This is a genomic window from Acetobacter conturbans (assembly GCF_011516755.1).
Taxonomy (GTDB): Bacteria; Pseudomonadota; Alphaproteobacteria; order Acetobacterales; family Acetobacteraceae; genus Acetobacter; species Acetobacter conturbans.
The window spans coordinates 172,057-287,399 of the sequence record NZ_WOSY01000002.1 but is presented as its reverse complement, the minus strand read 5'-3'; the positions used below and the strand labels follow the sequence as shown (position 1 = coordinate 287,399).

106 protein-coding genes and 3 tRNA genes (2 of these 109 only partly in view) are annotated in these 115,343 nt (G+C 59.9%); 55 read left to right on the top strand and 54 right to left on the bottom strand.

Annotated features, from left to right (window positions below; genetic code table 11):
• A protein-coding gene (locus tag GOB81_RS03390; protein WP_173568943.1) for a type II toxin-antitoxin system RatA family toxin crosses the window boundary here: on the top strand, positions 1–238 show its final stretch. Its footprint begins 248 nt before the window's first position; only the last 238 of its 486 coding nucleotides appear in the window; its start codon lies off the left edge, out of view; it ends in the stop codon at positions 236–238.
• Between the two features lie 24 nt (positions 239–262).
• Here the strand turns inward: GOB81_RS03390 and GOB81_RS03385 are convergent, their stop codons facing one another.
• From GOB81_RS03385 to GOB81_RS03370, 4 genes are all read right to left on the bottom strand, one after another.
• Complete coding sequence (locus GOB81_RS03385) at positions 263–3,220, bottom strand: [protein-PII] uridylyltransferase (RefSeq protein WP_173568942.1); 2,958 nt, start codon at positions 3,218–3,220, stop codon at positions 263–265.
• 36 nt (positions 3,221–3,256) lie between these two features.
• Positions 3,257–5,896: a DNA mismatch repair protein MutS gene (mutS, locus tag GOB81_RS03380; protein WP_173569002.1), complete on the bottom strand. Its 2,640-nt coding sequence runs from the start codon at positions 5,894–5,896 to the stop codon at positions 3,257–3,259.
• A gap of 101 nt (positions 5,897–5,997) precedes the next feature.
• Positions 5,998–7,965 (bottom strand): lytic transglycosylase domain-containing protein, encoded by a 1,968-nt coding sequence (locus tag GOB81_RS03375; RefSeq protein ID WP_173568941.1) that lies wholly within the window; start codon positions 7,963–7,965, stop codon positions 5,998–6,000.
• A complete protein-coding gene (locus tag GOB81_RS03370; RefSeq protein ID WP_173568940.1) occupies positions 7,965–8,552 on the bottom strand; it encodes a YjbE family putative metal transport protein in 588 nt (195 codons plus the stop codon). Before GOB81_RS03370 ends, GOB81_RS03375 begins: the two co-directional genes overlap by 1 nt.
• 58 nt (positions 8,553–8,610) lie before the next feature.
• On the opposite strand from GOB81_RS03370, the gene GOB81_RS03365 reads away from it, so the two are divergent.
• Positions 8,611–8,850 (top strand): hypothetical protein, encoded by a 240-nt coding sequence (locus GOB81_RS03365; protein WP_173568939.1) that lies wholly within the window; start codon positions 8,611–8,613, stop codon positions 8,848–8,850.
• A 99-nt stretch (positions 8,851–8,949) separates the two neighbouring features.
• Here GOB81_RS03365 and cysG read toward each other — a convergent pair whose 3' ends face one another.
• The 3 genes from cysG to GOB81_RS03350 form a co-directional block, all read right to left on the bottom strand.
• Positions 8,950–10,341 (bottom strand): siroheme synthase CysG, encoded by a 1,392-nt coding sequence (gene cysG, locus GOB81_RS03360; protein WP_173569001.1) that lies wholly within the window; start codon positions 10,339–10,341, stop codon positions 8,950–8,952.
• Between the two features lie 58 nt (positions 10,342–10,399).
• Positions 10,400–10,930, bottom strand: coding sequence for a UPF0262 family protein (locus GOB81_RS03355; protein ID WP_173568938.1), 531 nt, complete (start codon positions 10,928–10,930; stop codon positions 10,400–10,402).
• Positions 10,931–11,101: 171 nt separating this feature from the next.
• Positions 11,102–11,362, bottom strand: coding sequence for a hypothetical protein (locus GOB81_RS03350; RefSeq protein WP_173568937.1), 261 nt, complete (start codon positions 11,360–11,362; stop codon positions 11,102–11,104).
• Here GOB81_RS03350 and guaB point away from each other — a divergent pair.
• The 11 genes from guaB to lpdA all read left to right on the top strand — a co-directional run bounded on the left by guaB (position 11,361) and on the right by lpdA (position 22,996).
• Positions 11,361–12,845: an IMP dehydrogenase gene (gene guaB, locus GOB81_RS03345; RefSeq protein ID WP_173568936.1), complete on the top strand. Its 1,485-nt coding sequence runs from the start codon at positions 11,361–11,363 to the stop codon at positions 12,843–12,845. The two genes, GOB81_RS03350 and guaB, sit on opposite strands and share 2 nt — an antisense overlap.
• A gap of 81 nt (positions 12,846–12,926) precedes the next feature.
• Entirely contained in the window at positions 12,927–14,219 is a 1,293-nt protein-coding gene (locus GOB81_RS03340; RefSeq protein ID WP_173568935.1) for an RsmB/NOP family class I SAM-dependent RNA methyltransferase, read from the top strand.
• Positions 14,220–14,270: 51 nt separating this feature from the next.
• The gene (locus GOB81_RS03335; protein ID WP_173568934.1) at positions 14,271–14,867 is read left to right on the top strand and encodes an anthranilate synthase component II; all 597 of its coding nucleotides are present in this window, start codon (positions 14,271–14,273) and stop codon (positions 14,865–14,867) included.
• Between the two features lie 30 nt (positions 14,868–14,897).
• Complete coding sequence (gene trpD, locus GOB81_RS03330) at positions 14,898–15,992, top strand: anthranilate phosphoribosyltransferase (protein ID WP_173568933.1); 1,095 nt, start codon at positions 14,898–14,900, stop codon at positions 15,990–15,992.
• A gap of 132 nt (positions 15,993–16,124) precedes the next feature.
• A complete protein-coding gene (gene trpC / locus GOB81_RS03325) occupies positions 16,125–16,982 on the top strand; it encodes an indole-3-glycerol phosphate synthase TrpC (protein ID WP_408736892.1) in 858 nt (285 codons plus the stop codon).
• 9 nt (positions 16,983–16,991) lie between these two features.
• On the top strand, positions 16,992–17,507 hold the full coding sequence (moaC, locus tag GOB81_RS03320) for a cyclic pyranopterin monophosphate synthase MoaC (protein ID WP_173568932.1): 516 nt from the start codon (positions 16,992–16,994) through the stop codon (positions 17,505–17,507).
• Positions 17,500–17,883 (top strand): hypothetical protein, encoded by a 384-nt coding sequence (locus GOB81_RS03315; protein ID WP_173568931.1) that lies wholly within the window; start codon positions 17,500–17,502, stop codon positions 17,881–17,883. Before moaC ends, GOB81_RS03315 begins: the two co-directional genes overlap by 8 nt.
• A complete protein-coding gene (pdhA, locus tag GOB81_RS03310) occupies positions 17,880–18,908 on the top strand; it encodes a pyruvate dehydrogenase (acetyl-transferring) E1 component subunit alpha (RefSeq protein ID WP_277876866.1) in 1,029 nt (342 codons plus the stop codon). Before GOB81_RS03315 ends, pdhA begins: the two co-directional genes overlap by 4 nt.
• A gap of 5 nt (positions 18,909–18,913) precedes the next feature.
• On the top strand, positions 18,914–20,263 hold the full coding sequence (locus GOB81_RS03305; RefSeq protein ID WP_173568930.1) for a pyruvate dehydrogenase complex E1 component subunit beta: 1,350 nt from the start codon (positions 18,914–18,916) through the stop codon (positions 20,261–20,263).
• Positions 20,264–20,275: 12 nt separating this feature from the next.
• Positions 20,276–21,517, top strand: coding sequence for a pyruvate dehydrogenase complex dihydrolipoamide acetyltransferase (locus GOB81_RS03300; RefSeq protein ID WP_173568929.1), 1,242 nt, complete (start codon positions 20,276–20,278; stop codon positions 21,515–21,517).
• 69 nt (positions 21,518–21,586) lie between these two features.
• Positions 21,587–22,996: a dihydrolipoyl dehydrogenase gene (gene lpdA, locus GOB81_RS03295; RefSeq protein WP_173568928.1), complete on the top strand. Its 1,410-nt coding sequence runs from the start codon at positions 21,587–21,589 to the stop codon at positions 22,994–22,996.
• 93 nt (positions 22,997–23,089) lie between these two features.
• Here the strand turns inward: lpdA and purN are convergent, their stop codons facing one another.
• Both purN and purM read right to left on the bottom strand, forming a co-directional pair.
• Positions 23,090–23,716, bottom strand: a complete 627-nt coding sequence (gene purN, locus GOB81_RS03290) for a phosphoribosylglycinamide formyltransferase (protein WP_173568927.1) — start codon at positions 23,714–23,716, stop codon at positions 23,090–23,092.
• 12 nt (positions 23,717–23,728) lie between these two features.
• Positions 23,729–24,811, bottom strand: a complete 1,083-nt coding sequence (purM, locus tag GOB81_RS03285) for a phosphoribosylformylglycinamidine cyclo-ligase (protein ID WP_173568926.1) — start codon at positions 24,809–24,811, stop codon at positions 23,729–23,731.
• Between purM and GOB81_RS03280 the strand changes: the two genes are divergently transcribed.
• From GOB81_RS03280 to mltG, 4 genes are all read left to right on the top strand, one after another.
• Positions 24,810–25,646 (top strand): P-loop NTPase family protein, encoded by an 837-nt coding sequence (locus GOB81_RS03280; protein WP_242010015.1) that lies wholly within the window; start codon positions 24,810–24,812, stop codon positions 25,644–25,646. The two genes, purM and GOB81_RS03280, sit on opposite strands and share 2 nt — an antisense overlap.
• 198 nt (positions 25,647–25,844) lie before the next feature.
• Positions 25,845–28,118, top strand: coding sequence for an RNA degradosome polyphosphate kinase (locus GOB81_RS03275; RefSeq protein WP_408736897.1), 2,274 nt, complete (start codon positions 25,845–25,847; stop codon positions 28,116–28,118).
• Between the two features lie 67 nt (positions 28,119–28,185).
• A complete protein-coding gene (locus GOB81_RS03270) occupies positions 28,186–29,064 on the top strand; it encodes an aldose 1-epimerase family protein (protein ID WP_173568924.1) in 879 nt (292 codons plus the stop codon).
• Positions 29,025–30,110: an endolytic transglycosylase MltG gene (gene mltG / locus GOB81_RS03265; RefSeq protein ID WP_173568923.1), complete on the top strand. Its 1,086-nt coding sequence runs from the start codon at positions 29,025–29,027 to the stop codon at positions 30,108–30,110. Before GOB81_RS03270 ends, mltG begins: the two co-directional genes overlap by 40 nt.
• Before the next feature lie 34 nt (positions 30,111–30,144).
• On the opposite strand, the gene GOB81_RS03260 is transcribed toward mltG, so the two are convergent.
• Both GOB81_RS03260 and GOB81_RS03255 read right to left on the bottom strand, forming a co-directional pair.
• Positions 30,145–31,038, bottom strand: coding sequence for a lipid-binding SYLF domain-containing protein (locus tag GOB81_RS03260; protein WP_173568922.1), 894 nt, complete (start codon positions 31,036–31,038; stop codon positions 30,145–30,147).
• A gap of 114 nt (positions 31,039–31,152) precedes the next feature.
• Complete coding sequence (locus tag GOB81_RS03255; RefSeq protein ID WP_242010014.1) at positions 31,153–32,196, bottom strand: hypothetical protein; 1,044 nt, start codon at positions 32,194–32,196, stop codon at positions 31,153–31,155.
• Here GOB81_RS03255 and GOB81_RS03250 point away from each other — a divergent pair.
• Entirely contained in the window at positions 32,189–33,163 is a 975-nt protein-coding gene (locus GOB81_RS03250) for a bile acid:sodium symporter family protein (RefSeq protein ID WP_173568921.1), read from the top strand. The two genes, GOB81_RS03255 and GOB81_RS03250, sit on opposite strands and share 8 nt — an antisense overlap.
• Here the strand turns inward: GOB81_RS03250 and GOB81_RS03245 are convergent.
• The 3 genes from GOB81_RS03245 to GOB81_RS03235 all read right to left on the bottom strand — a co-directional run bounded on the left by GOB81_RS03245 (position 33,140) and on the right by GOB81_RS03235 (position 36,514).
• Positions 33,140–33,862 (bottom strand): DsbA family oxidoreductase, encoded by a 723-nt coding sequence (locus GOB81_RS03245; RefSeq protein WP_173568920.1) that lies wholly within the window; start codon positions 33,860–33,862, stop codon positions 33,140–33,142. The genes GOB81_RS03250 and GOB81_RS03245 overlap by 24 nt on opposite strands.
• A gap of 103 nt (positions 33,863–33,965) precedes the next feature.
• The gene (locus tag GOB81_RS03240) at positions 33,966–35,033 is read right to left on the bottom strand and encodes an alpha-E domain-containing protein (protein WP_173568919.1); all 1,068 of its coding nucleotides are present in this window, start codon (positions 35,031–35,033) and stop codon (positions 33,966–33,968) included.
• Positions 35,015–36,514, bottom strand: coding sequence for a circularly permuted type 2 ATP-grasp protein (locus GOB81_RS03235; RefSeq protein ID WP_173568918.1), 1,500 nt, complete (start codon positions 36,512–36,514; stop codon positions 35,015–35,017). Before GOB81_RS03235 ends, GOB81_RS03240 begins: the two co-directional genes overlap by 19 nt.
• 209 nt (positions 36,515–36,723) lie before the next feature.
• On the opposite strand from GOB81_RS03235, the gene GOB81_RS03230 reads away from it, so the two are divergent.
• Positions 36,724–37,566, top strand: a complete 843-nt coding sequence (locus tag GOB81_RS03230) for a DUF1217 domain-containing protein (protein ID WP_173568917.1) — start codon at positions 36,724–36,726, stop codon at positions 37,564–37,566.
• Positions 37,567–37,622: 56 nt separating this feature from the next.
• Here GOB81_RS03230 and GOB81_RS03225 read toward each other — a convergent pair whose 3' ends face one another.
• Positions 37,623–38,411, bottom strand: coding sequence for an alpha/beta fold hydrolase (locus tag GOB81_RS03225; RefSeq protein ID WP_173568916.1), 789 nt, complete (start codon positions 38,409–38,411; stop codon positions 37,623–37,625).
• Positions 38,412–38,591: 180 nt separating this feature from the next.
• Between GOB81_RS03225 and GOB81_RS03220 the strand changes: the two genes are divergently transcribed.
• Positions 38,592–40,064: a pyridoxal phosphate-dependent decarboxylase family protein gene (locus GOB81_RS03220; protein ID WP_173568915.1), complete on the top strand. Its 1,473-nt coding sequence runs from the start codon at positions 38,592–38,594 to the stop codon at positions 40,062–40,064.
• Here GOB81_RS03220 and GOB81_RS03215 read toward each other — a convergent pair.
• From GOB81_RS03215 to GOB81_RS03205, 3 genes are read right to left on the bottom strand one after another with little or no spacing between them, the layout of a single operon-like run.
• Positions 40,050–41,957, bottom strand: coding sequence for a cobaltochelatase CobT-related protein (locus GOB81_RS03215; protein ID WP_173568914.1), 1,908 nt, complete (start codon positions 41,955–41,957; stop codon positions 40,050–40,052). The genes GOB81_RS03220 and GOB81_RS03215 overlap by 15 nt on opposite strands.
• Before the next feature lie 19 nt (positions 41,958–41,976).
• Positions 41,977–42,969 carry a cobaltochelatase subunit CobS gene (gene cobS / locus GOB81_RS03210; RefSeq protein WP_173568913.1) on the bottom strand — a complete coding sequence of 331 codons (993 nt, stop codon included), beginning with the start codon at positions 42,967–42,969 and terminating at the stop codon, positions 41,977–41,979.
• A gap of 55 nt (positions 42,970–43,024) precedes the next feature.
• Complete coding sequence (locus GOB81_RS03205; RefSeq protein WP_173568912.1) at positions 43,025–43,630, bottom strand: J domain-containing protein; 606 nt, start codon at positions 43,628–43,630, stop codon at positions 43,025–43,027.
• A gap of 83 nt (positions 43,631–43,713) precedes the next feature.
• On the opposite strand from GOB81_RS03205, the gene GOB81_RS03200 reads away from it, so the two are divergent.
• Both GOB81_RS03200 and GOB81_RS03195 read left to right on the top strand, forming a co-directional pair.
• Positions 43,714–44,022: a BolA family protein gene (locus GOB81_RS03200; RefSeq protein WP_173568911.1), complete on the top strand. Its 309-nt coding sequence runs from the start codon at positions 43,714–43,716 to the stop codon at positions 44,020–44,022.
• Positions 44,023–44,030: 8 nt separating this feature from the next.
• Positions 44,031–44,594, top strand: a complete 564-nt coding sequence (locus GOB81_RS03195; RefSeq protein WP_408736891.1) for a LolA family protein — start codon at positions 44,031–44,033, stop codon at positions 44,592–44,594.
• A gap of 12 nt (positions 44,595–44,606) precedes the next feature.
• Here the strand turns inward: GOB81_RS03195 and GOB81_RS03190 are convergent, their stop codons facing one another.
• The 6 genes from GOB81_RS03190 to gpt all read right to left on the bottom strand — a co-directional run bounded on the left by GOB81_RS03190 (position 44,607) and on the right by gpt (position 48,585).
• The gene (locus GOB81_RS03190) at positions 44,607–45,665 is read right to left on the bottom strand and encodes a glycosyltransferase family 4 protein (RefSeq protein ID WP_173568909.1); all 1,059 of its coding nucleotides are present in this window, start codon (positions 45,663–45,665) and stop codon (positions 44,607–44,609) included.
• Between the two features lie 929 nt (positions 45,666–46,594).
• Positions 46,595–46,671 (bottom strand) — tRNA-Arg (locus GOB81_RS03185).
• Positions 46,672–46,737: 66 nt separating this feature from the next.
• Positions 46,738–47,043 carry an ETC complex I subunit gene (locus GOB81_RS03180; RefSeq protein WP_173568908.1) on the bottom strand — a complete coding sequence of 102 codons (306 nt, stop codon included), beginning with the start codon at positions 47,041–47,043 and terminating at the stop codon, positions 46,738–46,740.
• 40 nt (positions 47,044–47,083) lie between these two features.
• Positions 47,084–47,160: transfer RNA gene (locus GOB81_RS03175), tRNA-Pro, on the bottom strand.
• 15 nt (positions 47,161–47,175) lie between these two features.
• On the bottom strand, positions 47,176–48,096 hold the full coding sequence (locus tag GOB81_RS03170) for an N-acetylmuramic acid 6-phosphate etherase (protein ID WP_173568907.1): 921 nt from the start codon (positions 48,094–48,096) through the stop codon (positions 47,176–47,178).
• Positions 48,097–48,102: 6 nt separating this feature from the next.
• Positions 48,103–48,585, bottom strand: a complete 483-nt coding sequence (gpt, locus tag GOB81_RS03165) for a xanthine phosphoribosyltransferase (RefSeq protein ID WP_173568906.1) — start codon at positions 48,583–48,585, stop codon at positions 48,103–48,105.
• Between the two features lie 147 nt (positions 48,586–48,732).
• On the opposite strand from gpt, the gene GOB81_RS03160 reads away from it, so the two are divergent.
• From GOB81_RS03160 to GOB81_RS03145, 4 genes are read left to right on the top strand one after another with little or no spacing between them, the layout of a single operon-like run.
• Entirely contained in the window at positions 48,733–49,986 is a 1,254-nt protein-coding gene (locus tag GOB81_RS03160) for an MFS transporter (protein WP_173568905.1), read from the top strand.
• Positions 49,964–50,407 (top strand): NUDIX hydrolase, encoded by a 444-nt coding sequence (locus GOB81_RS03155; RefSeq protein WP_173568904.1) that lies wholly within the window; start codon positions 49,964–49,966, stop codon positions 50,405–50,407. Before GOB81_RS03160 ends, GOB81_RS03155 begins: the two co-directional genes overlap by 23 nt.
• A 46-nt stretch (positions 50,408–50,453) precedes the next feature.
• Complete coding sequence (locus GOB81_RS03150) at positions 50,454–51,395, top strand: ABC transporter permease (RefSeq protein ID WP_173568903.1); 942 nt, start codon at positions 50,454–50,456, stop codon at positions 51,393–51,395.
• 5 nt (positions 51,396–51,400) lie between these two features.
• Entirely contained in the window at positions 51,401–52,162 is a 762-nt protein-coding gene (locus GOB81_RS03145; protein ID WP_173568902.1) for an ABC transporter ATP-binding protein, read from the top strand.
• Positions 52,163–52,218: 56 nt separating this feature from the next.
• Here GOB81_RS03145 and GOB81_RS03140 read toward each other — a convergent pair whose 3' ends face one another.
• The 3 genes from GOB81_RS03140 to GOB81_RS03130 all read right to left on the bottom strand — a co-directional run bounded on the left by GOB81_RS03140 (position 52,219) and on the right by GOB81_RS03130 (position 54,161).
• Positions 52,219–53,385, bottom strand: a complete 1,167-nt coding sequence (locus tag GOB81_RS03140; protein ID WP_173568901.1) for a 5-(carboxyamino)imidazole ribonucleotide synthase — start codon at positions 53,383–53,385, stop codon at positions 52,219–52,221.
• A complete protein-coding gene (gene purE / locus GOB81_RS03135) occupies positions 53,369–53,848 on the bottom strand; it encodes a 5-(carboxyamino)imidazole ribonucleotide mutase (protein ID WP_242010030.1) in 480 nt (159 codons plus the stop codon). Before purE ends, GOB81_RS03140 begins: the two co-directional genes overlap by 17 nt.
• 112 nt (positions 53,849–53,960) lie before the next feature.
• A complete protein-coding gene (locus GOB81_RS03130; RefSeq protein ID WP_173568899.1) occupies positions 53,961–54,161 on the bottom strand; it encodes a YdcH family protein in 201 nt (66 codons plus the stop codon).
• Positions 54,162–54,424: 263 nt separating this feature from the next.
• On the opposite strand from GOB81_RS03130, the gene GOB81_RS03125 reads away from it, so the two are divergent.
• Positions 54,425–54,595, top strand: coding sequence for a YdcH family protein (locus tag GOB81_RS03125; RefSeq protein WP_173568898.1), 171 nt, complete (start codon positions 54,425–54,427; stop codon positions 54,593–54,595).
• 60 nt (positions 54,596–54,655) lie between these two features.
• Here GOB81_RS03125 and GOB81_RS03120 read toward each other — a convergent pair whose 3' ends face one another.
• The gene (locus GOB81_RS03120; protein ID WP_173568897.1) at positions 54,656–55,231 is read right to left on the bottom strand and encodes a DUF1013 domain-containing protein; all 576 of its coding nucleotides are present in this window, start codon (positions 55,229–55,231) and stop codon (positions 54,656–54,658) included.
• 270 nt (positions 55,232–55,501) lie between these two features.
• On the bottom strand, positions 55,502–55,729 hold the full coding sequence (rpmE, locus tag GOB81_RS03115) for a 50S ribosomal protein L31 (RefSeq protein ID WP_173568896.1): 228 nt from the start codon (positions 55,727–55,729) through the stop codon (positions 55,502–55,504).
• Positions 55,730–56,013: 284 nt separating this feature from the next.
• On the opposite strand from rpmE, the gene mscL reads away from it, so the two are divergent.
• On the top strand, positions 56,014–56,481 hold the full coding sequence (mscL, locus tag GOB81_RS03110; RefSeq protein ID WP_173568895.1) for a large-conductance mechanosensitive channel protein MscL: 468 nt from the start codon (positions 56,014–56,016) through the stop codon (positions 56,479–56,481).
• 336 nt (positions 56,482–56,817) lie between these two features.
• On the opposite strand, the gene GOB81_RS03105 is transcribed toward mscL, so the two are convergent.
• The 4 genes from GOB81_RS03105 to aceA form a co-directional block, all read right to left on the bottom strand.
• Entirely contained in the window at positions 56,818–57,561 is a 744-nt protein-coding gene (locus GOB81_RS03105) for an LrgB family protein (RefSeq protein WP_173568894.1), read from the bottom strand.
• 2 nt (positions 57,562–57,563) lie between these two features.
• Positions 57,564–57,980, bottom strand: a complete 417-nt coding sequence (locus GOB81_RS03100; protein WP_173568893.1) for a CidA/LrgA family protein — start codon at positions 57,978–57,980, stop codon at positions 57,564–57,566.
• Between the two features lie 215 nt (positions 57,981–58,195).
• Complete coding sequence (locus GOB81_RS03095; protein WP_173568892.1) at positions 58,196–60,415, bottom strand: malate synthase G; 2,220 nt, start codon at positions 60,413–60,415, stop codon at positions 58,196–58,198.
• A 170-nt stretch (positions 60,416–60,585) separates the two neighbouring features.
• Positions 60,586–61,866 carry an isocitrate lyase gene (aceA, locus tag GOB81_RS03090; RefSeq protein ID WP_173568891.1) on the bottom strand — a complete coding sequence of 427 codons (1,281 nt, stop codon included), beginning with the start codon at positions 61,864–61,866 and terminating at the stop codon, positions 60,586–60,588.
• A gap of 133 nt (positions 61,867–61,999) precedes the next feature.
• Here aceA and GOB81_RS03085 point away from each other — a divergent pair, with 133 nt between their 5' ends.
• A complete protein-coding gene (locus tag GOB81_RS03085) occupies positions 62,000–63,430 on the top strand; it encodes a helix-turn-helix domain-containing protein (protein WP_173568890.1) in 1,431 nt (476 codons plus the stop codon).
• Between the two features lie 68 nt (positions 63,431–63,498).
• Here the strand turns inward: GOB81_RS03085 and GOB81_RS03080 are convergent, their stop codons facing one another.
• The 5 genes from GOB81_RS03080 to GOB81_RS03060 all read right to left on the bottom strand — a co-directional run bounded on the left by GOB81_RS03080 (position 63,499) and on the right by GOB81_RS03060 (position 68,538).
• A complete protein-coding gene (locus GOB81_RS03080) occupies positions 63,499–64,035 on the bottom strand; it encodes a DUF3035 domain-containing protein (protein ID WP_173568889.1) in 537 nt (178 codons plus the stop codon).
• 11 nt (positions 64,036–64,046) lie between these two features.
• Positions 64,047–64,580, bottom strand: a complete 534-nt coding sequence (lspA, locus tag GOB81_RS03075) for a signal peptidase II (RefSeq protein ID WP_173568996.1) — start codon at positions 64,578–64,580, stop codon at positions 64,047–64,049.
• 6 nt (positions 64,581–64,586) lie between these two features.
• On the bottom strand, positions 64,587–67,496 hold the full coding sequence (gene ileS, locus GOB81_RS03070; RefSeq protein WP_173568888.1) for an isoleucine--tRNA ligase: 2,910 nt from the start codon (positions 67,494–67,496) through the stop codon (positions 64,587–64,589).
• A gap of 280 nt (positions 67,497–67,776) precedes the next feature.
• A complete protein-coding gene (locus GOB81_RS03065) occupies positions 67,777–67,986 on the bottom strand; it encodes a TOBE domain-containing protein (protein WP_173568887.1) in 210 nt (69 codons plus the stop codon).
• 27 nt (positions 67,987–68,013) lie between these two features.
• Positions 68,014–68,538 (bottom strand): TlpA disulfide reductase family protein, encoded by a 525-nt coding sequence (locus GOB81_RS03060; protein ID WP_242010013.1) that lies wholly within the window; start codon positions 68,536–68,538, stop codon positions 68,014–68,016.
• A 69-nt stretch (positions 68,539–68,607) separates the two neighbouring features.
• Here GOB81_RS03060 and argH point away from each other — a divergent pair, with 69 nt between their 5' ends.
• On the top strand, positions 68,608–70,050 hold the full coding sequence (gene argH / locus GOB81_RS03055; protein ID WP_173568995.1) for an argininosuccinate lyase: 1,443 nt from the start codon (positions 68,608–68,610) through the stop codon (positions 70,048–70,050).
• Between the two features lie 315 nt (positions 70,051–70,365).
• Positions 70,366–71,688 carry a polysaccharide polymerase gene (locus tag GOB81_RS03050; protein WP_173568885.1) on the top strand — a complete coding sequence of 441 codons (1,323 nt, stop codon included), beginning with the start codon at positions 70,366–70,368 and terminating at the stop codon, positions 71,686–71,688.
• A 256-nt stretch (positions 71,689–71,944) separates the two neighbouring features.
• Here GOB81_RS03050 and GOB81_RS03045 read toward each other — a convergent pair.
• The 3 genes from GOB81_RS03045 to GOB81_RS03035 form a co-directional block, all read right to left on the bottom strand.
• Positions 71,945–72,019, bottom strand: a tRNA-Met gene (locus GOB81_RS03045).
• Positions 72,020–72,077: 58 nt separating this feature from the next.
• Entirely contained in the window at positions 72,078–73,595 is a 1,518-nt protein-coding gene (locus tag GOB81_RS03040; RefSeq protein ID WP_173568994.1) for an amino acid permease, read from the bottom strand.
• A gap of 157 nt (positions 73,596–73,752) precedes the next feature.
• On the bottom strand, positions 73,753–74,616 hold the full coding sequence (locus tag GOB81_RS03035) for an undecaprenyl-diphosphate phosphatase (RefSeq protein ID WP_173568993.1): 864 nt from the start codon (positions 74,614–74,616) through the stop codon (positions 73,753–73,755).
• Positions 74,617–75,002: 386 nt separating this feature from the next.
• Between GOB81_RS03035 and GOB81_RS03030 the strand changes: the two genes are divergently transcribed.
• Positions 75,003–75,464 carry an MlaD family protein gene (locus GOB81_RS03030; RefSeq protein WP_173568884.1) on the top strand — a complete coding sequence of 154 codons (462 nt, stop codon included), beginning with the start codon at positions 75,003–75,005 and terminating at the stop codon, positions 75,462–75,464.
• Positions 75,465–75,795: 331 nt separating this feature from the next.
• Here GOB81_RS03030 and GOB81_RS03025 read toward each other — a convergent pair whose 3' ends face one another.
• Complete coding sequence (locus GOB81_RS03025) at positions 75,796–76,860, bottom strand: D-alanine--D-alanine ligase (protein WP_408736896.1); 1,065 nt, start codon at positions 76,858–76,860, stop codon at positions 75,796–75,798.
• Positions 76,861–77,049: 189 nt separating this feature from the next.
• Positions 77,050–77,655 (bottom strand): DedA family protein, encoded by a 606-nt coding sequence (locus tag GOB81_RS03020; RefSeq protein WP_242010011.1) that lies wholly within the window; start codon positions 77,653–77,655, stop codon positions 77,050–77,052.
• Between the two features lie 160 nt (positions 77,656–77,815).
• Between GOB81_RS03020 and GOB81_RS17615 the strand changes: the two genes are divergently transcribed.
• From GOB81_RS17615 to GOB81_RS02960, 12 genes are all read left to right on the top strand, one after another.
• On the top strand, positions 77,816–78,304 hold the full coding sequence (locus GOB81_RS17615) for a hypothetical protein (protein WP_242010010.1): 489 nt from the start codon (positions 77,816–77,818) through the stop codon (positions 78,302–78,304).
• A 158-nt stretch (positions 78,305–78,462) separates the two neighbouring features.
• On the top strand, positions 78,463–79,464 hold the full coding sequence (locus GOB81_RS03010) for a lytic murein transglycosylase (RefSeq protein WP_173568989.1): 1,002 nt from the start codon (positions 78,463–78,465) through the stop codon (positions 79,462–79,464).
• Positions 79,461–80,354, top strand: coding sequence for a septal ring lytic transglycosylase RlpA family protein (locus GOB81_RS03005; RefSeq protein ID WP_242010009.1), 894 nt, complete (start codon positions 79,461–79,463; stop codon positions 80,352–80,354). Before GOB81_RS03010 ends, GOB81_RS03005 begins: the two co-directional genes overlap by 4 nt.
• A 9-nt stretch (positions 80,355–80,363) precedes the next feature.
• Positions 80,364–81,695, top strand: a complete 1,332-nt coding sequence (locus GOB81_RS03000) for a serine hydrolase (RefSeq protein ID WP_173568883.1) — start codon at positions 80,364–80,366, stop codon at positions 81,693–81,695.
• A gap of 4 nt (positions 81,696–81,699) precedes the next feature.
• Positions 81,700–82,374 carry a dTMP kinase gene (tmk, locus tag GOB81_RS02995; RefSeq protein ID WP_173568882.1) on the top strand — a complete coding sequence of 225 codons (675 nt, stop codon included), beginning with the start codon at positions 81,700–81,702 and terminating at the stop codon, positions 82,372–82,374.
• A gap of 63 nt (positions 82,375–82,437) precedes the next feature.
• Positions 82,438–83,388, top strand: coding sequence for a DNA polymerase III subunit delta' (locus GOB81_RS02990; protein ID WP_173568987.1), 951 nt, complete (start codon positions 82,438–82,440; stop codon positions 83,386–83,388).
• Positions 83,389–83,560: 172 nt separating this feature from the next.
• Complete coding sequence (metG, locus tag GOB81_RS02985) at positions 83,561–85,108, top strand: methionine--tRNA ligase (protein ID WP_173568881.1); 1,548 nt, start codon at positions 83,561–83,563, stop codon at positions 85,106–85,108.
• Complete coding sequence (locus tag GOB81_RS02980; protein WP_173568880.1) at positions 85,105–85,896, top strand: TatD family hydrolase; 792 nt, start codon at positions 85,105–85,107, stop codon at positions 85,894–85,896. Before metG ends, GOB81_RS02980 begins: the two co-directional genes overlap by 4 nt.
• 45 nt (positions 85,897–85,941) lie before the next feature.
• Positions 85,942–86,760: an MBL fold metallo-hydrolase gene (locus GOB81_RS02975; protein ID WP_338421300.1), complete on the top strand. Its 819-nt coding sequence runs from the start codon at positions 85,942–85,944 to the stop codon at positions 86,758–86,760.
• A gap of 508 nt (positions 86,761–87,268) precedes the next feature.
• Positions 87,269–89,215 (top strand): PrkA family serine protein kinase, encoded by a 1,947-nt coding sequence (locus GOB81_RS02970; RefSeq protein WP_173568879.1) that lies wholly within the window; start codon positions 87,269–87,271, stop codon positions 89,213–89,215.
• Between the two features lie 27 nt (positions 89,216–89,242).
• Positions 89,243–90,556 (top strand): YeaH/YhbH family protein, encoded by a 1,314-nt coding sequence (locus GOB81_RS02965; RefSeq protein ID WP_173568878.1) that lies wholly within the window; start codon positions 89,243–89,245, stop codon positions 90,554–90,556.
• Positions 90,553–92,082: a SpoVR family protein gene (locus GOB81_RS02960; RefSeq protein ID WP_173568877.1), complete on the top strand. Its 1,530-nt coding sequence runs from the start codon at positions 90,553–90,555 to the stop codon at positions 92,080–92,082. Before GOB81_RS02965 ends, GOB81_RS02960 begins: the two co-directional genes overlap by 4 nt.
• 17 nt (positions 92,083–92,099) lie before the next feature.
• Here GOB81_RS02960 and GOB81_RS02955 read toward each other — a convergent pair whose 3' ends face one another.
• The 3 genes from GOB81_RS02955 to GOB81_RS02945 are packed head-to-tail and all read right to left on the bottom strand — an operon-like array spanning position 92,100 to position 94,751.
• Entirely contained in the window at positions 92,100–92,885 is a 786-nt protein-coding gene (locus GOB81_RS02955) for a hypothetical protein (RefSeq protein WP_173568876.1), read from the bottom strand.
• 34 nt (positions 92,886–92,919) lie between these two features.
• Positions 92,920–93,717 (bottom strand): alpha/beta fold hydrolase, encoded by a 798-nt coding sequence (locus GOB81_RS02950; protein WP_173568875.1) that lies wholly within the window; start codon positions 93,715–93,717, stop codon positions 92,920–92,922.
• 20 nt (positions 93,718–93,737) lie between these two features.
• Positions 93,738–94,751 carry an NAD(P)H-quinone oxidoreductase gene (locus GOB81_RS02945; protein ID WP_242010008.1) on the bottom strand — a complete coding sequence of 338 codons (1,014 nt, stop codon included), beginning with the start codon at positions 94,749–94,751 and terminating at the stop codon, positions 93,738–93,740.
• Positions 94,752–95,096: 345 nt separating this feature from the next.
• On the opposite strand from GOB81_RS02945, the gene sucC reads away from it, so the two are divergent.
• Both sucC and sucD read left to right on the top strand, forming a co-directional pair.
• A complete protein-coding gene (gene sucC / locus GOB81_RS02940; RefSeq protein ID WP_173568874.1) occupies positions 95,097–96,296 on the top strand; it encodes an ADP-forming succinate--CoA ligase subunit beta in 1,200 nt (399 codons plus the stop codon).
• A complete protein-coding gene (gene sucD / locus GOB81_RS02935) occupies positions 96,296–97,171 on the top strand; it encodes a succinate--CoA ligase subunit alpha (protein ID WP_173568873.1) in 876 nt (291 codons plus the stop codon). Before sucC ends, sucD begins: the two co-directional genes overlap by 1 nt.
• 59 nt (positions 97,172–97,230) lie before the next feature.
• Here the strand turns inward: sucD and GOB81_RS02930 are convergent, their stop codons facing one another.
• A complete protein-coding gene (locus GOB81_RS02930) occupies positions 97,231–97,818 on the bottom strand; it encodes a polysaccharide biosynthesis/export family protein (protein WP_173568872.1) in 588 nt (195 codons plus the stop codon).
• A 124-nt stretch (positions 97,819–97,942) separates the two neighbouring features.
• Positions 97,943–99,220, bottom strand: a complete 1,278-nt coding sequence (locus GOB81_RS02925) for an outer membrane beta-barrel protein (RefSeq protein WP_173568871.1) — start codon at positions 99,218–99,220, stop codon at positions 97,943–97,945.
• Positions 99,221–99,644: 424 nt separating this feature from the next.
• Here GOB81_RS02925 and GOB81_RS02920 point away from each other — a divergent pair, with 424 nt between their 5' ends.
• The 7 genes from GOB81_RS02920 to GOB81_RS02890 all read left to right on the top strand — a co-directional run bounded on the left by GOB81_RS02920 (position 99,645) and on the right by GOB81_RS02890 (position 107,847).
• Entirely contained in the window at positions 99,645–100,427 is a 783-nt protein-coding gene (locus GOB81_RS02920) for a sugar transferase (protein ID WP_173568870.1), read from the top strand.
• Between the two features lie 106 nt (positions 100,428–100,533).
• On the top strand, positions 100,534–102,735 hold the full coding sequence (locus tag GOB81_RS02915) for a GumC family protein (protein ID WP_173568869.1): 2,202 nt from the start codon (positions 100,534–100,536) through the stop codon (positions 102,733–102,735).
• Positions 102,732–103,820, top strand: coding sequence for a glycosyltransferase family 4 protein (locus GOB81_RS02910; protein WP_173568868.1), 1,089 nt, complete (start codon positions 102,732–102,734; stop codon positions 103,818–103,820). Before GOB81_RS02915 ends, GOB81_RS02910 begins: the two co-directional genes overlap by 4 nt.
• A complete protein-coding gene (locus GOB81_RS02905; RefSeq protein WP_173568867.1) occupies positions 103,817–104,230 on the top strand; it encodes a hypothetical protein in 414 nt (137 codons plus the stop codon). Before GOB81_RS02910 ends, GOB81_RS02905 begins: the two co-directional genes overlap by 4 nt.
• Positions 104,231–104,645: 415 nt before the next feature.
• A complete protein-coding gene (locus tag GOB81_RS02900; RefSeq protein WP_173568866.1) occupies positions 104,646–105,803 on the top strand; it encodes a glycosyltransferase in 1,158 nt (385 codons plus the stop codon).
• Positions 105,804–105,847: 44 nt separating this feature from the next.
• Positions 105,848–107,257, top strand: a complete 1,410-nt coding sequence (locus tag GOB81_RS02895; RefSeq protein WP_173568865.1) for a hypothetical protein — start codon at positions 105,848–105,850, stop codon at positions 107,255–107,257.
• On the top strand, positions 107,254–107,847 hold the full coding sequence (locus tag GOB81_RS02890; protein ID WP_194299768.1) for a phosphatase PAP2 family protein: 594 nt from the start codon (positions 107,254–107,256) through the stop codon (positions 107,845–107,847). The genes GOB81_RS02895 and GOB81_RS02890 overlap by 4 nt, the downstream gene beginning before the upstream one ends.
• Positions 107,848–107,871: 24 nt before the next feature.
• Here the strand turns inward: GOB81_RS02890 and GOB81_RS02885 are convergent, their stop codons facing one another.
• The 6 genes from GOB81_RS02885 to GOB81_RS02860 all read right to left on the bottom strand — a co-directional run bounded on the left by GOB81_RS02885 (position 107,872) and on the right by GOB81_RS02860 (position 114,641).
• Positions 107,872–108,366, bottom strand: coding sequence for an RNA pyrophosphohydrolase (locus GOB81_RS02885; protein ID WP_173568864.1), 495 nt, complete (start codon positions 108,364–108,366; stop codon positions 107,872–107,874).
• A gap of 15 nt (positions 108,367–108,381) precedes the next feature.
• On the bottom strand, positions 108,382–109,659 hold the full coding sequence (locus GOB81_RS17610) for a divergent polysaccharide deacetylase family protein (RefSeq protein ID WP_173568863.1): 1,278 nt from the start codon (positions 109,657–109,659) through the stop codon (positions 108,382–108,384).
• A 43-nt stretch (positions 109,660–109,702) separates the two neighbouring features.
• The gene (locus tag GOB81_RS02875) at positions 109,703–111,172 is read right to left on the bottom strand and encodes a S41 family peptidase (protein ID WP_173568862.1); all 1,470 of its coding nucleotides are present in this window, start codon (positions 111,170–111,172) and stop codon (positions 109,703–109,705) included.
• A gap of 175 nt (positions 111,173–111,347) precedes the next feature.
• A complete protein-coding gene (locus tag GOB81_RS02870) occupies positions 111,348–112,739 on the bottom strand; it encodes a murein hydrolase activator EnvC family protein (RefSeq protein ID WP_173568861.1) in 1,392 nt (463 codons plus the stop codon).
• Between the two features lie 56 nt (positions 112,740–112,795).
• The gene (gene gpmI, locus GOB81_RS02865; RefSeq protein ID WP_173568860.1) at positions 112,796–114,340 is read right to left on the bottom strand and encodes a 2,3-bisphosphoglycerate-independent phosphoglycerate mutase; all 1,545 of its coding nucleotides are present in this window, start codon (positions 114,338–114,340) and stop codon (positions 112,796–112,798) included.
• Between the two features lie 109 nt (positions 114,341–114,449).
• Complete coding sequence (locus tag GOB81_RS02860) at positions 114,450–114,641, bottom strand: hypothetical protein (protein ID WP_173568859.1); 192 nt, start codon at positions 114,639–114,641, stop codon at positions 114,450–114,452.
• Between the two features lie 169 nt (positions 114,642–114,810).
• On the opposite strand from GOB81_RS02860, the gene msrB reads away from it, so the two are divergent.
• Positions 114,811–115,206 (top strand): peptide-methionine (R)-S-oxide reductase MsrB, encoded by a 396-nt coding sequence (msrB, locus tag GOB81_RS02855; protein ID WP_173568858.1) that lies wholly within the window; start codon positions 114,811–114,813, stop codon positions 115,204–115,206.
• A 13-nt stretch (positions 115,207–115,219) separates the two neighbouring features.
• A protein-coding gene (gene upp / locus GOB81_RS02850; protein WP_173568857.1) for a uracil phosphoribosyltransferase crosses the window boundary here: on the top strand, positions 115,220–115,343 show its beginning. Its footprint extends 521 nt past the window's final position; only the first 124 of its 645 coding nucleotides appear in the window; its start codon is at positions 115,220–115,222; its stop codon lies beyond the right edge, outside the window.

Sequence of the window (115,343 nt, the reverse complement as noted above, 5' to 3'; positions counted from 1 at the left end):
CAAATATCTCAATAATGTCTGGACGCTCGCCCCGGACCCGAGAGGGTGTCTGGTCGATTTCTTCGTGGATTTCGAGTTTCGCTCACGCCTGCTTCAGGCTGCCATCGGGGTCGTCTTCAATGAGGCGGTGCGCCTGATGGTCTCGGCCTTTATCCGGCGTGCCCGTGAAATCTATGGACCTGCCGCCAGCGAAGGATCGCGACCGGCTGTCGGCTCACAGCAGCCCCTGCCGCGTTAAAAAGGGAAGATTTCTCTTCCCCTTTTATTCAGGTTGCGTGGCGGTCAGTTCGTCCTGGTCGTAGCCGGAATTAATCGTGGCCTCGGCCCGCTTCAGGCCCGACATCAGGCGATCACGAATCTTGCCGAGCCGCTGCTCGTCCGTCACTTTCATGCCTGAAAGATCCTTGACGTAGAACACGTCCACCGCCCGCACGCCGTATGTGGTGATGTGTGCGGACGAGATCTGAAGCCGCAGCTCATTGAGCGCATCCGCGACGTCATGCAGAAGCCCCGGTCTGTCGCGCCCGTTGATTTCCACCACGGTGTGGGAGTTGGAAGCGCGGTTATCGACCACGACCCGGGGGGGAACGTGAATGGCGCGAGTGCGCGAAAGCATCTGCCCCGAGGCCGACGTTCTGGCGATTTCCTTCGCGATGTTGATCTGCCCGGTCAGCGCCTTTTCAATGATGGCGAACAGCTTGGTCAGGCGGTGCGGCTCGTCAAACGCTTCCCCGGTTGCATCCTGAATCCAGAGCGTGTCGAGCGCCATGCCGTTGCTGAGCGTGTGAATACGGGCATCGACGATGGAAGCGCCAGCCAATGCCATTGCCCCTGCGATCTGGGCGAACAGGCCGGGATGATCCTGCGTATGGATCGTGACTTCGGTGACGCCACGTGTCGGGAGAGGCTGGGTTTCAATAACGAAAGGCGCTGAACGCTGCTCGGCCTGCCGGATCAGATGGGCGTGACGGACAAGGGTTTCCTGATCGAAGCACAGCCAGTAACCGGCATAGCCGAGGGCAAGGAAGTGGTCGATGTCAGGCTGGCTGAAATCCTCCTCAGCCAGCGTCTCGGCGATGATCGCCTTGCTGTGGGCAACGCGCATGTCGCGTTCCGGTGTGGCAAGGCCACCCTCCAGTACTTCCGCCACGCGCATGTAGAGTTCACGCAGCAGCGTGGCTTTCCATGCGTTCCAGACGCGGGGACTGACAGCCCGCATATCCACGATCGTCAGCAGGAGCAGGAGGCGCAGCCGTTCAGGCGATTGCACGACATCGGCGACATCGAGAATGGTCTTCGGGTCGTCGATATCCCGCTGGAAAGCGGTGTGGCTGAGGATGAGATGTTGCAGGACGAGCCATGAAACAGTCTCGGTTTCCTCGCTGGAAAGCCCGAGGCGGGGACAGAGTTCGAGCGCCAGTTCGGAGCCGAGTTCCGAGTGATCGCCGCCACGTCCCTTGGCGATGTCATGCATCATCACAGCCATGTAGAGCGCACGCCGCGACTGGATGTCACGCGCCAGTTCATACGCGACGGGAATTTCGTCGGCCATAGTGCCGGTTTCGACGCAGCGCAGGATGCGCAGGGCTTCGATGGTGTGCTCGTCGACCGTGAAGATATGGTACGTGTCGAACTGCATCTGCCCGACAATGCGCGACCAGTCGGGAATGAGCGCGCCCCACAGGCCCGTTTCGTTGAGGAGGCGGAGCCAGTGGACGTAGTCGAGACGCGTGCTGTTTTCCGTATCAACCGGAATCGTTTCCAGTTTTGCGTCACCGCGTCCGGGACGACGGGCCGGGCGCGGAGCGGGGCGGTCGTCGCAGAGAAGCTGGAGGAATATTTCCGAGGCATGGGGAGACGTGCGAAGCGAAGCGGCGCGGCGCTCCCAGCGGATCAGTTGCTGGCGTGCGAGAGGATGGAGCGGCACATGTTTGTTGCGCGACCATTCGAGCAACTCGAACATCTTGATCGGTTCGGCGTCGAAGGAGACTCCCCGATCCGGCAGGATCTGGCCGTCAAGCAGGTTGAAACCGGCTTCCCGCATGGCTTCATCTGCCTTCAGGACATGCGCTGCGGGGCCAAGGGCCACACGCATGATGGTCGGCTCAAGGACGTGGGTGAGGCGCATGACCTCACGCACGGTCAGGAAGTAATGCCGCATGAATCGCTCGACGCCATTCTGGCGACCGTGGCGGGTGTAGCCCATGCGACCGCCGAGAACGGGCTGCATGTCGAAGGTCAAGCGATCCTCCCCGCGACCGGCGACATAGTGGAGGTGGAAGCGGACAGTCCAGAGGAAGTCCCATGACCGGCGGGCACGGGCAGCTTCCTGCTCCGTGATGAAGCCAAGGCGGGTAAATTCCGGAGCCATCAGATCCGATACATGGCGCGTACCGAAGACATAGCGGCACATCCAGTAGAGCGTCTGCATGTCACGCAGTCCGCCACGTCCTTCCTTGATGTTCGGCTCGACGAGATAGGGGCTTTCCCCGAAACGACGATGCCGCTCTGCCCGTTCCGCCCGCTTGTCGGTGATGAACCGGGCCGATCCGGCTTCCACGCAGGCCACGATGAATCGGGCCTCGAACATGGCGAACAGACTGAAGCTGCCGGTGAGGAGGCGAGCGTCAAGCAGGGCGGTCCGGATCGTGGTGTCACCTTCGGCCTGCGCGATGCAATCACTGATAGACCGGGTGGCGTGGCCGACCTTGAGGCCGAGATCCCACAGGAAATACAGCACGTATTCCACGAGCGCGAGGACCGACCCCGAGGGCTCTTCGGGTGTCAGGAACAGCAGGTCGATATCGCTGAACGGGGCCAGGAGCCGTTTGCCATAGCCGCCCGTGGCGGCGATGCTCATTTCGTCCAGCACGCCTTCGCCACATTGCAACGCTTCGGTTGCGAACATCACGATATTACAGACGAGTTCGTCGGTGAAGATCGCCAGAACTTTGGCCGCCTGCACACCCCGCAGTTCCCGTGCTTCGAAGCGACGCTTCACATCCATCTGATACCGGCCGAGATGCCGCCGCATGATCGCGAGTGCGGCATCGCGCTCCAGCGGCTTGCCCGGGCGTCTGGGCGCGTTCGCCAGCGCCGCTTTCAGGGACGCTCCCAGACTGTCTGGGGTCAGCATGCCTTCCGGGGAAAGCTCCGCCGTAACGGACTCTGATATGTCAGAAGCAACAGATGCGGTACCGTCGGCGTGGAGACTGGACATGATGATGGAAGGTGCTCGGACAAAACTGAAGGGCTCTCATTGTCTTACAGAAAGCCGTTTTGCTTCAAGCGCCAATTTTCTGAGATCGTAGAGCGCGTTGAGCGCATCGCGCGGGGAGAGGGAATCGGGCTCTGTCGTGAGGATGGCATCCACCAGTTCTTCATAATCGGAAAGGGAAGCACTGGAGTTGGTTTCGACCTCTTCCGGCGGAGCGGGGGCGATGTCCTCGAAGAGCGGCAGAGGAGCTGGCGCGACCGCATGTTCCCGTTCCAGTTCCTTCAGAAGCCGTGAAGCGCGCTCGACAACTGGCACGGGCACTCCCGCCAGCTTCGCCACATGCACGCCCCAGCTTCGCTTGGCCGAGCCGGGAATGACCTCGTGCAGGAAGACGACCTGCCCCTTCCAGTCCCGAACGGCCATGGTATGCGGGGAAAGACGGGGCAGACTCTCGGAAAGTTCGGCCAGTTCATGGAAATGGGTTGCGAAAATGGCGCGGCACCGCAGTGTCGAATGCATGGCCTCCAGAACGGCCCACGCAATGGAAAGGCCATCCAGCGTGGAAGTGCCTCGTCCGATTTCGTCGACCACCACGAGGGAGCGTGGTCCGGCCTGATTGAGAATGGCGGCGGTCTCCGTCATCTCCACCATGAAGGTGGACCGACCCCGCGCCAGATCATCCGCCGCGCCGACACGCGAGAACAGGCGATCCACGATGCCGATATGAGCGGATTTGGCCGGAACCGGCAGCCCGGCCTGAGCAAGAATGACGGCCAGTGCGTTCTGGCGAAGGAATGTCGATTTACCCGCCATGTTGGGGCCGGTGAGCAGCATCACCCTGTGAGCGGGAGCCAGTGAACAGCCATTGGCGGTGAAGCGCGTGCCGGACCCCAGCGCGGCCTCCACGACCGGGTGGCGGCAGGCCTCGAGGCTGAAGGACTCGCTGTCATCCACCTGCGCCCGGCACCATGTTCCCCCGACTGCGAGAGAAGCGCAGGACTGGGCGACATCCACCAGCGAAAGAGCGCGGGCCAGCGGAGGCAGCGCGTCGTCATCCAGAGCTCTGGCGACCAGCACACCGAACACCTGCCGTTCCCGCACGCTGGCGCGTTCGGCGGCCTCGGCAATACGGGAATCGAGTTCAATGAGTTCTTCCGTGGAAAAACGCGCCGCCGTAGTCGTGCCCTGACGGAAACTGAGGTCCTCGTGGGTCCGCAGTTTGGTGCCCGCCGCGGTGGGAACCTCGATCACATAGCCCAGTTGGGCATGGTGGCGTATCTTCAGGCTCGCCACACCGAAACGCTGGGCATAATCGTTCTGCAGCGTGGCGATGACACGGCGGGAATCGTCGCGCAGGGTGCGGTAGGCGTCGAGTTCACCGTCATAACCCGTTGCGATGACGCCGCCATCATCAAGGCGTGCCGGGAGTTCATCGGCGAGAGCACGATCAAGCTCCTCGCATAACGGGCCGCAGTCATTCAGCTGTTCGAGTGCCTTGCCAATCAGGTCTGGACGCGTGTCGGGAGCGATATGCGTCAGTTCTGCCGCCACGCGGTGGCCGCAGGCGATGCCGTCGCGGATGGCGGCAAGATCACGGGGCTGACCACGGCCAACTGACAGACGCCCAAGAGCCCGATCAATATCCGGCGCGCCACGCAGAATCTGACGCAGTGTGTTGACCCGCGGTGTGTCGTCTTTCAGCCAGTCCCAGCATGCCTGACGGGAGGAGATTTTCTCCACGACGGTCAGTGGTGCAGCGATCCATGTCGCGAGAAGCCGTGCGCCGGGGGCCGTGACTGTCCGGTTCACAGCGGAGAACAGGGTGTGCTCGTCGCTGCCGTCGCGAGCGCGGAGCAGGTCAAGACTGGCGCGTGTCGCGGGGTCCAGTCCAAGCGCCGCGCTGTCTTCCTGCGGGATCGGGTGGGCGAGGCGCGGCAGGGACCCGGCCTGAGACTTGCGGATATAATCCACGGCCATGAGACCAGCGGCAGCTTCGGCATCGCTGAACGTGCCGAAGGCATCGAGACTGGCGACCCCGAACGACTCCGCAAGGCGCGCGCGGGCCGTATGGGCCGGTGGCGGCTGTTCGCCAGACGTGCGGCGCAGATCGAAATCACCGAGATCTCGGTCGGGCGGAGCGAGGATTTCCGCCGGGTCCAGACGGGCGAGGAGATGACCGAGATCCGTCTCGGTGCATCGCGCCGTTTCGAACTGTCCGGTGGAGATGTCGATCCACGCAGCCCCCCATTCCGTCACGCTCCGACGGCTCGGGTTCGCCACCAGCGCCAGCAGCAGGTTGGAACGACCCGGTTCCAGCAGTTCATCCTCGGTGAGAGTGCCGGGCGTGATGAGGCGCACGACGGCGCGGGGGAGTGGCCCTTTCTGCGCGGTCTTCGCCTTTTTTCCCGGCATCTTGGAGGGCGGCGTGGCGGTTTGTTCGGCAACGGCCACACGGAAACCGCGTCGGATCAGGCGGGACAGATAGGCTTGAGCCGCCCCGACCGGCACTCCGCACATGGAAATCGGTTCGCCACCATGATTGCCGCGAGCGGTGAGGGCGATGTCCAGTGCTGCGGCGGCGGTCGTCGCGTCATCAAAGAACAGCTCGTAAAAATCGCCCATCCGGAAGAAGAGCAGGAAGTCCGGATTTTCGGCCTTCAGCGCGAACCACTGCGCCATGGCGGGCGATGCGCCTTCCGGAGAGGGGCGTGACGGTGCGCCGGTCTTCTGATCGGTCGTGTCCAAGACGGTCTCCGAAGTCTCTTGATGAGTGGTCGTGTTCAGCCCTGTCGTCGCGTGGCGTAAACGGCGATGCTTTCCCACACGCGCTTGACGTAGCTGCGGGGTTCCTCAAGCGGAATCTGCTCGATCCAGTCGATCATGGCATCCTGATCGGCTCCGGTGCGGGCCGGATCTCCACGTGTCTCGAGCCACTGGCTGACGCGATGCGGACCGGCATTGTAGCCTGCCGCCGCATATTCCACGACATTGCCGAGCCGGTTGTAAACCTTGCTCAGATAGGCGGTGCCAAGCTGCATGTTCAGCTCAGGCTGATGCAGCGCCGTGATGGTGACCGAGCCAGCACCGGTCTGCCGTGCCGTTTCCTGCGCCGTAGCTGGAAGAAGCTGCATCAGGCCGATGGCGTTCGAGGAGCTGACGGCATCCGGGTTGAAATTGCTTTCCTGCCGCATAAGGGCCTGCACCACGCCATAAGGCAGATCGGACGATGGCGGCTGGAACGGGTCCGGCCAGCCGTAATCCGGCATGGTCACGCCGTCTTTCGCCGCCTTGCGGGCCGCAGCCACGCCAACATCCGCAAGTCCGAGACGGGTGGCGAGTGCCGCGATCGCTTCCCGGTCCTGCGGCACGTTGTCCTGCGCGAGCAGCATCGTGAGAAACTCGCGTGCATGGGAAGGATCGTTCCACGACGCGAGAATCTGTGCTGCCCGCGCGAGATCACTGCCGTCGAGACGCGTGATGACGGCGGTCGGTTCATGCTCGTTGCGGGAGCCTGCGACCCGCCACTGGCGGAGGGCAGTGGCGAGCGCGTCAGGCACCGCCGAAGGCGCGAGGAGTGTGTTTCCCGCATTGGACAGTTTGGCGATCGCCATCTGGCCGTAGAAGGTTTCGGGAGCCTCGGCGGCGCGTTGCCAGTTTGCCGATGCGGACGCTGCATCCCCCGCATCGGCGCGGGCGCGACCCAGCCAGTAGAACCCGGCGGCGCGGTTCAGGACCGAATGGATCTCAGTCAGTTCGCGGAAGTGCGGTTCGGCGGAAGCAGGGTCATGCAGCGCCCGAAGAGCGATCCAGCCCGACAGGAAGGTCGCGTCCGCACGGTTTCTGTCCGTGGTCTGGCCGTGGTCATCGGCCATCATCAGCGCATCGGCGGCGCGTCCCTGATCGAGCAGATCACGGGCCAGCCTGTCACGTTCGGTCCAGAAACGGCCGCGCATGTCCTGCGGAACACCACGTTCGATGGTGAAGCCAGACTGTTTCCACAGATTCAGGGCGTCATCGAAGCGGGTATTTTTTTCCAGCCAGTGAGCATGGTCGAGAAGGAGAACCGGATCACTGGCGAGTGACTGCGGCACGGAGGCCAGAGCGGCTTCGGCGCTTGCATCATTACGACGAAACGCCATCCGGGCATTGGCAAGGGCCGCATGATCGGCGTCAAGCGTCGTGATCGTCCGGGCGGCCGCCGGAAGCCGTCCCTTGCGTTCTTCCCGCTCGAAACGCGCCCAGTCGTCGCTTTGCGTCAGGGCAGCCCCGAAGAGGGACTGCAACGTGGCGGCATCCGGGTCGCCATCGTTGCCATCTCGCCATGCGGCGCGTCCGGCGTTCGTCAGCGTGGATGAATCGCCCGACACAGTGACGCACCGACTCAGGGCGGGGGCAGATTTCGGAGGTTGCGAACGGCAGAGATCGGCAACGACGCTGCTGTCTGTTTCGCTGGTCAGCGCGTGTTCGTAGCGGGCCTGAATGACGGCCCAGTGCGGCCAGACCGGACGGGTGGCAAGAAAATCCGCGTAGGTTCGAGCTGGAATACCGGAACTGTTTGGTCCGACCAACTGGAGCCATGTTGTAAGGCGACCGGCCACGCCATCGACGGGTCCGGTGCTTTCGGCCTGTTGTGGTGTCGGCCATGCCGCTGCTGGTGCAGTCGTCTGTGAAAGGGCACCCGGCGAAGCCGAGCACGCCGAGAGAAACGCCGTCGATCCGATCAGGAGAAAGAAGGTCGGTTTTCTCATCAGAACTGCCCGAGCACCTCGCCGCCGCCCTTGAACACCAGTTCGATCGCCACGCCGAACACCACGATCAGGCCAACCCAGGCGATCCAGCGGAAACGTTCAAGCAATTTGGCAATCAGAGTCGCGGCGAAGGCCATGAGCAGAATGGAGATGGCAAGACCGCTGACCAGCACACCCATATGTTCACCGGCAGCGCCCGCCACGGCCAGCACGTTGTCCAGACTCATCGACAGATCGGCGATGATGATCCGTATGATGGCGGCACGCAGCCCTCCCGGTGCGGGGGTGTCGTCTCCTGAGTGCTGATCCGTCGCGCGGAGTTCGCGATACATCTTCCAGCACACCCACAGGAGCAGCAGGCCGCCGGCAAGGCGCAGGCCGATGATGTGGAGAAGCTGTGTGGCCACGAGGGCCAGCAGCAGCCGGATGAGCGCTGCGGCGGCGACACCGATCAGAACGGCGATTCGCCGCTGCTTTGCCTCCAGTTTCCTGACGGCAAGCCCGACGACAATGGCATTGTCGCCTGCAAGAGTGATGTCGATGAGGACGACCTGCAGCAGGGCCGTGAGGGAGGATAGTGAAAACATGGGGAGGCTATAGCGTGAGGAACAGCAGGCAGACCAGCCTTCTCACCGCATGGGAAGGATGATTCCCTGTGCCTCTGCCGACGATCCGACACATGTGCCCTGCACTCCGACGGCAACGGCCATTCCCACGGCTCGCAAGACAGGGCGGATGGCCCGGCGTCCGGGTGACAGGATCGCCCCGATACCAGCGCGACGCCACCCTGTTGACGCCGTGACAGGGCACGGAACGCAGCAGGTATGTCGCCAGTCGCCCGGAGCCGTCAGTGTCCTCTTGGCCTATCCCGTCTTCAGCACCTGAATCAAAGACGGGAAAGACTCGCTTCACTGAACGAAGCCTGTCAGGCAGATCAGAGTCGCAGTCGATTCATCTGCCAAAATCGCGTTCAGGAATGGGCGTCTACACCGAGACGACGCGGTGTCGCACCACTTCACCGACGATAATCAGCGCCGGACTGCGGAAGCCCTGCTCGACCGCCAGCCGGGGAAGTGACTCAAGATCGGCCGTGATGACGCGCTGGTCAGGCTGCGTCCCTTTCTCGATCAGCGCGGCAGGCCATGACGGTGGCAGTCCATGCTCGATGAGGCGCTCGCAGAGGCAGGAGATGCCGCCAAGCCCCATATAGATCACTACGGTCTGGCCGCGCTGCGCGATGGTGTGCCAGGGCAGATCAAGTGTACCGTCGGCCCGGGCGTGGCCCGTGAGGAACAGGCAGGACTGGGCGCAGTCACGGTGTGTCAGCGGAATGCCGGCGGAAGCGGCGCACCCATTCGCGGCGGAAATGCCCGGCACCACGCGAAAAGGCACCCCAGCCTCCATCAACGCTTCGATCTCTTCACCGCCACGGCCAAAGATAAACGGATCGCCGCCCTTCAGGCGCAGCACACGTTCGCCCGCTTTCGCCCGGCGGATGAGTTCATCGTTGATCCCGGGTTGCGGCAATGCATGGTCACTCTTCTGCTTGCCGACGAAAATCCGCTCCGCGTCCCGCCGCACACGGTCGAGAATGTCGGCTGGCAGGAGGTGGTCATACAGCACGCTGTCCGCGTTCTGCATCAGGCGCAGGGCTTTCAGCGTCAGGAGATCGGGATCGCCGGGGCCTGCGCCGACCAGCCAGACTTCTCCGCTTCCGTTCTCGCCAGTTGCCAGCCCTTCGAGCGTCGTGGTGGCCGCGATCTCATCACCGGCAAGAGCCTGCTCGGCCCCTTTGCCATCGAGAAAATTCTCCCATACGCGGCGGCGCGTATCCGGTGAGGGGTGGTGCTGGGCCATCTTTTCGCGGGCGGCCTGCATGAAACGGGCGAGGCGACCGACTCCTGCGGGGAGCAGCGTTTCGATGCGTTCGCGGATACGACGGGCAAGCACCGGAGCTGCGCCGGACGTGGAAATGGCCACCATAACGGGGCCTCGCCGCACGATGGCGGGCGTGATGAAGGAGGAGGGAGCGGGATCGTCCACCGCACAGACCGGGATGTTCATCTCGCGGGCGATTTCGGCCACCTGACGGTTGGCGTTCCTGTCGTCCGTCGCAGCATAGACGAGACGGCAACCGGGTAGATGGGCTGCCAGAATGTCACGTGAGGCGACTGCGGCAATATGGGTCACGCGGCCGCCCATCAGGGCTCTTTGCAACTCCGGGCACAGGGCTGGCGAAATGACAGTCACCTGCGCTTTTGTCGCGAGCAGGAGGCCCGTCTTGTTGGTGGCGATGGTGCCGCCGCCGACAACGACCACCCTTGCGCTGTCATCAAGACGCAGAACGACAGGAAACCAGATGTCCTGCGAATCCATCTCTTGCAAAGGGGAGGGAGGGGTATTCGCGGTCATGGGTTTCCGGTCCGAAGTGGGGTCAGCCTCGCTGGGTCAGAAGGCACATCAGGGTGAAAAGTCGCCGGGCGGTCGGACGGTCCATGGCGATCTTGCCATTGAGACGTTCGATCAGCAGGTCTGCGGCCTCATCATGAACGGCGCGCCGTCCCATGTCGATGGCCTGTACCTTCGTGCGGTTGCCTTCTTCCATGGCGGCCTCGAAGCTGTCGATCATCAGGGCGTAATCCTTGATCAGACGGCCGAAAGGCGAAAGGGCGATCACATGGGCATACAGAGGCATGTCCTCTTCGTTGCGCACGTCGAACACCAAGCCTGAATGACCCTGCACCGAGATATGCAGGATGAACGGTCCGGTCAGCCCTTCAGGCCGGAAATGCGCGGTCTGGCAGAGATCGACAATGGCCTGCTCGCGATCCTTGCGGCGCTCGGGATGGGCGTCCGTCGCTGGATTCAGGGCCGTGGCGAGCACCACCCCCATCAGGGCATCCGGACGGTCGTACGGAAGAGTGGGCTCATCCTGTCGGCTTCGGGCGTGTAAAAGCTTGCTCACAGATGCATCTCCGCTCCGGTCCCGACCGGTGCTTTTTTCTTGTTTTTCTTTGCTGGTGCCAGACACTGTCTTGGGAGGACGCAGGTCATTCTGGCACAGATGATGCTCGCAAATCTTGCAAATCCCAGGGGAAAATCCCGTGTAATTCTGCGAATTGTCCGATTGAAAAAATCACACTCTCGTGATGATCGAGTGCGTGTTCTGCTTGTCAGCTTCCGCCAGAGTGCTTATGAGGAGCCGCCAACGGTCGGGAACCCGAGGCGGAATGTCACGACGGCCCGTTTCCCGTGGCGACGGCGCATCAAACGCCGCAGTGTCGAGTCGACACACAAGCCGGGAAACACGGTCAAAGTCGAGGAATCCGGGTGCGCACTGCGCGCCCTGAGCATGAAACCGGGACGCCCGCAACACACGAGAGGGGCTCCGCGTCATGGCTATTTCAGGTTCTCTTTACGATCGCATTACGGACGCCCTGGCTTTCGATGACGTGCTGATGGTGCCGGGCGCCTCCGATGTTCTGCCTGCTCATGCCGATACCCGCACGCGCCTGACACGGACCATCGACCTCAACATTCCGCTCGTCTCGGCGGCGATGGACACCGTCACGGAATACGCGATGGCCATTGCCATGGCGCAGCACGGCGGGCTTGGCGTCATTCACAAGAATTTTGAGCCGGAAGAGCAGGCCGAACAGGTCCGCCGCGTGAAGCGCTTCGAATCCGGCATGGTTGTCGATCCCGTCACGGTCGGCCCCGACCAGACGCTGGCCGAGGTGCTCGCCATCATGCAGCATCATGGCATCAGCGGTCTTCCCGTGGTCGAGCCGACGACGACGAAGCTCATCGGCGTGCTGACAAATCGCGACGTGCGTTTCGCGACGGACCCGAACCAGAAAGTCAGCGAACTCATGACGCGCGACAATCTGGTGACCGTTCGTCACGGCGCGGCTCCGGACGTAGCCCGCCAGTTGCTGCACAAGCATCGCATAGAGAAATTGCTGGTGGTCGATGACGCCAACCGCTGCATCGGCATCATCACGGTCAAGGACATGGATAAGGCAGTTGCTCATCCGCTGGCGATCAAGGATGGGATGGGTCGTCTGCGCTGCGCCGCCGCCACGGGCGTGGGTGATGACGGCTTCAGGCGCGCCCAGCTCCTGATCGAGGCAGGGGTCGACGTTCTGGTCGTGGATACGGCGCACGGCCATTCCTCCGGCGTTCTGCGCGCCGTCGAGCGTATCAAGACGACCAATAGCGAAGTGCAGATCATTGCCGGGAACGTCGCCACGCCGGAAGCGGCGCGGGCGCTCATCGAGGTCGGTGCGGATGGCGTGAAGATCGGCATCGGTCCTGGCTCGATCTGCACCACGCGGGTTGTGGCGGGTGTCGGTGTGCCTCAGTTCTCTGCCGTGCTCGAAACGGCGGCGGCCTGCCATGAAGCCAATGTGCCAGCCATCGCTGATGGTGGTGTGCGGACTTCCGGTGATCTGGTGAAGGCTATCGCTGCCGGTGGCGACGCGGTCATGGTCGGTTCGCTGCTGGCGGGCGCGGAGGAAGCGCCGGGCGAGGTGTTCCTCTATGAAGGACGTTCCTACAAATCCTATCGCGGCATGGGCAGCCTTGGCGCGATGGCGCGGGGGTCCGCCGATCGTTACTTCCAGCAGGAAGTCAAGGATACGCAGAAGATGGTGCCGGAAGGCATTGAAGGTCGCGTGCCCTATAAGGGAGCGATGGGGGCTGTCGTGCACCAGCTCGTGGGTGGCCTGAAGGCGGGAATGGGTTACACCGGGTCAGCGACGATCCGTGACCTCCAGACAAAGACCCGTTTCCGTCGTATCACCAATGCCGGTCTGCGTGAGAGCCACGTCCATGACGTGTCCATCACGCGTGAGGCGCCGAACTATCGCCGCGACTGAGACGATGGTTCGTGGGAGAGATTTCGGTCTCTCCCGATTTTTCAGTAACTCCCGACTTCGGATCAGGACGCAGGATCACCGATGACGCCCTCTGCCCGGCTTGCGGCCGCGATCGACCTTCTGGCGGAGATGGACGCCGCTCCCCGTCGTCCTGCTGACGCCACAGCCAATAGTTTTTTCCGCGACAGGCGTTTCATTGGCGGCGGTGACCGTCGCGCCATTTCCGCCATCGTATGGGATGTGATGCGTCACTGGCGGCGTTCAGGATGGCTGATCGAGCGGGCGGGCGGCACCGCGACGCCGCGTCTGCGTGTCGCGGCGAGAGAGATCCTGTCCGGCGTGAGCTTTGGCGATGTTTCGCAGGCTTTCGTGGAAGGAAAGTTCGCGCCCGGAGCCCTGACGCGCGATGAACGGCATGTTCTTGAATCGCTGACATCCGGCAAACATGACGGGACGGACATGCCGCGCGCGGTGCGTCTGGAGGTGCCTGACTGGCTCCTGCCTCACCTTGAAGCCACGTTCGGTGACACGCTGGACAACGAACTCGCGGCCATGAGTGGCGAGGCGACGCTTGACCTGCGGGTGAACACGCTCCGTTGCACGCGCGAGGAGGCGAGGGATGCTCTTGCCCGCGACGGTCTGCGCGCCGAATTCACGACGCTTTCGCCGTGGGGGCTGCGTCTTCCGGGACGTCAGCCGGTGACGGCCTGCGGGGCATTCAAGGACGGTCTGGTCGAAATTCAGGACGAAGGCAGCCAGCTTGTGGTGGCCATGCTCGGTGCGCGTCCCGAAATGCGCATTCTGGATTACTGTGCAGGGGCGGGCGGCAAGACGCTGGCCATCGCCATGATGATGCAGAACCGCGGGCATATCGTTGCGTGCGATGTCTCGGTTCCGCGCCTTGAGGGAGCGGTCAAACGGCTCCGTCGCGCGGGAATCCACAATGCCGAACGGCATCTGCTGGTGCCGGGCGACAAATGGGCCAAACGCCGGGCCGCATCTTTCGACCGGGTGCTGGTCGATGCGCCCTGCACCGGGACGGGCACATGGCGGCGTAACCCGGATGCGCGGGTGCGGCTGGAAGAAACCGATCTGCAGGAACTGACCGTCAAACAGGCCGAGATTCTGGAGCGTGCCGCAGCACTGGTCCGGCCTGGTGGTCGGCTGGTTTATGCGACCTGTTCGATTCTGGACGCCGAGAATCGGGATCAGATCACGGCTTTCCTCGACCGGCACCCCGACTTTGCATCCGTGCTGCCAGATGCGCCCGAAGTGCCGGAGACGCTGGCAGGTTCGCCAATGCTGTCCCTGACGCCGGGGCGTAACGGCACTGACGGTTTCTTCGCCGCCGTGCTGGAACGCAAGGAGGGCTGACGCGCCATCGTTCCGTTTGACCGGAATGGCGGAGAACGTCATCATGACGCCATGATCCTGCTGATCGACAATTATGACAGCTTCACCTTCAACCTCGTCCATTATCTCGGGGAGTTGGGGGAGCAATGCGAGGTTCACCGCAACGATGCGCTGAGTGTCGCGGAGGTTGTGGCCCGCAAGCCGGAAGCCATTGTGCTGTCACCCGGTCCCTGCACGCCGAACGAGGCGGGCATCTGCTGCGACCTGATCGGGGCGCTGGCGCCGACGACCCCGATCCTCGGTGTGTGTCTGGGCCATCAGGCCATCGGTCAGGTTTTCGGCGGCAAGGTGATCCGTGCCCCCGAACCGGTTCACGGCAAGGTCTGGCCGGTTTATCACGACAACGCGGACGTGTTCGCCGGACTGCCGAACCCGGTGCAGGTTACGCGCTATCACAGCCTCGTTGTGGAGGCGTCCTCGCTTCCGGATGTGCTGGAACGCACGGCCTGGACGGACGATGGCCTCATCATGGGCCTGCGTCACCGCCAGTATCCGGTTCATGGCGTGCAGTTCCACCCGGAAAGCATCGCGTCCGAAGGCGGCCATGACATGCTGCGGAATTTCCTGTCGATTGCGCGGGGCTGGAACGATGCCCGGCATGCGGCTTAGAGGTTTTCCCGTGTCGGCAGGATTTTGGTCATGACGATCCCATCCAGCTCATCCGTTGAGAACCACGAGCGTTTTGGGGCGGTGCTTCGACACGTTGCCAGTGGAGCGCCGCTGAGCGAAAAAGAGTCGGAAGAGGCTTTCAGCCTGATTATGGACGGGACCGTGAGCGATGTTCAGATCGCCGGTTTCCTGATGGCCCTGCGTTCGCGGGGGGAGACGCCCGATGAACTGCTGGGTGCCGTGCGCGCCATCCGGTCACGCATGAAGGCGCTCCATGAGCCGCCCGCTAATGCCATCGATGTCTGCGGCACGGGTGGCGATGGCCACGGAACGCTCAATGTATCCACGGCTGTCTCCTTCGTGCTGGCAGGTCTCGGCGTGCCGGTGGCCAAGCACGGTAACCGGGCGCTGTCGTCGCGGGCTGGTGCGTCGGATGTGCTGACAGCGCTGGGTGTGCCGCTGAAAGATGATATCGCGACGCTCGGCGCTGATCTGCGGGAACGTAATCTCGCCTTCATGGCCGCACCGCATCACCACCCGGCAATGCGTCATGCTGCGGGGGTGCGACGTGCGCTGGGTGTGCGCACACTGTTCAATTTCGTCGGTCCGCTGGTCAATCCGGCCCGTGTGACACGTCAGTTGGTCGGTGTGTCGGATGCCGAGTGGCTGCCTGCAATGGTCGATGTGCTGCAGAAACTCGGATCGGTCCGCGTCTGGGCTGTGTGCGGGGAAGTCCCCGACGTGGCGCGGAAATGGATCGATGAAGTGACCCTCGCCGGTCCGACACATGTGGAAGCACTGGAAAACGGTCACCGTTTCAGGCTTGTGCTGGAGCCTGAAATGGCCGGTCTGCCTTCGGCTCCGGTGTCAGCCATTGCAGGCGGAGGTCCGCAGGAAAACGCAGCGGCGCTGGAAGCCTTGTTAGGTGGTGCGCACGGTCCCTATCGTGATACCGTCCTCTTCAATGCAGCCTGTGCGCTGCATGTGGCAGGCAAAGGGTCCGTGCTGCGGACAGACGGGACAGTGCATCCGGCAATGCTCCGCGAACTGGTCGGAGTGGTTGCCGGCGCGATTGATGGTGGCGCCGCAATGGCTGCTCTCCGGTCGGCGCGTGAGTCTGCCTGACTGACCGGTTTCAGGGTCGGGAATTTTCGCCGGGATGACGTGGTAGCGCTCGGCGTCGTGATGCCTTAATGTATCAAGAGAATGCGAGTGGCCTTGTTCGGGTCAGTCCACGCTCATTTGTGAGACGGAGATATGATGAACGAGACATCGGATCAGGCGACCTCTGAGGTGACGACGGCCCACGAAGGTGAACCGTCAGACGTTCTTGGTCGTATAGTTGCCCGCACGCGGATCGAGGTGGGGCACCGTTCGACCCTGCTCAGTCTCAAGGACATCACCGCCAAAGCACTGGAAACGCATTTTTCGCCGCGCGGTTTCGGTCGGGCGCTAAAAGAAAAGACAGCCGACCTCCAGCCGGGCCTGATCGCCGAGATCAAGAAGGCATCGCCTTCAGCCGGACTGCTGCGTGATCATTATGATCCGGCGGCTATCGCGAAATCCTATGAAGCGGCAGGCGCTGCCTGTCTTTCTGTCCTGACGGAAAGCTCCTGCTTCCACGGTGCGAACGAGGACCTTGTGACGGCGCGCGCCGCCTGTCAGCTTCCGGTGCTCCGTAAGGATTTCATCATTGATCCGTGGCAGGTCTATGAAAGCCGCATCATCGGCGCGGACTGCATTCTCCTGATCCTGGCGATCCTGACGGATGATGAAGCCGCAGGTCTGGTCGATCACGCCAAGGGGCTCGACATGGATGTGCTGGTCGAGGTGCATTCGGAAGAAGAGCTGAACCGGGCGCTGGCGCTCGACACCTCTCTGGTCGGCATCAACAACCGCAATCTGAAAACTCTGACAACCGATCTCGAAATGACGATGAAGCTCGCGCCTCTGGTGCCGCCCGACAAGATCATCGTTTCGGAAAGCGGCATCAAGACGAACATGGACATCAAACGTCTTTCGTCCGTCGGCGCGAGCGGTTTTCTGGTGGGAGAATCCCTTCTGAGAAATCCCGATCCGGGAGAAGGGCTGAAAGCGCTGCTGGCTCCGGTCTGATCCACCATCATGAGTGAATACAGCCCGCAGGGTAGAGAAGGCAGCGTCGTCGGCGTCGATGGTTTTACCCATCTGGACGCGGAAGGGCGTGCAGTCATGGTGGATGTCTCCGCCAAGGCTTCGACAGAACGTCTTGCCGTCGCCCGGGGGCGCATCGACATTCGTTCCGATGTGCTTGATCTGATCGTCCGGGGGGCGACCCCGAAGGGCGACGTCCTTGCCGCAGGGCGGATCGCCGGAATCATGGCTGGCAAAAAGACCTCCGATCTCATCCCGCTATGTCATCCGATTGGCCTGACATCGCTGAAAGTTTTCATCACACCGGATGAAAAAGGACTGGAGATCGAGGCGATTGCCAAAACGACCGGCCCGACCGGCGTGGAGATGGAAGCGCTCACGGCTGTCAGTGTCGCCGCGCTGACCCTGTATGACATGTGCAAGGCGCTCGATCGGGAAATGCGGATTGGCGATATCCGGCTGATGCAAAAAACGGGCGGTCGTTCCGGAGATTTCCAGCGTGCGTGACAGCGCGGCGGTGGAGTGGCAACTGATGCAGTCCCTCCAGTCTGCCCAGGAAAATTTTTCGGCCGCGTTATGGAAAATTTTCCTCGTTGATATCCGGAAAGTCGTCGCGAAAGCGGGGGGATGTGTGCCCGCACCGATACAGCGGACTTGCAGAAAGATTCGTCTGCGTTATCAATCGGACGCGATGAAACTAAGGATGCGACAGGCATTTCCCGTCGAAAGACAATTCCATGTACTTCGTGAGAGACCTGTCTATTTCAGCCAGATGATATCCATCCCGATAATAAAACTATTGGTCGCGAAATTGTTTTCGAAACTTTGGAATTGCAGAGCGTATCAGATCCTGAAAACCGATGAGGTAAAGGCAACTCCATGACCGAAACGAACATCTCGGGACAATCTCGTCCTGACGGCGCCGCGGATGGCCGGAATCACCCGGGACTGACGACGGATCAGTTGAAGCAGGCCTATTACGACATGCTCCTGATCCGCCGTTTCGAGGAAAAGGCCGGTCAGCTTTACGGCATGGGCCTGATCGGCGGGTTCTGCCATCTCTACATCGGACAGGAAGCCGTGGTCGTGGGTGTGCAGATGGCACAGAAGCCCGGTGACAAGGTGATCACTTCCTACCGCGATCATGGGCAGATGCTGGCGGCTGGCATGGACCCTCGCGGCGTCATGGCGGAACTGACGGGCCGCGCCACGGGTCTTTCCCACGGCAAGGGCGGCTCGATGCACATGTTCTCGCGCGAAAAGAACTTCTATGGCGGTCATGGCATCGTCGGTGCGCAGGTTTCGCTCGGTATCGGGCTGGCCTTCGCCAACAAATATCGCGGCACGGATGAGGTCTCGCTCACCTATTATGGCGAGGGCGCTTCCAATCAGGGGCAGGTTTACGAGAGCTTTAATCTCGCGGCCCTGCACAAGCTGCCCTGTGTGTTCATTCTCGAAAACAACCGCTACGGTATGGGAACGAGCGTCGAGCGCGCGTCGGCATCCAAGGAACTGTGGCGCAACGGTGAGCCCTGGGGCATCCCGGGCAAGCAGGTCGACGGCATGGATGTGGAAGCGGTGAACGCTGCCGCGCAGGAGGCTGTTGCCCACTGCCGCGCGGGCAAAGGGCCGTATCTTCTGGAGATGTCGACCTATCGTTATCGCGGACACTCGATGTCCGATCCGGCGAAATATCGTCAGCGCACGGAAGTCGATGAGATCCGGCAGCATCGTGATCCTATCGACCATGTCCGTAATCTGCTCAGGACCGCAGGCGTGGAAGATGCCGAATTCAAGAAAGTCGAAGACAAGGTGAAGGAAATCGTCGCCGAGGCGACAGAATTCGCCAAGACCAGTCCGGAGCCTGATCCTTCGGAACTGTTTACCGACGTGCTGGTAGGGGAATAAGACGGATGGCTATTGATATCCTGATGCCAGCGCTGTCGCCGACGATGACCGAAGGCAAACTGGCCAAGTGGAACAAGAAGGAAGGCGACACCGTCTCTTCCGGAGATGTGATCGCTGAAATCGAGACCGACAAGGCGACGATGGAAGTCGAAGCCGTGGACGAGGGCGTGCTCGGCAAGATCCTTGTGCCGGAAGGCTCGGAAGGTGTGGCAGTGAACACACCGATCGCCATTCTGGTTGAGCAAGGCGAGGCCGTTCCCGATGCGCCGTCCGCAGGGAGCGCTCCCGTAACGTCTTCCCGCGAAGAGCCCAAAGCTGCAGCTTCGGTTGCCGTGCCCGCTCCGACACCGGTTTCCGAGCCGGAAAAAGACTGGGGTGAGACGAGCGAGATCACAGTGCGTGAGGCGCTTCGCGATGCGATGGCGGCAGAACTGCGCCGCGATCCGGATGTGTTCCTGCTTGGCGAGGAAGTCGCCCAGTATCAGGGTGCCTACAAGGTTTCGCAGGGTCTGCTGGAAGAGTTCGGCGAGAAGCGCGTGATCGACATGCCGATCACCGAGCATGGCTTTGCGGGTATGGCCACGGGTGCTGCGATGACCGGCCTGAAGCCGATCGTCGAGTTCATGACCATGAACTTCTCCTTGCAGGCCATCGACCACATCATCAACTCGGCGGCCAAGACGCACTACATGTCCGGTGGCCAGATCTCCTGTCCGATCGTGTTCCGTGGCCCGAATGGTGCAGCGGCGCGCGTCGGCGCGCAGCATTCGCAGTGCTTCGGCAGCTGGTACGCCCATGTGCCGGGCCTGAAGGTCGTGGCTCCGTGGTCGGCAGCCGATGCGAAGGGCCTGCTCCGTGCGGCCATCCGCGATCCGAACCCGGTGGTCTTTCTCGAGAACGAGATTCTCTACGGTCAGAAGTTCGCCTGCCCGGTGGATGAGGACTTCATCCTGCCGATCGGCAAGGCGAAGGTTGAGCGTCAGGGCAAGGACGTGACCATCGTGGCGTTCTCCATCAGCGTCGGGACGGCTCTGGCTGCTGCCGAACTGCTGGCGGAAAAGGGTATTGATGCCGAGGTGATCAATCTCCGCACGCTGCGTCCGCTCGACACCGCGACGATCGTCGAGAGCGTGAAGAAGACCAGTCGTCTCGTCACGGTTGAGGAAGGCTGGCCGTATGCCGGTATCGGCGCGGAAGTGGCCATGCAGGTGATCGAGCACGCCTTCGACTGGCTCGATGCGCCGCCGGTGCGCGTGGCTGGCCTCGACGTGCCGATGCCGTTTGCCGCCAACCTTGAGAAGCTGGCCCTGCCGCAGCCCGACTGGGTTGTGGACGCCGTCACCAAAATCGTCTGAGGGGAAGACATCATGGCTATCGATATCCTGATGCCCGCTCTTTCGCCGACGATGACCGAAGGCAAGCTGGCCAAGTGGAACAAGAAAGAAGGCGACACCGTTTCGTCCGGTGACGTGATTGCCGAGATCGAGACGGATAAGGCCACGATGGAAGTCGAGGCCGTGGACGAGGGTGTGCTCGGCAAGATCCTTGTGCCGGAAGGCACGGAGGGCGTGGCGGTCAACACGCCGATCGCCATTCTGGTTGAGGAAGGTGAGGAGGTTCCGGCAGGACCGTCCTCTGCTCCCGCAGCCGCACCAAAGGCCGAGGCAGCTTCTGCTTCACCGAAAGCGGCGGCTCCGGCCCCGCAGGTCAAGGCTTCGGTGGAAAAAGGCAACCGCGTTTTCGCCTCTCCGCTGGCGAAGCGGATCGCCAAAGATGCAGGCATCGACCTGTCCACCCTGAAAGGCAGCGGCCCCAACGGACGTATCGTCAAGAAGGATGTGGAAGCCGCGAAAGCTGGTGGTGGAGTAGCCGCAGCGAAGTCCGCTCCGGTCGCAGCCTACACACCGGGCGGCACGACAAGCACGCCGCATTCCACCATGCGCAAGGTCATCGCCCGTCGCCTGACGGAATCGAAGACGACCATTCCGCATTTCTATGTGTCGGTGGACATCAAACTCGACGCGCTGCTCGCTCTGCGCAGCCAGCTTAACGCGGCATCGCCTGCCGAAGGGCCGGACGCGTTCAAGCTGTCGGTCAACGATATGCTGATCAAGGCCGCCGCTGTCACGCTGCGTCGTATCAAAGGCGTCAATGTCTCGTTCACGGACGAAGCACTGATCGAGTATAACGACGTGGACATTTCGGTGGCTGTTTCCATCCCGGATGGCCTCATCACGCCGATCATCCGGCAGGCCGACCGCAAGTCCCTGCGTGAGATCAGCACCGAGATGAAAGACCTCGCGGCCCGTGCCCGCGCGGGCAAGCTGAAGCCGGAAGAGTTCCAGGGTGGATCGTTCTCGATCTCCAACATGGGCATGTTCGGCGTCAGTTCCTTCTCTGCGATCATCAACCCGCCACAGGCCGGTATCCTTGCCATCGCGGCAGGCGAGAAGCGGCCCGTGGTGAAAGATGACGGTTCGCTGGGTATGGCAACGGTGATGACGACCACGCTGTCGGTCGATCACCGCGCCATCGACGGTGCGCTGGCGGCGAAGTGGTCCGCCACCTTCCGCGATGTGGTCGAAAGTCCGTTTACGCTCGTCGTCTGACAGGCCGTTCCGTTCGTCGGCGCGGGCATGAACCGCTCGCCCGACGGACGTTCAATCAGGAAATATCACATGAGCACCACTGATTTTGATCTGGTTGTCGTAGGCGGCGGTCCCGGCGGCTATGTGGCGGCCCTTCGCGCAGCCCAGCTCAAGCTGTCGGTTGCAGTCGTGGAGGCCAGCCATCTGGGCGGTATCTGCCTGAACTGGGGCTGCATCCCGACCAAGGCGCTGCTCCGCGCTTCTGAAATCAATCATCTCCTGCATGATCTCGGGCAGTTCGGCTTTGCCGTGGACAATCCCCGCTTCGATTTCCAGAAGGTGGTGGGCCGTTCGCGCGCTGTGTCGAAGCAGCTTTCGGGTGGTGTGGGACATCTGCTGAAGAAGGCGAAGGTGCCGGTTTTCGACGGGTTTGCGAAACTGGCCGGAACAGATGGCAAGAAGCGCAAGGTGGAAGTGGCGCTGAAGGATGGAAAATCCATCACGCTGACCGCGAAGAACGTCATTCTGGCAACCGGTGCCCGCGCCCGGACGCTGCCCGGACTGGAGCCGGACGGCAAGTTCGTCTGGTCCTACCGCGAGGCGCTGGTGCCTGACGAACTGCCGAAGCGCCTGCTGGTGATCGGCTCCGGCGCGATTGGCACCGAGTTCGCCTCCTTCTATCGTAACATGGGTTCCGAAGTGACGCTGGTAGAGGTCGCGGATCGCGTTCTGCCGGTTGAAGACGAGGAAATCAGCGATCTGGCTCGTAAGGCTTTCGAGAAGCAGGGAATGAAGGTTCTCACGGGCGCGAAGCTCGGCACGCTGAAGAAGTCCGACAAGGATGTGTCGGTCGAGATCGAAGCGGCTGGCAAGAAAGAAACCTTCACGTTTGATCGGGTGATTTCAGCGGTTGGTATTGTCGGCAACGTCGAGAATATCGGGCTTGAGGGCACGAAGATTGTCGTGGATCGCACCCATATCGTGACCGACGATCTCTGCCGCACTGGTGAGCCGGGCGTGTTCGCCATCGGTGACGTGGCCGGTGCTCCCTGGCTGGCGCACAAGGCGAGCCACGAGGCCGTCATGTGCGTGGAAGCTATTGCCGGAAAGCATGTGCATCCGATTGATGTCACGAAGATTCCGGGCTGCACCTACTGCCGTCCGCAGGTTGCCTCCGTTGGTTATACGGAAGCCAGAGCGAAAGAGGCTGGTCACGAAGTGCGCGTCGGCCGCTTCCCGTTCATCGGTAACGGCAAGGCCATCGCCATGGGTGAGCCGGAAGGGCTGGTGAAGGTGGTGTTTGACGCCAAAACCGGCGAGTTGCTCGGGGCGCACATGATCGGCGCGGAAGTGACTGAGATGATTCAGGGCTACGTCATCGCCCGTAGTGGCGAACTGACAGAAGCGGAACTGAAAGAAACCATCTTCCCGCATCCGACGATCTCTGAGTCGATGCATGAAGCAGTTCTTGCCGCCTATGACGGGGCGCTGCATTTCTAGTTGATAAGTGTATTGGCTTCCGGACCTGTAATCTGGCAATCCGGAAGCCAATACATGGTAACATCTTACAGGAAACGAGTGGTATTCCTGTAATTACACAACGACCAGTGATGTGTTCTTTTCCACGGTGTCGCTTTTAACGCCCAGCACCAGCCGAAGCGCTGCCGGATAAAGCACATGCTCCTGCGCGAGCACCCGTGCAGCGAGGGCGTCCGCTGTATCCTCGCGTGGAAACACGGGCACAGCCGCCTGAGCGATAATCGGTCCTTCATCCATGCCCGCCGTCACATGATGCACTGTGCAACCATGCACCCGCACGCCCGCTTCAAGCGCCCGTTCATGCGTATGCGTGCCGGGGAAGAGGGGTAGGAGGCTGGGATGAATGTTGATCATCTTCCCCGCCCATGCGTCCGTCAGAAAGGGCGTCAGCAGGCGCATATAGCCAGCGAGACAGATGAACTCCGCGCCAGCCTCTTTCAGGCGCGCATCAATCGCGCGCTCATGCGCCTTGCGGTCCTTGCCGAACGGCTTGTGCGGGACGGCTTCCGCCCGTAATCCCGCCTGCCGAGCGAAATCCAGCCCCGGCGCGTCTTCCTTATTGCTCAGTACCAGCACCACGCGGGCCGGGAAATCCGGCTCGGCGCAGGCCGCGATCAGGGAGCGCATATTGCTCCCGCGACCGCTGATGAGGATGGCGAGGGGGGTCTTGCGAACGGTCACAGTCAACAATCCTCAGGCGTGCCTGAAATCCGGTGAAATCGTCATTTCAAGCGGTGCCGCAGTATCGCTTTCCGCAGCTTCGATCTGGCCGAGCACGACGGGCGTTTCACCCATTTCGCTCAGGCGCGCCATGACGAGGTCGGGTTTCGGGGTGATGAGCACCATGCCGATCCCGCAATTGAACACACGCAGCATTTCTTCCGTCGAGACACCGCCTGCCGTCGCCAGCCAGCCGAACACCGGAGCCGGGGTCCACGGTCCATCGATCACGGCTTTGGTGCCGTTGGGGAGAACGCGCGGCAGGTTGCCCGGCAGGCCGCCGCCGGTGATGTGAGCCGCTCCGCTCAGCAGCCCTTCACGGTGCAGGGCGAGCACCTGAGAGACATAGAGACGGGTGGGCGTCATCAGCGCTTCGCCAACGGTCTGGCCGGGGGCAAAGGGAGCGGCATCGTTCAGGGTGAGGCCTGACTTTTCCAGAATACGGCGAACCAGCGAGAACCCGTTGGAATGAACGCCGCTGGATGTGAGACCGATCAGCGCATCGCCGGGGCGGATGGTGCCGGGGAGGAGTTTGCCGCGTTCCGCCGCACCGACCGAAAAACCGGCGAGGTCATAGTGGCCGGGAGCATACATGCCCGGCATTTCGGCCGTTTCACCACCGACAAGGGCGCAGCCGGACAGGCGGCAGCCTTCGGCAATGCCGCGCACGACCTTGCTGGCGTCTTCGACCGCGAGCTTGCCGGTCGCAAAATAGTCGAGGAAGAACAGCGGCTCCGCCCCCTGCACGACAAGGTCGTTGACGCACATGGCCACGAGGTCGATGCCGACCGTATCATGCAGTCCGCTGTCGATGGCGAGGTTCAGCTTGGTACCGACACCATCGGTGCAGGAGACGAGGACCGGATCGGAAAAACCGGCGGCTTTCAGGTCGAAGAGTGCCCCGAAACCACCGAGGCCCCCCATCACGCCCGTGCGGGTGGTTGCCTTGGCGGCGGGCTTGATGGCCTCGACAAGGGCGTCGCCCGCTTCGATGTCCACACCAGCCTCACGATAGGTGAGGCCCTGAGATGAGGTGTCCGGGGTGGATGCGTTCATGGCTTCGGCTCGTCTTTTGCGGTATCGGAGAGATCAGCACTCTATTACGGCAGGCGAGGCGGCGCGCATAGCGGTGACGGAACAGGTTTGTGATCCAGAACGCTCCGGCCCCTTCGGTTCCGGGGACGGAAAGCCGGAAGAGGCACGGCAGATGCCCCTGCCTTTTCGGCACGAGCGACGCTTTGACGAGGCCGGATTTGTCGGCGCGCGTTCCAATGCGGCCGCGCGGACGTGGCTGTTCGCCAGCGATGCGCAGAAAAGCTGGTCGGATGGTCGTCTTGTTCTGTGGGGCGGCCCGAGGCGCGGCAAGACGCATCTGCTGCGGCTTTGGGGCCAGCGGCAGGATGCGCTGATCGTGGATGCGGAGCATGGACTGCCCGATGTCGCGACGCTGGTGGAACAGTCGCCCTGCGCCCTGGCGCTGGATGCGTTACCTGATCACGGCGTGGATGAACTGGCGCTTCTGCGGATCATCAACACGTCGAAGGAACGGCAGATCCCCTTGCTGATGACTGCGCGCACGCCGCCGGGACGGTGGCAGGTCTCGCTCCCCGATTTATGCAGCCGCCTCCGGGCGACGATGGTGGTGGAAGTGGGGGCGGCGGAGGATGTGCTGCTGTACCGGCTGATGCTGCGTCTTCTGGCGGAGCGGCAGCTTGTCGTTTCCCGGCATGTGACCGACTGGCTCCTCCACCGTCTTCCGCGTGAGGCCGTGGCCATTGAGGAGGCAGTGCGGCGGATCGATGTCGTCACGCTGGCGACAGCGCAGCCCCTTGATCGTGCGGCCGCGTCCCGCGTGCTCGCAGCGATGCACGAGGACGGTTTTTCAGGCTGATCATCCCTCGCAGATGTGCCGGAATGGCGTCCGGATGCTGTTCTTTCCAAAAATGTCATATGACAAGCGTAGGAAGCGCTCATACGATGGAACGTACGCATAGCGTTTTTTTATAAACAGATGGCTGGATTACAGCCGCATCGGGAGAGCCAATTGTCTGAGCAGGAAGGGAGTAAAACGGGAGGTGTTGGCCGTCGCGTGAAGGGAACGCGTGCACCGGCGGCGACAAGAACGCCCCGTTCACGTCGGAAAACCACAGCTGCGAAAGCCCTGACGACATCTTCGGGAACGACCTCTCGTAGCCGGAAGACCGCTGCGCCGCCGGTCGAAATCACGGCCACTTCGCCGGATCGTTTCATCAACCGTGAACTCTCCTGGCTTGCCTTCAACCAGCGCGTGGTCGAGGAAGCGGACAATCCCCGCAACCCACTGCTTGAACGCCTGCGCTTTCTTTCCATCAGCGCTAGCAATCTCGATGAATTCTATTCCGTGCGCGTCGCCGGACTTGTCGGGCAGGTGCGCGAAGGACTTATTTCCCTCTCGCCGGACGGCCTCACGCCCGCGCTCCAGCTTGCCGCGGTCCGTGAACGCTGCGTGCGCCTGTTCAGCGAGCAGCAGCGTATCTGGATTCACCTGCGGGGGCTTCTCGAGGAAGCCGGTGTAACGCTGTGTGGTCTGGAGCAACTCGACGACGCGGATCACGCGTGGCTTTCTGACTATTTCATGGACCGCGTGTTTCCGGTCCTGACGCCACTGGCCGTCGATCCCGCGCACCCGCTGCCGTTCATTCCGAACATGGGGCTGGCGCTTGGCCTGCGGCTGGTTTCGGAGGAAACCGGCCTGTTCGTCATGAACGGGCTGATCCTGCTGCCAGCGCAGGTTGACCGGTTCGTCCGCCTGCCGTCACCTCCGGGCAAGCCGCCAGCCGTCCGATTCGTGCTGCTGGAGCATCTCATCATTCTCTGCATCGACCGGCTCTATCCGGGGCTGGCCGTGGAGGAAGGCGGCATGGTGCGCGTCATTCGTGACACCGATGTCGAGTTCGAGGACGAAGCGGAGGATCTGGTCCGGTCTTACGAGACGGCCCTGAAACAGCGTCGGCGCGGCGTGGTCATCCATGTGGACATGGAGGAACGGGTTCCCCGTGAACTGGCTGACGCCATCGTCGATGAACTGGACCTGCCACCTGAGGAAGTATCCGTTCATTCCGGTATGATCGGTGTGGTCGATCTGAAACAGATGATCGTCGATGACCGTCCCGATCTGCTGTTCCCTCCTTACACACCACGCTTTCCGGAGCGGATCGTGGATTATGGCGGGGACTGTTTCGCGGCGATCCGGGCGAAAGACCTGATCGTCCATCACCCGTTCGAAAGTTTCGACGTGGTGGTGCAGTTCCTGCGGCAGGCTGCGCTCGACCCGAACGTGATCGCCATCAAGCAGACGCTCTATCGCACGTCGCGCGACAGCCCGATCGTGAAAGCGCTGATCGAGGCCGCCGAGGCTGGCAAGTCGGTCACGGCCATGGTCGAGCTTCGTGCCCGCTTCGATGAAGAAGCGAACATCCGTCTGTCCCGTGCGCTCGAAGCGGCGGGCGTCCAGGTCGTGTTCGGTTTCTCCGACCTCAAGACACATGCCAAGCTGAGTCTTGTCGTGCGCAGGGAAGGCGGGACGGTCCGGTCCTACGCGCATTTCGGAACAGGTAACTACCATCCGATCACGGCCAAGATTTACACGGATCTCTCCTTCTTCACCTGCAATCCGCAACTGGTCCGCGATTCGGCGCGGCTGTTCAACTATGTCACCGGCTATGCGATGCCAGCGAAGATGGAGGCCATCGCCTTCTCGCCGCTGACATGTCGCAAGACGCTCAAGGATCTCATCGACGCGGAGATCGAGCATGTTCGTCAGGGGCGGCCGGGTCAGATCTGGCTGAAGATGAATGCGCTTGTGGATCCGAAGCTGATCGACAAGCTGTACGAGGCATCCTGCGCAGGCGTGAAGATCATGGGCGTCGTGCGCGGCATGTGCTGCCTGCGTCCGGGTGTGCCGGGCCTGTCCGAGAATATCCGCATCAAGTCGATTGTAGGACGTTTCCTCGAACATGCGCGCATCTATGCGTTCGGCAACGGCCATCGCCTGCCATCGCGTTCTGCCAAGGTGTTCATCTCCTCAGCCGACTGGATGACCCGCAACATGGACTGGCGTGTCGAGAGCCTGGTCCCGATCACCAATCCGACGGTGCACGCGCAGGTTCTCGACCAGATCATGGTCACGGACCTCAAGGACAATCTCCAGTCATGGATTCTGGAGAAGAACGGCGTATGGCGACGGCTCGATCCGGGCACCAAGCCTTTCTCGGCGCATGAGTGGTTCATGACGCACCCGTCCCTGTCGGGGAGAGGGTCTGCGGCTCTCGATATTACCGGTCGCGCCGCACAGCCGCCCCGTGACCGGCTTCTTGACGACTGAGCTGTCTTCCATTTTGCGGATTTTCCGGAATCTTCCTATAAAACAGGGAAGATTCCGGAGACCCGTAATGACCGCAGAGATTCATACGTTTGGTGACGATGCCCTGACCGCAGCCGTTTCAGCGCAGGGCGCGGAGCTTGTAGCACTGCGATTGTCTGATGGCGCCGACGTTCTGTGGGATGCTGGTTCAGCCTGGCAGCGTCATTCGCCCGTGCTGTTCCCCATTGTCGGTCGGCTGCCAAGGGATGAGGCGACGATCGACGGCAAGAATTACCGTATGACCCAGCATGGGTTCGCGCGAGACCGGGCGTTTCGCTGGGTGGAACGCAAGCCGGCTGGCTGTGTGCTGGAGCTGGAAGCGGACGAACAGTCCCTGAAGATATTTCCGTTCCGGTTCCGGCTCTGGCTGGCCTATCAGATCGCCGATGGTGAACTGACCGTCACCTATACACTGCGAAACATGGAGGAGGGCAGGGCGCTACCTGCCTCGCTTGGTGCGCATCCGGCCTTCCGCTGGCCTCTCCATGACGGGGACCGGCGTGAAGACTACAGCCTGCTCTTTGAGGAAGCGGAGCCGGAACCGATCCGTCGCCTTGAAAAGGGACTGCTCGATCCTGCCGCACGCGCCACACCGGTTGAAGGGCGAAAGCTCGCGCTGCGCGACGATCTGTTCCACGAAGACGCTATCATTTTCGATCGTATCAGGAGCCGGTCCGTTGTGTTCGGACGACCGGGCCACACTGGCCTGCGCCTGTCATGGCACGGCTTTCCGGAGCTTGGCGTGTGGACAAAACCCGGCGCCCATTTCCTGTGCATCGAGCCGTGGCAGGGATATGCCACGCCGCACGGTTTTTCAGGCGAGTTCCGGGACAAGCCGGGGCTGGTGCATGTTGAGCCGCATCAGGAATGGACCGCCCACTGGTCGGTGAAAGCGGTTCCGGCTTGAAGAAGGCGAAGCCTGCAAAAAAGAGCGGAAAGCAGACCAAACGCTTCCGTTGGGGGCGATTGGCGGGCGGTCTGTTTCTTGCGGCGGCAGTGACCAGCGCAGGCGCGGTCGGCGCAGGATGGTGGCGATACACGATGCCGGGACCTCTGCCCGAAGCCACGGCGCTGGTCATTCCGCACGGGGGGTACGCCAGTACCATTGCCGCGCTCCAGCAGGGGCAGGCGCTTTCTACGGATGCGGTCGATACGTTCGTCTTTCGCGCCGCAATTCCCCTGACGCACAGGGAAGGCCAACTCCATGCGGCGGAGCTGCTCTTTCCCGCTCATGCGTCGATGCGGGATATCTTGTCGGTCCTGCGCCACGGTCGGCCCGTCCTGCATCCGCTCACCATTCCGGAAGGGCTGACAGCAAGCCAGATTCTGACAATCATCAGTGCGGCTCCCTTTCTGAAAGGCACGGCTGAAGAGTTGGGCGAAGGGGAAGTGTTGCCTGAAACCTATCGCTATCTCCGCGATACGGATCGGGTGGCCCTGACAGAGCGGATGAAGCACGCCATGCGTCGCGAAGTCGATGCGATATGGCAGGGACGGGACCAGACCATCCCGCTTACGGATCCGGCCCAGCTTGTGACGCTGGCTTCGATTGTCGAGAAAGAAACGGGTCTCCCGGACGAGCGGCCGCATATTGCGCGGGTCTTTCTCAACCGGCTGAAACTTGGAATGAAGCTTCAGTCAGATCCGACCACCATCTTTGCCTTGAACAATGGAGCCGGAGCCTTGGGTCGACCGCTTACGCACAGCGATCTGATGACCCCAAGCCCTTACAACACCTACATGGTGACGGGCCTGCCGCCGGGACCGATCTGTTCGCCGGGTGGGGCGGCTTTACAGGCCGTGGCGCATCCTGCGCCGGGCGACGATCTCTATTTCGTGGCGACAGGCAATGGTGGTCATAATTTCGCGGGCTCGCTGGATGAGCACAACCGCAATGTCGCCGCCTTGCGCAAGATGCAGGATGGTGTCTCCGGGGGCGCCCCGTCACCCTGACGGGAACCGGGCACCTCAGGAGTCAGGCTGGCGATCAGTAGCCGTGAGATTTTGCGGCGGAGAGCGACTGGGATTTGATCGGCGCCAGAGACTGGCTCTGGACTCCGCTCGCACTGCTGACGACGGGCGCGCTGTTGTAGGGCGTCAGCTGTGCTTCGCCACTGGCGGTCGTGCCTGCACCGGTGCTCGCGCTTCCGACCGTCGACGTGGCTGTTGCCGCCGCACCTGCAGCCGTATTGTAGCGCGTCAGGATCTCCCGCAATGGGTCCGCGCCAGCGTTGTTTACCCGCATTGAGATGACGATTTCTGTAGGCCCGACGATCTGGTTGTAATAAGCCCGGTTGGCGTCACTATCGACCGTCAGCTTAGAGCCACCCAGTGAAACCCCGGCAAACAGACCTTCCGATTTCTGGATCGCCATGATGTCGGTGTTCGACCGGCCCGCCGTGCCGCTTTCAATGCCGCTGCCCATTGTCGCGAATGAGGCCGCCGCGTTCGCCCCGAACTGAAACTGGCTGTCCAGAAGCGCCTGCAACCCACGATCCGTCATCACGAAAAACATCATTTCCGATGACTGGACGCCAAACTGCAAGCCGACGGAACCACCGCTCAGCCGGTAGAAAGCCGGGTCTGACCAGGAGCCGCGTGCATCACGGGAGAGCAGCAGACAGCCACCATTCGAACCACCGATGCCGATCGACATATGGAAGATCGACGGGCAGACCATCACGGCGCGGGATTTGGCAAGGTAACGATAGACGCGGTCGCTTGTCTTTGCGCCGGTGAAAATGTCCTGAACTGCCAGCGTGGCCTTGTCGACAAGTGTCTGCTCCGTGCCGCTATCGGCATGGCTGGCCGAAGCAAAGCCGGAAATTCCCAGAAAAACGGTGGAAGAAAGAAATAACCGGGTCAGGCGGCGCACCCGCATGCGAGTCTCCTGTCATGAAGGTGATGGTGAGGCAGAATTGCCGGAATGTGTGGCCCAAGCATGGCGAAGCTCATGCGTGAGCGCAAATTTAGCATGGCACGAAAAAGAAAGATCTTATTTAAGCGGAAGCGGGACACCATTCACCGTCAGTATGCCGCCTTCCCAGTTTACGTCCCATGTGTTGCTGCCACTGCTCTTGTGACTGACAAGACGGGCGATAATCAGTGCCGCCGCGATCTTCGTCTGGGAATCCTGCCGGGCCTTGTCGATCAGGCTGCTCAGATCCTTTATTTCCATATGACCGCTCGCCGAGGCACTGCTGTTTTGCCCTGTCAGCGTCGCCCGGCCATTTCCCGACAGTTCCACCGTGTCGCGTTTCGCAGTCAGGGAATGGATTGTGACATGCACGGCAGGCAGTTGCGCGAGTTTGCCGGCAGTGGACGCCATGAGACCGGCAAGTTCGTCGGCCGGAAGCGAGAAAACCGCCTGCGCGGATTGCGGGATCATAGAAGGCGCCTCGACACCGCTCGTGGTCACTCCCGTCATCGAGAGGGAAGCCCCGGCATCGGAGCCTTGCCTGCTGATCGCAAGGGACGTCGTTGCCAGTGCGATCCGAAGGGTCGCATGCCGCGCGGAAACGTTGCTCCATGAAACATTCAGCCCATGACCTGCCTGGAGAGCGGCTTCGGCGGCGTTGCCTTCATTCTCCAGCCATTGCGAGCAGGCCGCATTGTGATGCCCAACCAGTGCTGCAAGCAGGAGTACCGAAGACGCATCGGCAAGTCCGGTCGCTGATTCGCCCGCGCCACTGAGCGTTTCATGCGTCGCTGTCAGTGTGCCCCCATTGCCCGGAAACGTCACAACGACGTGATCGAACGCAGCGCCGTTGTCCGCACCATCATGGTGAATGCTCGCGCAGCCGGCCGGGACCGTGGCTGCGTGGAGCGAGGAAGCCCCGGAAAGCGTCATGGCACAGCCCAGAATGGCTGTTGCCACGCGGTGGGGGCGGCTGAAGCGCCGGGGGGAGTGAATGGCTAAGTGTTTCATACGGGCATAAAAGTGGCCCAACTGGTCTTTCTGCGCAATGCGTTGCAGGGCAAGACAGTCAACAGTCGGAATGCCGATTCCTTTTCGCACTGGAAACGCCTTGATGCTCAAGCCGGACCCGTTTCTTCTCAGCTTGCTGGCGACGCTTGGTATCGCGACGCTCGCACCCTGTCATGGTGCGGCGGTGCCGGTCTTCCAGACTCTGGCCATCGCCCTGATCGCCCTGATGTTTTTCCTGCAAGGGGCGCGGCTGTCACGGGCGGCAGTCATCAGCGGCCTCACCGCATGGAAGCTGCACCTGACCATTCTTGGGTGCACGTTCGTGCTGTTTCCTCTGCTTGGTCTCGGCCTGCACGCCCTGGTACCCGGTCTGCTGCTGCCGGATGTCTGGACGGGGATTCTGTTTCTGTGCTGCCTGCCATCGACGGTGCAGTCCTCCATCGCCTTTACATCCATAGCACGCGGCAATGTCCCTGCCGCCGTCTGTTCGGCAACAGCCTCCAACATTCTCGGCATTTTCATCACACCGGTTCTTGTCGGGATCGTGCTGGCGAAACAGGGAGCCCAGTCCGGCGGTGCGCTCAACATCGTCCTGCAACTTCTGCTGCCGTTTGTGCTGGGACAAATCCTCCAGCCGTGGATCGGTGGCTGGGCGCAGCGACACAAGAAACTTCTGTCCTTTTCCGACCGCGGGTCGATTCTGGTGGTCGTTTACACCGCGTTCAGTGAGGCGATCGTGCAGGGGCTGTGGCATCGTCTGCCGCTGACGGAGGTCGCCCTCATTGCGCTTGTAGATAGCGTTCTGCTCGCATGTGTCCTTGTCATCACGGCTTTTGGTAGCCGTGGTCTGGGTTATTCACGCGAAGACGAAATCGCGATCGTTTTCTGTGGGTCCAAAAAGACGCTGGCGTCCGGTGTGCCGATGGCGAACGTGCTGTTTCCAGCCTCGACCGTCGGGCTCGTGGTTCTGCCCTTGATGATCTATCACCAGATTCAGCTCTTCGTATGCGCCGTCATGGCGCAACGGTTTGCGCGCACTGCCGTAAAAGAGGCTTCAGGAAACCTGAAAGAGGGATGACAGTCCGGCACCCTGCTGCCGGATTGCCAGATTGTTTTCCGGTCCTGAAATCCACAGGGCGGCGTCCATCAGCTTGTGAAGAACGGGTTCGTCATGAACGCCGGTCAGGGTCAGCCCTTCGATCATAAGGGATGGGACGCCGTTAATTCCCGCTTTCTGCGCCTTGATCTGGCCTGACGTGACGGTTCCCGCCAGCGTCTGGCCCGAAAGGAAATGCAGGGCCAGATCACGGTCGAACCCATGACGTTCGGCAATGTCGGCCAGCACCACGGGTTCGGCGATATTGGAACCATCCCTGAAAAACGCCTCGAAGATTCCCAGAATGAGAGGCGTACAGTTGCCGCGTGATGATGCCCATTCCACGAGACGGTGAGCATTCAGCGTTGCAGGGACTCGCGTGATGCGGTCGAAACGGATGAGGCTGTCGAATTGTCGGGCATGCGTTTCGATGAGAACAAGCAGGCGCTCAATCCGTTCGTCGGTGCCATGCAGCGCTCGCAGGTAGGTGCGAAAATCCATGCCATCCGTCGTAAGGGACGGATTGAGCAGGAATGGTCGCCACCGATAGACAACGTCCACGTCCTGACGGCTGTCGAACACACTCACCGTCCGGTTGACGCCCATGCAGCACCACGGGCAGACGAAATCGAAGACGACTTCGACGCACATCCCTGATCTGGCGGGCGCGAGCATGTTCATACCCGTTATCTTAGAGAAACAGGATGGAAATAGCCCACTTTGATTCGTCGTTTCGGGAAAATTTTTGGCCGGAACAGCCTGTGTGCGATCCGGCCTTTTATTTTCAGGTCTGGCTTTGTGTCATTCCCCCTTCAGGGAAGGTTCCGTCAGAAGGGGCAAATAAACTCGTCAGGGGTTCTTTTGGCCAGAAAGTCTCCCCGATCTCCCGTTGGACTGACTGAAGCTCATACTGCATCCAGTCGTTGAACTCATGCAGGCCACGCAGAATGATCTGGGAAGCGGTCTGGTTTTCCAGAACGGCACAAAGATGCTCGACACGTTCGAGAATACGGGAAGAGGGAAGCAACCGGTAATCGCGCCGAAGCTGGGTGAGGCAATTATGCAGCAGGCGCAGGTTGGTGGTCAGTGAACGGGGAAACGCGGCGCTTTGCAGCAGGAAACCGACGATGCTGGACGGACGGATATCACCCGCCATGACGCGCCGGTAGGCATGATATCCGGCAGCGGACCGCAAAAGAGCCGACCATTGGCTTATGTCCACTTCCGACCCTACTCCGGCGTCGGAGGGCAGAAGGGTATGATATTTTATGTCGATCAGCCGGGTGATCTGGTCGGCGCGCTCGATATGACGCCCGATATTGTAAAAAACAGAGGCTTGATCGCGGTAGAGCGTTCCTTCCGTGATCCCCGTGTGGGTCTGGCACGCTTCCTTGATACGGGAACAGAGGGTCGAAATCTCACTCGGGCGGATGTCGGCAGCACGCAGGTCGCGGATGAAATTGGTGAATACGTTGAGCTGCGCCCACATTTCCACTGAAATGATCGGGCGCAGGGAGCGTGCATTCTCACGGGCCGCATGGGCAAGCGACACGATGGAGGTAGGGTTCTCCCGGTCGATCACATAAAATGCGATGACCCGTTCAGCCGTCGCTTTTGCATGGGCCTTGAAGAACCGATCTTCATCCGCGTTGATCTGGATAATGGCTTGCCAGCCGTCTGCCGCTCCGGAGCGCACGAACGTCTCAGTGATGTCGATGATGCGCGCTAGATTCTCGATGCGTTCCATGTAACGCGCCAGCCAGGTGGCGCATTCGGCATAGCGGGACAGAAGGGGCTGGGGAGGGAGTGTTGCGATGGGATCAACGGTAATGGTCATGATGCCAGCACCCATGTGTCCTTGGAGCCGCCGCCCTGCGACGAATTGACGACAAGCGAACCGCGTTTGAGGGCTACCCGCGAAAGGCCACCCGGCAGCACCCACGTGCTTTTTCCTGTGACCGCAAAGGGCCGCAGATCGACATGGCGTGATTCCAGACCCGTTTCGCATAGGGTGGGGGAGACCGAGAGCTGCACGACGGGCTGGCTGATGTAATTTGCCGGATCGGCTTCTAGCTTGCGCCGGAAATCTGCCAGTTCCTCGCGGGTGGCATGAGGACCGATGATAAGGCCGTAGCCACCTGATTCACCGACGGGCTTCACCACCAGCTTGTCCAGATTGTTCAGCGTGTAGGCCAGCCCCTCCCGTTCACCGCAGATATGGGTTTCCACATTGGAAAGGATCGGTTCTTCCGACAGGTAATAACGGATGAGCCTCGGCATGTAGGCATAGACGGCCTTGTCATCCGCGACGCCTGTACCGATGGCATTGGCGATGGTGACATTGCCTTTTCGATAGGCTCTCAGCAGTCCCGGCACACCGAGCATGCTTGAGGGATCGAAGGCTTCCGGATCGAGGAAATCATCGTTCAGGCGGCGATAGATCGAGTGAACCGGCCGCAGACCACCGGTGGTGCGCATATAAACACGGTCATTCTCCGTGACGAGGTCACGGCCCTCGACCAGCGGCACGCCCATTTCACGCGCGAGAAAGACATGCTCGAAATAGGCGGAATTGTAGATGCCGGGGGAAAGCAGCACCACCTGCGGGTTGTCCACCCCTGTCGGAGCCACCTGCGCCAGCGCGTCGTGAAGCCTCATCCCATATTCATCGACGGGCATGAGGTCGATCCCGGCGACGACATCGGGCATCACGCGCAGGGTGGTGTGGCGGTTTTCGATGACATAAGAGACGCCCGAGGGCGTGCGACCGTTATCTTCAAGCACGAGGAAGCGTCCGGTGTCGTCCCTGACGAGATCGGTGCCGTTGATGTGGACATACGTTCCCCCCGGCACATCCAGCCCGATCATTGCCTCGCAGAAATTGGAGTTTCCCACGACCAGTTCACGCGGGATGATCCCGTCTTTCAGGGCCTTCTGGTCGTGGTAGATATCCCACAGGAACATGTTGAGCGCTGCGACCCGCTGCTTCACGCCCGCTTCGACATGCTGCCATTCAGCCTGCGTCAGAATGCGGGGAATGAGATCGAACGGCAGGATGCGGTCGATGGCATCCCGCTCCGAATAAACCGTGAACGTGATCCCGAGGTTGTAAAGTTCCTGCTCCGCCTGTGCGGCGCGTTTGCGGAGGTCGTCGAGGGGGAGGGCGTTCAGTCTTTCAAGAATGAGTTCAATTCTTGGGTCGGGCGGTGCACCGCTGTTCGTGAGTTCGCAGAAAAAGGGCCCGTTCCTGTAAGCGGAAAACAGCCCTTCCGGGGACTGGGCAGCGCTTGCTGGCGGGGGAAATCCGGTCTGTCCGTGCGGGTGATGGACCATTAGTGCTCCTGACCGATTTTCTCCCTCAAAACGCTGTCAGCAGGGAGAAGTTCGTTACACAAGAGCAAGAAAATCCTGTGTCGCCAAGCCCAAAAAGAGGCCGGTTCATGCGCTTTGCGCATATGACTTTAATTGATTGTTAATTTTAGCGCTTCACAGTCTGCCGACGGACGCAAATGTCGGAAAAAGCCGACTGATGGAGGTCTCGCATGTCTGGATTGAGCGGTGTTTCACCGGTCGTAACTTATCTGACGTCTCTCAAGGACGAGAGCAAGACAGCGGCACAATATGCCGAGACCGATGCAACAGTCACCAACGACGTGTCTAATTTCGAAAAAGACGCCGTCAAGATCACGTCCGCCAGCGATCTCATGAAAAATTACAAGGCGCTCGCCGTCGTGCTGGGTGCCTATGGTCTTGGCTCATTGCAGAATTCGACTGCGCTCGTGAAGGATCTTCTCACACAGGATCCCACTTCATCCACCTCTGTGGCTGCCAAGTCGGGAAATTCGGCATGGGTCGCTTTTGCGAAGGCTTTTTCGGTCTGGAGCGAAAGCGGCTCCTCATCCTCCACGACATCCCCTTTTGCAGATCAGTCGACAGTTGATTCGATCGTTTCGAAATACGAGGAAAAATCTTACGAAACGTCGCTGGAAAATTCGACCAGCACGTCCGGCGTCGGTAATGCCCTGTATTTTACCAGAACGATGACAAGCGCCACGACGCTGAATGATATCATGGCTGATCCGACGCTTCTGAAAGTTGTTGAAACGGTAAGTGGGTATAATCCGACGCAGTTCGGCGTTCTTGATTACGACGAGCAGAAACGGCTGCTTGAGAAAACGGTAAAGCTTTCGGATTTTTCTTCTGCCGAGAAAATCCAGAATTATGCGGAACGTTATCTGACCACGTTGCAGTTCGATCCGCAGACCGTCACTAAATCGGCCACGCTTCTTTCATTGTATGGCTCCGATGGGTCGAGCGATCCGATTCTCACCCTCTTTGGTGCCACCGCCACCGGAACATCCCTCATCAGTTCCCTGTTTGGCTAAGAGAACGGTTCTGGCGGAGTAATGTGTTTCTGACTCGAAGAGGTTTTGGTCGTCCATCAGGAAAGGGAGGCCAGAAATTCTTCAAGTGCGGTTTCAACCTCATCCGGAGCTTCCTCTGGCAGGAAATGCTCTGCGTCGATGGCTTTGCCAGTAACCGGCGCGGTTGAAACGGTGCTCCAAAGGGAAGGCGGTTCATACCATCCGCCCAGTCGTCCCTTTGCACCCCACAAAACCATAATTGGGCAGGTGATGCCCGTGTGAGCAGAGGGCTGGGGGTTGGCGATTTCCCCATGCCATATGCACGACGCAAGATAATCGTCGATCGCTTCCGGTGCGAAAATGCTGTCATTCCGAGCCGTGTCGACGGTGGAAATATCGGTCGGGACGGGGAACAGGTTTGCTTCCGGTTTGTGATGAAGTTGCCCGAACCAGCAGGTTTTATACTGAGCAAGAGAATGGGCCATATCGTCCCGACCGGAGTGATCCAGAAAGGGCAGCGCTTCCAGAAGAGCAAGACCTCGCACCCGGTGAGGTGCCTCCTTCGCCATCTGACAGGCGATATAAGCGCCATAATCGTGACCCGCTATGACAAGGCTTTCATGCCCCCATCGGGCCGCCAGTTCGAGCAGATCGAGCGCTTGCTGGGCAACAGGGCGTTCCGGGTGAAGATCCGGACAGATGACACTGAAATTCCGAGCCAGTCGCGGCGCTATCTTGTGCCACATGACATGGGTTTCGGGACGACCATGCAGCAACATGAGGGCTGGCCCGTTTCCGGCTTCACGGACGCGATAAGGCAGACCGTTCAGAGTCTCGTTCAGCAGCGTGAAATCTTCGAACAGCATAAGCTCCCATTTCCTGGACTGACAGATGAGCGTGTTAGCTCCCCGCTTTGTCTTCAGAAAACATTTTCTTCGAGTTGACTCTGCGGGAAAAGAGATTTGTCTGCTCATCGCTTCGGGAGACCGATGACGAAAGAGAATGGCAGTCGCGAGAGTGTGACGCGGCGTCGGTGAGGAAGTTGCATGACGGATGACAAACAATTTTCATCTCTCGATCCTCAGGGTGAGGAATGGGAGACGCTGCGTGCCGAAGGTCACCGGATGCTCGACATGATGGTGGATAACCTCATGATCCTTCGGCAGCAGCCTGTCTGGCAACCCACGCCCGAGACAGTCCGGCAGCGTTTCCGTTCCGCCCCGGTGCCGAAAAATGGTGGTTCTCTAGAGGATTTTACCGCCGCATTTCAGCAGGATGTGCTGCCTTATGGAGTCGGCAACCGGCACCCGGGTTTCATGGGGTGGGTGCACGGTGGCGGGACTGCGCCGGGGATGCTCGCAGAGATGCTGGCAGCTGGCCTCAATGCCAATCTGGGCGGCCGGGACCATGCTCCCGTCGAGGTCGAGCGGATGGTTATCCGCTGGGCTGCCACTCTCATGGGGTTTCCAGAAACGGCCTCCGGTCTCTTTGTCACCGGCTCTTCGCTGGCAAATTTCATTGCCGTTATCGTCGCCAGCCGTGCCGTCAAAGATGGGCTGGCGTTGCGCCGGAGTGGCGTCGGGGGGCGTCCTCTGGTCGGATATGCCGCCAGAAGCGCGCATGGCTGCATAAGTCGCGCATTCGATCTGGCAGGGCTTGGTTCAGACGCTCTGAGACTGGTCCCTCTGGATGGCGCGTTCCGGATGGATATTGCGGCTCTGCAGAATATGATCACCGCTGATCGGAGTGCCGGTTTCCAGCCGTTCATGGTCGTCGGAACGGCGGGAACGGTGGACGTTGGAGCCATTGATCCTCTGGCCGACATTGCCACCATCGCGGAAGCCGAAGGGCTCTGGTTCCATGTCGATGGCGCTTTTGGCGCAATGGCCGCACTTTCCCCGTACTATCGTCCCGCTCTGGCTGCGCTGGAAAAAGCTGACAGCCTGGCGTTCGATTTCCACAAATGGGCTCAGGTTCCCTACGATGCCGGCTGCGTCATTGTCCGTGATCCCATCAGACATGCAGCCGCCTTCGCTCAGACCCTGTCCTATCTGTCGCGGGAAGATCGTGGGCTTGCGGCTGGCGCACCGTGGTTCTGCGATCTGGGGCCGGATCTTTCGCGGGGTTTTCGGGCGCTGAAAGTCTGGGCGACCCTTTCGGTCTATGGCACGCGCGAACTTGGCCGGATGGTCGATCATTGCTGCGCCGTCGCTCGCCATCTCGCTCAGCGTGTTGAGCGGGAGCCTGACCTTGAACTGATGGCCCCCGTGACGCTCGATATCGTGTGTTTCCGTCTCCGCTCGCCAGATCTCACAAATGAGGAACTGGATACGCTGAACGCGGAGGTTGTGAAGGACGTGCAGGAATCCGGCATCGCGGCACCTTCGACCACCCGCATCAATGAACGGCTGGTGGTTCGGGCGGCCATCGTGAATCATCGGACCGTCAATGACGATGTGGACCGGATGGTTGACGCGGTTCTGATGTTTGCCCGACAGCGCGGCCTACGCAGCGCGTGAGCGCGATCCTCGCCTGCCGTCTTCATCAAACAGTTCGGACAGCTTCTTCATCATCGTGCCGCCCAGTTCTTCCGCGTCGGTGATGGTCACGGCGCGATGATAATAGCGTGTCACGTCATGACCGATGCCGATGGCGATGAGTTCGATATCGCTCCGGCTCTCCAGGGAGGCGATAACCTCCCTCAGATGGTCTTCCAGATAAGAACTGGGGTTGGCTGACAGGGTGCTGTCATCGACTGGCGCGCCATCCGAGATCACCATCAGGATGCGCCGTTGTTCCGGCCGGGCACGCAGGCGTCTGGCAGCCCAGATCAGGGCTTCGCCGTCGATGTTTTCCTTGAGCAGCCCTTCGCGCAGCATCAGGCCAAGATTACGGCGTGCCCGGCGAAGCGGCGTGTCGGCGGATTTGTAGATGATATGCCGCAGATCGTTCAGGCGACCGGGATTCTTCGGCTTGCCGTCCGTGGTCCACTTTTCGCGGCTTTGGCCGCCTTTCCACGCACGGGTGGTGAAGCCAAGGATCTCGACCTTCACGCCGCAGCGTTCCAGCGTGCGGGCGAGGATATCGCCGCACATGGCGGCTACCGAAATAGGCCTCCCACGCATCGAGCCTGAATTGTCGATCAGCAGCGTGACCGCCGTGTCCCGGAATTCCGTCTCGCTTTCCTGCTTGTAGGACAGCGAGAGCGTGGGGTTAACGACAATGCGGGAAAGACGCCCGGCGTCGAGAATTCCTTCCTCAAGGTCGAAGTTCCATGCCCGGGTCTGCTGCGCCAGAAGCTTCCGCTGCAAACGGTTGGCAAGCCGGGAAATGACCCCGGTGAGGGTCGCAAGCTGCTGGTCCAGTTGCTGGCGCAGGCGGGTCAGTTCATCCTCATCGCACAGATCTTCCGCCGCCGTCTCTTCATCGAACGCGGTCGTATAAGCGTGATAGCCCGCAGCCGTATTGCCGGGTGTGCCAGCGCCCCCTTCGTTCGGGCCGGAGGGATCGCCCGTGCCGTCCGCATCGCCTGCTTCCGTTTCCGACGAGTCATCGGGTTCGCCAGGATCACCCGTGCTGTCCATGAGCTGCGGTTCTTCGGCGCCCTGATCTTCATCCATCTCGCCCGAAGGCGGCTGCTCTTCCGGAGAGGTAGGGGGTTCCTCCGCCCCATCTTCCGGGCTGGAGGCATCCTCTTCACCGTTCTCGTCCTCCTCCGGAGACTCGTCCTCAAGTTCGACCAGAGAACAGGCCGCCATCAGTTTGCGGGAAGCACGGGAATAGGCGGTCTGATCGTTCTGCGCGGCCGACAGGGCATCAAGAGCCTTTTGCGCTTCCGGAGACAGGGAGCGCGCCCAGTCTTCCAGCAGCGGGCGAACCATTCCGGGCACTGGGCGGTCACTGAGTTTCTGCCGCGCGAGCAGACCAAGGGCGAGCGCCGTCGGCAACTGCTCCTTGCTCGTCATGTAAGGAACGCCAGCGTCCTGACAATCCTGCTCCAGCTTGCGGTCGAGATTTGCCGCCACCCCGAGCATGTGACGGGAGCCAACAGCTTCTATGCGTGCCTGTTCAAGGGCGTCGTATACGGATCGCGCCGCGCCATCGTCCGGCTGATGCGTGCGATGGAAGTCTGCATCATGATGACGGAGCTTCAGTGCCTCGGCATCGGCGGCGCCTCGGATACGTCCCGTTTCGTCTTCCGTGGCATGGCGCGAAAGCTGCGGAAGCCGGATGGGAATATCCTGATCGAGAGGACCGGCGGGCATGTTGCCCGCATGGAACGTGACCGTAGTGTCGGTGCGCCCACCCATGGCGCGAATGGCTCCGATCGTCGCTCGACGGAACGCTTCGGCCCGGTCGGCCGCTTCATTCACGGGAGGTGTCGTCTGCGAAGAGCGGGGACGCTCGGCCATGTCCGGTCTCTCTTTTCGATCAGTTCTTGCGCTTGCCCATCGGGTCTGCGTTGAAGCAGCGCTGGTAATACTCCGCCACCATGCTGCGCTCGGCTTCATCGCACTTGTTCAGGAACGTAACGCGGAAGGCGAAAGCAAGGTCACCGAAAATGCGCAGGTTCTCCGCCCAGGCGATGACGGTGCGGGGCGACATGACGGTTGAGATGTCACCGGCCATGAAACCGGAGCGGGTCAGGCCGGCGAGGGCCACCATGTTGTCGATGGTCTGACGCATCTTCTTGTCGTCAGGGGCGATCCCGAGTTTGGAGACGACGATCGCCACTTCCTGTTCGTGTGGCAGGTAGTTCAGGGAGGTGACGATGTTCCAGCGATCCATCTGCCCCTGATTGATCTGCTGCGTGCCGTGATACAGGCCCGTCGTGTCACCGAGGCCGACCGTGTTGGCGGTCGCAAACAGGCGGAAAAACGGGTTGGGGTGGATGACGCGATTCTGGTCGAGGAGCGTCAGGTTGCCGTCCACTTCCAGCACTCGCTGGATGACGAACATCACGTCCGGGCGGCCGGCATCATATTCATCGAACACAAGGGCACAGGGGTGCTGGAGGCACCACGGGAGCAGCCCTTCGCGGAATTCGGTCACCTGCTGACCGTCCTTCAGGACGATGGCGTCCTTGCCGATCAGGTCGATGCGCGAAACGTGGCTGTCGAGGTTGATGCGCACGCAGGGCCAGTTCAGCCGCGCGGCGATCTGCTCGATGTGGGATGATTTCCCGGTGCCGTGGAAGCCCTGCACCATGACGCGGCGGTTGAAGGTGAAACCGGCGAGGATGGCCAGAGTCGTATCGTGATCGAATCGATAGCTCGTATCGATCTCCGGCACATGCTCGGTGCGGATCGAGAAGGCCGGGACTTCCAGATCACTGTCGATTCCGAAAACCTTGCGGGCGGAGACCTTCAGATCGGGCGCCGATAGTGCAGATGTAGGGACCAGTTCTTCGGTCTCAGCGGTCATGATGTGTCCGTTCGTTAATGTGCATCGATATCGTGGCGTCGTGACCCTGCCACGCTCAGGCGGATTTTTCGAGATTGCTATCCACGTTCGATGCAAAATGGGCGCGAATGGCCGAGTAGGCTACGTTAATGACTTTCAGACGTTCCTCGGCGTGGCGGTCGCCATTGTTCCTGTCTGGATGATTTCGTTTCGCCAGCATTTTATAGCGCGTTTTCACCTCATCAAGAGAGACGGGCCAGCGCAAACCCATCGTGACGAGCGGCTCCCGGAGGGGCTCGGGGGTTTGCGGTTCGCGGGCCTTGCGATGTCGACGTGCGCGGTCGGCACGAGATGCATTGAGGATGTCCAGCGGATCGAGAACGTCTTCCTCGCTGAATCCCTTCGCGCCCACATGGCCCATTTTCCAGGAAGGGCGGTCCCACGATATATCGGCACGCAGGTGAGCCTCAATCTGCGCGGAACTCATTCCCTTATAGTAATCCCATCGCGCGTTGTACTCACGAATATGTTCGAGGCAGAACCAGAAATACTCGTTCAGCGTGGTCCGCGAGCGGGGAGCGCGATACCCCGCGTCTTTTCCGCAGCCGGGGGCATCACAGCACTGCCTCGGCGCATCCGGGTCCGGGTCAAAAGCCCGGTGGCGTGTGTTTCGTCTGCTCATGCAGCCTGTTATGTGTGCCGTGACGGGCCGGACGCAAGAGGGTTGTGACCGGAGGCCGCATGCACAGGGAAGGGAGAGAGCCGATGGTCGGTATCGCAACGGGGCCGCGGGCCCAGCGGGTGAAGGCGCTCCTGGAGGAGAAACTGTCGCCCATCCATATCGAGATCATTGATGAGAGTGATCGTCATGCCCACCATGTCGCCCGACCACGCGGGCCGAAGGAAGGGGCGTCTGAAACCCATTTTCGTCTGACAGTGGTGAGCGATGCGTTCGACGGCCTGTCCCGCGTTGCCCGTTCAAGGCTGGTGCACAAATACCTCGACGCCGAATTTGGTGACGGTCTGCACGCGCTGGCCCTGACGCTCAACACTCCAGCTGAAGTGGCGGCGTGATGCAGAGCGTGACGCGACGAGCCGTTCTCCTCTCGGGGCTGGCTCTGGCAGCTTGTGCGGAGGCAGGGCGGTCCGTCAGTCTGTCGCCTCAGGATCGGGCGGATGTGGCGCGTGCCGAGGCTTATCTCAACGGCCTGAGCACTCTTCGCTTGTGGTTTGTCCAGACGTGGCCCGATGGCGGACGCGGCTACGGAACGCTGACATACATCCCGGGCAATCTGCGGCTCGATTATGATAATCCGCGAGGCATGACGCTGACCGCCGGTGACGGCCATCTCGTGCTGAACAACCCGCAGACGGGCGCAGTGACCCGCATGGGGCTGTCCCACAGCCCGCTTGGCCTGCTGATGACTCATCCGATCCAGTTGAGTGGCGCAGTCACCGTCACGGCCATCCGGCGGGGACCTGCCACCTTGCAAATGTCGCTGGCCAAGACAGACCGTCTATCCGATGGCCTCCTGACCTTGCGCTTTCGCGATGATTCAGGGGCGCTGACGCTGAGCGGTCTGGTTCTTGTTGATGACCGTCAGCATGTCACGACGCTGGATTTTTCTGAATCTCCGGATAAGTAAAATCGTTCGTTTTCAGCGTGCTGCCAGAAGTTTTTGATAGGCCGTGATATATTCGCGCGTCATGGTGTCAACGCTGTAGCGAACACAGCTTTCGCGCGAAGCTTCAGCAAGACTGCTGGCCAATTCAGGTGAAGACAGAACCTTGCTGATCGCAGCGGCGAGCTTTTCTGAAGAGCCGACGGAGACGAGTAGCCCCTCTTTTCCCTCTCTGACCGCATCGGCATTGCCGTCCACGTCCGAGCAGATGATGGGGAGCCCGGCTTCCTTGGCTTCCAGAATGCTGAGAGGGAAGGTTTCCCGGCGAGACGCCAGAACGAACAGATCAGCGCCTTTCAGGTAGCGCAGAGGCTCGCCTTCGAAGCCCACAAGATGGAAATTGTCGCGCATTGAACTGGCATTGAGCCGCGTCTCGAACTCAGGCCAGTCCTTGTTTCCGATCCAGTAGACATGAATGTCAGTTCTTCCGAGCTGCTCCATGGCGTCCAGAAAGATGTCAGCGCCTTTTCTTTCGCAGACGCCGCCAATGGTGATGATCGCCGGGCGGTCCAGCTTCAGAGGCTCGACTGTGGCCGGATCTGCTCTGCGCGGACTGCCGATGACGCCATTTTCGATGACGATCATGCGGTTCGCGTTGCGATGACCGGCTGAAATCTGTTGCCGCACCCTGTCGCTCAGGCAGACGATAAGGTCTGACAGACACATGATACGAAAGCTTTTCTGGTAGACGTTATGGACGGTCGAAACCGTGCGGAACGGGAACCTGAGTTTTCGGAACAACGCTGCGAGACCGGCACCGGTCATCATGTGCGAATGAACGATATCGGGCTTTTCGGCTTTCAGGATTTTCGCGAAATTCCACATCATGGGAAGGACATTTCCCACCTTCCGCGTCTGGTCGAGCGTGACGTGGCGACCACCACACTGTTCCAGAAGCGCCACATGACCGCCGCCCCGCGAGACCACAACAACGTCGTAACCCATTTTTGCCTGCATGCAGGCGAGATCGCAGCACACATTCACGATGCCATTACCGACATCTACAAATTCATTCAGAATATGCATGATTTTCATAACTTGCTCCATATGCCGGGAGTCACGAGAAAACAATGCGCGCAGTGCCTGTTTATATTGTCGTGAGTGTGGCGGCTGCCTCTTGTATCATCTGACAACAAGAGCATTTTTTCTATCCGTGAAATGAGGGATTGGACAGAGAGGAAAAAGGATATCGTCCCTGCATGTCTGCGCGGAAGGGATACACTGAAATCACAGGATCAAAAGCATTTCAGGACGTAGCAGGAACGCCCACAAGAATGTGGTATTCTGCATGTAATCACTGAATTCATCTCTTTCCGTCTAATAATACTTCGTCCGGGTAAGGTTTTGCGAGGCATCCTGAGTCAGTAGAAGCGTAGCAGAGGACCAATGTTGCGGCCAAGCCCTGTCACAGGCGAGGAATGATCTTTTCGAAGGCGCTTATTCATTTTTGATTTTTATTTAACGCAAGCGAGGGTGCCTAGTTCGAGATTCCTCAGCATATCCTGCTTGTCACGCCAAGTGAGCAGGAACGTATATATTCACACGCTTCCTGATACCGGTGTTGAATTGCTGGTTTTGGAACATTTCTCGTGCACCTTACGGAACAGTTCTTCGTGCAGGTGGCGGTAAACAGCGAAAATCACGGATTGCGGGTGGCTGCTGCGAGCCTGTAGCCATGCTTCATCATTAAGAGACTATTTCACAAGCTCTTTACTGAGCGAGAACGCCTCTGATGGGTGGCGACCGCCGTGCGGTTTTGGGTACAAAGGCGGAATGGTCAGGTTGGCCGTAAGCTTTGGAACGCGGAAAAGGATGGCGGCCTTACCAGCAAAGAGCTTTTGACGCGGCCTCTTGGTGCTTGCTGCCATGAGTGTGAGGAATTGTCTTTATCAGCGCCAAAAAGTGCGTGCGGGGGCCTTCGACCCACGGGCGAAGCAGACAAGCATCGATTTATAAAATGAAGTTGGCGCGCCCTATTGGATTCGAACCAATGACCCACAGCTTAGAAGGCTGTTGCTCTATCCAACTGAGCTAAGGGCGCGCAGCATGCGTGGGCACGTTATCCGGTGTTCGCACCCGAAAAACAAGGGTAACAGCGAAGAAACCCTCAGTGCGTCCAGTTCTCAAGCCGATTGACCGCGAAATTATCGGCATAGATCTTGGGTTTGCGGATACGCTCTACGGGAGCTTCAACCTCGTAAGGGATGGCGTGCCGTCTGGCATAGGCTTCGGCGCTCTCACAACTTTCGAAGCGCAGGCGAATCTGTGCACTTGTGTCGCGGCTGCCGGTCCAGCCCATCAAAGGGTCAGGGCGGCGCTGCGCGGACTGGCCATACTCGAAAATCCAGTCGTGAATGCCATGAAGGCCTGACTGACCAGCGCTTTTCGGTTGTCTGTAAATTCGTGCAGTCATTACGTGCCGCTCCGTTGTTATCAACGAGACAGTCTTAAAGTGGTCGGGGCGCCCGGACTCGAACCGGGGGCCTCCTGTACCCAAAACAGGCGCGCTACCAGGCTGCGCCACGCCCCGAACCTGCGGCGGAAGTTAGGTGCACGGAGAGACGCTGGCAAGCCCCAATTCTCTCAATACCGTCCGTAAATTACCGTCAGCACGTGAAAGTGCGGCTAAAGCGTCCGGTGCGCTCACGCCATACGCAACGATCACGGCCAGCTTTACGTGACCGTCCGCCTGCTCAAGAGCGATTCGGGCCGTTTCCTCATCGCAACCGGCGAGGCTGACCACCATACGAACAGCGCGCTGGCGGAGTTTTTCGTTGCGGCTCCGCATGTCCACCATCCGCGCCCTGTAGACACGGCCCAGTCCTGTCATGAGCGCGGTGGAAAGCAGGTTCAGAACGATTTTCTGCGTCGTGCCAGCTTTCATCCGGGTCGAGCCCGAGATCGGCTCCGCTCCGGTCTCGATCAGAATGGGATGTTCGGCGCAAAGAAGAAGCGGAGTGTCCGGGGCATTGGAGATGCCAAGGGTCAGCGCTCCGGCTTCCCTTGCTGCTCGAACGCACGCGACGGTGTAAGGCGTGCGCCCGCTGGCAGCGATTCCCGCCAGAACGTCGTTGGGCGTAATCGCCAGCGCGTCGATCGCTTCCCGCGCTGCGACCTCGTCGTCTTCCGCGTTCTCGACCGCATTCAGCAGCGCAGTCGGGCCACCTGCGATCAGGACCTGCATCCGTTCGGGCGGCCAGTTGTAGGTCGGTTCAAGTTCCGCGCCATCTTGAGCCGCCAGTCGTCCTGAACTTCCGGCACCGGCATAAATCAATCGGCCACCGGCTTTCAGTCGGGGCAGGGCGGCTTCGACCGCTCGTGAAAGGGCAGGGAGCGCGGAGGACACAATGGCTGCCGCCGCAAGTTGCGACTGCCAGAGTGCAGTCAACTGGCTCGCCACCGGCCATGTGTCATAATCCTCGAAAGCCGGATCAATGCCTTCTGTCGCCGGGAGAACAGGGGACATCGAACGTCAGCTTCCGGTCGTCAGTTTTTTCGCCAGTGGCGGAATGAACAACGGAGCCGTATCCCACGGGAACAGCACCCATGTTTCCTGCGGCACTTCGACCACGAAAAGATCGGTCAGTGGCTTGCCCTGCGCCTTTGCATAGAGGCAGGCGAACAGGGCCTTGGGCAGGCGCTCCCGGACGACCCGCGCCGTGACCCCGGAATCGACGAGGTCGTCGATCACAAGATAACCCTCGCCGTCGCCGGTGACCTGCGGGTCCTTGATGATCTCGGGCTTGCCGCGGGACTCGTCGTCATAAGTGATCACCGAGATCGTCTCGACAAGGCGGCAGTCCAGTTCACGGGCGACAATGGCGGCCGGGATCAGTCCTCCGCGCGTCACGGCGACGATTCCTTTGAAGGGACCCTTCGCCATGAGGGTCTCGGCCAGTATCCGGGCGTCCCGATGAAGCTGATCCCATGTCACCGTTGCGTAAGTCGTCGCCATCGCGCAGCGTCTCCGTCTATTTCTGATCGTGCGGTCACCCGCATCGTGGCGGTCTCTTCAAAGCCGTATTGCCCGCGCGGGTCGTTCTTTGCAACGTGACAGCCATTTTGCGTGCCAAGTCGCGGCTCTCCTGTTAGAGAAACCGGCATGTCAGCCAGCGACTCATCCCCTGAGTTATCCTCTGAGATCGCTCTGTTGCGCCAGCCCGGCCTCATCGGCTGCCTGGCCGGGCGTAATCTCTCCGCATTTTCCTCTCAGGTGCAGGCGGTCGCGGTCGGGTGGCAGATCTACGCCCTGACCCACAGCGCAGCGGCACTTGGCTTTGCTGGTCTGGCGCAGTTCCTGCCCATGCTGCTGCTCACGCTTCCGGCGGGGCATGTGGCCGACCAGTTCAATCGTCGCCGCATCGTCATCACCTGTCAGGTCATCGAGGCGAGTGCTGCGTGCCTCATGGCAATAGCCTCCTGGCAGCACTGGATCGGAGCATGGGCACTCTACGTGCTGGTGGCGCTGTTCGGCGCCTGCCGCGCTTTCGAGATGCCCGCGCAACAGACATTCCTCCCCGCTATTGTGCCAGTGTCTCTCTTTCCTCGTGCCGCAGCGCTGTCTTCTTCTCTTTTTCAGGTGGCCTGCATCGCCGGACCATCGCTGGGTGGCGTGCTGTATGGCTTCGGTGCGGACACCTGCTACGCCCTGTGTGCCATCGGATTCGCCATCTCCGCGCTGGCAACCTCCAGCATCCGTCTTCGTTTTCCCGCGCGCCAGCGTCAGCCCATCACGCTGGAATCCGTCATGGGCGGCATTGCCTTCCTGCGTCGGCAGCGCCCCATGTTCGGGGCAATCTCGCTTGACCTGTTCGCCGTGCTGCTGGGGGGCGCGACGGCCCTTCTGCCCCTCTATGCCGAGGACATCCTCCATGCAGGGCCGGTTGCACTGGGGTTCCTACGGGCCGGTCCGGCGATGGGTGCCGTGCTGATGGCGGGGATCATGACCCGGTGGCCCATCCGTCATAACGCCGGACGGACGATGTTCTTTTCCGTCGCCGTGTTTGGAGTGGCGACCATTGTTTTCGGACTTTCCCATTCCATCCTCGTGTCCATTCTGGCGCTGATGGTGCTGGGAGCGGCGGACGTCGTCAGCGTGATGGTGCGCGGCGCGCTGGTGCAACTCGGCACGCCGGACGAGATGCGGGGGCGCGTGTCAGCTGTGAACATGCTGTTCATCGGCTCCTCGAACCAGCTTGGCGAGTTCGAGAGCGGGATGATGGCCGCATGGATGGGAGCGGTGCCCGCCGTGGTGATCGGTGGCGTCGGGACGCTGATCGTCACTGTTCTCTGGATGCGTCTTTTCCCCGGCCTGCGTGATCTGGATCGTCTTGATGACATCAAACCAGCCGATTGAGCCGCGAGGCGCTGTTCTCGCTGTATGCCGCCATCCCGTGGACGGCACGTGGCTCCTTGTCCGCCGGGCCAATCCACCCGATGCGGGATTGTGGGGCTTCCCCGGTGGCCGGATCGACCCCGGTGAGGATCTGTTCATCGCGGCGTCCCGGGAGTTGATGGAGGAGACAGGCGTCACGGCACGGGGGGAAGGGGTGATCACCGCGTTTGATTCGATCCACCGTGATGAAAACGGCGCGCTTCTGTTCCATTATGTTATTGTCGCGGTGAAATGTGTCGTGGTCGGACCGGTCACAATGCCCGTCGCGGGTGACGATGCCCTTGAAGCCGAGTGGCTCGACCTGCCAGCAATTGAAGCTCTGGGTGTCCGTGCCAGCGCCGGTGTGGCAGCCCTCGCGCGGCTGGCGGCACCGGGCGCATGATTCTGGAAAACTTGCGCTTCCGTTGCGGCTTGTCTATCGCGCAGACATGAACAGCATCGAACGGTCGGATCAGGACGACGGGCGTCCGCCACAGTCGGAGCCGATGGCGCATCCGACGCCGATTACGGACGAACCGCATGTCGAGGCCGAGCTTGCGGCCCGCAGGGATGAGCCCGTCATGGATCTCATGCCGGAGCGAGGCTTCGGCCATATCTCCCATGCTGTTCGCGATATCCGGGAAAGCCTGCGTCTTTTCCGCCTCGGCTGGACGCTCGGCTGGCTGGATATCAAGCTCCGTTATCGCGGGTCACTGCTCGGACCGTTCTGGGTCACCATTTCCACGGTCATTCTCGTCGCGGCCATGGGTATGCTCTACGCCACGCTGCTGCACACAGACCTGAAGAGTTACCTGCCGTTCCTGTGCTTTTCACTGGTTCTCTGGGCCTATCTCGGAGGAACGGTGACGGACGGATGTGCCGCCTTCACCAATGTCAGCGGCCTCATCCATGCCGTGCGCATGCCGTTCTCCGTGCATGTCATGCGCGTCATGGTGCGGAATTTTCTGACCTTCCTCCACAGCGTCGGGGTGATCATCGTCCTCTTCGCCGTGTTCCGGATCGCGCCGACGCTCAACTGGTCGTTGCCAACAGGTGTATGCCTGTGGATGGTCGATCTTTATGCGCTGACCCTGACGCTTGGCGTTCTGGGTGCACGTTTCAGGGACATGCCGCCCATAGCGGGCAATATCCTTCAGATTCTGTTTTTCGTGACGCCGATCCTCTGGAAGCCGGACCTGATCTATATGGGGCGGCAGTACATGCTGCTTGATCCCTGCTACCCACTGATCGAAATCGTACGTGGCCCCTTCATGGGCACCCCCGTGCGCCCGTCGATATGGCTCATGGCGAGCATATACAGTGTGGTGCTCTGGGTTGTTTCATTCCTGCTGTTCGCGCGCATGCGCGGTCGGCTGGCCTATTGGGTGTAACAGTCATGGCCGGCATCGACGTCACGAACCTCTCCATCTCCTTTCCGCTCTATCATGGCGATGCGCGGAGCCTGAAAAAAAGCATGAAGAAGGCGCTGGGTGGCCGTTCCTCGCCGGGCCGTCTTGCCCGCGATGAACGAAACCGTGTCATGGTGCAGGCGCTCTCCGATGTCAGTTTCTCACTGAATCCGGGTGAAAGGCTTGGGCTGGTCGGGCGGAACGGGGCAGGGAAGACGACGCTCCTGCGCGCTCTGGGAGGGATCTACGAGCCGGTCGAAGGCCGTGTGACGGTGCGGGGACGTGTCGGCACCCTGCTGGATACGTCGCTGGGCATGGACCACGAACTGACCGGACGAGAGAATATCCGGCTGCGCGGGCTGTTCTTCGGTCTTTCCGAAACCGCGATAGGCGAGGTGGAAGCGGATGTGGAAGCTTTCGCCGATCTTGGCACGTTCATGGATCTGCCGCTCAAAACCTACAGTTCAGGCATGAGCTTGCGACTGGCCTTCGGGCTGGCCACGGCGATCATGCCCGAGGTGCTGATCATGGACGAGTGGTTCATGGCGGGTGATGCCGCCTTCATGCAGCGTGCGGCCAGCCGGATCGCCGGACTGGTGGAGGGGGCCGAAATTCTGGTGATCTCGACCCACCTGCCATCCATCATAGAAAAATGGTGCACGCGCGTGATCTGGATGGATCAGGGACGTGTCAGGATGGACGGCGTCCCGGCGGACGTGCTTCCGGCTTATCTGGAAGCGGAGCACTGACCGCCGGAGGCGTGTGACAGACTTGGCAGCCCGAACGCCCGAACCAAAGGGAGCGCCTATTCAGCGCTTCCCAGAGGCCCGAGAGCGGTCTGAACACCAAACTCACCGGGCAGGCTTCCCTTGGGGAACAGCGCATTCACATGGCCCATCTTGCGGCCGATGCGCGCTTCCCGCTTGCCGTAGAGGTGCGGAATCAAGCCCTGAGTGGCCACTATCTCGGGCCACAGGGCCATATCGTCCGGTCCGACGAGGTTTTTCATCACGGCATCTGAATGACGGTTCACCTCCGGCAGAGGCAGGCCGGTGACTGCCCGGATGTGCATCTCGAACTGGTCGCAGGGGCAGGCATCCATCGTCCAGTGTCCCGAATTGTGGGGACGGGGGGCGACTTCATTCACCAGCACGTCGCCAGTGCGCCCGACGAACATCTCGACGCCCATAATACCGACCAGATCCAGTCCTTCGGCAATACGACGCGCCATGTCGTGCGCCTGTGCCGCCAGTTCTTCCGTGATGCGGGCGGGCGCGAGGCTTACGTCCAGAATGCCTGAGGCATGGCGGTTTTCCGTTACATCGAAGCAGCGAATGGTGCCATCCAGCCCGCGTGCGACCATCACACTGACTTCCATCGCGAAATCGACCATGCCCTCCGCCACAAGCGGCTTCGGAGAGAGTGTCGCGAAAGCCTCGTCAAGCTGGCTTGCATCCCGAACGCGGAACTGGCCTTTGCCGTCGTAGCCAAGCCTTGTCGTCTTCAGAATGAAGGGATAGCCCACGGCCTCGGCGGCTGTTTTCAGATCGGCGCGACTGGTGACGACGCGCCAGGGCGCGACAGGCACCCCGATTGATCCGAGAAAAGTCTTTTCCTGTTCCCGGTCCTGACTGATCCGCAGGATGGAACCCGATGGCCTGACCGGTTTCATTTCCGACAGCACATCCAGCCCGTTCGCCGAAATGTTCTCGAACTCGAATGTCACCACATCGACTGCATCAGCAAAGCGTCGCAGGGCTGCCGGGTCGTCGAACGCGCCGATGGTCGCGCTATGGGAAACCTGCACGCCCGGATCATCCATGTTCTTTGCGATCACGTGCGTCCGGAACCCAAGACGACTCGCGGCCATTGCCGACATGCGGCCAAGCTGTCCACCGCCGACGATGCCAATCACAGAGTTCAGGGGAAGAGGCTTCACAACGAGGGAGGGGAGTTCATTTTTCGGGTTCATCGCGTACCGAAGCGGTCTGAAGGGCGCGCCATGTCTCGAGCCGTGCGGCGAGATCGGCGTCGTTTATGGCGAGGATGGAGGCGGAGAGAAGTGCTGCGTTGATAGCGCCCGCCTTGCCGATGGCAAGTGTGCCGACGGGCACGCCTCCCGGCATCTGAACGATGGACAGCAGGCTGTCCATACCTTTCAGGGCTTTTGATTCAATGGGGACGCCGAGCACGGGAAGACGCGTCCATGCGGCGCACATGCCGGGCAGATGCGCCGCGCCACCAGCACCCGCGATGATGACCGAGAGACCGCGTTCGACGGCCGTGCGTGCGTAGTCCGCCAGTCGGTCCGGGGTGCGGTGCGCCGAGACGATCTTGATCTCGTGAGCAATTCCGAGAGCCTCAAGCGTGGAAGTGGTGTGCTGCATGGTCTCCCAGTCGGACTGGCTTCCCATGATCACACCGACACGCGGCATGCCGTCTTCCTCCGCGACGACGGTATCCACGTCGTCAATCGCTGTCCTGGGCTTGTCTTCGATGTTATCCATGGCTTCTCAAATTTCGCCGGTTGCGCCGTCCGTATTCCGGTCAGGCGATATCGTCAGGAATGAGACGGCTTTCTATCCAGGTGACTTCATCTTTCAGATGCAGCTTGCGCTTTTTCAGCCGCTGAAGATGAAGCTGATCCATCGGTTCTCGGGCCAGACGGTCAATGACCGTGTCAAGGTCACGGTGTTCACTTCGCAGCTCATGGAGCCTGCGCAGCATGCTTTCCCGGTCACGCAGCATCGAACCTCCGGCTTTCCAGTTCTGTCCGGTGCGCCTCGTCGCCTGTTCCCGTTCCTGGGTCGGGGAGCGAAAGACGCCTCGTTTTCGCCACGTTAAGCCACCAGACGATCCGACACCAGAGCCTGACCCGACTTCATCGAGGCTTACGACCCATCAGTCTCCGAATTCCATTGATGACAACATGAGCAAATTTTCATGAAAAAATGAAGACAGACGGCGTTACCGTTATTTTGTCGCAACCATCAAGACGGAGAAGTGAACCAATGAGCATGCAGCCACGTCTCGACAGCCTCAGCCGTCGCCATTCCGCCCTGGACGCAAAAATCCATGATGAAGGGGTCCGTCCGATGCCAGACCAGCGTGTTCTCATGCGTCTGAAGTTGCAGAAACTCCGTGTGAAAGAGGAAATGGACCGTTTGCGGACCATTTCCTGATATCCCACACAATAGGAACCTCCCCTGCATTTCAGCAGGGTGAGGCTCTCTGTTGCCTGCTTACTCGTCGCCGCCGATCATCACCGGGGCAGGCACTTCCTGCCCGTCGCGTGTCAGGCGTTCATTCGCTGCCGAAAGGGCGGCATTCAGGTCCATCTGGCTGCACAGACCAAGCGTCACCGGATCACGCGGCTTGATGTTCTGGCTATTCCAATGCTGGCGGTCGCGCACCTTGGCAATCGTCTCTTTTGTCGTGCCAAGCAGCTTGGAGATCTGCTGATCCTGAATCTGCGGAAAATTGCGCAGCAGGAATGCAATGCCGTCAGGACGATCATTGCGTCGGGCAACCGGCGTATAGCGAGCGCCTTTGGCGCGGCGCTTCACGGGGTTGTTCGAGGACAGCAGCTTCAGCTTGGCGTTGGTGTCGCCCTCGCAGCGGGTAATTTCAGCAGCCGAGACCTGATGGTTGGCCACCGGGTCATATCCAACGATTCCCTGTGCCACTTCGCCATCGGCGATGGCCTGCACTTCAAGGGGATGCATGCCACAGAACTCCGCCACCTGACTGAAGGTCAGGGCAGTCTTCTCGATCAGCCAGACGGCCGTCGCTTTGGGCATAAGGGGAAGCGTGCTCATCGATCGATCCTGTGTGCTGCGAGGTTTCTTGGCGCTCACGCAGGCACCGGGATCGGCTTGTTACGGGCTGGGCTGTTGAGGCCAGACCCTGCGTGCCTGCCGGCGCGCTCTTCAGAAACGGTAATGACGGTGCAACCGGGCGGGGTCAAGCCAAAAACAACGAAAAATTCCGGAAGTGCTTTGCCGTCAAAGAAAAACCCTGCGGCCATAGGCGCGCAGGGTTTACACTTCGCTGGCGGAGCAATCTGCTCCGCGTGGCGGAAAGCCGTTTTAGGAGTTGCGCTTGCCGATGCCAGCGAAACGCTTGTTGAACTTCGCCACCTGGCCTCCGCTGTCGATCATGCGCTGCACGCCGGTCCACGCGGGATGGGACTTCGGATCAATGTCGAGACGCAGCGTGTCACCGGCCGACCCCATGCAGGAATGGGTCGTGTACTCGGTGCCATCGGTCATGATGACGGTGATTTCGTGGTAGTCGGGATGGATATTCTGTTTCATGTCAAGGCTTTCCGCAGAAATATGGTCCCGATGCCGACCGGGACGGGTGGCGCGTATATAAGGGGATCGTTCCTGACTGGCAATGCCATTGGCGGGGAACCGGCGTTTTTTCTTGTCTTCTCCGTATCGCCCCGCGCTAAATAGGGTTCACGAACAGTCTCACATAAAGAAAACGGTAAAATTACCGCACTCCCTGCCAATTTGTTGCCATTGAGTTAAACTATTGTTGAAAAGAGGCAAGGAAAACCGATAAAGACGCCTTACATCAATCTTTTGAGGATACTATGGCAGACAAAAAGCTGGCTGTGCACACCCCGGGCTGGGTGGGCGATTTCAAGGCCTTCATCATGCGTGGCAATGTCGTTGACATGGCCGTCGGTGTGATCATCGGCGCGGCCTTCACGGCAATCGTGAACAGCCTCGTCAAGGACGTTTTCAACCCGGTTCTGGGTCTTGCCACAGGCGGCATCGACTTCAGCAACCTCTTCGTCACGCTGAAGGGCCCGATCGAGCCGACGCTTGATGCAGCTCAGAAAGCTGGTGCTGTCACCATCAACTATGGCGTGTTCCTGAACGCGGTCATCCAGTTCCTGATCGTCGCCATTGTCATCTTCTGGATGGTGCGTCTGATCTCCAAGCTGCACAGCACGCAGGCAGAGGCGCCGGCCGCGCCGGCAGCTCCGACAAAGAGCGAACTGCTGCTGCAGGATATCCGCGACGTTCTCGTCAAGGAACAGCAGACACACGGCTGAGTTTGTCGGTGATCTGACACGAAAAAGGGGAGCATATGCTCCCCTTTTTTATTGCCCGGGATCAGTCGTTATCGATGGTTTTCAGATCAATATTTAAGAAGCTGTTTCAAAAGCTCTCTTCTGGCGATCCGGCGCGCTTTTTCTGCACTCCGGTGATCACTGCCCGCATGACTATTTCGCTTCAATGCTCAAAAACCTATACCGGTCGCACTCACTCTCAGGGACGGTCGCATTCAGCAGAGAGCTTTTGAAACAGCCTCTAACTGCAAAATATCAGGGCTCATTGTTTTCCATTGGCGACCTTCGTATTTCTGTAACACGAGCCGGAATAAAACCTTACCCCGCAATAAAATATAGGATCAGCGGCACGATGAGCGCCGTGACCAGCCCGTTGAGCCCAATCCCCAGCGCCGCGAACGCCGCTCCCACCGGGTCGCGCTGCGCCACCTGAGCCGCCGCGATCCCGCTGCCCGCAATGCCGGCAGCCAGTCCGTGCGCACGCCAGTCCGTGATGCCCATCCGCCGCAACGTTGCCTCACCGATCATCGCCGCAATGATTCCGCCCAGAATGGCGAAAGCCGCCGTCAGAGCCGGAATGCCGCCGATCTGTGTGGTGATGGCGATGGCGATCGGGGTCGTCACCGCCTTGGGTGCCATGGAAAGCGCCACCTCGTGCGAACCGCCCAGCAGCATGACGATCAGGATGCCGCTAACGACGGAAGTCACCGATCCTGCCAGCAGTGCGAGGGTCATGGCCGGAAGGCTGCGTGTGACGAGCCTGATTGAATCCGCCAGAGGAATGGCCAGTGCGACCGTTGCCGGACCGAGCAGAAAGTTGATGATTTTCACTGACTCAAAATATTTAGCATAGGGGGTTTCCGTTGCGACAAGAGCCAGCGCGACAAAGCCTATGGCGAACAGCACGGGGTTGGCCCACGGCGCGCGTCCCAGTCGGATCTGCAACCGGACGCCCACGGCGAAGACAGCCAGCGTGAGGCTCAGCCAGAACAGGGATTCCATATTCGGCTCGGGCAGGAACCGCGCATAGATCTGATGAAAGACATGAGAAATGGTGTGCATCGTCAGAGCACCTGTCCGCCGGTATCGGGAATACGCTCGGGAGCGGGCCCGTCATGCGTCGCCTTGTGCATGACGAAAGCCGTCACCATCAGCCCCAGAACAGTCGAGCCAAACAGAGCCGCCGCGATGGGGAGCGCATTGGCCGCCAGAACGGGAAGCTGTGTAACCAGCCCAACACCGGCAGGCACGAACAGCAGGCCGAGACAGGCGATCAGGGCACGCGAAAGCGAGGACAGGGCAGGGGAATCGAATGAGGAGACTGCCCTGTCCGCTGGCTGTGTTCGCTTCCGTTTCCACAAGAGAGCGGCGGCGAGGAGGAACATGCCGATGACCGGTCCCGGAACCGGCAGATGCAGGACCATCTGGAGCGCTGACCCCAGAAGCTGAAACAGGATCAGGGTGAGGAAGGCTTCCGGCATGGCTTTTCTTCTTGTTGGAGGCGTATGGGCCACCCGCACTGGAAAAGCCGTGTTGCGGGTGCCCTGCCGCCCCGGTCTGCAAACGAGTTGCGGGCCTTCATGTTGCCCGCAACGTTATGACTGGCAAACCACATTTGCGCGGGCGTTCCGGCCGACCCGGGAACCGGCCGGAACTCCGTGCGGCGGTCTGCCACACATGGGGAGGGAAGCTGCCGTCAGTCGGCGGCGAACTCCATATCCTCATGCGTGACCCCTTCGATGCAGTAGCGGCGCTTGGCCTCCCTGCGTCGTCTGTGGAGGATGGTTTCCGTGTAGCCGTTCGGCTGGCGCGCACCGTCGAACACCAGTTCGCGGGCCGCCATGAACGCGGGACCATCCTGATGGGTGGAGAGCGGAATGTAGCCCGCCTCATCCTGATTCTGCTCGTCAACCAGCCGGGCCATGCGGATGAGCGCCGCTTCGACCTGCGCCTCCGACACCACGCCGTGCATCAGCCAGTTCGCCACATGCTGAGAGGAAATGCGTAGCGTGGCGCGGTCTTCCATCAGCCCGACATTGTTCAGGTCAGGCACCCTGGAGCAGCCAATGCCCATATCCACCCAGCGCACCACGTAACCGAGGATGCTCTGGAGATTGGTGTCGAGTTCCGCGGCAATTTCCTCTTCCGACCAGTGCGCACCTTGAGCGAGCGGCAGGGAGAGCAGGTCCTCCATCGGTAGGGGTGCGTGATATTTGAGCTCCTTCTGGACCTCCACCACGTCCACCTGATGATAATGCAGGGCGTGCAGGGTCGCCGCGACCGGAGACGGCACCCACGCTGTGCTGGCACCCGCCCGCATCTGCGCGCCTTTCTGTTCCAGCATGTCGGCCATCCGGTCGGGGATCGCCCACATGCCCTTGCCGATCTGTCCGTGACCACGTGGCCCGATGCCAAGCCCGCACTCCAGCCCGATGGCGACGTTGCGCTGCTCGTAGGCTCGGATCCAGGGCTCCTTCTTCATGTCACCCTTCCGCACAACGGCTCCGGCTTTCATGCAGGTGTGGATCTCGTCACCCGTCCGGTCGAGGAAGCCGGTGTTGATGAAAAAGACACGCTCACGGGCCGCATTGATGCAGGCGGCGAGGTTGCAGCTCGTCCGGCGCTCCTCGTCCATGATGCCCATCTTCAGCGTGTTGCGGGGCAGGGAAAGAATGTCCTCCACGCGGCTGAAAATGGCATCCGAAAGGCCGACTTCCAGCGAGCCGTGCATCTTCGGACGAACAAGATAGACCGATCCCATGCGGCTGTTGCGGATGGAGCTGTTGCCACGGAGATCGTGCAGGGCGACGGCGGACAGGATGGCTGCGTCAACGATGCCTTCTGGTGCCTCCTTGCCGTCGGCGTCCAGCACCATGTCGGTGAACATGTGATGCCCGACCGTGCGAACCAGCAGCAGGCTGCGCCCATGCAGCGTCAGAGGTGAGCCGTCCGGCGCGGTGTAGCTGCGATCCTGCGCAAGGGTGCGCGTCGTCACCTTGCCGTCACGGGGGACGGCTGCGGTCAGCGTGCCGCGCATCAGGCCGAGCCAGTTGCGATAGATCAGCACCTTGTCCTGCGCATCCACGGCGGCGACGCTGTCCTCGCAGTCCATGATCGTGCTCATGGCGGACTCGATGATTACGTCGCTAACCCCGGCCTTGTCGACAGATCCGACTGCGGAAGAGCGGTCGAACTTCAGTTCGATGTGCAAACCGCGATTGCTGAACAGCACCGTCTTTGGCTCGGAAGGCGAACCGGAGAAACCGGCGAACTGCGTCGGGTGCTTCAGTCCCGTCGTGCGGCCGCATTCGAGCTTCGCGTGCAGTTCGCCATGATGCACATAGTAGGACAGCGTGTCGGCGTGGCTGCCGATGAGCAGCGGTACGGTTTCATCGAGAAACAGCTTGGCGCGACGCACGACGATGCGCCCCCGCAGCGGGCTGTATGTCGTTCCGCACTGGAACGGTGGCGTCTGTGGCAGCGCATCCGTGCTGTAGAGCGCGTCATACAGGCTGCCCCACCGCGCATTGGCGGCGTTCAGCGCGTAACGGGCATTATTGACCGGCACCACGAGCTGCGGGCCGGCAATGCGCCCGATCTCGGCATCCACGTTCTGGGTCGAGACGGTGAATTTCGGTGGCAGTTCCTCGACATAACCGATCTCGCGCATGAAGCGGGTGCGGAGGTGCATATCCGTGCCGCTGCTGCCGATCAGGAAATTGTCGATGGCCGTCTGGAGCCGGTCACGCTGCGCAAGCGCGTGGTGAATCCGGGGGGCGAATTCGTTGACCAGACCAGACAGTCCCGCCCAGAACGTCTCAGGCGAAACGCCGGTTTCCGGCAGAACTTCGGTGTTGACGAAGGCATGAAGACCGGGATCGACGCTGATGCCTTCAATCTGGATATGAGTGGTCATGATCGTGTCTCCGAAGCCGTGGCGGACCCTGCTGGATGCCCCTCTGTTGGATGCATAGGGGGAGGGGCCGCCACGGCCGCTTCGTGAAATGAGGACGCCCACGCTGCCCGTCTCCGCAGGGAGCGGCGTGGCCTGCACCGGATCGGCTCCCGGCGCAGGAGTTTCAGGCGTTAGTGGTGGTTGAACTGGTCATGCTCGGTGGAGCCGTGCATGGCTGTCGTGGAGGACTTTCCGCCGCTTGCCGTGGTGGCGACCGCATCGAACCAGCTTGTACCAACTTCGCGCTGATGGCGGGTTGCTGTGTAGCCGTCCGCTTCCGCCGCGAACTCGGCCTGCTGCAACTCGGAGTAGGCCGCCATACCGCGCTCGGCGTAGCCTTTGGCAAGCTGGAACATGGAGAAGTTCAGTGCGTGGAAACCAGCGAGGGTGACGAACTGGTATTTGTAGCCCAGCTTGCCGAGCGCTTTCTGGTATTCGGCGATCTCCTTTTCCGAAAGTTTCTTTTTCCAGTTGAAAGAAGGTGAGCAATTGTAGGCCAGAAGCTTGCCGGGGAACTTCTTGTGGATCGCCTCGGCGAACTGCTCGGCTTCCTTCAGGTTCGGCTCGGACGTCTCCCACCACAGCAGGTCGGCATAGGGCGCGTAGGCTTCACAACGCGCGATGGCGTATTCGACACCGAGACCTTCCTTGATCCGGAAGAAGCCTTCCGCCGTGCGCTCGCCGGTGAGGAACGGACGGTCGCGCTCGTCCACGTCCGAGGTGAGCAACTGCGCGGAATGCGCGTCCGTGCGACAGACCAGCAGGGTGGGCGTGCGCTCGACATCGGCAGCGAGACGGGCGGAGTTCAGCGAACGCAGATGCTGCGAAATGGGGATCAGCACCTTACCGCCGAGGTGACCGCACTTCTTCTCGGATGCGAGCTGATCCTCGAAGTGAACGCCGGCCGCACCGGCTGCGATCATCGAGCGCATCAGTTCGAACACGTTCAGCGCGCCGCCGAAACCTGCCTCTGCGTCGGCCACGATTGGCGCCATCCAGTAGGTCTTGTCGCCCTTGCCTTCCAGAGTCGCGATTTCATCACAGCGGCGTAAGGCATTGTTGATGCGGCTTACGACGTTCGGCACGGAGTTGGCCGGATACAGCGACTGATCGGGGTACATCTGGCCTGCCAGATTGGCATCCGCCGCAACCTGCCAGCCGGAGAGGTAGATGGCCTTGAGACCCGCCTTGACCTGCTGCATGGCCTGATTGCCGGTCAGCGCACCGAGGCAGTTGATGTAGGGCTCCTCATGAAGCAGCTTCCAGAGGCGCTCCGCACCCAGCCGTGCAATCGTGTGCTCGACGGTGAACGAACCGGAAAGCTTCGCCACATCCTGCGCGCTGTAGTCGCGCTCGATTCCGGCGAAACGGGTTTTGTCACTGATGAACTTTTCGATGTCAGCAACGGACATGATGTTGTTCCTTCTGGTTTGCGATGTTTTCAGTTAAGACATTTTCGATTATTACTTCCATAGGAAAGGAACAGAGTGATATGAATGTTGTAAATCGTTTTACAAAAACTACTCTTTATTTGTAAAGATTGTCATGAAGGGATCATCTTCTACACAGATAGGACGTATCGTCCGTCGCCTTCGGCAGGAGCGGGATCTTTCCCAGCAGGCGCTGGCCGCCCGTCTGGGGATTTCCGCCAGTTATCTGAACCTGATCGAGCACGATCAGCGAAGTGTGACGGCCTCGCTGCTCATCAAATTCACCCGTGCGCTGGATGTCAGCATCGAAGAGCTGTCAGGGACGGAGGAGCAGAAGCTGGAGGCCCAGCTTCGTGAAGCATTGTCGGACCCCGAACTGGGTAATGACATGGAGGGGGCTGCTCACGAGATTTCAGCCGTCGCCACACAGGCACACGTTGCGCGGGCGATTCTGTCGCTGCATCAGGCCTATCGGGCTGCCCGGCATGATGCCGAAGCTCTGGCTCTTCCCGGCGGGCAGCGCCTGATCCTGCCGCATGAGGAAGTCCGCCGGATTTATGATGAACACCGCAATTACTTTCCCGAACTGGAAGAAGTTGCCGACTCCGTCCGGGCGAACATGGCCAAGGATATAGGTTTTTCCCGTGGGGAGGCTCTCCCTCAGGCGGAAGTCAATCACGCCGTCGCCACCCGGCTGCGTCAGAAACACGAAGTCCTCGTGCAGGTGCTGCCGGTGGAAGATGTTCTGCGTCGTTACGATCCTCTCTCGCGACAACTCGTACTGTCCGATCTGCTGCCGCGCGAAAGCCGGGGATTTCAGCTCGCCTTCCAGCTCATGCTGTTCGAGGCGAGGGAGGCGATCGAATCGATTCTCACCACTGTCGCCCCAAGCACTGACGAAGCCCGTATCTTTCTCCAGATCGGACTGACGAACTACACGGCCGCCGCTTTGCTGATGCCTTATGCGGGGTTCCTGAATACGGCCGTATCCTGTCGATACGATCTCGAAGTGCTCAGCCTGCGGTTCGGCGTGTCCTATCAGCAGGCAGCGCAAAGACTGGCCAGCCTCCAGCGTCCGGGCGCACGCGGAATCCCGTTCTTCTTCGTACGAACCGATCCTGCGGGCAACATCAGTAAAAGTTTTTCAGCCTGCGGTTTCCCGATTCCCCGTCAGGGTAATCCCTGCCCGCAGTGGAACGCGTGCACGGCGTTTACGACACCCGGTCACATCCGGACGCAGACGGTTTCTTTCACCACCGGCCAGACTTTTCTGTCTGTCGCGCGAAGCCAGACAGGTATGGCCCAACGGTGGGGGGAACCTCGTCCCATGCGGACCGTCACCATTGGCTGCGACATCTCCCGGGCACGGGAAATGGTCTATTCAGATCGCCTCAATCTGGATGCGAAACCAACGCCGATCGGCATTTCGTGCCACCTGTGCGACTGGGAAGACTGCCGCTCGCGTGCGTTTCCCCCGCTGGCTCATCGTCTGACGCCTGATGTGAATGAGCGCGTCCTGCGCCCGATTCCCTTCGAAGGACCGTGACGCGGCCACAAAAAAAGCGGCAGGGGAAATCCCTGCCGCCAGTCACTGCCGATAATGCAGAGAAGAAGTTACAGAACGCCGAGAACCTTGGATTTCTTGGCGCTCTTCGTCGGGGTCGCACCTTTTGTCGGTGCATTGCCCAGCGCGGCATTGGCCTTCAGACGACGGTTTTCTGCATCGCCATCCACAACGGAACCAGCGCCGCCACCTTTCCAGAAGAGCAGCGCATCAACATAGCCGCTGCCGGCCTTGCCGAGTTCACCCTGATCAGGCTCTTCCGACGCTTCGCCCGCCTCATTGATGAGCATGGTCTGGCCCGAACTGTCGGGGCCTGACGTGCCATGCAGCGCGACATCCGGCGAAAGCGTTTCTAGCGCCTGCAGACGCTGGCTCTCGTCACGCGAATGGTCCACGCCCGTCCCCGGCTTCACCAGTTCCGTCGAGGGCGGCATGGAGAGCGGAGCGCGGGTCGTCACCGTATATTCGTCCGGTACGCTGCGCTTCAGGCCGAAGGCACGATTGATATCGCTACCGGAGCAGCCCGTCAGAAGCGTGCCCAATCCCAGCCCGAGAGCCACATGTCGAAGTCCGACGATCACTCGCATTCTATCCTGCCTCACCTGTCCCCGGGGCCCTGTTCAACCGTCCGGGTCCTGTCCCCTGCGGGACACTGCCGTTCGCGATACAGACTGTCCAGTATCAGACCTATAACACTACACACAATCGCCGCATCCGCGACGTTGAACACATACCAGGACCAGCCGAAGGCATGGGCGTGGATGAAATCAACCACCGCTCCGTAACGCAGCCGGTCCAGCACGTTGCCGACCGCCCCTCCCGTGATCGCTCCAGCCAGCAGGGCGATCAGCGGACGGGGGGTGCGCGCCATCCATGCCAGCAGTCCGGCGACGATGACGAGCGACACCGTGGAAAAAATTATTCTTCCTGCGGAACCCGCACCCCCGAACATGCCGAAGGTGATTGCGTGATTCCAGACCATCGTGAAGTTAAGGCCGGGGCAGATCGCCACCGAGCCTTTTTCGGGCAGTCGGAAATCGAACAGAATCCAGTGCTTTGACAACTGGTCGAGCAGGAAGGTCACGCTTGCACTGGAAAGACCCAGTGCAAGGGAACGATAATGCAGGCGCATCATGTCCTATCCGGCAGTCGAGGAGCAGGCCAGACCACTTGCCACCACATCCGCGCAGCGCACGCACAGCGTTGGATATGAGGCGTTCTGTCCGACTTCCGGCAGCACTTTCCAGCAGCGCTCGCATTTCTCCCCGTCCGCAACCGTGACGACAGGAGCGCCGCAGGGCACGCCGGTGCCCGTTCCGTTCTCCGCTTTGGGAGCTTCGGCGGGGATGACGGAAAGTTCGGCCTGCGAGACGATGGCGAGTTCGGCCCAGTCCACATTTTCGAACAACTGCATCTGGTCTTCGAAGACCGGCAGTTCGACAGCCGCCTGAAGAGAGGAGCCGATCTTCCCGGAGCGTCGTGCTGCCTCGATCTCCGTCGTGACGATGCGGCGAACGGCACGCAGCGTGCTCCAGCGATCCGCCAGTTCCGGGTCTTTCCATACCTCCGGCAGCACCGGCAGGCTCTCGAGATGTACGGAGGTGTCCTCTCCGAACCGCGATGTCCAGGCATCGTCGGCGGTGAACACCAGAACCGGGGCCAGCCACGTGGCGAGGCAACGGTGCAGCACATCCAGAACCGTGCGCGCCGCCCGACGACGCGGACTGTCTTTCGCATCGCAGTAAATCGCATCCTTGCGGACATCGAAATAGAACGCTGACAGGTCGGTCGTGCAGAAGCCGTGCAGGGCAGGGTAGACCCCGACCCATTCATGCGTTTCCACGGCCTGACGGATCATGTCGTCGAACTCGGTCAGGCGGTGCAGTACCCATTTTTCGAGTTCCGGCAACTCCTCGTAAGGAACCACCTCTTCTTCGGTGAAGCCCTCCAGCGCGCCGAGCAGCCAGCGCAGCGTGTTGCGCAGGCGGCGATACAGTTCGCCCTGCTGCTTGAGGATTTCCTTGCCGATGCGCAGGTCTTCGTTCGTGTCCGAGTTCATGACCCAGAGGCGCAAAATATCCGTGCCCAGAGAGTCGTTCACATCCTGCGGGGCAACGACATTACCCAGTGACTTGGACATCTTGCGGCCCTGCTCATCCAGCACGAAGCCGTTGGTGACGAGCGTGCGATAGGGAGCGACACCACGTGTGCCGACACTTTCCAGCAGTGAGGACTGGAACCAGCCACGATGTTGGTCCGATCCTTCCAGATAAAGATCCGCCGGGAAGCGGAGGCCGGGCAGATTCAGTACGAAAGAATGGGTCGAACCGCTCTCGAACCACACATCGACAACATCAAAGACCTGTTCAAAATCCTCGGCATTGTATTCGTTGCCAAGGAAACGGGACGGATCGCTGCTGTACCATGCATCCGCGCCATCTTCGCGGAACGCCGAGACAATCCGCTCCATCACGGCCTCATCACGCAGGACGTCGCCGGTCTGTTTGTTCACGAACACCGCGATGGGCACACCCCATGCACGCTGCCGCGAAATGCACCAGTCGGGGCGATCCTCGACCATCGAGGTCAGGCGATTACGCGCCTGCGCCGGGACGAACGTGACGTCATCCAGCGCCTTCAATGCCTTTTCACGGATCTGCGTCTCGCCATCCATGCGGATGAACCATTGCGGCGTAGCCCGGAAGATGATCGGTTTCCGCGAGCGCCAAGAGTGCGGATAGGAGTGAACGATCTCGCCGCGCGCCAGCAGTCCGCAGGCCGGAGCGCCGGTTGCCACCGCCTGTTTCATCACACCTGTCAGAGCATCGCAGACCGGATCCGCGGCCTTGAAGACGTGTGTGCCAGCAAAAAGCGGCACCCATTCGACATAGCGGCCATCATCGGCGACGAGTTCCGGAATCTCGATCCCGTTGGCGCGTGCGACGGCGAAGTCATCCTCGCCATGTGCGGGAGCGTTGTGGACAAGACCCGTGCCTGCATCGTCGGTGACATAGTCGGCGGGGAGCAGCGGCACGTCAAAATCGTAGCCCTGACCGCGCAGCGGATGCGCCGCGATGGCTCCGTTCAGTGCCGAGCCGGGCATGGTGTAGAGGATATGGTGGGCAAGGATGCCGCAATCCTTGCAAACCTGTTCCACAAGCCGTTCTGCGACCAGCAGTTTTTCGCCGGGAGCCGCAAGTGCGCTGGCGTCGGTCTCGTCCACACGCATCACCACATAGGTGATTTCGGGATTATAGACGATCGCGCGGTTGGCCGGGATGGTCCACGCGGTTGTCGTCCAGATGACCGCCGAGACGCCGTGGAGCGCTTCCGCCGAAGTCGGGTCGGAGACGATCGGGAAAGCGACGTAGATCGTCGTGGATTTATGGTCGTGATACTCGATCTCGGCTTCTGCAAGAGCGGTCTTTTCGACCGGGCTCCACATAACCGGACGCAAGCCGCGATAGAGCGCGCCATTCAGCAGGAAACGACCGATTTCCCCGGCGATGGCCGCTTCGGAGCTGTAATCCATCGTCGAATAGCGGCGACCCCACTCGCCCTGCACGCCGAGGCGCTGGAACTCGCTCATCTGCACGTCGAGCCATTTCGCAGCCCATGCGCGGCATTCGGCGCGGAACTGGAGGACCGGAATCGAATCCTTGTCGCGCTTGGCCTTGCGGTATTCTTCCTCGACCTTCCACTCGATGGGCAGGCCGTGACAGTCCCAGCCGGGGACGTAATGCACGGCGAACCCGGCCATCCGGTGGCTGCGGTTGATCACATCCTTCAGAATCTTGTTCAGCGCGTGACCGATATGCAGGTTGCCGTTGGCATACGGAGGGCCATCATGCAGCACGAAAAGCGGCTTACCCTCGCTTGCGGCCAGAATTTTGCCGTCGAGGTCCATCTCTTTCCAGCGGGCGAGCAGGTCGGGCTCACGCTTCGGCAGGTTGCCGCGCATGGGAAAAGAGGTGGTGGGCAGGAAAACGGTTTCGCGATAACCGTCGGCTGCGCCGTTGCTCGTGTTCGTGTTGTCCGATCCGGTCATCGTACCTGCTTGGTCATCAGCTGAAATTCATGAAGGACTGCCGTCCCGCCCTTTTTCTGAAAGGACAGGACGTTATGGAGAGGACCAATGGACGCGGTCAAGGTCAGAGCGCGTGCTCTGGCGGCTGCGCCGAAAGCTCCCGGCTGACAATCCGGCGCGTGTTTTCTGCCATTCGCTGCTCACGGCCCGGATGGCCGTTCCGCTTCAGGGCTCAAAAACACGCGCCGGTCGCGCCCCATCAGAGCATTTCCGCGCAGTGGAGAGCCTTCGAAAAGACCTCTCAGTCTTCCACGCCGACCATCACGTCCGAGGCCTTGATCACGGCGTAGGCGGTCTTGCCCACGGTCAGTGCAAGATCCGCGACGGCTTCGTTGGTGATGGCGGCCATGACGGTCTTTCCACCAATGTCGATGCTGACGTGGGAGGTCGTCGCGCCTTTTTCGATGGCGACAATGGTTCCGGGGATCTGGTTGCGTGCACTGAGTTTCATGGCGTGGCCTTTCAGGTCATCAGGTCATCAGGTCATCAGGTGAAGGAGGGAAGGCAACGCATCCGGCGCGCTCCACAGAAGCGGACCGGGATGCCTGCAGATCAGCATGCCTTGCCTGTCAAGGAACAGCGTGAACGGTAGCGTCTCTTCCTCCAGACTGGCCGGGATGGCCCGCCTCTGATCATAGAAGGTGTCGAACGTATCGAGTTTCAACTTTTCAAGAAACGGTTTCACCACTTCGACACCACGATGATCCACAGCCACAGGCAGAAGAGCGATGCCGCTGGCTTCAAGCGGCGGCTTCAGGGCGGCGAGGGCAGGGAGTTCCTTCACGCACGGCCCGCACCAGGTTGCCCAGAGATGCACAATGACCGGACGCCCGCGAAAATCCGCCAGCCGATGCTCGATTCCATCAGCGTCGGTGAAGAGTTCGTCGGGCATCATCTGCGCCGGTGAGCGCTCCAGCCCCGAGGGCGGAAACGGTTCGGCGGTGGCCCCCTGCGCGTGAAGGCGTTTGCGCGGCATCATGCCTGCCATTAGGGTGCCAGCCATCAGAAGAATAGAACGCCGCCGCAGTTTCGCGGACGGGACGCGGCGGCGAAGGTGATGTTGAGGCATTTGATGAGTGTGGACGAGCAGGGCGTAACGGGCAAGCCGGTCGAGGGTGGCGCAAATGTGCAGTGGGGCGGCCGGTTCGCAGGCGGGCCGTCAGCCATCATGCGCGAGATCAACGCCTCCATAGGCTTCGACAAGGTGATGTGGCGGCAGGATATCGCCGGGTCGCTGGCTCATGCGGCCATGCTGAAGAAGGTCGGCATCATCAGTGCCGACGATGAAGCCGCCATCAAGCGCGGCCTGACCGAAATCGGCGCGGAGATCGAGGCAGGGAGCTTTCCTTTCGACGAGGCGCTCGAAGACATCCACATGAACATCGAAGCGCGTCTGAGCGACCGGATCGGCGAGGCAGGCAAGCGTCTGCACACCGGTCGTTCCCGCAACGATCAGGTGGCGACGGATTTCCGCCTCTGGGTGCGTGACGCCATCGACGGAATTGGCGGGCAGGTCGAGGCGCTGATGCGCTCACTGGCCACGCGAGCTCTGGAATACGCCGATACGGCGATGCCCGGCTTCACCCATCTCCAGACAGCGCAACCGGTCACGTTCGGCCATCACCTGCTGGCCTATGTGGAGATGCTGTCGCGTGATCGCAGCCGTCTGGCCGATGCCCGCAAGCGTCTGAACGAGTGCCCGCTCGGCTCGGCAGCCCTCGCCGGAACGTCTTTTCCCATCGACCGCAAGATGACAGCGGCGGCCCTTGGTTTCGACCGCCCCACAGCCAATTCGCTGGATTCCGTGTCGGACCGTGATTTCGCACTGGAATATCTCTCGGCGCTTTCCATCATGGCGATGCATCTTTCCCGTTTCGCGGAAGAGATCGTCATCTGGTGCTCGTCACCATTCAGCTTCATCCGTTTGTCGGACGCCTTCACAACGGGCTCGTCCATCATGCCGCAGAAGCGCAATCCCGACGCCGCCGAACTGGCACGTGCTAAGGTCGGGCGGGTGCTGGGTTCGATGGTGAGCCTGCTGACCGTGATGAAAGGTCTGCCGCTGGCCTATGCCAAGGACATGCAGGAGGACAAGGTTCCTGTGTTCGAGGCGACGGAAGCGATGGCGCTCACACTTGCGGCCTGTGATGGCATGGTGCGCGACCTGACGGCCAACACGCAGCAGATGCTCAAATTTGCCGGGTCCGGCTTCTCCACGGCCACGGATCTCGCTGACTGGCTTGTCCGCGTTCTCAAGGTGCCTTTCCGCACGGCGCATCATGTCACCGGTCGACTGGTGGCGTTGGCGGAAGAGAAGGGCGTGGACCTGTCCGATTTGAGTCTTGCCGAGATGCAGTCGGTCGAGCCCGGCATCACGCAGGACATCTATTCGGTTCTGACCGTGGAAGCTTCCATCGCCTCACGCACCAGCGAAGGCGGTACGGCAGGCAGCAACGTGCGGCGTGAGGCCGAAGGATGGCTCAGTCGCCTCGGTAAAGGGGAATCCGCAGCATGATCCGGCGTGGAACGGTCTTACTGATTCTGGTGTGCATGGCGCTCCCTCTGGCGGCCTGTGGCAAGAAGGGGACGCCCCATCACCCGGGCCCAGCCAGCGAAGTAACGTATCCGCGGACATATCCTGCGCCGGATTGAGAGCGTAATGGCCTTTTCAGGGGGAGCCGGTCCCGTCATTTCACAGAAAAAGCCAGTTTCCTGATTTTGACGGATTGCTGGCCTTCGTGATGTGGTCGTTCTATTGCTCGGGAATGTGCCTGCCAGACCGCGAGGCTTATGGTGCCTCCCGGTTCCGCCTGATTGCCTGTGAGATGCCATGACCGCCGCCGTTTCTCAGCCAGCCGATAGCGCCCGCCTAGAGTTTTCCCATGCGGATGACGCCACGTCCGTGGGTAGCATGGCGGGTAAATGGCTTGTCATAGCCTCGGTCATGTTCAATCCGCTTTTGTGCTTCCTCGACACGAAAGGCATCCTGCACGCGTCGAGTTCAAGCGTTGCCCTTGCTGAACTCCTGATCATTCTTGCGGCAACCTGGTACATTCGCCGCAGCATGAGTTCGATGGCGGTCATCCTGTCGCTCATCATCTCTGGTTATGTGGTGGGAGCCCATCTCATCAATCCGGCGGCCAGCCTCAAGATCCTCCACGACCTGTGGATTCCGTATATTTTTTATCTGCTGGGCACGGCGGCTTCCATGGTAACCGCCAGAAAAACCATGAATATTGTCATGGTTCTGGTGCTGCTCTTCGGTTTCTTCGAGCTGTTCGCTTTTTCTACTTACGGCCAGTTTTTCAATGTCTGGAAGTATTATGTAGACAAGGGAGCACTCGGCGCCGACGTCATCAATTACTCGAATACCACATCGTTTGTGAGCGGTAATCGTGGCGCTGATGCGAGAACATACTTTCCCTCCATCCTTGGCTCCGTGCGTGTTGCTTCGGTGTTCCTCGAACCTGTTTCGATGGGCAACTTCGCCACGATCGTTTTTGCGTGGGGGTTAAGCATATGGAAAAACAAGAAGGGTGAGCGACCGATCATCCTGCTGATGCTTGGCTTTCTCTGCATCATCCTGACGGATTCACGTTTTGCCACAGGCTGCTGTTTCCTGATGGTGCTGATCCGCATGACGCCTTTCGTACGGTCTTCGCTGCTTGTCTTCTGCATGCCCATCCTGATCATGACGGTGCTGACAATGGTCGGGTCCATGTTTGAAATTCCGGGCGTCCACCCCAGTATTCTGGTTGATGATCTGAAAGGTCGCCTGCTGTTTTCAGGACGCTTGCTGGACGACTGGGGTCTGGCGCCGTGGTTCGCCTTCGCCGCGTCACCCGTTTATACGGCGGACACGGGATACGCCTATCTGTGCAATAATCTGGGTGCGCCGCTGTCGGTGCTGCTGTTTTTCATTTTTGCCTTCCACAAGAATGGAAGCCGTGAAGCGGTCATCATGAAAACGATGCTCGCGGTCTATTTCGCCACCTCCCTCTGCATCGGCGCCAATGCCGCGACGATCAAGACCGGTTCTCTTGTCTGGTTTCTGTATGGCGTTCTCGATACAGGCGGGAGGCGCAAGGGAGCCGAGAGAGCAACCCTGAGCGGGTGGACGAACAGCCTGAAACGGCAGCCAGCCTTTCGCTAAGAGGTCTGTTTCAACAGCGTTCTGCGGGCGATCCGATGCGGGTTGCCTGCGCTTCGAGGCTTTGACGGCGCATATGGCCGGTCCGTTTTAGTCTTCAGGAGCGCACGTCGGTGTCGCGCCCCATCAGGACGTTCCCGTTCAGGATAGAGCTGTTTGAAACAGACGCTGCACTACCGCGCATTATTCATGGCACGGTGCTTTCCTGCTTTTGTTGGAAAACGTTTATTTTATCAGAAAGAGAGGGGAAACCGGGCAATGGTAGCGGCGGACGGATTTGAACCGCCGACCAAGGGATTATGATTCCCCTGCTCTACCGCTGAGCTACGCCGCCATTGCGCCGGTGAGGGCTGAACTATCCAGATGTGACGAGCAAGTCAACCCTTCAGACATCAGCGTGATGACAGAGGGGCAAGACCACCGGAAAACCTTGAATGGGAGCGGCCGTAAAAGTGGTAAAGGCCCGCGCCACAAGCGAAATATGTTCCCAGAAGAAACACGGGAACCGGATTCCCCGACAGAAGGCCATTCAGGAGTTCGGACACGAGAGGCAGCATCATGACCAGAGCAAACAGAATGCCCAGAAGAGGCGTCAGCCCCAGCCATACTTTACCTATCCACAGTGCTCCCAGCGGAACGCCGTAAGGGCGTAAGGCATGTGGCCTTATCGTGCGGTCGCGGATCACGGTCAGATTTACCACACCGAAGGCGGCAGCCGTGCCGATGCTCACCAGATCGCTGATGATGTCGATGGGCAGGGTGGCAGTGGCTATGGCCACGAGAACGCCGAGCAGAAGCGATCCCGTGGCGGGTGTATGGAAGCGGGGGTGGAGTCGGTTGAAGAGGGGCGGAAGAAGACCGTCCTGCGCCATGGCGAAAAAGATCCGGCTCTGGCCGTAAAGCAGCCCGAACAGCACCGAACACAGCCCGATGACACCGGCCATCTTCACCAGCAGCGCCAGAGAAGGGGAGCCGATGGCATCTGCGGCAAGAGCAAGAGGGTCCGGTACGTCGAGTTTCTGCCAGGGCACAACGCCTGTCAGCACTGCTGAAACAGCCAGATAGACCAGCGTGCAGATCAGCAGCGAGCCGATGATCCCGATGGGGATATCCCGGCGAGGAGAGCGTGCTTCCGTGGAAGCGGTCGAGACGGCCTCGAACCCGACATAAGCGAAGAACACCACGGAGGCGGCACGAAAGACACCGGGAATCCCGTAACGGAACGTTCCTTCCTGCGGAGGTAGAAAAGGGTGCCAGTAGGCGGGATGAATCGCTTTGATGCCCACTGCCACAAAGATGACGAGCACGATGGATTTCAACAGGACAATCGCCGTGTTGACGGCCACCGATTCCCGGGTGCCGCGCATAAGCAGAAACGTCACCGCCAGCACCGAAGCCGCTGCCGGCAGGTCGAACCTCAGGCCGGTGGAGAGTTTCGTGCCCGTTGGTGTCAGGGAGGCAGAGACAAAAGGAAGGTGCAGGGCGGCGGGCACGTTGACCCCCAGATCATGCAGCAGGCTGACGGCGTATCCGGAGAAACCGGACGCCACACCGGCGCAGGACACGCCATATTCCAGCAGAAGCAGCCAGCCTACCCACCAGGCCGTTCGTTCGCCCATGGAGACGTAAGCGTAAGTGTAGGCAGAGCCTGCGACGGGCATGGAGGATGCCAGCTCGGCATAGGAAAATGCAGTGAACAGGCAGGCCAGCCCGGCAATGACAAAGGAGAGGATAACGGCAGGACCGGCATAGTTGGCGGCGGCTGTTCCAGCCATCACATAAATGCCGGCGCCAATCGTGGACCCGACCCCGAGCATGGTGAGCTGAACCGGCCCCATCGTCCGCCGCAAGCCGGATTCTTCACTGGCCCGGACGACCTGCTCTACTGTTTTCCGGCGCTGCTCCGTCATGATTGCGAAAACCTGCTCTGTAGGGAATGACAAGCATAAAGGTCACCTGCCGCAAACAGGGAACATCGTTTTCCGTGTCTGGACCGCAGGTGGTCTTCCTTCCCGGCAGAAAAAATTGTGGGGAAGGGAGGCCAGATTTGTCAGAAAGGCAGGCGGCTTAGAGAAAGCCACCCAGATAGACGAGCGAGCCCAGACCCAGCGCGATGCAGTAATAGGCGAACGGCGCCAGTGCCCAGTTGTCGTGATTGCGGAAGTAACGCATCAGGACAGCCGTGCTGATCAGCGCGGTAACCCCGGCGACACCTGCGCCGATCATGCCGAGATGAATCTGCTCATGCGTGATCTGCATATGCCGCATTTTCATGAACTGATGCGCTGTGGCCGCGAGGATGATCGGTTCAGCCATCAGGAAGGAGAAGCGGGCCGCGACATCGTGGTGCAGTCCACGCAGCAGGCCACCTGCGATCGTGGCGCCGGAGCGCGACATGCCGGGGAGCAGGGCGAGACACTGGAACAGGCCGATGAAAACAGCATCACTCGCACTCAGGCTCGCGATCGGGCGTTCGGCACTGGAGTTGGAAACGCTGGTCACGCCGCTTGCCTTCAGCCTCTCGACGATGAGCAGCATCAGGCCGTTTGCCACCAGCAGGCCAGCCACCGGAAACGGTGAGCCGAAAAGATGACGCAGCAGATGCTCAAGCAGGCCGCCAACCAGCACGGCAGGAACTGTGGCGATGCCAAGCAGCATCAGGATACGGAAGCTTTCCATACGGTAGCGGCGTCCGTACAGACCCAGCGCGCCACCGATGATCGCCGCCCAGTCCCGCCAGAAGAACACGAAAAGAGCGACGGACGTGCCGAGATGTAGCATCACCAGGAAAGGCAGAAAGATCGGATCATTTTCGTCGAACGGCCAGTGTAGCAGCGCCGGCAGCAGCACCGCGTGACCCAGGCTGCTAACCGGGAACAGTTCGGTTGCGCCTTGTAGAATGGCAATGAGGAGGGTCTGCAACAGCGTCATGTAATCAACCCGTTCGAGAGAAACGATCAAATGCTCCGATGTGAATCGGAAAATATTCGCTGAGAAGTTAACGTGCCTTGTCCCGGAACGATACTGCCTTTGTTACCCTTTTGACGTTACACGGAATATTAGAGGCTGTTTCAAAAGCTCTCTGGTGAGCGCGACCGCCCTTGAGGATGTGCGCGACCGGCGTGGGTTGTTGAGCACTGAAGCGAAGCGGCCATGCGGGTCGTGTGTATCGGAGCACAGAATAAGGTGCGCCGAATTGTCCGCAGAGAGCTTTTGAAACAGCCTCTTAAGGCATCGCCGCTTGACCATGAGACGCTGCGCAGCCTTATTGGGCGGGAATGGGTCGTCCCTGACGCCCGAAGAGGAGTTGCAGGACAATGGCTCGTCGCCGCCATACAGGAACTGCCGTTTTCAGCTTCGCCGTTCTGGCGGCGGCGGCGGGATTCGCGCTTTATGCTCACGGCATGCAGACCAGCTTCGGCGTGAGTCGTTATCCCCTGTCAGCCACCTTTGTTTCGGCGAATGGTCTTGCTCCGGGCGCGCGGGTCGTTCTGGGGGGTGTTCCGGTCGGACGAGTCTCTTCGGTCCATCTTGATCCGCAAACGCAGATGGCTGTGGTCGATTTTGAAGTGAACGACACGCTGCATTTTCCGATGGACAGTGTTCTGAGCGTCGGCTCGATGACGCTTTCCGGTGATAATACCCTTATGATCGAGCCGGGAACATCGACGGCTATGACCAAAGCGGCCGACGTCATCGCGAACACCCGCGAACCGGTCAGTCTGGAACAACAGGTGAGCAACTATATCTTCGGAAATGGCGGCCTGCCCGTCGAGTGATCGCTCTGCTGGTCTCGCAGGTCAGAGTTTAGAGGCCGATCAAAACGTTTTCTGCTGACGGTCCGGCGCGCCGATGCTAACGGTTCCCACGGTTTTCCCGCTTCAATGCGTAAAAATCCATGCCGGTCGCGCCCCATCAGGACGCTCTCGCTCAACGGAGAGGTTGTTTCAGAACCTCCCTGCGGCCAATTCGGCGGTTTTGTTCTGTGCTCCGATGCTCACGCCCCGCATGGCCGCTTCGCTTCGGTGCTCAAAAACCCACGCCAGTCGTGCACACCCTCAGGAGTGATCGCGCTCAGCAGAGAGCTTTTGAAACAGCCTCTTAAGGAATCTAGTCGTTCAGAGGATAGGAGCGGAGCAGGCGGCGCTGCTCCAGCCAGAGACGGATACCTGCTGGGAGGGTGGTGGATTTCCATCCTTTCCGCCGATTTTCAGCGCCGATCCTGAATGCTTCCCCGTAATGGTGAAACTGCGTGGCATAGGCTTCCCGCAGGGTGGTGCGGGCGTCCCAGATATGGGTCGCTTCCGAACCCACGCCATTGATTTCGATGATCTCGAAATCCTTGCCCTGCCTCAGGGCCTCGACTGAGCGGAACTTCACGTCCACACGCCCGAAATGGAATTCGGGGAAATCCCGCATGATTCGGTCGAGAACGTCCGTAAGTTCGGGCGTTATATCATTGATTCCGTTGCGGAATACTGACCCCTTGCAGTGATTGCCCGTGAAGACGAGCGGCAGGCGTCCGCCTTTCGGGAGAATGTCCTGCAGACGATCGACGAGGCGCGGGCGGTAGATGTGGGGCAGAAGCCGTGTACGCGGGTCGCGCTCAAGCAGTTCGGAAACGGTGGAGGTGCCATCGCCCAGCAGGACCGGGACGTCCTTGTATGTGACGGAAGTGATCCGGCCGCGTGGTTCATCCGCATGGCGGATGTAGAACAGACCGGCTTCGTGTTCCCAGGTGATCAGACGTTGCAGGGCCAGTCGGACACCACGGGGAAATTCCGCCAGCACGTCCCCCAGAACGGCACGGGTGCGCGCGAGCTTGACGCCCGTGCCGTTGCAGCCAATGTCGGGTTTGACCACGACCGGGCCGGTAATGCCGGCAGCATCAAGAGCCGCTTCCGCGCGGGCCAGATCGTCGCGATCGGTATCCAGAATGACATAAGGCGCGATGAAGCGTCTGGCGTAAGGGCCAGCCATGTCGAGGATGGAACTTTTGCTTTCACCGCAGAGGCCGCCGGTCGAGATCAGCGGATTGGCTGCAGTGGGCATGCCGAAGTCGCGGTAACGCACACCGAGCGCGATCCAGTATGCGACAATCGGTGTGTAGAACAGCCAGCCGGGCCAGAACTCGAAAAAGCTGACCGGTTCCGCAGCGTCCGGCTGCTGTTTCAGGCGATTGAGCAGCTTCGCGGCGAAAGACCGCTTTTCAGGCTGGAGAGAGGGGACGGGGCCATCCGGGTATGCGCGTGCCGAAAGGGGTGCCCCGGAAGAAGCCGAGGGACTGGATGACTGTGGTGTTTCTGGAGAAACGTCCGTGCAGACGTCAGAAAGGTCCATTCCGTGCAGATGATCCATTCTGGCTTAACCTCGCGAAGATGACGGCTGCATACGGGCGACCTGACGCCCGACCAGAACGATTGCCGCAATGAAGCCGGCAATGCCAGCCCAGCGCCACGCGCCCAGTTCATCAAGCAGGATCTGGCCCATTTTCAGCGACAGCGCAAACAGGGAGGTTGTCCAGAACAGCGTGGCGATTGCTGTGGCCAGAATGAATATACCGAAACCTGCGTTGAAAAATCCGCTCGCCGTATAGATCGGCAGTCTAGTGCCGGGGATAAAGCGGGAGAGGAAAATGACCCGGAAAAGGGCTCTTCCTTTCCACCATTTTGTCGGCGCAGGCGCACCGTTTTTCGCGGATGAGGGTGCCCATCGCCGTGCCGCTGGCCATAACGCCGCAAGCCGACCGAGCCCGTACAGGCCAGCATCCCCCGTGATGATCCCTATATAGAGCGACACCAGCGCGAGCGCTCCACCCACCGTACCGTCTCCGACGGCGATGGCGGTGAGAATCGTCGCGCCGTCTTCAAGGATGAATGTGCCGAGGATGATGGCGGCGGCCTGCCCAAACGGATTATGGGCGGCGGCGGAGAGCCATGCGATCAGGGGGCTGGACGGATCGAATGCCATTCAGGGGCTTCTTGCACGGTTCGCATGCGAACTCCAATTCCACGAGCGCCTCTCCGGCAGGCATTTTCCGCTTGGCAGACATTCCTGTATGTTAAAAAATAGTTAGCGCAGGGCTTAAGGCCGTAAATAATAACGGTTCCAATGTGGGAGGTGATTTTTATTGTCAGCTAAACTTTGCTCCATCAGTGAACTGGCTCATGAAATTCCCGGCCTCGCGGCGTCCGGAGAGGGACGGCTTACGGCTCTGCGCAAGGCAGTGGGAGATCGGGGTGCCCCTGCGGCGCTCGGCGTCCGGCGCCGTCCCGTTTCTCGCCGGGAAAAGCCTTCTGTAATCACGACCATCCCGGAACCACGCCATCCTGAGCCGGTGCGCCTTAGCCCGCAGGAAGCCAAAGCGTTGCCGCTGGGCTGCCGATATTTCGATCGTGCCTGGTATATGAAAACCTACGTGGACGTCCGGCAATCCAACATGGATCCCAGCCTGCATTTCCGTAAGATCGGCTGGAAAGAGGGTCGTAATCCCAACCCCTATTTTGACATTCGCGACTATCTGGCCGCCAATCCGGACGTCGAGGCTGCGGGAATCAATCCGTTCGAGCATTTCGTTTTTTACGGAAGCGCGGACAGGCGGCGGCTGAAGCCCGAGTGACCGGCTGATCACACAACCCAGATAAAACCCTGCGCATGATTTCCTCCTCTGGAGCAGGGCCTGTGTTCGCAGTAGAAGGTGGTGCGCTGGCGCCTCCGGGCAGGCGGTTGTTTCAGGGTGAAGCACAGAAGATTGGAGAATTTTCCGGCATGACTCGTATGATCGGGCGGCGGGCCGCACTTGGCGGACTGGCTCTTGTCGGGACCGGCTCTGCCGGATTGGTCCGCATTCGGGGCGCTCAAGCCGCTACCCGCCATGCCACTGGGGCCTATAGTGAGTTTCTCACGGGCGTGCGCAGTCAGGCCCTTGGCATGGGGCTGTCGGAGACCATCGTGGGCGAAGCACTCGCCCAGACCCACCAGCCCAACGCCAAAGTGCTCCAGCTTGACCGGCATCAGCCGGAATTCACGATGACATGGGCGCAGTATCGCGCCAAGGTGCTGACGCAGGCCAAGATCGACGCAGGCCGTACGGCTTATACCGGTCAGCATGGCACGCTCACCAGCGTCGAAGCGTCGACGGGCGTTGACCGCTCCCCGGTCATGGGAATCTGGGGGCTGGAATCCTATTACGGTCGCATTACGGGCGGCTTCAATATTGTCGATGCGCTGGCGACTCTGGCCTATGACGGTCGTCGGGCATCGTTTTTCCGTTCCGAACTGTTGAAGGCTCTCCAGATCCTGAACGAGGGACGCATTGCCCCCGCAGCCATGTCCGGCAGCTATGCCGGGGCGATGGGTCAGCCGCAGTTCATGCCGAGTGCCTATCTGAAATATGCGCGCGCTTTTGACGGGTCATCGCGGGCGGATATCTGGAAGAGTGTCCCCGATGTGCTGATGTCGATCGGCAATTATCTGGGAAAGAGTGGCTGGCGCACCGGCGAACCGTGGGGGCAGGCGATCACCGTGCCGGAGACGCTGCCGCAATCGGAAGTCGGTCGGGACCGCACGCGAACCCTTAGCGCGTGGATGGAAGCCGGAGTGCGCAGGCAGGATGGCACAGCGTTCACCCGTCCTGCGATTGAAGGCGCGATCGTGCGTCCGGATGGGGCGGGCGGGGAGGCCTTCATGGTCTACCACAATTTCAACGTCATCCGCCGCTATAACCCTTCCGATTATTACGCGCTGGGTGTCGGACTGATGGGTGATCTTACCACATGAACCATGAGGCGGGCGGTGTCCCGCATCATGTAGTGAGGCGCTGGCTGGTGCCGGTGTCCATGCTTCTGCTCGCATCCTGTCACAAGCCGGTATCCGCGCCTGTCACGCAGCATGTGCATTATGAAGTCGGGCCAGCCTATCACGCGGATGGCGTGTGGCTCTATCCGCGACAGGAATTCGCCTATCGCGAGACCGGTCTTGCCGTGGTCGATTCCAACATCGCGCCGCGCGTCACGGGGGATGGTGAACTCTACGATCCCAAAGCCATGACGGGGGCGCATCCAACCCTCCAGCTTCCAGTGCAGGTCACCGTTCGTAATCTGGATAATGGCCGCCAGATCACGATCCGCCTCAATGATCGCGGCCCCGTCCCGCACGGTCGTCTTCTCTCGATCACCCCGCAGGCTGCCGTGGCTCTGGGCATGGGCAGCGAACCGACACGGGTGGAGGTTATCGAGGACGACCTGCCGAGCCGCACCTTTGCTGAAACGCTTCCGGGCGGACCGCTGCTCGACATGACAGCAGCACCGGTGGGCAACGTCGAAGTGGAAACTCTTGGCGTGGGGGCGAAGGCATCGCCTGCCGCCGCTCCCGTCACGACGCAGCTTGGCCCCCGCCAGCCGGTGCGCCTGCCTGATCTGCCTGTGGCCTATATGCAGAGCTTCCCGACGACCGGGAGTCTGTGGATCGAAGTGGGGCGTTTCACCCGCAGGCCCTATGCTGAGATGGAAGCAAGGACGTCAAACGGGACGGTCCAGCTTACCACCGATAACAGCGGACCCGCGTGGGCTGTGCGCGTGGGGCCGTTTCAGACAGTTAATGAAGCCGATACAGCACTGGACCGCGCCTTGGCCCTCGGGTTAACGGGTGCTCATATCGTCGTCGAATAGGATTGAAACGTGCAGACCCGACGGATTCTTCTTGCGAGCGGCGCCGCCGTACTGACCGGCAGCACCGGGCTCCTGACGCCCGGCCTTTCAGGCTCCGCACTGGCGGCGAAACCGAAGCATGCCGCCCGGCATGCCCGGTCCGCCCCGGCGGCTGAGGCAGTTGCCGTCGATTCGACGCCAGCCATGACGCCCATCGGGCCGGTGGACACCCCCGCCCGATGGGCCTGCATCACCGATTTCGACAGCGGACAGGTGCTGCTGGAGAAAGCGGCGGACGAGCATATGCCGCCGTCTTCCCTGACCAAGATGATGACGGCCTATGTCGTCTTCGGCATGCTGGGGGCGGGGCGTATCAAGCTCGACCAGATGCTGCCGGTCAGCGAGCGCGCCTGGCGGATGCAGGGCTCCAAGATGTTCGTGCCGCTGGGTGAGAGCATCGCGGTGCAGGATCTCATTCAGGGCATGCTGATCCAGTCCGGCAACGACGCCTGTATCGTGCTGGCGGAAGGCATTTCCGGCTCCGAGGAGCAGTTCGTCGCGCTGATGAACGATACGGCCGCCAAGCTGGGCATGAGCAACTCGCATTTCATGAACACGACCGGCTGGCCCGCTGAAGGCCACTACATGTCGGCGCGGGATGTCTGCACCATCGCGACACACCTCATCCGCGATTTCCCGCAATATTATCACTTCTTCTCCGAGACCTCCTTCGCCTTCAACAAGATCAATCAGGGCAACCGGAACGTCCTGGTGGACAAAGGACTCGCTGACGGTCTCAAGACGGGCCATACCGATGCGGGTGGCTTCGGTCTCTGCGCTTCCTCCAAGCGGGAGAGCCGCCGTGTGGTGATGGCGATCAATGGCCTGTCCTCTTCCAATGCCCGCGCCCATGAAGGGGAACGCCTGCTGGCATGGTCGTTCGCCAACTTCGAGCAGGCCGTGATCGCACGCAAAGGGCAGGTCATAGAGCAGGCCCCTGTCTGGATGGGTGAGGCGGGAACAGTTCCGCTTGTCGCTTCCCGCGACGTCACATTCCTGCTTCCTCATGGATGGCAGTCCCGCGTGCATGTCGCCGTGGATTACCCGTCGCCGGTGGTGGCTCCTGTGACGGCCGGGCAGCCCGTGGGCCAGCTTACGATCACATTGCCAGCCAATCCGACGGCCGGATCTGTCGTGCCACCGCAGCCGGTTGCCGTGGTTGGCGGCGCGCCTGCTGCTCCCGTAGTGGCTCCAGTCCCGCAGGCAACCGTCATCACCGTGCCGCTGGAAGCGGGAGCGGCTGTGGCCAGACTCGGGTTCGGCGGTCGGATCGCAGCCCGTCTGGGCATGAAGCATCACTGATCCCGTGACCGACACAGCCAAGAGAACCGGTGCCTTCATTACCTTCGAGGGTGGTGAAGGGGCTGGCAAATCCACTCAGTTGCGGGCCGTGGCCCCCCGGCTGGAGCAGCTTGGTTACGACGTGGTCGCCACCCGCGAGCCGGGCGGTTCTCCCGGTGCCGAGGCGCTGCGGGAACTGCTGCTGTTCGGTGGCCACGACCTTTCGGCCCGCGCCGAGATCATGACCCACTTCGCGGCCCGCTGCGATCATGTGGATCAGGTCATCATTCCCGCCGTCACGGCAGGGAAGATCGTGCTGTGTGATCGCTTCTACGATTCGACCATGGCCTATCAGGGATACGGCCGTGGTGACGGCGATCCGGCCCTGATTGCGATGATCCAGTCCCTGAGCGGGCTGGTCGGAATCAAACCGGACCTGACCATCCTGTTCGAAGTCGGCCTCGAGACCGGTTACAATCGCATCAAGGCACGGGCTGCGAGCGCCACTGGGAAACCGGTGCCGCTGGATCGCTATGAAAGCGCGGACCGGGCGTTTCATGAGCGCGTTTCGGCAGGGTTTTGCAGGATCGCTGAGTCTGAGCCCGCACGCTTTGCCCGTGTCTCCTCGGAAAACGAGGATGTAGCCACCATCACCGACAGGGTGGTGGGGCTGGTCCAGACCTTTCTGGAAAAACGCTGAGCGGTGGCGGCCCGACGCGCCACTTCCGCTGCGGAAATCGATCCTGACGCAATCGTCTCGCCCATAGAGAATGCCCGCCGCGCTTCGCTGCATGTGATCGGGCACGATGCCGCGTTCCACACCTTCTCTGATGCCATCGCTTCCGGACGGCTCCATCATGCGTGGTTGCTGACGGGACCGGAAGGCATCGGAAAGATGCCGCTCGCCTTTCGCATGGGCCGCAAACTTCTGAACGCCGAAGATGGTGCATCCCCCGCAGGGCGTCTCGTTACAGCCGGATCGCATCCCGACCTGCTGGCCGTAGGACGTGCTTTTGACGAGAAGCGGCAGAAGTTCCGGGGCGAGATCGTCGCCGATGACATCCGCCCCATCAACGGCTTCATGCACCGTACGGCGGCGGAAGGCGGATGGCGCGTGGTCCTCATCGACACAGCCGAGGCGATGAACCGCAACGCCGCGAATGCGCTGCTTAAAATCCTCGAAGAACCACCGGCCCGCGCCATTTTGATCCTTACCAGCGCCACGCCGGGTGCGCTGCTGCCCACGATCCGCAGTCGCGTGCGGAAAATGTCCATTGCCCCGTTGAGTGGTGCCGATGTCCGGGCCGTGCTGCGGGACAATGCGCCCGATGCAGAATCCTCTGAAATCGAGCGTGTCGTGCCGCTTTCAGACGGCTCACCGGGACGGGCCCTGTCGCTGCTGGCAGACAAGGGGGGCGCGATTGACAGGCTCGTGCGGGAGGCTGTGAGCGGCATGTCCATCGCCCGCATTCTGGATGCAGCAGAGACGCTCTCACGGGGGGGGGAGACAGTCTTTGCGCTGTTTTTCACGTTGCTGGGCAGCGCCATCGCGGACGAGGCGCGCTCCATCGCTCCAACGCAGATTCAGCGAGGCGTCAGACTTGCCGACGCATGGCGGCAGGTCGCGGAAATCCGGGCGCGGACCGAGAATTTCAACCTCGACAAGCAGGAAGCGATCATCGAGGCGCTGACCGCTGCGGGGCAGGGTACCTAGATCCCCTGGACAGGGCCGATTTGCCTTCGGCAGGGGTCGCATCCGAGGCGGCGTTCCGATATGGATGCACACATTGATCCGGATCGCGCATCCCCACGCGGCGTTCGGCGTGCTATCCTGAACGTCTCGTCATATGCCCGATCCAACAGGCAGACATAACGAAGAGCAGGACATGACCGGCCGTTTCTACGTCACGACCCCGATCTACTATGTGAACGGCGCGCCTCATATCGGCCATGCCTACACCTCCATCGCAGCCGACATCGTCGCCCGCTTCCACCGTCTGGGTGGTGACGAGGTGTTCTTCCTGACAGGCACCGACGAGCACGGCCAGAAGGTCGAGCAGGCCGCGCAGACTGCAGGCGAGGCGCCACAGGCATTTACCGATCGCATCTCGGCCGATTTCCGCAATATGGCCGATGCGATGAACATCTCCTACGATGACTTCATCCGCACGACCGAGCCACGCCACATCGCGGGCGCTCAGGCTGTCTGGGAGAAGGTCGCGGCCAACGGTGACATCTATCTCGGTGCCTATGAAGGCTGGTACGCGCTGCGTGACGAGGCGTTTTACAGCGAGGACGAGATCACCACCCGCCCGGACGGCACGAAAGTCGCCCCGACCGGTGCGCCGGTCGAGTGGATGCGCGAGCCGTCCTACTTCTTCAAGCTGTCGGCGTATGAAGATCGTCTTCTCGAACTGTACGAGAAGCACCCGCATTTCATCGGCCCTGCCGGTCGCCGCAACGAGATCGTCAGCTTCGTGAAGCAGGGGCTGCGCGACCTGTCCATCAGCCGCACAAGCTTCAAGTGGGGCGTCCCGGTTCCGGGCGATGCCGAGCACGTCATGTATGTGTGGTTTGACGCGCTGACCAACTACCTGACCGCGCTCGGATACCCGGATACGACTGCGCCGCGCATGAAGTTCTGGCCTGCCAACCTGCATCTGGTCGGCAAGGATATCGCCCGCTTCCATACGGTTTACTGGCCTGCTTTCCTGATGGCGGCCGGTATTGAACTGCCGGACATGGTCTTCTCCAACGGCTGGTGGACGGTCGAAGGCGAGAAGATGAGCAAGTCGGTGGGGAACGTCATCGACCCGCGTGATCTGGCGAAGGAATTCGGCGTTGATCCGATCCGTTTCTTCCTGATGCGGGAAGTGCCGTTCGGTGGTGACAGCGACCTGTCGCGCCGTTCGCTCATCAACCGCCTGAATGTGGAACTTGCTAACGATCTCGGTAATCTCGGGCAGCGGACACTGTCGCTGATCGCCCGAAATTGTGGGGGTGTATTGCCAGCACAGGGTCAACGCACTGAGGCCGACACGCATCTCATCGGACAGGCGGCCGTGCTGCCCGAGTTGATGAAAGCGCAGATCGCCCGTGTGGCCCTGACGGATGCACTGGAAGAGGTGTGGAAAGTCATCCGCGCCTGCAATGCCTATATCGACCATCAGGCACCCTGGGCGCTGAAAAAGACCGATCCCGCGCGTATGGCGGATGTCCTGCGCGTGCTGGCTGATGCATTGCGTGGCATCGCCACGGTGCTCCAGCCTTATATGCCCGACAGCATGGACCGGATGCTCACGCAACTCGGCGTGCAGGCGGATGAGCGCACGTTTGAAGCGCTGGATACGCCTCTACCGGAGGGCCGGGCGTTGCCAAAACCGGAAGGCATTTTCCCTCGTTACGTCGAGCCGGAAGCGGAAGCTGCAAAATGACGGGCCTGATCGACACCCACTGCCACCTCGACCATTTCTCGGCAGAGGAAATGCCGGGACTGCTGGATCGCGCCAAAGAATTCGGGCTGGAAGGGATGGTCACAATCGGCACGCGCCTGTCGCGCCAGTCCGAGCAGAAGGCTCTGACACGCTACAGCCGTCCCGACCTGTCGATCTGGTGCGCCATCGGCACGCATCCTGACCATGTGATGGAAGAAGCGCCGATGGACGCCGCTGCCATCGTGAAGCTGGCAGAAGATCCGGAAGTCATTGCGATCGGCGAGACCGGGCTGGATTATTTTCACGGTGCGGAAGACGTGCGACCCACTCAGAAGGCCAGTTTCCGGGAGCATGTTCACGCTGCCCGCCTGACGGGCCTGCCGCTGGTCATTCACACCCGTGAGGCTGACGAGGACATGGCCGCGATTTTGGAGGAAGAAACCGAGACACGCGGCGCGTTTCCGTTTCTGCTGCACTGCTTCGCATCGGGTCCGGAACTCGCCAAAACGGCTCTTGAACTGGGGGGATATCTGAGTTTTTCGGGCATTGTGACCTTCCCCAGATCGCAGGAATTACGCGATATCGCCGCAAGCGTTCCCATGGACCGGATTTTTGTCGAGACGGATTCGCCTTTTCTTGCGCCTGTTCCGCGTCGCGGCAAACGCAATGAGCCCGGATACACGGCCTATACAGCGGGCGTAGTTGCACAATTGAAGGGCTTGGAACTACAGGCATTCACCGACGCAACGACGACCAATTTCCATCATCTGTTCACCCGCGCACACTGATCGCGGCCAGCCCAAACTCAGGCGGATACGAGGAACGGTGCCATCGTGACTGACGACTCCACGCTTACCATCACCGTGCTCGGCTGCGGCGGCTCGTCCGGCGTGCCGCTCATTGGAGGGCCTGATGGGCGCGGGGAGTGGGGGGATTGCGATCCGAATGAATCCCGCAATCGCCGGACCCGCGCCTCCATCGTGATACAGGGACCGGATGGACGTCGCCTGCTGGTCGATACGGGTCCGGACATGCGCAATCAGCTGATTGCAAACGGTATTCCTTACGCCGATGCGATTTTCTATACACACAGTCATGCTGACCATATCGCCGGACTGGATGACGTGCGCCCCTTCAACTGGGCGCTCGGACGCCCGGTCGAGGCGTTCGGCACGCAGGAGACGCTGACCGATATCCGAAACCGGTTTGACTATGCGTTTCGTCCCTGGACCCCGAAGGACGCATTTCGTCCGGGTATGGAAGAGCGGGTCATCGTTCCGGGTCAGCGGCTCGACGTGGTGGGGCTTTCCCTCGACGTCTTCGAGCAGGTGCATGGCCGGATCACAACGCTGGGTTTCCGGTGCGGTGGGTTCGCTTACTGCACGGATGTGGTCGAGCTGGCCGAAGAGACGTTTTCGCTGCTGGAAGGCGTCGATACCTGGATGGTGGATTGCCTCCAGATGAAGCCGCATTCGGCGCATGCATGGCTGGAACGGGTGCTGGAATGGCGGGACCGAATCCGGCCGCGTCGGACAATCCTGACACATCTCGGTCCGTTCATGGACTGGGCGACGATGGAACTTGCGTTGCCCGAGGGCGTGGAAGCAGCGTTTGACGGGCTGACCTTTACCGCGCCGTGGCAGGTTCCCTGATTCGTAACAGGCGAATCGCGAGATTCGTTCGATTTATCAGCAAAAAACGCAGTTTGCCGCGTTGCGGTACTGGTCGCTGCGGTGCCTCAAAAGAGGTCTTCAGAGGTGGATAGCGTTCGCTAACAATATCCTCATCTCACGCACAGCTATCATCTATCTGATTGAAAATTCAGGATAAACAGGACGATTTATTCATCGTCGCCGCTGCGGACGCCAGAAGTGCTTTGCGATTTCTCTTGAAACAGCGACTGACTGTTAGATAGCGTCAGAAACAAGCAGCGGGCCGATCGCGCCTTTTGCCTTCTTTCTTCGTAACTGACAAGCACAATTCTCGAGTCGGTTTGCCAGAAGAAAAGCCCTGAATCGCCTTTTCATTGCGAGGTGGTAACGGGACAGACAGGCTGCCAAGGCGAATGCAAGAGGAGTTCAGGTCCATGTCCCCAAAGATGTCTTTCGCAAAGTAAGGATGTTTTCACGTCATTTCTGAAATTTTCGGAGAGCGTTACTAATGGCTTCTGTTTCTGACGTTTTTTCTCTGGCAACCGCGATGCGTGACAGGCATCGCGAGACTGAAATGAGCCTAGCGGAATATCTTGAAGCCTGCCGGTCCGATGTATCGTGCTATGCCAGTGCGGCAGAGCGGATGCTCAAGGCCATTGGTGAGCCCGTCATGGTCGATACGTCCCGTGATCCGCGCCAGTCCCGCATCTTCATGAACCGCACCATTCGCATCTACCCTGCATTTGAGGATTTCTATGGCATGGAGGAGACGATCGAGCAGATCGTCGGCTTTTTCCGCCATGCCGCGCAGGGACTGGAAGAGCGTAAGCAGATTCTCTACCTGCTCGGTCCCGTCGGAGGCGGCAAATCATCGCTGGGAGAGCGGCTCAAGACGCTCATGGAGCATGAGCCGATCTATATTCTGAAAGCTGGCAAACATCTCAGTCCCGTTTTCGAAAGCCCCCTCGGCCTTTTTGACCCTTCCACGATGGCAGAGGCACTGGAACGCGATTACGGCATCCCGCGCCGTGTGCTGACAGGCATTGCCAGTCCGTGGGCGCTCAAAAGGCTGGATGAGTTCGACGGAGATGTGTCGCGCTTCAGTGTCGTGAAGCTGAAGCCCTCCAAGCTGCGCCAGATCGCCATCGCGAAGACGGAGCCGGGTGACGACAACAATCAGGATGTGTCAGCACTCGTCGGCAAGGTTGATATCCGTCAGCTTGAACATTTCAGCCAGAGCGACCCGGACGCCTACAGCTTTTCGGGTGGCCTTAACCGCGCCAATCAGGGAATTCTCGAGTTTGTCGAGATGTTCAAGGCGCCGATCAAGATGCTGCATCCCCTGCTGACGGCAACGCAGGAGGGCAACTATGTCGGTACGGAAAATATCGGTTCGATCCCGTTCACCGGCGTCATCCTCGCGCACTCCAACGAGGCCGAGTGGCAGACTTTCCGCAACAACCGCACGAACGAGGCGTTCCTTGACCGTGTCTGCGTCATCAAGGTGCCTTATTGCCTGCGCGTAACAGAAGAGGCGAAAATCTACGAGAAGCTGGTCTCGAGTTCGGCGCTGAAAGAGTCGCCGCTGGCTCCGAACACACTGGATATGCTGGCGCGTTTCGCTGTGCTGTCTCGCCTGAAACAGCACCCTAACTCCACTCAGTATGCGAAACTGCGGGTCTATGACGGCGAAAATATCCGCGAGACTGACCCGAAGGCCCGCACGATGCAGGAATATCGGGACGCGGCCGGCGTGGACGAGGGTATGGACGGCATCTCTACCCGTTTTGCCTACAAGGTGCTTTCGGCCACGTTCAACCATGATTCCACCGAGATTTCCGCCGATCCGGTTCACCTGATGTATGTGCTTGAACAGTCCGTACGCCGGGAGCAGTTCCCACCGGAAATCGAGGCCAACTATCTTGCTGTTCTGAAATCGGAACTTGCTGGCCGTTATGCCGAGTTTCTCGGAAACGAGATCCAGAAAGCCTATCTGGAAAGTTATAACGACTATGGTCAGAACCTGTTCGACCGGTATCTGGATTACGCCGATGCCTGGATCGAGGATCAGGATTTCAAGGACCCGGATACGGGGCAGATGCTGAACCGCGACCTGCTCAACGCGGAACTCACGAAGATCGAAAAACCGGCTGGGATCGCCAACCCGAAGGATTTTCGTAACGAAGTCGTGAAGTTCGCGCTGCGCTCGCGGGCGGCCAACAGCGGCAGGAACCCATCCTGGACTTCCTATGAGAAAATCCGCGACGTGATCGAAAAGCGGATGTTCAGTCAGGTCGAGGATCTGCTGCCGGTCATCAGCTTCGGTTCCAAGAAAGATGGAGACACCGAGCGCAAGCATGACGATTTCGTCGAACGCATGATGGAACGTGGTTACACGGAACGACAGGTTCGCCGGCTCGTTGAATGGTACATGCGGGTGAAACAGTCCGCGTGACATACACCCAGACATCAGGGGTGCGCTTTGGACATCATTGACAGACGTTCCAATCCACATGGCAAAAACCTTGAAAACCGACGTCGCGCTCTGGGAAGGGCGCGGGACGCGGTGCAGAAGGCCGTGCGTGATGCTGTTGCCAACGGAAAAATCCGTGAGGTCGGAGAAGGCAAGGCCGTCGCCATTCCGGCGGAAGCCCTGCATGAACCAGGCTTTCATCGCGTGTTCACACAAGGCGCACGCCATATTGTCCTAACGGGAAATCATGAATTTTCCCGAGGTGACAAGCTGCGCCGCCCACCTTCGGGCGGTGGCGGGGCAGGGGGAGGCGCTGGACAGGCGGGCACGGAGGGTGGAGGAGAAGACGCCTATCGTTTTCTCCTGTCACGTGACGAATTTCTCGATCTTTTCTTCGATGATCTGGAACTTCCCGATCTGGTCAAGCGCGAGATCGCCACAACGGAAACAACGGCTCCCAGCAGGGCAGGGTTGAGCAATGACGGCTCGCCGTCACAACTCGATCTGGGCCGCACCATGCGGTACTCGATGGCCCGGCGTATCGGGCTGGGTCGCCCCAAACCGGCGGAACTTGAAGAGATCGAGGCGCGGATCGTAGCACTGGAGGACATACGCCCTCTGTCTGCGGAAGCTCTCGATGAACTCGAGATCCTGCGTGAAAGACGAAGCGCGCTGCGGCAGCGTCTCACGCGCATCCCGTGGATTGATCCGGTCGATCTTCGTTATCGGCGTTTCGCGCATATGCCGAAACCGTCCACGCGGGCGGTTATGTTCTGCCTCATGGATGTTTCCGGTTCCATGACGGAACGGATGAAGGATCTCGCCAAGCAGTTCTTCCTCCTGCTGCACGTCTTTCTGGAAAAGCGTTACAAGACGCTGGACGTCGTGTTCATCCGGCATGCGGAAACGGCGGAAGAAGTCGATGAGGACGCATTTTTTCATGACCCGCGCACGGGCGGAACTGTTGTGTCCACGGCACTGGAAGAGATGATCTCCGTCCAGCGGGCACGCTATCCGGCGCAGCAGTGGAACATCTATGTCGCTCAGGCGTCGGATGGCGACAATTCGCCCTCTGATACGCCGCGAACGGTCAGCCTTTTGGAGGAGGGCATTCTTCCGATCGTTCAGTACTATGCCTACATCGAAGTGACAGGAACCGGCGCGATTATTCGCGGTGAAACCGATCTCTGGCAGGCCTATCGCGGTGTTGCGGAGAAAAATCCGCACCTTGCTATTCGCCAGGTCAGTGACAGACGGGAAATCTTCCCTGTTTTCCGGGAACTTTTCGCACGCAAGCCAACCGGGGAGGGCAGCCACGCATGACCGGAACAGGACTGCTGTATCAAGGCGCGGACTGGAATTTTCATATCATCCGCGATTGTTACAAGGCCATTGAGGAAATTGCGGAAAAAGAGCTGGGACTGAATGTTTTCCCGAACCGCATCGAGGTCATTTCGTCCGAGCAGATGCTGGATGTGTATACGGCCAACGGCATGCCGATCAGCTATCATCACTGGTCATACGGTAAGCGTTTCGCAAGTCACGAAAACGCTTACCGCCGGGGACTGATGGGGCTGGCGTATGAGGTGGTCATCAATTCCAACCCCTGCATCAGCTATCTGATGGAGGAAAACAGCGCCACGATGCAGGCGCTGGTCATTGCTCATGCTGCCTTTGGTCACAACCACTTTTTCAAGAATAACAGGATTTTTCAGGAGTGGACCGATCCCTCCCAGATCCTGAATTATCTCGAATTCGCGCGCGGCTATATTGCCCGCTGCGAAGAGCTTCATGGCCAGGGCGCCGTCGAGCGTATTCTGGACGCTGCCCATGCCCTGCAGGGGCAGGGCGTCAATCGGCATAGCGGTTCGCGCCGTGTCGATCTCAAGGACGAGCAGACGCGCGCGCGCGAACGCCGTGCTTATGAAGACAGCTCCTACAACGATCTGTGGCGCACATTGCCCCAGAGTGCGGAGCCTCACCCTGTGACGGACGGAGAGCGGCAGGCACTGCGTCGGCGCTTCGGTCTGCCGGAAGAAAATCTTCTGTATTTTCTGGAAAAACATGCACCGCGACTGGCGGCATGGGAACGTGAGATCATCCGCATCGTCCGCCTGATGGCGCAGTATTTTTACCCGCAACCACAACTCAAGCTGATGAATGAGGGGTGCGCGACATGGGTGCATGACCGGATCATGACGCGGTTGCACGAAAAAGGGCGGATTGACGACGCCGCTTTTCTTGAAACCATCCATTCGACCACGAATGTGATCACTCAGTTCGGGTATGAGCAGGGCGCGACCAGCTTCAATCCCTATGCCCTCGGCTTCGCAATGATGAAAGATATTGAACGCATCTGTGTTAATCCGACGGAGGAGGATCGTCGGTGGCAGCCCGATATCGCAGGGAACGGTGACCCGTATGGCACTCTGCGTCATGCATGGGCCGAATATCGGGACGAGAGTTTCGTGCTCCAGTTCCTCTCACCTACCGTCATGCGTGATTTCCGCATGTTCCGGCTGCTTGATGACACACGCGACCCCTATCTGCTTGTGGACGCGATCCATGATGATGCGGGTTATCGTGATATCCGCCGGACTGTCGCAGCGTCTTACGATCCATCAGCGTGGTATGCGGAGATCGAGATCGTGGATGTGGATAGCCTCGGTGACAGGACGCTCCGGCTTGAACACCGGACAAAAGAAGGACAGATGCTCGCTGAAAAGGACATGAAACTCACCCTCGACGCGCTCGCCGATCTGTGGGGATACCGCGTTGTTCTGGATGAAATTGACGTGCCAAGCGGACGGGTGGTGGCGTCTCACGAAGCGCAGCAGCGTTCGTCATGAGGCAGGCTTTTCCTAAATCAGGGAAGTGAAGCGTTCATCACGGGCTGGGATGGCAGAGGAAGCGGCGCTGTAAATTTCAGCGTCGTGTCTTCGGAGTTGCTGGTATTAATGCCTTCCAGCCTGCCTGCGGCAGTTTTCTTCATGATGTGAGCAAGTGTGTTCGCGGTATATCCAGCCCGTGAGCCCTGAGCTGCGCTTGCAAGTGCGACACCGATCAGAACGGCTGTCGATGGAAACAGCACAGTGCCGTCAAGCTGGGTCAGGCTAAGCACCATGGCGCCTTTCACCATTCCATTCTGGTACAACAGGATTTCCGTCTGGGTGTGCGCGTCCCCGCGCAATCCGCTGTCCGTGCTGTCGGCCTGCCAGACGGTGCCCGTCATGATGATCGCGGAAGGCTCCGGCGGAGCCATAGGGTTCGTCAACGAGACGGAATGGAAAAGTCCCTGTGATTTCAGGCGCTCAACGATCGCTTTGGGCAGGTTCGCCGCAACTTGTGTGGTCTTCTGGTTGGAAGGGAGAGCGGTGAAAGGCCCGACCAGCAGATCGGTGGTCGCAGGCGTGAAGGGAGAGGCGATGCTGTAAACATATTGCGGCTCAAGAAAGACGCCTCCCGTTTTTTCCGGATGAGCTTCGGGCCGATGCAAGCGGGCGTTTTGTTCGTTTGTAATGCTCTGGAGGCGTTCAAAGGATGTTTCCGGCAAATCACCCGTCCGCAAAACGGCGTAAGGCAGCTTATTGTCAGAACAGGCGGTCAGGGAAAGCATGATGCAGGCAGCAGCAAACATCCGTTGAACGGTCATGAAGAAGTCCGATCCTTTTCCGGGTTTAGAGTCTTTACGCTACTTGATCCGACCCGATGAATTGGGTGAGCAGTTCAAAAAACTCATTAGGTTTCTCGGCATGAACCCAGTGCCCCGCTCCTTCGATGGTGGTGAGCCTGTAGTTCGGGAAAAGCCGTTTCATTTCGGGATAGTTTACCGGCTGGATATAGTCGGAACGGCCTCCCGCCACGAATAGAGTTGGACCATCGTAGTGCGTGCCATCGGAAATGGAGGGCCATCCAACGATTGCCGGCATGGCGGCAGCGATTTCATGAATTCCGATGCTCCAGTGCGGGTTTTCGCCCAGATCCAGATTCTGGAGCATGAGATTTCGGACATCGGGTTCCCTGATCACCGACGATAGAAGTGCATCGGCATCCGCACGGGTCAGATGGGGAGGAAGGGGAAGGGCGGCCAGTCTGGCGGCGAGGTCGTGACCTTGAGAAAATCCGCCTTCACCGGGTGCAATGTCGGCGACCAGAAGTTTCGTGACGATTTCCGGGTGTCTGAGCGCCAGCATCATGCCTGTCTTGCCACCCATTGAATGACCAACGACAATCGCAGGAGAAACTTTGAGATGATCGAGCGTTTCAAGGACGTCCTGCGCCATCGTCGGGTAGTCCATCGGGCCATGCGGACTGTCCCCATGATTGCGCAGATCGAAGGCCACCGTGCGGCGCGTTTCTGAAAGACGCCGCTGGAAAAATCCGAAATTGCGGCCGCGTCCGAAAAGTCCATGTAGGAAGACGAGGGGAGGCAGGTCTGTAGCTGCCGGGGAGTCGGGACCGCGTTCGATGGCGTGCAGAAGCATGAAAAAACGTCCGATACCGGTTACGAATGGAGCAGGATGATCTTGCCGCTGTGACTGCCGTCTTCCATCATTTCATGGGCCTGAGTGGCTTCAGCAAAAGGGAATGTCGCGTGGATGACGGGCGCAAGCGCTCCTGAATCCAGAAGCGGCCAGATATGTTCATGCAAGGCAGCCGCCACGTCGCCCTTGTATTCGCGACTACGGGGGCGGAGTGCCGTGCCTGTCACATGCAGACGTTTGGTCATGATGCGCGTCAGGCTGACATTCTCGGCCTTCGGCCCCCCTTGCATCGCGATGATCACCAGACGACCATCCATGCCGAGCGCCTGAAGGTTGCGGCTGAAATAAGGGCCACCCATGATGTCGAGAATGACATCCACGCCTTTTCCATTGGTGTGCTCAAGCACCTTTTCGACAAAATCATCGCTTTTATAGTTGATCGCGGTGGCCCCAAGCTTTTCGCAGAGAGCGCATTTCTCCGCGTCCCCTGCTGTCGCCAGCGGGATGGCCCCCATTGCCTTCGCGATCTGGATGGCAGCTGTCCCTATGCCACCGGCACCCCCGTGGATGAGAACGGTTTCACCTTTCTCCAGACGAGCGGTGGTGAAAAGATTTGACCAGACAGTGAAGAATGTCTCCGGCAACGCAGCCGCCTTCACGGCGTCATAGCCTTGCGGCCAGGGCAGGCACTGGGAGGCCGGGAGGGCGCAGTAGTCCGCATAGCCACCGCCATTGGTCAGTCCGCAGACTTTCGTTCCGATGGGTGGAAAGGTAACGCCCGCCAGCACGGGACCATGCGCCACAACCGTTCCGGCGATCTCCAGACCCAAGAGTGGGCTTGCACCAGCCGGAGGCGGGTAGTGTCCCTTCCGTTGCATGATGTCCGGTCGATTGACCCCGCTTGCTTCCACGCGCACGAGAATTTCTCCTGCTGCGGGTTTGGGTGTCGCGGTTGTTCCAAGGTGCAGCACCTCGGGACCGCCGGGTTCATCCAGCAGGATGGCGTTCATGGTATCGGGGATCGTGAGGGTCATCGCTTGGAAGCCTGCAGTTGTGGGTCTGCTGTTGTCTGACGGTACGCCGCCGCCCGGGTGCCGGTATAGTCACACATGTTTGAGGTCGTGTGGACTCTGCAGGGATGTGAACGGGTGGGGGGCGGTGACGCTCAGGAAATCCTGTGCACGATCATGGTGTTGCATGACGTATTCGCGTGGTACGGGAGGATAAGCCAGCTTTTGGACAAGGATTTTTGCACTAAAGCTTGAACAACGCGGCAATGGTGGCATGAAAATCAGTTTCCTATAAAACGCTGAGTTATAAGAAAGAAAAAATGACCATAGCGGGTGCACGGCTATGAAGCAGACTGCGGAGAGGAAATCATGAATATCCATGAATATCAGGCCAAGGAGTTACTGCGCTCCTATGGCGTTCCGACCCCGCAGGGCATTGTGGTGCATTCGCCCGACGAAGCGCGCGATGCTGTCCGTTCCCTGCCAAAAGGTCTGTGTGTGGTGAAAGCGCAGATCCATGCCGGCGGGCGTGGCGCGGGTCATTTCAAGGACCATCCCGATGTCCGGGGCGTGCAACGCGTTCATAGCCCGGATGAAGCCAAAACAGCTGCTTATCAAATGCTGGATCGCACGCTGATCACACGCCAGACAGGCCCGAAAGGCCGGGTCGTGCACAAGCTGTATGTTGAAGCCGGATGCAACATTGAGCGTGAACTTTACTTCTCCATGCTTGTCGATCGGGCTCTCAGGCGGATCGTGATCGTCGCGTCTCAGGCCGGTGGTATGAGCATCGAGGACGTGGCGGAAAAAACACCGGAAAAGATCCTGACAGTCAGTATCGATCCCCAATTGGGGCTGGCTGATTATCAGTCACGGGTTCTGGCCACCCATCTGGGTTTGCAGGGCGGCCTGATCAACGATTTCGCAAAAATCGTACGGAGCGCCTATACGGCTTTCATCAGCCTTGATGCTTCCATGATCGAGACAAATCCGCTCGTGGTGACGAAGGAAGGCACTCTTCTCGCCCTCGATGCGAAAATGTCTTTCGACGACAATGGCCTTTTTCGTCACCGTCAGCTGCTCGAATTACGCGATCCGAATGAGGAAGACCCCCGCGAGCAGGATGCCGCACGGTTCGGCCTGTCCTATGTGAGTCTCGACGGCACGATCGGCTGCATGGTCAACGGCGCGGGTCTTGCCATGGCGACGATGGACATCATCCATGAAGAAGGTGAGTCGCCCGCGAATTTTCTGGATGTGGGCGGTGGGGCTTCGCGTGAGAAAGTCAGCGCCGCGTTCCGTATCCTTCTGAGCGATCCGGAAATCGAAGGTGTGCTGGTCAATATTTTCGGCGGCATCATGCGGTGCGACCTGATCGCGGGCGCCGTGATCGACGCCTGCAAGGAAGTCGGTCTGAAAGTGCCCCTCGTCGTCCGGCTGGCAGGAACGCGTGTGGAGGAGGGGCTCTCTCTCCTTGAGAAATCCGGTCTCAATGTTTCCGTGGCAACGGATCTGGGAGACGCTGCCCGCAAGATTGTCGCTGCCGTTCGTTCCCGGAGGACTGCCTGATGTCCATTCTCGTCGATAAGCATACAAAAGTCCTGGTGCAGGGATTCACCGGCGCTCAGGGCACGTTTCATTCCGAACAGTCGCTGGTTTATGGCACCGCCATTGTCGGGGGCGTGACGCCGGGGCGTGGTGGGCAGACGCATCTCGGCCTCCCGGTTTTCGACACGATGGATCAGGCCGTTACAGCCACGAAGCCTGATGCGACGGTTATTTACGTTCCTCCCGCAGGGGCGGCGGATGCCATTCTTGAGGCCATCTCGGTAGAGATTCCGCTCATTGTGTGCATCACGGAAGGGATTCCCGTTCAGGACATGCTGCGAGTGCGTTCAGCACTTGATCATTCGCGCAGCCTTCTGGTCGGACCGAACTGTCCTGGCGTGATTACGCCCGATGCCTGCAAGATCGGGATCATGCCGGGTCCTATCCATCGGCGCGGTTCTGTGGGTGTCGTGTCGCGCTCGGGCACTTTGACCTATGAGGCGGTCGCGCAGACGACTGTTCTGGGAATGGGGCAAAGCACCAGTGTCGGGATTGGTGGCGATCCGATCAAAGGTCTGGATTTCATCGATGTGCTGGAGCGTTTTCTGGCCGACTCTGAAACGCAGTCCATCATCATGATTGGAGAAATTGGCGGCTCATCGGAAATCGATGCGGCTCAGTTTCTGCGGGACAGCAAGACCAAAAAACCTGTCGTCGGGCTTGTCGCCGGTATCACCGCGCCACCGGGACGCCGGATGGGTCATGCCGGCGCTGTCATTTCAGGTGGGAACGACACGGCGCAGGCCAAGATCGAGGCGCTGAAGTCCGCTGGCGTTCATATTGCGCCGACGCCCGCTGATCTGGGCACCACGCTTCAGGCTGCTCTGAAAGGGTAATCCAACGAAAGGTTCAGCCGTCCTTCTTTCCCGAACAAGGGAAAAAGGACGGCGGCACCTCAGAAGTGGCGTTCGTAGATTTTAATTACGTCGCCGGGCTTTACATAATCCTGGGGGCGCAGCTTGCCGACCACGCTTCTGTCGCCTTCCTGGCGGATAACGTAGGCGCGGCTTTCCAGCGAACGGTAAGTGAAACCACCGCCGGAAGCGACGGCTGTCAGCATGGTCATGCCTGGCTGGTAAGGATACTGACCCGGTCGGGCGACCTCACCCAGCACTGACACCATGCGGTAGGCGGTAATTTCCACCGAAACTTTCGGGTCGCGCAACATGCGTGAATGTTCGAGCGCTTCCTTTACCTCATCGGCAAACTGATTGGTGGTCAGCCCTGCCGCCTGAAGGCCGCTCGTCAAAGGAAAGGCGACCTTGCCCGTGCTGTCGACACGGAAGTCCGATGTCAGCTGATCCTGTCCGTAGGTGATGACACGGATCTGATCGTCCACGCCGAGCGTGTATGTGCCCGGATCGTAAGGTGGCACGGGCTTCAGGCCGTAACCGTCAGCACAGGCTGAAAGCGAAAAGGCAATCGTGCCTGTTACGGCGATGGATCGCATCCGGCGGCTGGCAAGGAAATTACGCCGTGTCATATCCTGAGGCTTCCTGTTGAACAGAGGTTGGCTTGGCGGTGTTGCCGCGCCTTGAGGGGCGTGGTTTTGCCGGGTTTGGGAGGACTGCCCGGAAGCCGGAACAGCTGAAAGGGAGGCGTGGTGGCTACAGGGCAAAGTGAACTCCAGCCGTAACAAGATGGGTGGGGAAAAGCGGTCCCATGTAAGCACTCTGGCTCATGTAATCGTAATTGAAGTCGAGACTGACGTGTCGATTCAAATAGATATGAGCGCTTACTCCACCGCCATAAGCACTCTGGTTATTGGCCTCCTGCCCGATAGGCGTGCCGATAAGCTGAGCTGGACTGGCCGGATAGTGGGCCTTGCGCAGATTGCCGTGAATATCGAAGACGATATTGCGGGAATAGGCATGAGTGACCCGTAATTCCGCGCTGGTATTCGTGTAACCGACAATTCCCTCGAACGCAGCATCTTCAATGCCGTGGGCGACGGACGCTGACACGGTGGTCAGGCGCGTCGGCAGCCAGCGGACGCTGGCCTGCGCGATGGGAGAACTGAGGGAGCCATACAGGGTGGATGAGAAAATACGACGCTGATAGCCGAACACCGCGCGAAACTGGAACGGTCCGGCTTCGTTCCAGCTATATCCACCCAGCACTGAAAATCCGTTGGAGCTTCGCACCGGAAAATCTTCATTTGTGGATTTGTATTTGATCTGCGTGCCCTGAACCACCAGCAGAAGATGGCTGTTTTTCATCATCTGATAGCGTCCCGTGACCGCTTCATTGATGACGACCCGGTCACGGTAACTCTGGTCCTGAAACGGGGAGATCCCGGTGAGTCGCGGCTTGCCGAAGTAATAGTGCTGAACCGAAACTTCAGGCTGGAAACTCAGACGGCCATGTGTCGTGAGCAGATAACTGACGCGGCCATCGTCAAGGTTATAGGGAACAGGGCCCAGAATGAGGAGAGCACCTGATTCTGTCGGCATCTGCACAAGGGAAAGGTGGGTAAAGGCCGCACCCAGTTCATCATGCCCAAAATGCTTGGTGCCGCCTACGTTAGCTGTCCAGGTCGTGCGGTTTTCCAGCGAGCGGGACGGATACCGCAGATCGGACACGCTGACATCGGCATGCACCTGATCCTCGTGGTTCAGCATTCGGACTGCCCCGATATGACCACGCGTATTGATGAGCGAACTTTTGTGTCCGGTCTGCAACTGATCTGCATTGGTGGTATAGCCGATGCGCTCATCGCCATCGAGATTTACTGTCAGTGGACCATTGCGGTAACCAAGCGGCTGGTATGAGCGTGTTGCTCTTACCTGTGCGGCTTCTTCGCTTAATTCGCCCGCCCCGACGCCCAGAGAGGGAAAATACTGGGTGACGACCTGAGCATGAGCACAGGAGGGAGCGACTGCCATGACGGCCAGAAGGCCACAGAAGGGACGGAACCTGCTGTAATACATAGTTTAAACAGTTCGTCCCTTTAGCATCTCGTGCGCCGTTTCTTCGGATGGTTATTCGCTGGCCTTAGGCTGGTCCCTATAATGAGGTTCACCTCATGGGTCCATATATGACAAGGCTGCACGCACTTATGGAAGCATTATTAATGACATTTAAACGCCTAGAGAATTTTTCTTCGAAAAAACGCTATTTTCACATCCTCGTGATCTTGAATTCGATCATAATCTATTAATATCTGGTCAGTTGCCAGATCAGCGGCCTCAACTCAAAAGTTAGGCGCAATCTTGTTTTTATGATGGATGTTCTGCCCAATAATGGCCTCCATCATGCCAAAAAGTTCTTTAAAATAGAGTTAATGTCTTGCTGGTGTGGAGGTGAAAAATGGTTAAGGCAGTCTCCATTCCACATATAGACAAGACTGTAATGGGAACGGGGGACCGGACTATGAAAGTCGCTGCGCTGGAAAGAGAAACTATTCCATCTATTTCAGACGATTATAGTGATTTTGTCGAAGAAGAAGGGCCGACGACTGTTGCGACGACTGAAAGTGGTCGGGCCGGACTTATGGCCAAGCGGACTCTCGATGTGGTCATCGCATCGTCACTTCTTGTCGTTGCTTTGCCGGTCCTGGGGCCGTTGTGGGGTCTTGTGCGGCTTGACGGCGGCCCGGTGTTTTACGGGCATGTCCGAATCGGTCGTAAAGGCGTGCCGTTCAGTTGCTATAAATTCCGCTCAATGGTGGTCGATTCGGATACTGTTCTGGACAGACTTCTGAAAACCGACCCTTCGGCAGCGGCGGAATGGGCTGCGTCTCACAAGCTGACAAATGATCCGCGGGTGACTCGCGTTGGACGTTTTCTTCGCAAAACCAGCCTGGATGAAATGCCTCAATTGTTCAATGTGATCCGAGGGGATATGAGCCTTGTCGGCCCACGCCCCGTGGTGACGAAAGAACTTGAATATTACGGGGCCAATGTTCGTTACTATAAAGCCGTTCGTCCGGGTATTACGGGCTTGTGGCAGATCAGCGGACGCAGTGACACGACGTATACAGAGCGTGTGATGCTCGATACGGATTACGTCCGAAAGTGGAGTTTGTGGCGCGATTTTATCATACTGTTAAAGACGGTACCTGCTGTATTGCTCCAAAGAGGAGCCCGATAGCATCGTGCCGAAACGGGGGCTGGTATGAGTCTGCAGTAGTGCACCCGGTTTTCATCATCCTGCTGTAGCCTATTTTGTTTGTGTCTTGCCCTACGGATTGCCCGCGATGAATGCTGTTCAGATTCCTTTATTCGATGGAACCACCCAGCCACCTCCTGATCCATCCCATGTTTCGCCCCTGAAGATTTTTGAAATCATCCGACGGCGGTGGCTCCTGGTTCTGCTGGTGACGCTGGGTATCACTATTCCGGCAGCGGCAGGCATTCTTACGCTCTCGCCTTACTATGATGCGTCTTCCGCACTTATGATCGGCACGCGTCAGGCCCAGTTCAGGGACCTGCAGGCCACCCAGACATCGCTTGATGTCGATGCTGTGGCCATCAACACGGAAGTCGGGGTGCTGAAGAGTCAGGCGGTCGCCACGGCGGTTGCCGAACGACTGAACCTTGTCAACGATCCGTACTACCGCGCCAAGATGGAAAAGGTCCCTCTGAAGGCGAAGCTCGTTGAGCGATTCAAGAAAATCATAGGTCAGTTTGAGCCGCCGAAGCCGCTGACGGCGACGGAGAAACTTCAGCTCGTGCGTGACCTGCTGGTGCAGAACATCACGATCCTGAATGATGGACGTTCCTACATCATCACCATCAGTGCCCGGACAGGTCGTCCTGATCTGAGCGCGAATATCGCGAATGCCTTTGCAGACGTATATCTCGACTTTAAACGCCATATGAAAATTGCAGCGACCTGGCGCGCAAACGGATTGCTGGATGAGCAGATCGTGCCGCTGCGTGAAAGGCTTCGTAAAGCGGAGCAGGCTGTCGAAAACTTCCGTGAAAAAAATGGCCTGATCGCAGCGGAAATCGATCATTCAGGCAGCCCTAACGCTCAGGGTGGCGTAACAGTCGCCGATCAGCAGCTCGTCGAGACCAACCGCGCTCTTATCGTCGCGCAGACCGATCTTGGTGCCCAGCGGGCCAGATCCTCTCAGATGCGGTCCGGCGCGGGCAGTTCGACGGATGTGCTGTCGTCACCGATCATTCATCAGCTGGAGGCGCAGGCAGCAGCACTGAACGCGCGTGTCGCCAGCCTTTCAACAACGGCGGGAGACGCCAACCCGGAGCTGATGGCAGCCAGAGCCGCCGCCGCTCATGTCCGCGGCCAGATTGCGCAGGCTACGTCACAGATCACCACGAGCACTGATAAGGATCTGCGCAGCGCAGAGAGCCGCGTGGCTGACCTTTCCGCTCAGGTGGAACACCTTCAGGCGCATGTGGCGAAGGAGAACGACGCCAACGTCATGCTGAAGCAGCTTGAAAGCGAAGCAGGGGCCGCGCGAGCCGTTTATCAGGATTATCTTGCCCGTTATGCCCAGACTTCAACCGAAGCGACATTGCAGGAGCCGGAAGCCGAACTGATCAGCCGTGCAGAGCAGCCGCTTGGGGTGTCCGGACCACCGAAATCCCAGTTTATCGTGGTCGCCCTGTTGTTCTCCGCACTTGCGGGCGTTGGCCTCGCGATTGTGCGTGACCGGCTTCAGCAGGGTATTCGTCAGGCAGACGAAATCGACGCCATTCCGGGACTTTTCACTCTGGGCGTCCTGCCTTCCTTTTCAGGCTCATTTGTCGATCTTTATCGCCCGACAGCCCGGCCCTCGGTCTATGTCGAGACGGTGGAAGCCGTCAGGACAATCCTTTCTTTTGGCCGCAATCGGTTTCGCGCCAAAACCGTGGTGATAACCTCGGCGGGCCCGGAAGAGGGAAAAACCACCCTTGCGCTTTCACTCGCCGGCAATACCGGTCGTGCTGGCAAAAAGGCATTGATTCTCGACTGCGATACTCGCGGCCCGTCGGCTCTTGATGTGGTGCGCAACGCGGGCAAACGCACGACCGAGCGCTCTCTGCTGACACGTCTGGACAAGCATGAACTCACGCGTGACGTGTTGCCGGGTGTCGATGTCATGACACTTGCCGACTGGAAAACGCCAAGCGACCAGATGATTCCGCCTTCAGTGGTGAAACTGGTCCTCACCGAACTGAGTCCGCACTACGACATGATTATTCTCGATACCCCGCCACTTCTGGCTTTCCCCGATGCGGCCGTGCTGTCTCATGAAACGGATGGCGTCGTTCTTGTAGCCAAGTGGGGTGTCACGACCACTGAAAGCCTTAAGGGGGCGGTGCGTCAGCTGGCGACCTATGATGCGAGAACCCTTGGCGGTATCCTGACGCAGGTGCCGATCGGAACAGCAGGCGGTGTGACTGGCGCTCCGCTTCAGGTCTATCGCCACTACGGTCTGCTGGCATCATGAGCGGCAAGGTGACGATGCTTCCGTTCGCCATCAATGGGCGTTTTGCAACGCAATCTCTCAGTGGGGTGCAACGGTTCGCCGGAGAGTTGACGCGCTCTCTTGGAAAGCTCGACTGGAAAGAAGAGGCGCCGGTCCTGCTCGCACCGCAGGGCAGGCTGACTGAAGATGAGCCCTTCGATCTCCCTGTGCACCAGTTCGGACGTTTGCACGGGCAGGCATGGGAGCAGCTCGAATTACCGAAGGGCGCCGCCGGACGCTACCTGATCAATCTCGGTAATACAGCGCCCGTGTTCAAGCGCGATCAGCTCGTCGTGCTGCACGATGCAGCGGTTTTTGCGCAGCCGGAAGGCTATTCCTGGAAGTTCCGCGCCTGGTACAAATTGCTGCAAACCGTGTTGTGCCACACCACAACGCAGATTGTGACGGTGTCACGTTTTTCCAGAGATGAACTGGCCCGGTCCCTGCACATCAAACCCTCACGGATCGGTGTGATTCCCGAGGGGAGTGAGCATATCAGCCGGACCACGCCTGACACCGGCGTTCTGGAACGGCACAATCTGACGGGGAAACCGTTCGTTCTGGCTGTCGGGAATCTGGCGCGCCACAAAAACCTCACGGGGCTCAATACCCTCGCAAAAAGATTGCAGGAAAAAAATATCCCGCTGGTCATTAGCGGCGGTCTCAACACATCCGTCTTTAGTGGAGGAAGCGAACTGCCTCAGCCTGCTGTATATGTCGGGCGGGTGTCAGATGCGGAACTGCACGCGCTCTACAATGCGGCTGCATGTTTTGTCTTCCCCTCCTTTTACGAAGGGTTTGGATTGCCGGCCGTGGAGGCAATGGCGTGCGGCTGCCCGGTCGTCGCAGCGTCCATCCCAGCTCTGCAAGAAGTGTGCGCGGATGCTGCGGTGTATGCCAGCCCTTATGACCCTGTCGACATCAGCCAGACGGTGTTGAAAGTGCTGGAAGACACTGCTCTCGCGGCTGATCTCAGGGAAAAAGGCCGCGAGCGGGCAAAGCTGTTCACATGGGATAATGCGGCCCGAGCCCTCATGGCAATCGCCAGGAACGGAGCGGCGCGGTGAGGCTGAAATATCTGGGCTGCGTGGCCATTCTGCTGGGCCTTATCGGTGCGACACCCCTGAATGCTCAGGATGCTCCAACCGATGATCCGCTTGCTGATGAAACGGATCAGTATGTTCCGAATATCACGTCGCGAAACGTGATTGTATGGTGCAGCGCCCTCAACGGTGATCGTCAGGAGTTCTATCTGAGTCAGATGAAGCGGCTCAAAAGCACGTCACCGCTCGCTATCGGCTCGATGAGCGGGCATTTCGCTCAGACCGTCAACGCCCGGTTTGGCACGCACCTTGCAATGAATGCGCCTCATTGTCGCTCTTTTCGCAAAGCGGCTGCTGCTGAAAGCGCGCGCATGCTTGAAGTAGGACAGGCAAAAAAACAGGGACTGTCAGTTGTTGACCCGGGAATTTTTTAATATTTCCGGGCAAATATAAGTGTAATGAGATGACTGCACTGCTTCATTTTTAGGATGGTCGGTAAAGATCAGGGCTTGCATTTAAGAAGTGCCAGTCCTCCGACAACAATAGGGGTCCAAGCGCCAATTCCGAGGAGTGTCCCGAAGATAATACCGCGAGCAGAAGATAATCTGTCGTTGGTTGTGTTTTCAGAGTGCTCGTCGTACCCACTGCTAGACGCGTTTGAATCCGTTTTTGAAGACAAGTTCATAGCCGGGACCCTTTCTGGAAATGTCGTCTCGGTTTACTCGTGGCGTAAAAATGTAAATGTTTTGCTAACAACTCGACTGCTCAGCAGATGCGTTTGCCTCACGAATTAAGAGATGGGTGACGCATGATTTCATGCAACACGACAAAGAATGAGGATCAAGGCACGTGGATCAACTGAACGCAGATCTTAAAGTCGCGATCGTTCATGAGTGGCTCGAGAGCTACGCTGGCTCAGAGAGAGTTGTCGGTGAACTTCTTAACGTCTTTCCCCAGGCGAAGGTTTTTTCTGTCGTCGATTTCCTTTCGGAAAAAGAGAGGGCTTTCCTCGGCGGCAGAAAGGTAACGACCAGCTTTATTCAGAAACTGCCTTTTGCCCGCAAGCATTTCAGAAACTACATCGGCCTCATGCCCATTGCCATCGAGCAGTTTGATCTGAGTGGGTTCGACCTGATTTTTTCGAGCAATCACGCTGTTGCAAAAGGAATCATAACGGGGCCTGATCAGTATCACATCAGTTATGTCCATTCCCCGATGCGATATGCGTGGGACATGCAGGCTGCGTATCTGCGTCAAAGCGGTCTTGAAAAAGGCGCTAAAGGATTGTTCGTGCGGTGGCTTCTGCACCGCCTGCGCAACTGGGACGTCCGTTCGGCAGCAGGGGTGGATGTTTTTGTCGCCAATTCCTGTTACATCGCCCGCCGCATAAAAAAGGTTTACCGGCGGGACGCGCTTGTCATCCATCCCCCCGTGGATACAGACGAGTTTGTCCCTCCCACAACAGCCGCCTCCCGCGATGCCTACCTCGTCGCCGGTCGTCAGGTGCCTTACAAGCGTGTGGATCTCGTCGTGGAGGCTTTCCGCCGCCTGCCGAACCAAAAGCTGATCGTCGTGGGGGACGGCCCTGAAAACGAGAAGATCAGGGCGCTCGCCGCTGGGGCTCCCAACATTGTGCTGCGTGGAAAAGTGCCGCATGCGGAATTGATCTCACTCATGCAGAACGCCCGGGCCTTTGTGTTCGCATCCGAAGAGGATTTCGGCATTACGCTTGTCGAAGCGCAGGCCTGTGGAACGCCGCTTGTGTGTTTCGGGAAAGGCGGCGCGGCCGACATCGTGCGTGAAGAGGGAGATCCTGAAGGGGAAACGGGTATTCTGTTTCAGGAGCAGACTCCCGAAGCGATTATTGATGCGGTAAACCGCTTTGAAACTTTGCGCGGTAATATGACTTCCGAAAGATGCCGCCAAAATGCTCTTCGTTTTTCCCGACCGGCGTTTCGTGAGCATATCCGCAAACTGGCCGACCATGTGATGGCGGAAGGCTGCTAAAAGAGAGGGATCATGGGCTGTAGCAACGCAGGATACCACGACTGATGCTTCCCTTGATGGGAGTGATCCTGCTTCCGCTCAGTATCTTTTTCTGGGGCAAACCGGAACGGCTGCTCCAGATGGTGATCGTTGCAGGGATATTTCCCGCGGCAGCCGTGCTGTCGCTGGGAGGGATATGTCTGCAACCGACGCTGGCTCCCGGGCTTTCCTTCCTCTCCTACATCATGCTGCAGAAAATTCTGGGCGCCCGTTATCCCGCGCAGCAGGATGTCCGCACGCTGTGCAGCGCCATGGTCTTCAACGGTGTGTGGGCCGTCTTCGCATCGCAGGCGATGCCCCGGATTTTTCATAACAAGGTTTTGGTCTGGCCCCAGAAGGTGGATGCGGCGGGTACACAGTCGCTTCTGGCACCCAGTTTCGGCAACATCACGCAGGACGCCTACCTCATTGTGAACGTCATTCTCATGGTGTTCGCAGCGCAATATGTCACGCGCAGTCAGATTAAAATCGCCTCTTTCTTTAACGCCTTCATGCTCACCTGCTGGCTGCTGGTGGGCATTTGCGTCTGGCAGTTCCTGGCGAGAACAATCCACGTGCCGCCATTCCCGCGTGAGTTGTTCTATTCGAACACCGGCTGGGCAGTGCTGGATGGACAGACGGCGGGTCCTCTCCCGCGTATCAATGCCTCGTTTACGGAGCCATCCGCCTGCGCCTCTTATCTTTGTGGCGTCGTGTTCACCTGCCTCTGGCTTACCCTGAAGGGGTACAAGGTCAAAGGCATGAGGCCACTGATCTGGGCCTCCACTCTGGCCCTGTGTCTGACGACATCCACGACGGGCTTCGCATCGGTGGCCATTGGTCTGATGTTGCTGCCTTTCCTCGTCGTGGTGACCGGAAGCGCGCGGCTGCTGGGGCGCATCGGACAGCTCGCAATGATCGGCGGCGTCATCCTCGGCATGATGATGGTAACGGTGGTGACGTTTGTTCCGTCAGTCGTTACGGCAGCACAGACAGTCGCGGAAAGTACGGCCGACAAAAAGCAGAGTGCATCCTACAAGGAGCGCAGTCAGGCCGATGCGGATGCGATGACGGTCTTCCGGGAGACATATGGTCTCGGGGCCGGGTGGGGGAGTAATCGTTCTTCCAGCTTGGCAGCCGGCCTGTTGGCATCGGTCGGGGTCATCGGGGTCATCGCGCTGCTCGTCTTCGACTGGAAACTGGTGATGGCCGCCGGGGCCGCGTTAAGGGCACAGCCGCACTCAGATGAAAGCCTTGTCATCGAAGGTTTTTTGGCCTCCATTTTTGGGCGCGTCGTTGCCGCCATGCTGTCGGCCCCCACGATCGGAATGCCCGATTTTTATGTCATGATCGGGATTGTGATAGGGGCGATTGCGCGGGTTCGTTTAGCCCAACGCGTGGATAAACGTTTGCTGGCCATTCCCGCGACACGATGAAAAGCTTCCATCTCGTGCTTGGCACGATCAGCGATTTCGCTGATCAGGCTGTCGTCGGCCCTATTGAAATCACGGTCTTCCTCGTTCTGCTGCTGCTGGGGCGAACACGCGACGGCCTTGTCTGGGGTGCCGTCATGCTGAGTGGCTCCCTGACATTGTGTGTCCTCAAGCTCTGGTTTGAACGGTGCGGCGTGCCGGTTCACCGGATCCTTTACAGCCCCAGTGGCCATACATTCGGGGGCACCATGGTTTATGGCGGCCTGTTCGCGCTTTTCTGCCGGCGCACCTGGGGCGTGTTGACAACCGCTTTGATGCTAGCCGTCCTGTTCGGTGCCTCACGCATCCTGTCAGGGGTTCATACTGCGCCGGAAGCCGTATTAGGGGGGATTGTGGGGGTGACAGCGGTGGGTTTGCTGCATTGCCTGCTGGGACGTGCCCGGCCCCAGCCGTCACTTTACGTGATGGCGGTGGTTCTTGGCTGCGTTGTGGTGCTTGGGGGCCTGCTTCACGGCTACCGTCTGGGTGCAGAAGTCTGGCTTGAACGGGAAGCGCTTGTTCTTGGCGATTATCTGTCGTGCCACCGGACGTAGTGGGGAAATACAGCCCGTTTCCGGTCAGGCAAACTGCGCAAATGCCTGCACCAGTTTTTCATAGACAGGTTTTTTGAAGCCGACATTGAGCGTTGCAAGCGTCTTGAGCGTCACCCATTTCCAGGCATCGAATTCCTGATAGCTGTCCGCATCCAGACGGATTTCGTTTTCGGTTCCCGTGAAACGGAGCGCGTACCATTTCTGAGTCTGTCCCCGATAGCGGCCCCGAAGTGCTTTTCCAACAAGCTCAGCGGGGAGATCGTATGTCAGCCAGTCTGGATGCTCACCTAACAAGGTCAGGGACGTTATTCCGGTTTCTTCGCTGACTTCCCTGAACACGGCATGGTCAGGCGCTTCGTCGCTGTCGATACCCCCTTGAGGGCACTGCCATACACCTTCATCCGGACCGCCGCCTGCGCCCGGCATATCCGTGCGACGGGCGACGAACACCAGTCCGTCCCCGTTGAAGATGACGGCTCCGACATTCCGGCGGTAGGGCAGGGAAGAAGCGCCTGTCATGAAATGGTTCCAGTTTTACCGTGAAGACGATCCGCTACCCGGCGAGGCAGTTGAAGACCCCGGAGCGGCAAGAGGTGTTTCACTTACCGCGCGTGTGCCGGACGCAGTCCCCACTTTTTCTGCAGAAGGAGGGGCGGAAGATTGCGGGACAGGTGCGATATGCAGCGGCTGTCCGGGTGAAACACCGGGATTACCTCCCGTATTGTGGCACAGGGAACTGACGGGAACGAGCGATACTCCCTGCGAATTCAGGGTGGCGGCCCATTCAGCCAGCCGCTGAAGCAGAACCGGACGCATCGGACCCGCGACCGCGACGGCAGATCCCTTCGCCTTCGCCATCGCGACGAGATGCTCGAGCTGTCCATCAACGCCTGCCGCATCCGTATCTGTGTCCATCGTCAGCGAGGCATCGCCTTCCATCACCGGCCCAATTCTTTGCGTGCCCGGCGTGGCATTCAGATAAAGCAGACCACGATCTTCCAGTTCGTGAGAAACCATGGCGAAGTCGGGTGACTGCGCATAGGCATCCCCGTCCAGTCCCGAAAACGCATTGGTCGCGCCGACATAACCATCAAAACGGGAGAGAGCCCATTCGAGGTTGTCCTTGTCGACTTCAATCGTGTGGTCGTAGCCCAGCGCACGCGGACCCTCGTCATCCATCGGTGCGGTGGATGGCTGCATGGGGAGGGCAATGAAGATCTCATGCCCACGTTTCCGGGCCACTTCGGAGAGGGATGTGCGGGCGGGAGCATAGGCGGGAACTGCGAACGACACCGGCGCGGGCAGAGACCGGGCGGCATTGAGACTCATGTCTTCCGACAACCCGAAACCATCGAGCAGAATGGCCACTCTCGCATTGCCTGGCGGAATAGTCGGGACGGCTGCCGCATAAACATCGCGCGCCTGTTCGCCTTTGGGACCCCGCTTGGGCAAGCTGTGGCCCGCATCGCCGGGAACGGCTTCCAGCATGTCCTGAATCGGTGCCGGAATGGGAGCTACACCCGGAACGACATCAGAAGCAGCGGCATCCTGCGTGGTCCCCTCCTGCTGTGCAGGTGGGGTGGTCTCCGCCAGCACAGGGGGGGATGTTTGCGCATTCGCGGTTTGCTGGGCCGAGCTGGAAGACGACGGCAGAGGCTTTTTCGGATGAAGCCCCGACCACTCCTGAAGCCCGATCGCGAAAAGCAGGGCCGTTACAGAAACGCCGCCCCAGAAACGGACGAAAAGGCGCCCGTTTGGCGGAAGTCTCTGCCAGAGGGAAGCGACGACAGGCTCTCCCGATGCAGTAAACACGTCGGCAGCCTGCGGACCTGACTCCGACGTTTCGGAACTGGCGTTAGTGATGGGAAACCTCATTCTTTACGGGAGCTGGCTTGTCTGACGACGGCTTTACGGGCGGAAGCGAAGCAGCCGGGTCCGGCGCGGCCACCCCGGCCATGCTGCGAACCAGCCGCAGACCTTCCTGTAACTGGAAGTCCGTCGTCGGCTTGGTCACGTCAAAGGCTGGCCAGTTTTCCGGCGGCTCATCCGGAAGATGTGCGGCGAGTTCCGGAAGATCCGAACGTGCAGGCGGTTTGGTCTGATTCCCGCCCTGGTTCTTGAGAATATGGGAAAGATCCGCCTCGCGAATGCTGAAAGCGGGCTCTTCACGGCTTTCCTTCACCGTCACATCCGGAGCAATGCCAAGCCCCTGAATGGAACGACCGGAAGGCGTGTAATAGCGCGCTGTCGTCAGCCGGACCGCACCATTGCCGGGGATGGGCATGATCGTCTGCACCGAGCCTTTGCCGAAGCTCTTGGTGCCCACGAGAACGGCGCGATGATGGTCCTGAAGCGCTCCAGACACGATTTCACTGGCCGAAGCGGACCCGCCGTTGATCAGCACCACCATCGGGAGGCCATCGGTCATGTCGCTGCCCTTGGCGTCCCAGCGCTGGCTGTCCTTCGGGTGGCGCGCACGCGTCGAGACGATCTCACCATTGCGGATGAACGAGGAGGAGACATCGATCGCCTGCGTCAGGAGACCACCGGGATCGTTACGAAGATCGAGAACAAGGCCGCCCGAAAGTTTGCCGCCAGCTTTCTGCTTCAGCTCGTTGTAAGCCGCCCGCAACTGCTCGCCTGTCTCTTCGGTGAACTGCGGAATACGGATATAGCCCGTCTTGTCATAAAGCTCGGACCGGACCTTCTCGATCTGGATGATGTCGCGTGTCAGCGTCACGATGATCGGCTTGGGTGCCTTGGCCCGAATGATGGTCAGCGTGATCTTTGTGTTCGGCTTGCCGCGCATCTTCTCTACGGCGTCATTCAGCGGCGCGCCGTCAATATTGTGGCCATCAATGGCGACGATGTAGTCACCCGGCTTGATGCCGGCGCGCCATGCGGGCGTTCCGTCGATGGGGGACACCACGCGGACATGGCCGTCTTCCCCCTGAACCTCCAGACCAAGGCCACCGAATTTGCCGGTCGTCTGGACCTGCATGTCGGCATACTGCTTCTCGGTCATGTAGGAACTGTGCGGATCAAGGCCGCTGAGCATCCCGTTGAGCGCGTTGGTGATCAGTTCCCGATCGGAAACCGGATCGACGTAATTGGCGCGGACGAGATCAAAGATGCTGCCGAAAAGGGTCAGCAGCTTGTAGGTTTCTGCGTGGCCGGCATTGGGATCGGTGGCGGGGGCTGGCGCTGTCTCGGCATGGGCCGCCGCAATGATGCCGCCATTTCCTTCAAGGCCGGAAAGTCCTGGTGCGAGCGTCAGTCCGGAGAGAACTGCAGCTCCGAACAGCAAAGCGGTACGGAACGTCATAAACTGAAGTCTCCTGTTGCCCGACCACGCAGAGCGACAGTCAGGTCCTTTTTCTCTCGGCACGAATCGTTCCTCCCGGCCCGTATAATCGGATGAGGTTCTTACCAAAACGAATACTGCCCTCTTAGCCGCTTATCCCCTCGACGAAAACCGCCTCTCCGGAATTGCCGTCGGCTCACAGGAATGGCCGTGGATTGACCGACCGCGCCCCGCTGCGAACCTGCACCAGCAGATTGCCGCCATCAGCAGGCATCGCGCCGATGGCAGAGCCTTTCGCCAGCGACTGCCCCGTTGTCACATTCAGATTGCCGAGCCCCGCGAGGACGAAGCGGTAACCGCGGCCGCAATTGAGAATCAGCATCTGGCCATAACTACGGAAAGGGGCGGCAAACTCCACAGTGCCGCCGCATGGCGCTCGCACGCCGCTGCCGGGGGAAGCCGCATAGGTATTGCCCGAGGCTGTGCCACTTTCCGTCGGCTGGCCCCACGCTGTCAGGAGATGCCCGGTCACGATGCCGTCTCCACCCCGACCGGATACGGGCGTGACGACGGGGGGTGGCGCTTCATGAACGACCTGCCTGCCTGCTGCGGATCGAGCCGCCGCAACCGCCTGCGCCCGACGCCGCGCATCAGCCGCTTCCTGCGCCTTGCGCGCCCGCTCGGCCATCTCGGCTTCGTGCTGAAGCTGGGCCATGGCTGCGGCCTCCACCGCCAGCACGTCGTTCAGTTCGGCCTGAAGCACTTTCTGTTTCGCGGCCTCCTGAGCCGCTGTCACTGATGCCTGTCTGGCTTCTGCATTCGAACGGATCTGCGTGTCACGCGCCGCATTGGCCTGCCGCGCCAGTTCGGCCCGTTGCCGGGTTTGGGCCTCTCCCAGCGCATTCAGTTCGTTCAGTTTCGTGGAGAGGTTTGCATCAAGGACCGCCAGATCCTTTTCATGCACCCTGAGAGATTTCGCCTGCGTTTCGAGCGTGCCCGCAAGCCCGCGCATCACCATAAGCCCGCGCACGACATCTTCGGTGGGCTGCGTGCCGGTCAGAAGGGCATCCATCGGATACAGCGAGAGGCGATGCGCGACGGGAAGGAGAGGTGCAAGAGCCTCTGCGTCCGCATGGAGGCCGGCTTGCGTCCTGTGCTGCTCGGCCCGCAGATCATCCGCCTGTTCCTGCACGTTTTGTTGTCGGCTTTCCGTCTGCTGAAGAAGAGCCGCTGCTGCAACCGTCGCCGAAGACAGCGCGGTGGCGCGTGCGTGATCCTGCGCCGCCTGAGCCGCGGCGGCGCTGTTTGTCTGGCGGGCCTTTTCCAGCCGGGCGGCTTCCGCTTTTGACTCCAGCCGCAACGATTCTTCACGGTTGCGGGCATTCTGAAGCGCGGTCTGAGATGAGGAAACGGGGGGCTGGTGTCTGGCTGATGTCTCGTGGTGGTGCTGCGCTGCGACCCGTTTTTGTCTGCTGGCGGCAATGGCCTGTCCATCACAGATGGGCGCTGTCACGGCCCCAATCGCCGCGAGCATCGCTATCGCGGACAGGATGCAGGGTGATTTGCGCGAAGGCGGACGACGGACCATCCGCCTTGAGATCACAGGCTCTTCGGGCATGCAAGCACAGGAAACCGGCTGTGGATTTACGCCTGAGGCGAGACGATCAGAGACTTGCCCGTCATGACATCCGGTTGTTTGAGTTCCATCAGGGCCAGCAGTGTCGGCGCTATGTCGGCCAGTCGCCCATGCCGTAGTTGCACATGACCCGCTCCAACCAGAATGCACGGAACCTCGTTGAGCGTGTGAGAGGTGTGGGGCTCGCCTGTCTCGGGGTCCCGCATCGTCTCGCAATTTCCGTGATCTGCCGTGACGAGAAGGGCGCCGTGCTGGCGTCCGATCGCCTGCGCGATTCGACCAAGTCCGGTATCGACCGTTTCAACCGCCTTGATCGCGGCGGACAGGATGCCGGTGTGCCCCACCATGTCAGGATTGGCGTAATTGAGGACGATCAGGTCATATTTACCGCTGTCGATGGCCTCAACGGCACGGTCGGTCAGTTCGGGCGCGGACATTTCCGGCTGCAGATCGTAGGTGGCCACCTTAGGTGATGGAACGAGTATACGGTCTTCGCCCTCGAACTCCGCCTCACGGCCGCCATTCAGAAAATAGGTGACGTGGGGATATTTTTCAGTCTCAGCCATCCGAAGCTGTTTTCTGCCCGCTTCCGCCACGACATCGCCCAGTAGTTCCGTCAGATTCTGCGGCGGAAAGAGCACTGTTGTCAGCGTGGCGAGATGATCACTGTAACGGGTCATGCCGACTGTCGCGGCAAAATGGCGCACCAACTTGCGCTGGAAACCGTCGAAATCAGGATCGATGAGTGCTGTCAGCAGTTCGCGGATGCGGTCGGCGCGGAAATTGAACGAGACAATGCCATCGCCGTCCTTCGCGCCCTTATAGTCACCGATCACGCTCGGGATGACGAACTCATCCGTCACACCGCTGGCATAGGATGTTTCAAGCACTTCCAGCGGCGCATTGCAGCGTGCGCCTTCTCCGGCGGTGATGACATCATAGACCTTCGAAACCCGTTCCCACCGATTGTCGCGATCCATGGCATAGTAGCGCCCGGAGACCGTGGCGATCTTTGCCGAGTCAGGAAGCTGCTTCATCAGGCGCGCCAGATCGTCCTTGCCGGAGTGAGGCGGCGTATCGCGACCGTCCGTGAAGACATGCAACGCAACCGGCACGCCTGCTTCGGTCAGGATGCGCGCAAGAGCGACGGCGTGATCCTGATGTGCGTGAACACCTCCCGGAGAGACCAGTCCCATCAGGTGACAGGTGCCACCCGTCTTCTTCATGGTGTCGATGAAGGCTGACAGAACCGGACTGGCGGCGAGGCTGCCATCACGGACAGCCTGAGTGATCCGCGGCAGTTCCTGCATCACCACACGACCGGCACCGATATTCAGATGTCCGACTTCCGAATTGCCCATCTGACCGTCCGGCAGCCCGACATCCTTCCCGCTCGTATCGAGGAAAGTGTGCGGACAGGTTTTCCAGAGTTCATCGAACGTCGGGATGGAAGCGAGCCGAACAGCATTATCGGACGCATCCTCACGCCATCCGAATCCGTCAAGAATGACGAGCATGACGGGGCGCAGCGCGGAAGCAGAAGAAGCGGACATTGTCTCAGGCCTTTGTTTTTGTTGTGTGCCTTTGTTCCGGTATCAAATATGACACCAGACGGGACTTGTTCCAAGCGGAACAGGCACCGACGTCCGCATTCCTCTTTCCTTATTTGGTCTGGTGCTTCGATTTGTTGTTTTCGAGCGTATCTTCATCAACACAGTCATCGGCACTGGTAATCTGACCCGAGGAAGGCGCGTCGCTGGCCGGAAATGTATCCTCGCTGGCTTCGTCAATAATTTCGCTCTCTGGTTTTGATGACGAGGATACGCCGCAAACCGGATTTTTTTTCTCGTTCATCACGATCTCCAATTTATTATAATGTCGGGAAGGTCGTAGCGGGACGGCAGATCCCGACCCCTTCCAACACAGAACGTGGGGCTGAACGGCTGAGTTTGTTGCTGCTGGAGCCTTTTTCAGTCACGATATTGCGACTGAAAGCCAACACGCCCGGAGAGGAAAAAATGTCATGAATGACCGGACAAAACCTGTCTCGCTCTGCGGGACGCTGACGCCTGACCAGATGCACATTCTGCGCGAGCATGGGACCGAACGGCCCGGCTCCAGTGCGCTCAACCACGAGAAAGGGGCAGGCCTCTACCGCTGCGTCGCCTGTGGCACACCGCTTTTCTCCGCTGATACGAAATATGAGAGCGGCAGTGGCTGGCCTTCTTTTTTCGCACCCATTCCCGGAGCGGTCGAAACGCAGACGGACACGACACGCGGTATGACGCGCACCGAGGTCCATTGCGCGAAATGCAAAGGTCATCTCGGTCATGTTTTCCCGGATGGTCCGGAGCCGACCGGCCTCCGCTATTGCATGAACGGGCTGGTTCTGGATTTTGAACTCGAACCTTCTTCCTGACGCGGATTTCAATATGACAGATCTTCCGGCCGATGCCCTTCTTGTCGTCACGCATCCGCTTGTGCGGCACAAACTGACGCGTCTGCGTGATCGTGCCACCTCCACGGCTGATTTCCGTCGGCTGGTTCGGGAACTTA

Bases quoted from the DNA above. Each gene is read 5' to 3' on its own strand.
- GOB81_RS03385 (WP_173568942.1), bottom strand. From the start codon at position 3,220: ATGTCCAGTCTCCACGCCGACGGTACCGCATCTGTTGCTTCTGACATA.
- mutS (WP_173569002.1), bottom strand. From the start codon at position 5,896: ATGGCGCAGTGGTTCGCGCTGAAGGCCGAAAATCCGGACTTCCTGCTC.
- GOB81_RS03375 (WP_173568941.1), bottom strand. From the start codon at position 7,965: ATGAGAAAACCGACCTTCTTTCTCCTGATCGGATCGACGGCGTTTCTC.
- GOB81_RS03370 (WP_173568940.1), bottom strand. From the start codon at position 8,552: ATGTTTTCACTATCCTCCCTCACGGCCCTGCTGCAGGTCGTCCTCATC.
- GOB81_RS03365 (WP_173568939.1), top strand. From the start codon at position 8,611: ATGATTCCCTGTGCCTCTGCCGACGATCCGACACATGTGCCCTGCACT.
- cysG (WP_173569001.1), bottom strand. From the start codon at position 10,341: ATGGATTCGCAGGACATCTGGTTTCCTGTCGTTCTGCGTCTTGATGAC.
- guaB (WP_173568936.1), top strand. From the start codon at position 11,361: ATGGCTATTTCAGGTTCTCTTTACGATCGCATTACGGACGCCCTGGCT.
- GOB81_RS03350 (WP_173568937.1), bottom strand. From the start codon at position 11,362: ATGACGCGGAGCCCCTCTCGTGTGTTGCGGGCGTCCCGGTTTCATGCT.
- GOB81_RS03340 (WP_173568935.1), top strand. From the start codon at position 12,927: ATGACGCCCTCTGCCCGGCTTGCGGCCGCGATCGACCTTCTGGCGGAG.
- GOB81_RS03335 (WP_173568934.1), top strand. From the start codon at position 14,271: ATGATCCTGCTGATCGACAATTATGACAGCTTCACCTTCAACCTCGTC.
- trpD (WP_173568933.1), top strand. From the start codon at position 14,898: ATGACGATCCCATCCAGCTCATCCGTTGAGAACCACGAGCGTTTTGGG.
- trpC (WP_408736892.1), top strand. From the start codon at position 16,125: ATGATGAACGAGACATCGGATCAGGCGACCTCTGAGGTGACGACGGCC.
- moaC (WP_173568932.1), top strand. From the start codon at position 16,992: ATGAGTGAATACAGCCCGCAGGGTAGAGAAGGCAGCGTCGTCGGCGTC.
- pdhA (WP_277876866.1), top strand. From the start codon at position 17,880: ATGACCGAAACGAACATCTCGGGACAATCTCGTCCTGACGGCGCCGCG.
- GOB81_RS03305 (WP_173568930.1), top strand. From the start codon at position 18,914: ATGGCTATTGATATCCTGATGCCAGCGCTGTCGCCGACGATGACCGAA.
- GOB81_RS03300 (WP_173568929.1), top strand. From the start codon at position 20,276: ATGGCTATCGATATCCTGATGCCCGCTCTTTCGCCGACGATGACCGAA.
- lpdA (WP_173568928.1), top strand. From the start codon at position 21,587: ATGAGCACCACTGATTTTGATCTGGTTGTCGTAGGCGGCGGTCCCGGC.
- GOB81_RS03280 (WP_242010015.1), top strand. From the start codon at position 24,810: ATGGCTTCGGCTCGTCTTTTGCGGTATCGGAGAGATCAGCACTCTATT.
- purM (WP_173568926.1), bottom strand. From the start codon at position 24,811: ATGAACGCATCCACCCCGGACACCTCATCTCAGGGCCTCACCTATCGT.
- GOB81_RS03270 (WP_173568924.1), top strand. From the start codon at position 28,186: ATGACCGCAGAGATTCATACGTTTGGTGACGATGCCCTGACCGCAGCC.
- mltG (WP_173568923.1), top strand. From the start codon at position 29,025: ATGGACCGCCCACTGGTCGGTGAAAGCGGTTCCGGCTTGAAGAAGGCG.
- GOB81_RS03260 (WP_173568922.1), bottom strand. From the start codon at position 31,038: ATGCGGGTGCGCCGCCTGACCCGGTTATTTCTTTCTTCCACCGTTTTT.
- GOB81_RS03250 (WP_173568921.1), top strand. From the start codon at position 32,189: ATGCTCAAGCCGGACCCGTTTCTTCTCAGCTTGCTGGCGACGCTTGGT.
- GOB81_RS03245 (WP_173568920.1), bottom strand. From the start codon at position 33,862: ATGAACATGCTCGCGCCCGCCAGATCAGGGATGTGCGTCGAAGTCGTC.
- GOB81_RS03240 (WP_173568919.1), bottom strand. From the start codon at position 35,033: ATGGGTGCTGGCATCATGACCATTACCGTTGATCCCATCGCAACACTC.
- GOB81_RS03235 (WP_173568918.1), bottom strand. From the start codon at position 36,514: ATGGTCCATCACCCGCACGGACAGACCGGATTTCCCCCGCCAGCAAGC.
- GOB81_RS03230 (WP_173568917.1), top strand. From the start codon at position 36,724: ATGTCTGGATTGAGCGGTGTTTCACCGGTCGTAACTTATCTGACGTCT.
- GOB81_RS03225 (WP_173568916.1), bottom strand. From the start codon at position 38,411: ATGCTGTTCGAAGATTTCACGCTGCTGAACGAGACTCTGAACGGTCTG.
- GOB81_RS03220 (WP_173568915.1), top strand. From the start codon at position 38,592: ATGACGGATGACAAACAATTTTCATCTCTCGATCCTCAGGGTGAGGAA.
- GOB81_RS03215 (WP_173568914.1), bottom strand. From the start codon at position 41,957: ATGGCCGAGCGTCCCCGCTCTTCGCAGACGACACCTCCCGTGAATGAA.
- cobS (WP_173568913.1), bottom strand. From the start codon at position 42,969: ATGACCGCTGAGACCGAAGAACTGGTCCCTACATCTGCACTATCGGCG.
- GOB81_RS03205 (WP_173568912.1), bottom strand. From the start codon at position 43,630: ATGAGCAGACGAAACACACGCCACCGGGCTTTTGACCCGGACCCGGAT.
- GOB81_RS03200 (WP_173568911.1), top strand. From the start codon at position 43,714: ATGGTCGGTATCGCAACGGGGCCGCGGGCCCAGCGGGTGAAGGCGCTC.
- GOB81_RS03190 (WP_173568909.1), bottom strand. From the start codon at position 45,665: ATGAAAATCATGCATATTCTGAATGAATTTGTAGATGTCGGTAATGGC.
- GOB81_RS03180 (WP_173568908.1), bottom strand. From the start codon at position 47,043: ATGACTGCACGAATTTACAGACAACCGAAAAGCGCTGGTCAGTCAGGC.
- GOB81_RS03170 (WP_173568907.1), bottom strand. From the start codon at position 48,096: ATGTCCCCTGTTCTCCCGGCGACAGAAGGCATTGATCCGGCTTTCGAG.
- gpt (WP_173568906.1), bottom strand. From the start codon at position 48,585: ATGGCGACGACTTACGCAACGGTGACATGGGATCAGCTTCATCGGGAC.
- GOB81_RS03160 (WP_173568905.1), top strand. From the start codon at position 48,733: ATGTCAGCCAGCGACTCATCCCCTGAGTTATCCTCTGAGATCGCTCTG.
- GOB81_RS03155 (WP_173568904.1), top strand. From the start codon at position 49,964: ATGACATCAAACCAGCCGATTGAGCCGCGAGGCGCTGTTCTCGCTGTA.
- GOB81_RS03150 (WP_173568903.1), top strand. From the start codon at position 50,454: ATGAACAGCATCGAACGGTCGGATCAGGACGACGGGCGTCCGCCACAG.
- GOB81_RS03145 (WP_173568902.1), top strand. From the start codon at position 51,401: ATGGCCGGCATCGACGTCACGAACCTCTCCATCTCCTTTCCGCTCTAT.
- GOB81_RS03140 (WP_173568901.1), bottom strand. From the start codon at position 53,385: ATGAACCCGAAAAATGAACTCCCCTCCCTCGTTGTGAAGCCTCTTCCC.
- purE (WP_242010030.1), bottom strand. From the start codon at position 53,848: ATGCCGCGTGTCGGTGTGATCATGGGAAGCCAGTCCGACTGGGAGACC.
- GOB81_RS03130 (WP_173568899.1), bottom strand. From the start codon at position 54,161: ATGCTGCGTGACCGGGAAAGCATGCTGCGCAGGCTCCATGAGCTGCGA.
- GOB81_RS03125 (WP_173568898.1), top strand. From the start codon at position 54,425: ATGAGCATGCAGCCACGTCTCGACAGCCTCAGCCGTCGCCATTCCGCC.
- GOB81_RS03120 (WP_173568897.1), bottom strand. From the start codon at position 55,231: ATGAGCACGCTTCCCCTTATGCCCAAAGCGACGGCCGTCTGGCTGATC.
- rpmE (WP_173568896.1), bottom strand. From the start codon at position 55,729: ATGAAACAGAATATCCATCCCGACTACCACGAAATCACCGTCATCATG.
- mscL (WP_173568895.1), top strand. From the start codon at position 56,014: ATGGCAGACAAAAAGCTGGCTGTGCACACCCCGGGCTGGGTGGGCGAT.
- GOB81_RS03105 (WP_173568894.1), bottom strand. From the start codon at position 57,561: ATGCACACCATTTCTCATGTCTTTCATCAGATCTATGCGCGGTTCCTG.
- GOB81_RS03100 (WP_173568893.1), bottom strand. From the start codon at position 57,980: ATGCCGGAAGCCTTCCTCACCCTGATCCTGTTTCAGCTTCTGGGGTCA.
- GOB81_RS03095 (WP_173568892.1), bottom strand. From the start codon at position 60,415: ATGACCACTCATATCCAGATTGAAGGCATCAGCGTCGATCCCGGTCTT.
- aceA (WP_173568891.1), bottom strand. From the start codon at position 61,866: ATGTCCGTTGCTGACATCGAAAAGTTCATCAGTGACAAAACCCGTTTC.
- GOB81_RS03085 (WP_173568890.1), top strand. From the start codon at position 62,000: ATGAAGGGATCATCTTCTACACAGATAGGACGTATCGTCCGTCGCCTT.
- GOB81_RS03080 (WP_173568889.1), bottom strand. From the start codon at position 64,035: ATGCGAGTGATCGTCGGACTTCGACATGTGGCTCTCGGGCTGGGATTG.
- lspA (WP_173568996.1), bottom strand. From the start codon at position 64,580: ATGCGCCTGCATTATCGTTCCCTTGCACTGGGTCTTTCCAGTGCAAGC.
- ileS (WP_173568888.1), bottom strand. From the start codon at position 67,496: ATGACCGGATCGGACAACACGAACACGAGCAACGGCGCAGCCGACGGT.
- GOB81_RS03065 (WP_173568887.1), bottom strand. From the start codon at position 67,986: ATGAAACTCAGTGCACGCAACCAGATCCCCGGAACCATTGTCGCCATC.
- GOB81_RS03060 (WP_242010013.1), bottom strand. From the start codon at position 68,538: ATGGCTGGCACCCTAATGGCAGGCATGATGCCGCGCAAACGCCTTCAC.
- argH (WP_173568995.1), top strand. From the start codon at position 68,608: ATGAGTGTGGACGAGCAGGGCGTAACGGGCAAGCCGGTCGAGGGTGGC.
- GOB81_RS03050 (WP_173568885.1), top strand. From the start codon at position 70,366: ATGACCGCCGCCGTTTCTCAGCCAGCCGATAGCGCCCGCCTAGAGTTT.
- GOB81_RS03040 (WP_173568994.1), bottom strand. From the start codon at position 73,595: ATGACGGAGCAGCGCCGGAAAACAGTAGAGCAGGTCGTCCGGGCCAGT.
- GOB81_RS03035 (WP_173568993.1), bottom strand. From the start codon at position 74,616: ATGACGCTGTTGCAGACCCTCCTCATTGCCATTCTACAAGGCGCAACC.
- GOB81_RS03030 (WP_173568884.1), top strand. From the start codon at position 75,003: ATGGCTCGTCGCCGCCATACAGGAACTGCCGTTTTCAGCTTCGCCGTT.
- GOB81_RS03020 (WP_242010011.1), bottom strand. From the start codon at position 77,655: ATGGCATTCGATCCGTCCAGCCCCCTGATCGCATGGCTCTCCGCCGCC.
- GOB81_RS03010 (WP_173568989.1), top strand. From the start codon at position 78,463: ATGATCGGGCGGCGGGCCGCACTTGGCGGACTGGCTCTTGTCGGGACC.
- GOB81_RS03005 (WP_242010009.1), top strand. From the start codon at position 79,461: ATGAACCATGAGGCGGGCGGTGTCCCGCATCATGTAGTGAGGCGCTGG.
- metG (WP_173568881.1), top strand. From the start codon at position 83,561: ATGACCGGCCGTTTCTACGTCACGACCCCGATCTACTATGTGAACGGC.
- GOB81_RS02980 (WP_173568880.1), top strand. From the start codon at position 85,105: ATGACGGGCCTGATCGACACCCACTGCCACCTCGACCATTTCTCGGCA.
- GOB81_RS02970 (WP_173568879.1), top strand. From the start codon at position 87,269: ATGGCTTCTGTTTCTGACGTTTTTTCTCTGGCAACCGCGATGCGTGAC.
- GOB81_RS02960 (WP_173568877.1), top strand. From the start codon at position 90,553: ATGACCGGAACAGGACTGCTGTATCAAGGCGCGGACTGGAATTTTCAT.
- GOB81_RS02955 (WP_173568876.1), bottom strand. From the start codon at position 92,885: ATGACCGTTCAACGGATGTTTGCTGCTGCCTGCATCATGCTTTCCCTG.
- GOB81_RS02950 (WP_173568875.1), bottom strand. From the start codon at position 93,717: ATGCTTCTGCACGCCATCGAACGCGGTCCCGACTCCCCGGCAGCTACA.
- GOB81_RS02945 (WP_242010008.1), bottom strand. From the start codon at position 94,751: ATGACCCTCACGATCCCCGATACCATGAACGCCATCCTGCTGGATGAA.
- sucC (WP_173568874.1), top strand. From the start codon at position 95,097: ATGAATATCCATGAATATCAGGCCAAGGAGTTACTGCGCTCCTATGGC.
- sucD (WP_173568873.1), top strand. From the start codon at position 96,296: ATGTCCATTCTCGTCGATAAGCATACAAAAGTCCTGGTGCAGGGATTC.
- GOB81_RS02930 (WP_173568872.1), bottom strand. From the start codon at position 97,818: ATGACACGGCGTAATTTCCTTGCCAGCCGCCGGATGCGATCCATCGCC.
- GOB81_RS02925 (WP_173568871.1), bottom strand. From the start codon at position 99,220: ATGGCAGTCGCTCCCTCCTGTGCTCATGCTCAGGTCGTCACCCAGTAT.
- GOB81_RS02920 (WP_173568870.1), top strand. From the start codon at position 99,645: ATGGTTAAGGCAGTCTCCATTCCACATATAGACAAGACTGTAATGGGA.
- GOB81_RS02915 (WP_173568869.1), top strand. From the start codon at position 100,534: ATGAATGCTGTTCAGATTCCTTTATTCGATGGAACCACCCAGCCACCT.
- GOB81_RS02910 (WP_173568868.1), top strand. From the start codon at position 102,732: ATGAGCGGCAAGGTGACGATGCTTCCGTTCGCCATCAATGGGCGTTTT.
- GOB81_RS02895 (WP_173568865.1), top strand. From the start codon at position 105,848: ATGCTTCCCTTGATGGGAGTGATCCTGCTTCCGCTCAGTATCTTTTTC.
- GOB81_RS02890 (WP_194299768.1), top strand. From the start codon at position 107,254: ATGAAAAGCTTCCATCTCGTGCTTGGCACGATCAGCGATTTCGCTGAT.
- GOB81_RS02885 (WP_173568864.1), bottom strand. From the start codon at position 108,366: ATGACAGGCGCTTCTTCCCTGCCCTACCGCCGGAATGTCGGAGCCGTC.
- GOB81_RS02875 (WP_173568862.1), bottom strand. From the start codon at position 111,172: ATGACGTTCCGTACCGCTTTGCTGTTCGGAGCTGCAGTTCTCTCCGGA.
- GOB81_RS02870 (WP_173568861.1), bottom strand. From the start codon at position 112,739: ATGGTCCGTCGTCCGCCTTCGCGCAAATCACCCTGCATCCTGTCCGCG.
- gpmI (WP_173568860.1), bottom strand. From the start codon at position 114,340: ATGTCCGCTTCTTCTGCTTCCGCGCTGCGCCCCGTCATGCTCGTCATT.
- GOB81_RS02860 (WP_173568859.1), bottom strand. From the start codon at position 114,641: ATGAACGAGAAAAAAAATCCGGTTTGCGGCGTATCCTCGTCATCAAAA.
- msrB (WP_173568858.1), top strand. From the start codon at position 114,811: ATGAATGACCGGACAAAACCTGTCTCGCTCTGCGGGACGCTGACGCCT.